The following is a 115,343-nucleotide window of genomic DNA, read 5'->3' as shown; positions in this document are numbered from 1 at the left end:
ACCTGCCAATAATCCAATCAATGGACCAGGCAACCAGGTCACGGGAGAAATTTTTGGCCAATACACCACGATGAGTAAGGTCAACACCCCGACTCCCATCGCCACAGGCGATGCATGGGCCAAACTAGATGGTAATTCCGTAATGGCGGACGTGATACTTTTGACGCCGGGAAGTCCCAAAAATGGGTTGAGTTGAAGCAGCATGTACAACACACCCAAACCCGTCATAAATCCCGAAATGACTGAATAGGGGGTAAACTTGATAAACTGCCCGAGCTTCAACAAGCCCATCACAATTAAAAGAAAGCCCGCTAAGGCAACGGTCGTGAACACGAAAACCAAATCTGGACTCCCATCAGCCAACTTATTGGTTTGAGTCATGGAAAGGATTTGGATCGTCAGCGGCCCGGTCGGCCCACCCACCGACCATGCTGACCCACTTAATGGACCCGCAATAAGACCAGCCGCCACTGCCGACCACATGCCAGCAATCGCCCCGAGCCCGGAAGCTACACCAAAGGCCAGGGCCATGGGCAACACCACCATCGCCACCGTGATCCCCGCCAACACATCCCCTCTCACATTGCTGGTAATCCCTTTGAAGTTTTCTTTGAAATTAAAATCTTTGAAATATTCACGAATACCCGCAGTCACGTGGTCCATTCCTCTTGCCTCCGCCTAGTCCCTCATTGACTATCCAAAATCCCAATGACATGCTTTTCCATTACCCCACAAGCATCATCGGCAACTTACATGCCATTAAATAAAAAGGTCCGTCCCAAAGAAAACTTTCTGACTTTCCTTTACATTTCAAATTATTCTGCCAAGGTTTTTCCTGGCCGACGTAGCTTCCCTTTTCCCGGCAAGCTCCTCTGTGCGATTTCGTACGGTGTGCCCTGTGCGAAATTCAATCTTGTTCCGGCAGGACCAGGAGAAAGAGGCCTCTTTCCCTTTGGAAGGATAATGGAACTCATTCAAATATAACTCACCATTAGCCCACGGGACATGGCGGCTTGAGATCGCCGCACCGGAAAAGTAGCTAATGGGGCTAGTCCAATCCGGTCTAACCGTATGACGTTGAACCGGTTGCGTGACAAAGGCCCGAAGTCCCCAACCAGAGCTTTCATCCCCACCAAGGGTCAATTGCACACCATCAAATGATGGAGTGAAGCTCCCAAAACGGTGCCCAGCCACGAGACGCCCTTCTCCAGAATCCATGACTAAACGGCCGACTTCAAGGCTGCTTGAGCTTCCTGTTCACAAAAAATCCTGGTACACCAGATCAAGATGGAGTTGAAAAATATCCAGATGATCGACAAAATTGGGTTTGTGATCCTGCCCACGATCAGCCACAGGAGCCCGAAAAGCTGCGAGTTCAGTGTGAATCGGATAGGGTTCCAAATATTCTCAATTCCCAACAAAATTCTCGTCCGCTGCGCAACCATCTGATCACTTTCTGCTGTGCCTTTCGTAAAACTTTGATTAAACGTTTCATAACGCGTTCGACGTTCAACACTCAAATCCAGCCATTCCGACCTCAAAGCAGAAAGCCTATTGAGCTGTTGCAAAACAGTTTTCAAGCGATCCATTTTCAGTCCCATGTGCAAGATTTTCCTCTAACAGGCCTCCAAGCAAGAAATGGAGGCCTAAACATACCACTCTACTATTTTTCATCGAATATCCATACAAGACAGAAGCCGGTCATAATAATTTTCATTTTCACAATTTGCCTTACGTTCCTATCAAATTTCCCCTGGCTTCTGCCTTCATGCATAGTGACCAAAATTTGAAAACTGGTGCCATTTCACACATAATCCCCTGTGCATCATCGCACGCTGGCTGATTGTGTTCAGCAATAAGGCGCAAACATTATTGATACCGACATGACTGATAATTGTGTGGAACCAACGAATACCATTAGTGGGACTCAACTGTTGAACACCAAAATTCCAGAGGTACCCTATGGGTATAGACTTTGCGTAAATAGCCTTTCGGAGGACACGCCAATGAACGCCTTAACGAAAGCATGGCTGTTTGTTGCTATTCTCGGGTTGGCGATCGGCATCTACCTGGCGGAAACGTACAACTACATTGAAATGGTTGAACCTCTGCGCTATGGCTGGGAGCCGTGGTGAGTGCGGCTACGAAAGAGGATATACGACATCCAAACACATTGCCTCAACCCCATTCATGGTTCATTGAGGTCGAGATCTTCTGAAAGTCAGTCCTGATAGTTATCCAATGCCCCTTGAATTCAGGACGATGGCTGTGGCTCTCTTTCCAATTATTACAAAAGACCCCATACCTAAAAAAATCACTTCTTCCAGAACTCCTCTGCGGTTGATATCAATGACCAAAGATGGGAAAGTACAATAAAATGGCGGTACAACTTCTAAATTGATCTCCTAAACAAGGACTGCTATGCGTGCAACAATTTTTGTGACCGACGATGATCAAAATGTATGTTCTGCATTAAGTCGTCGGTTAGTGAAAAAAGGGCACCTCGTGAGAAGCTTCCATTCAGGAGCCTCGCTCATTGAGGCATTGGAACATGAAATTCCTGATTTGCTGTTCCTGGATCTTAAAATGCCAGAAATGGATGGACTCGAAACCTTACGACAGATTCGACAAACAATTCCTAAAACCCTGATTTTCATGTTGACAGCTTATGGGAGCGTCGAGGATGCGGTAGAGGCAATGCGGCTCGGAGCGTATGATTTCTTAATTAAATCGATTGATTTCTCAACGGTTGAGCCAGCCTTACATCGAGCCATTACCTTCCTGGAGTTAAGGCGTCGAATTGAGTTCTCTGCTTCCGAGAAACAACGGCAATATTCCTGGGAACATGTAATCGCCAGGAGTCCAGCCATGACCAAGGTCATTGAACAACTCAAAATTCTCGACGCTCAGGACGCCCCCTTAGTGTTCCTTCAAGGGGAGGTAGGGACGGGAAAGGAATTCTTGGCACGCATTCTTCATTATAATAGCCGCAAACACCTCGGCCCGTTTGTCACGGTCAGTTGCAATGAACGGAGTGGATCCCTCCTTGAGCCACAAATATTTGGATATGAACGGGGAGCATTCAGTGGTGCAAGCCAAAGCATGCCCGGAGCACTTGAACATTCCGATGGAGGAACACTATTTGTTGATGAGATAGAACATTTATCCATTCCAGTTCAAGGATCATTGGCCGAGGCCATTCGTACCCGTTCATTTTGTCGAATGGGAGGGTTTGACCGTCTCCCCATCAACAATCGACTTGTGGTGACCAGTGCAACCCCACAGGATCAGACAGGCTACAAGGACATATTTCATCCAGAATTACTGTCTCTTCTCCAAAAACGGCAACTCTTTATTCCTCCCCTTCGTGAACGCAAAGAAGACATCGTCCCCTTGGTGATCAAAACCATTCAGGTCTATGGTGAAGAAATCGGCCGTCCCAAACTCGACATTGATTCTTCCATCCCCCCGCTATTGGATACTTACCCATTCCCTGGGAACATCCGAGAATTGGAGGCCATGATTCGCAGGGCGGTATTGTGCTCCCAAGGACCAGTTCTTACTTCTCTGGACTTTTACTCTCAACATCCTGGCGGGGGAGACGGACTCTCCCCAAATATTGGTCGGGTGCTTTTTGAGATTGGCCAACACGACCTACAAGACATACAAGTCATGGTGATTGATGAAGTCCTGCGATTCACCAAGCAGGACAGAGAACGGGCGGCTCGCTATCTTCAGATTTCTAAACAGACACTGGACGATTACATCCAATTACGAAAAAATTTTTCTCATACGCCAAAAAGGTCCTAAGGCATGAGCCGGGGATCTCCTCATTCATTCGCCTTTCCCTTTCGACACCTTCTTCTCTAGATACGGGGAAAAAATTCCTCCATTAACTCCCTAGGCTTAAACTCAGGGCTCAAGCCTTTGACAAGCATGACCCTGCCTCCACCGATTGTGTAACAAATTCTTTTAGTAACTTTCTGAATCGCTACTTAACCCTCCCACTTTTGTGCTCTTTCATTCACGAATGATGCGTTTCCTCTAATCCGCCAAACCCTGCTCGACCAACTCCCATGAGATAACCAACGTGTGTTTAGTACCTCTCACTCATTTGACTCTACTAACTTCAAAAATCGAGCGATAACGCACAGTGTTTACTTAATAAATTCGCACACTTCCAATGATAATAATAGACGAACTACGTCTTAAAACATATAAGTCAATGATATTTTTGAATTTTTCAATAACAATCAAGATAACATCTATTGGCATTTACCTTGCAGATTTATTCAAACAATATCCAGAAATATCAGGAGAATGAACAGAATGGAAGGCTTTACTCTAATTTTACTCATCACTTGGGCGGTACTCTCGAGGTTCTAACATGGAACATGTCCCTCTCATAGTAATTTTCACCATCATTGTTATCCAATTAATAAATCGGCTGGGTTTGGATTAAGTCCGAACCCCTTCCGATTTTTTTAATTCTCCACGGTTGATTGCCTTCCTACGCCGTTGTCCCTCATCCGATTGCCATAGCTACAATTTCATGTATGTAAAAGTATGAGGTCTTATAGATCTCCTGTTATAGTTTTGCATAATTCCCCCTCAAGCGAAGAATGTGCAGGACAGAGAGGATGTAGACCAACAAGGTAATGATAGACTTATGACTCGTCAGTTCTTTTTCATACTCCTTTTCTCCATTCTCATTTCCTTGGGAATTGGTGTGGGCATCGGGGGAAAAATTACACCACGGGATGGCATTCCTATTCGTGTGGTCGCAGACTATTTACATGCCGTCCTTCAAGCAGACCGGACCTTTTATACCCAACATATCGTGGAACGGATGGAAGACATGCTGATTGTCACAGCAACAGAAAATTGGCGGGAGGAACGGACATTGCCGTTGCCCGCACAATTTTTCAAGGAGGCCTCTCGTGGATTACAGGCCCCCGGGAAACCGTTTCGTTACCGGTTGATGGGTCTTTGGCCTTTGAATCCGGAGAATTCACCTCACAATGACCGGGAGCGTAAAGCCCTGGAACAAGTTGTTAAATATGGAGAAGTGACCGAGCAAGAAATCCAGGTGGACAACCAGTCTTATTATCAAGTTATTTTTCCTGATCGAGCCGTAAGCCGAGCCTGCGTCAACTGCCATAATGCCCACCAGGAAAGTCCCAAACGGGATTTTAAATTAAATGATGTCATGGGGGGATTGGAAATTCTAATTTCCCTTGACTAACCTTTCCTGTACCAAAGTTTAGAGCCCATTCCGGCATCAGCCTTTCCCCCAATCCTCCTTATTTCCCCCTTGTCTTTTCTAGGAAAACCCCTTGCTTACGCCCCTTGACGAAGAACCTTGAGATAGAGTGAAATCTCCTCCCAGCCAGCCTTCATCATTTATTACTCCTCAAGGATATGCCCTATGGGGCTTGTTCACGGGTTACATTTCAATAACCTCCGTGGTGATATTTACGGAGGAATGGTAGCCGCTGTCGTAGCTCTACCGTTGGCACTCGCTTTTGGCGTCGCCTCGGGATTAGGAGCCATTGCCGGTATATACGGGGCCATATTCGTCGGATTTTTTGCTGCGATCTTCGGAGGCACCCCCGCTCAAGTTTCCGGTCCCACGGGCCCTATGACCGTGGTGATGGCAGGAATTGTCACACTCTTCATGGGCAATCCTGGTTTGGCCTTGATGGCGGTGATTCTTGGCGGAGGCTTTCAAATCCTGTTGGGACTTTCCAAGGTGGGGCAGTATATCGCGCTGGTCCCGTATCCGGTCGTTTCCGGGTTCATGAGCGGCATCGGCTGCATTATTCTCATTTTGCAATTGGGGCCCATGGTAGGCCATGCGGCAAACCCTGATGGTGTCGTCGCGACGCTCAAGGCTATCCCGGGATTTTTTGGAAACCCGGTGTGGGATGCTGCCATGACAAGCGCCCTCGTCTTGGCCATTGTATATTTCACTCCCACTCGGATGGCAAAACTAGTGCCTCCTTCGTTATTGGCCCTCCTCGTGGTTTCCCCGCTCGCTTATGTTTTCCTTCCTGATGCCCCTATCATCGGAGAAGTCCCCCAGGGATTTCCCACTCCCCTCCTGCCAACACTCACATGGGACACCTTGCAAATCATATTGGAATCAGCCATCACCCTGGCATTATTGGGAGCGATCGACAGTCTGCTAACCAGCCTGGTTTGCGATAACATGACCCGGACTCAACATGACCCGGATCGCGAGCTTATTGGCCAGGGCATTGGAAATATGGTCGCAGGGGTATTTGGAGGAATCCCAGGAGCAGGCGCCACCATGCGGTCGGTGGCCAATATCCGATCCGGAGGCCGGACACCGATTTCCGGCGCGCTTCACGCGGTTATTTTGTTGGCGATTCTATTGGGACTTGGCCCGTTGGCAGAGAAAATTCCCTTAGCGGTTCTCGGCGGCATCCTTTTCAAAGTTGGCATCGATATTATTGACTGGCGCTTCCTGCGACATATCCTGAAAGCCCCCCGCATCGATGTGGTCATCATGACCGTGGTGTTGCTGACCACCGTGCTCGTGGATCTCATCACGGCCGTGGCTGTGGGAATGGTCTTTGCCAGCCTGTTCTTTGTCAAACGCATGGCGGATTTGGAACTGGCGAATCTCCACATCGTGACCAATCCCACTCCCAGCACCCCTCTTTTACCGGAAGAAGCCAGGATCCTGGAACAAGCCAATGGGAAAATTCTCTTGATTCATGTCGATGGCCCCATGAGCTTTGGATCGGCCAAAACCATGGTCCGCCGCTTGGAAACCTTCAAGGGGTTTAATACCTTCACCAGTGTGGTGTTGGATTTGTCCAAGGTCCCTGCCATTGACGGCACAGCAGCCTTGGCCGTGGAAGATATGTTGAATATCGTCAAAGCGCACCACCAACATCTCTTTTTCGTGGGCATGCAGCCTCACGTGACCAAGGCGTTGGATGGCTTGGGGGTCTTGGTGCAAATACGGCCTGGCCACCGCTTTGCCAGCCGGTTGGAGGCCTTGCAAAAAGCGTCCTTGGCGGAAGGAACCCTCTCAAAGGACACATCAGGACCCTCGACACCAAACCAGCATCTTCCTGCGACTCCCTGAACAGGCCTGATTTTCTGATAACAAAAAGGTGAGACATCAGGAGCGTGGACGAAATCTCCAATCATACAATCTTTGGATTATCCCCACTTTGGCTGGCTACAGCCATACTAATCCTGACCTATGCCGTCATAATCTCTGAGCGGTTTAACCGGGCCATCGTGGCGCTTCTTGGAGCCGCTGTCGTCATTGGGACAGGAGTCCTTACGCAGGATCAAGCGATTCAAGGCATCGATTTCAATACCATCGGCCTCTTAACCGGCATGATGATCCTGGTTGGAATTACCAAAGAATGCGGCATCTTTCAATTTCTTGCGATCAAAGCCGCGAAGGCCGCCAAAGGTAGTCCGTGGGGCATCCTGGTTATGCTCTCAATGGTCACCGCAGTGCTCTCAGCATTTTTAGATAATGTCACGACGGTGCTGTTGGTCGCTCCAGTGACTTTGCTCATTGCTGACGAGCTGAAAATCAATCCGTATCCTCTGCTCTTCGCAGAAATTAATGCCTCAAATACAGGTGGCACCGCTACGCTGATTGGTGATCCCCCCAATATTATGATCGGCTCCGCTACCAATTTGACATTTAATGATTTTGTGATTCACCTGGCTCCCGTCGCCATTGTGGCCTTTAGTGCCACACTCATCCCTCTTTGGTTTATGTTTGGAAAAACCATGTTCGCATCACCAGAAGCCCGGGCCCGCATTATGGCCTTTAACGAATATGAAGCCATTCGTGATGTTAGCCTCATGAAACGATGTCTCCTGGTCTTTAGCCTGGTCATTCTCGGATTTACCTCAGCCCATTCGATAGGCATGGAACCCGCCACCATTGCACTGGGTGGCGCCGCCCTGCTCCTGTTACTCGTCACATTTTCCTTAGACAACGAACAGGCAGGGCATAAAGTCCATGCATTATTCGGGCAAGTGGAATGGATTACCATTTTCTTTTTCTGTGGCCTATTCATTATCGTCACCGGCGTGGAACATACCGGCCTATTACAATCCGTGGCAGATTGGACGTTGAGTATGACCGCTGGAAATTTCACCGTGACGGCATTGGCCATTCTTTGGGTTTCGGCAATACTTTCCGCTATTGTGGATAATATTCCCTTTGTCGCCACGATGATCCCCATGGTCAAAAGCATGCTCCCGGTCTTTCAGCAAGCTGGGATTCCGCTTGAACAGGCCGAGACCCTCTGGTGGGCATTAGCGTTGGGCGCTTGTTTAGGAGGCAATGGGACGCTGATAGGGGCCTCGGCGAATTTGATTGTAGCGGGGATTGCGGAACGAAATGGCGTACCATTTCGATTTTTACCCTTCTTGAAAATCGCTTTTCCACTCATGATCCTACAAGTGCTGATCAGTACCCTCTACATTTGGATGAGGTATTTATGAACGCCAGGGACATCATGATCCGCCAGCCACATACCATCCCTCCACAATTGACGATCGGGGAAGCCCTTCGCCAAATGGCGGATCTGCGCCTCCAGGACTTTCCGGTCGTGGATGAGAAAAAGATGTTACTGGGAACATTGAATTTCTGGCAGATTCTTGAATTGGCCATGCCTCCCTACATTTCCCAAGGGGATCTTCCCGATGTTCGTTTTGCTCCGAACCTTGTACGATTCCATGAACGCCTCGGAGAACTTAAACCAAACCCCGTCACTCAGGTGATGAACCCCCATCCTCCATGTGCCCGGCCGGATGATTCCGTACTGGCCTGCGCGGCTTTGATCATGAAAACTCCGAAAACGGTCTATTTACTGCCCGTGGTGGAAGGAGATCGTCAACTGGTAGGAATTATTTCTGCCTGGGATCTCATAAAAGAAATCGCAGGGTAGAAAACAAGGCGGGACATACCTGCATCATTTGATTTGGTTCTAACTCCTTCCGTTTCACGGACTCGAATTAAACGTTTCCGTATACACCTCCACTTGATCGATCACCCACCTGCCCTCAGGATTCTTCAGCAGGACGTACAACTCATCCTGCGGCTGATCCCCCATCACCGTGACAATGTGAGCATGAACGATTACATGGGCTTCATCTCCGACCATCTTTTCGTGGGCTATGTTGGTGCGCACATATTTTAACTGTAAGTTCCGAAGGTAGGGGCCTCGGGTGGCAATCCATTCTTCTTTTGACGCACCTTCCCGGAATGCGGTTGTAGTCAGCTCCGCAGCCAGTTCAATGTTCCCCGGGAATACTTCAACCCACTGCTCCACCACCTGGCGGGGTGTGGAGGAAGCAGGCTCCTGGGAAACCGCGTTCCCCCCACCCGCCACACAGATGGCAATCGCTAAGCAGATCACTGTATACCATACCCCCCCCCATCGCCCTTTTCCTTTTGCCTTCATGTTAAAAGCCCATTCATTTGACTTAGATCTGATACCTCAATAGATCCTTGCTCTTTCAATATACTATACGAGTAAGGTCCAGGGGAAAACATAAAGGTTCCATGGTCATTACCACGCCTTCCACAGATCTCATTGTTGGAATCGAGAGTGCCACGAAATTTGGTAAATAAAAGCATGGGGTCTTCTCGACATGGTACCGTTCACAGATGCGCCTGGAGTCACCCAGAGAAAAAGGCTCATCCCCAAGAACACACACGCCCCATACACAGACTGTGTGAGAAGACAGGACCATGCAAGATCAGCATAAAAATTACAAGAGGAGAATTAACACATGCGAGTACTCCTAGCCACTGATGGATCGGAACAATCCTTTCACGCCGCAAAGGCAGTCATGAGTTTGGCCTCAGTTAGCACACTGACTATTTTGCACGTCATTGATCTCCCCCGATTAACCTTTTCAATGCTCGGGCCTGAAATTGCCTATGACCTCTCAAAAGTCGCAGAAGAGGCACTCCGCAAAGACGGCGAACAGGCTTTAACACATACCAACGCTCTCCTCTCAGACAAGGTGAAACATGTGGAAATCCGATTGGAAGAAGGTTCGCCGGCCGAGCATATTTTGTCGGTGTCCCAAGAGGAACATCCTGATCTTATTCTCATGGGCGCCCGGGGAAGAGGACAGGTCGAGGAACTTTTTCTGGGAAGTGTCTCGCAACGGGTTCTGACCCATGCAGCATGTCCAGTCCTGATCATCAACGGGCCATTAACGGAAATCAAGAAAATTCTGATTGCCATCCAAAGCCCCGATGATGTTCAGAAGGTTGGACAGTTTTTAACGAAACACCCCTTTCAACCACAGACAGAGATTACCCTCTTGTCGGTAGTACCTATTCCTCGTTCCCTCTTTCGAGGCGGCGTCTCTGCACCGGAGGAGAAAATTGAACAGGCCCTGAAGAGCACGGAAGATTTCCTCGACCAAGCTGTCAGTCAACTCAAGAACTCTTACGATTCAGTTAAGGGATATGTAGGGTTAGGAGCCCCGGCGAATACGATATTGGAACAGGCATCAATCACGGAACCGGATCTCCTGGCGATGGGAATGCACCATCCTTCGACCATTACACGGTTTGTGTTGGGCACCGTGTCACATACCGTACTCCACCAGGCCACGCGATCCGTTCTCGTCATTCGATAACAAGATATGCTGCCATCGGACTAAGAGTTCTTTGGTTTCGACTCCTGGATGGTAGGTGGAATAGACATACACGAAATCGAGAAATCCCGGTTGCTTTTCAATAAACAACTTGACATCCTTTCAATACAATCCCGCACTCCTGTCATAAGTTTTGGCTAAACCACACTGCTGAACTTCTCAGATTCAATGGTCTTGCTTCCATAAGTCAGGTCCCATGGTCCCTTCGTCCTACAAAAGAAAAATTACCATTGTGCGAGACGCCAAACGATCCATGCTGACAATTCTCGCATGACCATTTAAGACCACTCTCCCCCCTACCGAAAAACATAAAAGAGCGATCAAGACATCAGTTCATCTTCAACAGGTACCTCAGAAGTGAAAACTACTGCACAAGCCAACGGTTGGATTAATAGCCAACGCTCGAACGGCATATCCCTGGCCGACCGCCTACGATCGGGCTATCACCGATTCTGGTATGAAGCCTCACAAGCCATGCGATGGTCATGGGGACCATTCCGCGAAAGCTCCAAGGGGCCACTGACCAATCTTACCCAGACCCAACAACAAAGAACTGATGAACTGGCGAGGTCATATCGTTCGCGCTTCGAGAATTCCTTTCCTCCTGAAACTGCTCTTCTGAATTATTCATATCTGGACATATTGGATCGTGCCAAACATGCTCTTGGGTGGCGGGTTCCCACCAACCAACGGGTCTGTGATCTCGGAAGTGCCAATTTCGCATATGCTGCGGCTCTACACACCTTCTTTCACCCGAACCGCCTCGCAGGCGTGGAGGTAGATGGCCATCGTCTGTATTGTAACGGGCGAAGCCGCATCGATTACGCCCGCGGGCATATTCAAGATTTGCCGCAGACCGAGTATGTGATCGCCGACTATCGCCGGTTCACCAGCCAAGCCGAAATCATTACAGCCTGGTATCCGTTCGTCACTCCGAAGCCCTTACTGGCCTGGCGATTACCGCTCAGCCTATTCCATCCAGCCGCTGTATTCGCCCAAGTGGCCAATAATCTCGTGATTGGCGGTACCTTCATTATGGTCAATCACAGTGCCGCCGAAGCAGAGGTCGCGCGAGGCATTGCGGAAGACGTCGGTCTCGTTTGTGACGGCCACTACCTTCACAAAGCTCATCTTCGCCCGCGCATAGCAGACCCGGTGCTAACCATCTGGCATCATGGGTAATTGGAATTAGCTGGCTAGTAATTGCTTGACACAGGGAACTCCCTTGGGACTCGATCTCACGATTCTCAATCTCTTGTTGCCCTTACGAGACAAAATCTCCAAAGTCTCTGCTAAGACTCCCCCCCTGATGGAAACTATCAAAACGTCCTTCACTCATTTATAATGCCGCGAAATTTGCTGGCTGCCCAATGCCGGATCTCAGAAAGGCATTTCGATTCTCACGTTCCCCACTTGGAGAAAATCCTTGCAGAACGGGAAGGAAGGAAACCGCAGCCTCCGCAATCAACAACCGTTAGCTTGGGGTATTTCCCCTCTCTTAATTGTCGGGACATTCTATGTAGACCTTCACACACCATTAGGAGTTGCTTGTGCCATCCCCTATATCTTAGCCGTTTTGATCGCGTCGTTCCTGCATCCTGCATGGCCCATGCCCATGATAGCCCTTGTCAGTTCTATCCTAACCATTGTCGGGATTTTCTACTCACCCGAACCTCTGGTTGTCCCATTTTGGAAGGTTTTAACGAATCGGGGATTAGCTCTTTTTGCGATATGGATCATTGCAATACTGTTGTATCATCGCAATGCGCTCATCGCCCGAAAAGAGGAAGCTCTCGCGCGAATTCAATTGCTGGAAAACCTTTTACCGATGTGCGCGGAATGCAAAAAAATTCGTGATCAGAGGTACACCTGGCATCAACTGGAAACGTACCTTACCGCTCACTCCAATTTGACCTTTACACATGGCATATGCCCGGAATGTGAGAGCCAAGCCTTGGCGAATTTTAAACGCGAGCAATTTGTGCAATAAATATTCTTATCTTTTTAAGAATAGAATATGGGGACGGGACAAAAGGAACTTCCCGCGCGGCGTTCCGGGGAAAACCCTTCGGTCTCCCCTGCAAGATCCATTACGGATTCGCTCAAGTGGGAGGAACAAGCACGTGCTGAACCGGTATAGGTTAGCGGTTAAATAGGCTCACAGGCCAGTCGAAACCGATTGGATCCAGTCAACCCTATTGCAGATGAGCGAAGATGCGGATAGACACAAACTTTTTATTGGAAGCGAGAAATGAGAACAGTCCTTAAATACCTCAAGACTGAAAAAACCCGGAATGGGTTGAAATGTAAAAGAGTTATTTCCATCGATTACGGAATACAGTTAATCTTTGGAGCGAACCAGAACCCCCTTTCGTGCCGTTCCACCACCCGTCTCGATATTTAGAAATGTAACTCCCGATCGTAACCCTTCCGGCACGACCACTTGTATGTGTTCATCATCCACTAACGTAAATGCCTTCGCCGGTTCTGCCCCGAAAGTCACACCGAAAAGGCATTCTTTTTTCTTCCCGAAACTCTTGCCTTCCACCACAACGGTATCACCGGGTTTCATTTCGTCCGGTTTCACATGATCCATTTGAGGACGGACGCTGGAATCACAGATGGGATCTTTTTTGACCTTTTCCTCATCAAACCCCTTAATCGATTCCGGAATCACAAAATCAACTGGCGCTTCCACTGCTTGAGCCGATGCTCCCTGCCCCCAGAAACTCACCGACCCGATCAGGCCAATGGCAAAAATAAAAAGTGGTCCAAATATGCAGGAAATCCTAACCAACATGAGCAACCTCCCAAGTTAAATTGTTAGGAAGATCGTTTTTCTATACTCTTCAGTCAAGGCAACATGGATCGATTGATGGGTCTTATTTCTCTTATTAGATTCCTGGGGCGAACCCATCGTCAATCACATGAAAATCCGTGTCTTTTCGGGAGACCCCTGGAATCTGATGACTCAGCTACACCCGGGCGCTCGGAGTCTCTCCGGGGTGGCCGAGAGACCCTCCATCACCGGGACAAGACCATTGAGTAGACTTAGATCTATGTCAGGGAAAAACATGGCCATGAACATCAGCATCCGATTTCACCCTCGGCGAAGAAATTAACCCAACCCATTGCACAACACATTATGCGAAAAATGATGACAGCCAATCCCGAGAGTACTGATAAGGGACGACACTTATCCCAATGTCTGAATCAGGGCACGCATCTCTGGGACGAGATCCCCTCCCCCGCTTGAACGGCCTGACAAAGCCGCATCGATACCCGCCGTCAGCACAGTCTTGGCTTCGTCATTCCGCTTCAGGCCAGCTAATGCACGACCTAAGGCCAAATGGGAGGCGACGTGGATAGGATCCAATTTGACAGCAACACTCAGGTGCTCCACAGCCTCTGCAAGATGCTCGCCTTCCTTGAGGAGCTTGTCTCCAAGTCCATATCGTCCTAGAAAACCATCTGGTTTTTTGGCCACCATCTGCCGAAATGTATCAATGTCCATGCGTTGACACCCTCCACAAAATTTTGATTAAGCCGAGAATCTTACCATCCCCCTTTAGGTATCAACCAGACTCGGGACCACATTCGATGCACATCAACACCTGCTTTCAAAAAGACCAGAATAAAAGAAGCAGGCACAGGAATCTCATCCCAGGATCCCTAATACAATAACTTGATATGAAAAAAATATTAAACGCCCATTCCACTCGCACTGAATTGTCAAAAACTTTCTCAGGTTCCACACCCCTTGACCTGTCCCTTAACTCATAGGCTGAACCATTAGAGAGATGCAGCTTTCTTCCAGGATAAAGGAATCTGCGTTAAGAATATTAGGACAATATGCACCGGGTAGGGGTCATGAAAGGGCATTGTCAGGATACCTGCCAGAACTGTTTTTGTATCTGCATTTCTATTCGGCAAAGACGATACCACTATGGACGGATGAGTGTAATGGACTGCACATAGAAAAACGAGTAATCACGGCACCACGAAATCCGATATGACAGGGGAACATGGAGAACAAATCCCTCTAAAAAAATTTCCGTCCAGACAGCTTATTTAGCTGGTTAATTTCAGCAAACACCACTTCCGCATTTTCCTACATCCCGCTTCACAGATTCTGTCCATTTCCTTGATACCCGTTAGATTTCTTTAAGACTTTTCCTATGAGAGAACCCAATTCACTAAGGTCATGTGGTTTTTTAAGCACCGCCTCGAATCCGGAGTCCAACGCTTGTCTTCGAATCTCCTGATTGAGACTCCCTGTTACCAAGACAAATGGCGGACAGCACCCATTCCCCACATATTCAAGATTTCTCCGTAACTGGATCCCGTTCATCACCGGCATTTGGAAATCCGTCAGGACGAGGTCATAGTGACTCATTTGAATATGGGTAAATGCCCAAGCCACTTCCGAAACCCGACTGCATAAATACCCTTCAAGCTCCAAATATGATTGATAAAGTTCCAAAAGTTGGTGGTCATCATCAATAAGCAAGATTCGCTTTGTGTGACCTCCAGCTACAGTGGTGAGGGACTTCTCTTTCTGATCTTCCGGAGTCACCCTCTCCCGAGAGTAGCTTTCAAGCATAATAGCTCTCATCAGGTGAAGGAAATTTTCCCAAGCGTCATATGTTCTTCCATCTATGCCATCCCCCCCGAATTCCGTCAGCACATGCATCAGGGCATAAACAACAGGAGGGTAATGTTTGTTTTTAATTCCATACCTTTGATGGCGTTCCCCTAACTGAACGAGCGTAGAACGTAATTCCTGAGGGTTTTCTATGCCCAAAACGAGAGTGTGCAATCCCCTTAGAAATGCCGCATGTTGTTGCGATAACTGACTCTGAGGGAAAAAGGTCTGAAATTCGGGAAATTTATCAAACAACACGTTATAAAATCGAGAAACCATCTGCTCGGCATGCGCGGCTAACATCCCAAAACTTTCTTGGATCCGTGATATATCAGCAGTGGGAAGTCCCGGAGCAATGTTTAACTTACCTTTCTTCATCGTTTCCTTTCCGAGGATAAGATTCCTTCTTGGCTTTACAGGACTAGTAAAAGAGTCGCATGCATTTATCCGTTAATTCCTCAGGAGCTATCGGTTTGATGAGAAAGTCCATCGCTCCCTTAATAATAGCGAACTGCAGTTCCGATCGGTGTGTGGTGCTCGACATCACGATCACCGGCGGAAAAACTGAAAACTGTGCTAACTGTTCCAGCATAAGAATACCTCCCATGACGGGCATATATAAATCGAGCAAGACGCCATCTACGGAGTGATGGCGAAGAGTCTCAACCCCTTCCTTCCCATTAGCCGCAGTGAGAACCTCAAAACCCATGGCATTCAAGCGATCCCTAAGAAATAAACGGACGTCCGCATCATCGTCGACAATAAGAACGCATTTTTGGCTTTTCATCGGTAATGAGCAGCTTGAGAAATCATTCATTGGCGTCCCGCGGCCCGAATAAACGGGTGAGTATGGAATGATTGACCACCACCAATCCCTTACTGAGTTTTCTTGGCGTGAGTGGCCGTCCGATAATCGTCAGTCGCACCTTGATTAATAACCGTGTGATCAGGAATGACGATAATTTCCCCCTTCATAATGGGATGGAGTACGCAATAATAGGAATACCGACCGGGCGGGAGTGAATGAATGGTGAATTCCTGCCCGGGTTGAATGGCACCTGTATCGAATGCGCAGGACCCAGTTCTTCGACACCCATCGTGCGTCAAACTGTGAGGAGAGGAAGTAGGATTCACGACGTGAATCGAAGCTCCATCAGGGACAATGGCCAAAGCTGGGCTATAATACGGCGCCCAATAATCCATTGAGACCTTCACCTCTGGAGGCTGCGTGGAAGCCCAAACGGGATTCAAGGTCGAAAACAATAGAAGAGGGCATCCAACCATAATTAGTGTCGTAGCGAAGGTGGTTCCGTTCAAAATTTTCATCTGTTCACCTCGCGATTTCTCAAGCTCCTCGAAAGCCTTCATTTAAATGGTAATTTCCAAAACCATAAAGAATCTATTTGATTTGCATTCCGTTCCAATAAAGATTTCATAAAGATTTCATGGCCTCTCTTTCTGACACCTGGAGAGACCATCCGGTCGTTGGGAGGATTAGGATTCCTTCTAATGACGCTTGACGAAAATTGCAAAAACCATGACCGGAGAGAGTCAAACTGCCATGATCCCCATCAGCACGAGCAATTCAAGGTCTGCAAACCCGCTCCCTTGAAGGGAACTGGTACAAAGGAAAGTCAAAAAAGACGACGTGGAAAAAGGTGGAGAATTACAAGAGGAACGAAAAGAAGGGATGGCTGTTAAAGGAGATGGAATAGCAAGGGACCATGTCGGATAAGGAACACCGCACATGAAAACGGAAAGTCAGACGGGTTTCTGATCTTCCACAAATTCGGTGGCAAATCGATAGCCGACTCCGGGATCCGTGAGAATATACTGAGGACGGGCCGTGTTTTTTTCCAATTTTTTTCTTAAGTTTCCAATGAAGACACGTAAATATTGAGCCTGTTCACTATATCCAGCCCCCCAAATCGCCCGGAGAATGGTTCCATGCGTCAAAACTTTTCCGGAATTCTGAATGAGGAACTTCAACAGATCATATTCCGTCGGGGTTAACTTGACGGGCGCGTTTCGAATGCAGACATTACGACTTTCAAAGTTGATCTGTAAATTCCCAAATGTGAACACAGGATCGTTACCAGAAATTGAGGAAGAACGTCGCAGGACTGACCGGATTCTCGCCGTCAGCTCTTCCATACTAAACGGTTTGGTCACATAGTCATCGGCACCTACTTCAAGAGCTTCAATTTTTTTCGCTTCTTCCCCAATCGCGGAAAGAATAATGATCGGGATTTGATAGGTTTCACACAAATGCCGGGTTAATTCGATTCCATCCATTCCGGGAAGCAGCAAATCAACCAGAGCCAGGTCCGGAAGGCGGTGGCTCATAATTTGGAGGGCCTCTTCTCCGGTTTCAGCCGTCAAGACCTCATATCCCTTTGCCTCAAGATTGATCTGCAAGGAACGACGTATTTGCCGCTCATCGTCAACAGCCAAAATTCGGGATCCAGGAGCCATAGGTAGGGCGCTTACTCCTCTTCTCGGTCAAAAATGGTCATCGTGGGTGCCTCAGGAGTCGGCACCGTAAAGCAAATCGTCACGACTCGATTCTGAGATTCGGCCCAAATGCGACCACCATGTGCTTCGATCATACCTTTACAGATCGCCAATCCCAAACCTGTACCACGAATGAGTCGTGTCCGCGGACCCTTTAGTCGGTAAAATCGATCGAAAATACTGACTAATTCTTCCTGAGGGATTCCTTCTCCTTCGCTGGAGACCCGTACCTCCACCTGGTTCGGCATCATTCGCCCAACAATGCTGACCAAGGATCCTGCAGGAGAATATTTAGTGGCATTATCTAACAGGTTGATCAGGACTTGCTGAATTTCTATCCCATCCACAAAAATAGGAGAGATTTTTTCCCCAAGGTTCACTTCAAGAGATCGGCTTTCCAATGACATTTCCACTCGCCTGATTGCACCTTCGACCAAATCTTCCAATAAATGCCATTCACGATGGGGAACCAGCGTTCCCGCTTCAACCTTTGACATGTCCAGAAGATTTTCAACCAATCCATTTAAAAAATCGATTTCCTGATTGATGCCCTGGAGAAATTCCTGCTGCATCTTGGACGCGTCCTGCCTGGAAAGCTCAATCAATCCAGCAATGGAAGCCTTGATGGCAGTAAGGGGAGTTCGTAGCTCGTGCGAAACCAAGGACAGCAGAGCTGTTTTCAGGGCATCGCTTTGACGAAAGGCTTCAACTTTGGCGGCTTCACTTTTCCTTAAATTTTCTTCTACCTCTTGTCGTTCAAACCCATTCACAAATATTTCTCCTGCCATTTGGAGGAGCCTGATGTCCTCTTCCGACCAGGTTTTTTCATGCCTCACTGAATCAAGCCCAAGAAACCCGAACAATTTCCCCCGTAAAACCATGGGCACAATCACCAGGGATTGAATTTGCTGCCTTTCAAACACCTCTTTTTCGGCACTCGCCTCAAGCGGAAGATTTGCCACACTTGATATTTGAAAAAACGGGCCGGAGGTCAGACGGTCAGCAAACCAGGGTAAATCATGCATTTGAAGCCCCTGAAGTCTTGTGATTTGAGGCTCGATACCCGTCTGGCACCATTCATGGGTATTGTTCATCGTCTTTCCGTCGTCCACAATGACAAACACATAACTTCGATCCACACCTCCGAAAGTGCCAATGGCTTCCAGGGCTCGATTAATCCCCGCATCCAAATCTTGTGTTTCAAGACTGATAAATTGAGTTGAAAGATTCGTCACGAGGTTTTCAATTTCGATTCGATAACGCAGAGCCGTTTCTATCCTGGAGCGTTCCTGAATTTCATGTTCAAGCTCCTGATTAGCCAGTTTGACCTGTCTCGTCATGAGAATTCCAAATGGGATCACCAAGATACCGATAAGAGATTCCCAAACGATCATGGTTGAGATCTTTTCTTGGGAATTTCTGCTGTATAACTTTACGGCCTTGTTGGCTGCCTCAATCAACCGGACATTGACAGCCAGAAGCCCGTCTAATTCAAAAGAATATCGGGGATGATCGGATTGCGTTTTCAAAAAGGTATCGGCCCGATGCATGAATTCCGCCAAGAGTGTTTGTTGCTCCCCTAATGCCTGTAATATTTCCTGGGATGGGGGGGAAGTGAGGGCCACCTTTTCGCCATTTTTCGGGTTTATTACGGCTTGTCCACCGACAAGTAACGCATCCAGCGTTTGGGTCAACATCTGTTGGGTGAACCGGTAATCAGCAGGAATTCCTTGGGACGTCAATAAAATTTCATTCATGAGTCGTTGAGACAACATCCGCTGTCGTCCAGCCAGATCCACCGTCACACTGTCGAGTCTTTGATTCTGAATTGTGGTGATCGTATAGAGCAGGATGCCGAACAAGGCTAAAATAAAGACCGTGGTGAGAACCATTAATGCTCGTCCGATTGATCCTGTTCCTAACCATGAACGTTCTTGTGGTTTCACGACACTTCATCCTTTGATGGCGACTCCGGCAGTTCAATCCATACCATAAATGAATTTCAACTGAATTTCCTGATTTTCTCATCATATCTTAAACGATTCAATCTTTCCCCAAACACATGGCGGGTGGGAATGGCAATTGCCGGTGACCCGGGAGGCTTTCGAAAAAGATTCGCTCCGACTCGATATTTTTGATCACACGATTTATACTCTGCCCCAGTAAGGAATTATTCGAGTCCCTATCCCCTTTTTCCTCAGCTCGCTTAATGCCTGACCCAAACCTCATACACTTCCAGTTATTTCTCTATATCGCTAAAGACCCCCAGGCGTTTCCTATCACGGTTGTCTTCATTTTTGGAGAATTTCATGATTGAACAATCGCAAACACCCATAGACAGACAGAAGGAAAACGGCGCTCCCATTATCCTGGAATGTTCTGCGTCCCGGTCTGGGCAATCGCCTCTCACATCCGATTTAAGGAAAACCGGTCTTCACCCGGACAATTGGTATCCCCTCGCCCGCTCCAGAGACCTGAAAAAGGGAAAAATGCTTGGAGTGTCCTTTGCCGGTTATCCGATTGTGCTGGTGAGAACCGTAACCGGAATGGTCTATGCACTCGAAGACCGATGCGCCCATCGACAAGTACCGCTCCATTGCGGAGTGGTGCATGGAGAACATGTCCAGTGTGGATATCATTCCTGGACTTTTGATCAGACGGGGCGATGCGTGGGTGTACCATATTTAGAAAAAAACCAAGCACGACCGTCAGGAGTCAGAAGTTATCCCTGTCGGGAAGCCTATGGCCTGGTGTTTGTATTTCCGGGCTCGGTGGGCAGAGTGGAGGAAGTTGAATTCCCAAAGGTGTCTTTAGCAGCCGATCCGCAATATAAAACGCGATACCTTGACCGTCAGGTGGGCTGCCATTACTCATTCATGCATGAGAACCTTATGGATATGAACCATCAGTTTTTGCACCGTCGACTGATGGGCGGGATTCGAACGGTCTTCCTGGAACTACGAGAGGGGCCGCATGCGGTGGAAGTCGACTACACCTTCTCTCGAATAAAAGGCAAACAACCACTTGGAGAAAAACTCATTCTGGGGAGTACCAAGCCATCAGCAGATGGCCCAAAACATGATCTGATGACCATCTGTACAAACTACCCCTACCAAACGCTCAAGTTTTGGACAGCCGGGAGTACTTACCCGGCATTAAATCTCTGGAATGTGTATGTTCCCATTGATCCTGCGCAACGAATCAATCACACCTATGGGTTGATGATGATCAGGAAACCTTCAATTCCAGGCCTCATCCACCTCTTGTGGCCGTTTATTGTGTGGTTTACCGATGGAATTTTTGCACAAGATCGTTGGATTGTTGAGGAAGAACAGAAAGCCTTTGATCGCCAGGGCGCTGACTGGAACCAGGAGGTTTTCCCTGTGATTCAGAGCTTAAGAAGCTTGTTGGGTCGCGAAGGCATTGCCTTATGAGGAGCTCTCTCATTCCTGCTGAAAATGGTTTCTACCACGGCAGCCGGATTGCATCTTTAATTGGTGCCTTAGGTATCCAGACCTGGATCAGGCCACATGGGAAGGAGAGGATGCCTGGGACTCATTCTTTTGAAGGATCTTCCGACAGGCTTCCTTGAGAGATTTCAGATGAAACGGTTTCACAAAAAACCCTTGAGCGCCTTCATGTAACAATTGCCGGAGAGCTCGTTCGTCCGTTGCCCCAGACATCATTAACACTGGCACCTGATGGCCCAACCATCGTAATTCATCCAGCATGGTTCTCCCATCCATAATGGGCATATCCATATCTAATAAAATTCCATCCACCGTTTGGCGGCTCACAACGGCCAGCCCCTCCCATCCATTTCTCGCAACAAGCACCTCATATCCCCATTCCTGAAGCGCATGGGTTAATAGTCCGGTCACTGTTGGATCATCATCAACCACCAACAAGCATGGCCGGATTTCCCGAATCTCCCTCTTATCGGAGGACAGATTCCCGGATGTGGTGTTGACTGCCCGAAGAGTTTTGACACAAGTAGGGCAATAGGTATGCGCGAGATCGATCTCAGAAAATTTGAGTTGGTCTATAGATAAAAACCAAGCCAAATTCCGTCCCTCTTTGGTGCTAACCATCGCGGCAGAGGAATCCTGCTCCCGTTCACACCACGCACACCTAGGAACTGATCGGGAAGAAGCCGAGGGTGACGAAAGACAATGCTGCAACACCCTTGCCCGGGAGATGACTCCGACAAGATTATGGTTGCGCACGACAGGCATTCTCTGAACGTGTTGGTGCGTCATCACATCCAGGACCTTATCAAGAGATTCATCCTCATGCACATATATAGGTGGGGTCATCGTGTCTTCGACTTTAAGATCATCAAGTGAATACAACCGTGAAACCGCCTCGAACAGACGGGCATCTGACACGATCCCAAGAATTTTTTGTTCGGAATCAACGACCGGCCATCCGCAATATTGACCGGAGAGGAATTGCAGCGCCAAATCGTTTTCGAATTTCCCACGGCATAGTGGTAAGGCTTCGGAATCCATTAAGTCTTTTGCCAATAGGGGGGACGAAGGCTGGTGGTTCATAAGATGGCCTCTCTTTCAAACCGGTTTCAACCAGGAAACCATGGGTGAAGGGGGTGGGAAGAACCGATACAAATGATCGGACTAACTAAAAAGAACTATATGAAAAAACGACAAACCTAATTTAATTAAAAGCAAAATGCAGACCAATTAACTGGGATGAGACTTAGCGGAAAAACCCCTTAGATTTCATAAGATAAATGAGAGACGTTATCCCTACCCACTGTCCTCCATGAAGGTTGGAACTATGAAATACTCACGAACGTTAGGGAAAATCATACAATCTGAAGATTGGAACTATCCGATGGACTAAAAAAACTCCTGCAAACATCAACCCAGAACAAGAATTTGCTGAATAATTGATTTATAGCCGGTGGGAACCAAGTAGAAAGTTATAAAACCAATTCATAACTCCATCCTGTTTATAGCTAGCAACTCCGATAGTGAGAATCTCCAGAACAAACGATCACCCACTACTTGCGTTGTTGGTATCTGAGGGAACGCCACCAAACCCTTCAGGTTGGCAGTTAGAGAATCCTTTATGCTGAGTCCACCTCCATTCCAAAAACGAAAACCGCGGCTCCCAATAAAGGACGGAGCCCCTTTGTTGCTCTGGACTGGCAGAGAAAGTCTCCACACCTTTTTGTTCGATCACAACACTCAACAAGTTTGGCCTCAGGACATGACCGAGCCAAGGCACGGTTTTGGCCATTAGATTTTATCCCCAGTGCCCACAGAGACCTCATTTGCGCCAACTCTCAGGCGTGTGCTACGAGTGACATCTCACCACGGAAGGCAGCAATGGAACATGGAACCCGTTACCGAACCTACAAAAGAACGATTGTTGCTCAGGCCCCCGGGCGCGATCATGTTTGTCTCATGTTATGAATTGGGTCACCAACCTCTTGGCATCGCCCAGCCGATGGGATTTCTGGAGCAAGTCGGATATTCGCCGGTTGGCCTGGACATCGCCGTTGAAACCATTGATGAACCGGCTCTCAGGCTCGCCAAATTTGTCGGTATTTCCGTACCCATGCACACCGCCCTCAGGCTTGGGGTGCGCGTAGCCGAGCTGATTCGCGAAAAAAATCCAGACTGCCACATCTGTTTCTATGGCCTGTACGCCTCGATTAATGCGGAATATTTACTCCAGGAATTGGCCGATACTGTGGTGGGCGGAGAGTATGAGATCCCGTTACGATCACTCATTGAGGCACTCGATCGAGGTCAGACGATCAACCATCTCGAGGGAGTGAGCTCTCCGAATCGGGTCGTTGCTCCCTATTTGAAGCGACCCTACTCAACCACTTCAACGACGTCCCAACCAATCCCAAGTCGGACAGGACTCCCGATGTTGGACCAATATGCCCAGCTCGAAGAGAACGGGACAGAACGATTAGTCGGATACGTCGAGACCAGTCGTGGTTGCCTCCACCTCTGTCTTCATTGCCCCATCGTGCCGGTCTATGAAGGGCGATTCTTCCTTGTCCCGGAGGCCGTCGTCCTCGAGGACATTCGGCATCAAGTACATGCAGGCGCCACGCATATCACTTTCGGCGATCCTGATTTTTTAAACGGACCGGGGCATTCCCTCAGCATTGTTCGTAGGATGCATGAGGAGTTTCCGCAACTGACCTTTGATTTCACCGCGAAGATCGAACACCTCTTGAAGCACCGTGCTCTGATGCCGGATTTTGAAGCACAGGGGTGCCTGTTCATCATCTCCGCTGTGGAGTCGTTCAGTGACCATGTTTTGGAACAATTGCATAAGGGGCATACAGGAGCTGATATCATCACAGCGCTCGCCATTCTGCGCGAAGCCGGCATCACGCTTCGCCCGTCGCTCGTGGCTTTCACGCCCTGGACCAGCCTGGACGATTACCTCCATATGTTGGACATGGTGGAAGACCACGATCTTATCGACGCGACCGACCCGGTGCAGTTGAGCATTCGTCTCTTGGTGCCTCCCGGCTCGGCTCTTCTCGCCAAGTCTGACATTCAGAGGTTTCTCGGTCCACTGGATCAGGCCAGCTTTCAGTATCCATGGACGCATTCGGATGACCGGATGGATCAACTACATCAGGCGGTAAGTGCAATCGTGGAAGCGAGTGCCAAGGAAGAGGAAGATGCGATGGTCACCTTTGATCGTATTCGAGCGAATGCTGATAAGATAGCCGGGTGGCCCGTTGAGACCTCAACTCGGACACGGGTGAGCAGGCCTGATCGTCCGAAGCCGCCCCGGTTAACGGAATCATGGTTCTGCTGCGCTGAGCCGACGACCCAGCAATTCAGACCGTTACTGACAAAGGGGCATGAGGAAATCTAGCAGCCTGTGAGAAAACGATGTGGGCTCCCTGAAACCTCGGTAGTCCGCGAATGTGGCACAATAGAAAAATGCTCCCGCAGGATACTCAAAATTGCCGTCAAGTCCTGTCCTGAGGCCCTCGAAAGGAAAGCCGCAGCAAATGAAGGCCCGAGGCAGACCCTCTACGTTGAGGGTCTGAACGAAGCGACCTGCCTGCGCGAAGCTGTTCCAGCGGAGGCAGGGATCGACGCTGGCGGATTTTTCAGCATCCTGCAACAATGGCTGGGTAGAGTCACATATAGAGTTGAGAAGGGGATGAGACGTGGAAGCTGAACTCAAAACACAAGGCACGAAGATTCAGGAACTTTTAGGATTGAAGGTCCCGGCAGTGGCCATCGCATTTCGGGACACGGCACCTGCGGGCATTCCACGGGTCACCACTCCTGCACCCGCAGGATGCGGCTATTGGAAGCTCGCGACTGAGGGCCGGACCTTCTATACGGAAGGATCCGATCACTTTGGTTGTCCGGTCGGAGCCCATACCCACGGTGTGGAGCTTCCACCCCAGGTCGCGACGGAGCTGAACGGTCTGATCCAGACGATGGTAGACATGCAGTACCTGACGATGAAAGAAATTCCGATGATCCCGCATCGAGAGGAGACCTTTCACGTGGCCGTTTATGCGCCACTCACCCAGGCCACGTTCACTCCGGACGTGGTGCTGGTTCGAGGGACCGTCAAGCAGCTGATGCTTCTGGCAGAAGCGACACAGGCAGCGGGTGTACCCGGCGGAAGTGCGACCATGGGAAGGCCGACCTGCGCCGTGCTGCCGGAATCACTGCAATCGGGACATGCGGCAACCAGTTTTGGCTGTATTGGAAACCGCGTCTATACCGGACTCGGGGATGACGAGGGCTATTACGCCATTCCCGGTGCCAGGGTGCCCGACGTCGTGAGTAAGTTGGCAGTCATCACCGAGGCCAATCGTCAGTTGGAAGCATTTCATCGATCACGCTTGTAAAGAGTTCCTCCAACCACCTACCAACAGGAAGTGGCAAAACCTTAGAACCGCCTAATCGTAACGTCTCTCCTGGTATGTTGAGGATCTGAACGATACAAGCAGGAAGCTCCTGGAACTTTTCAGCGTCCTGTGAAGGAAACACGATGCCAAGACTCCTCCTGCTCTTGCCGACCACCACCTATCGGGCAGAGGCGTTTCTCGAAGCAGCCCGGCGGGTGCAGGTATCTGTAACCATTGGGACAGAGCAGGCTCCGGAAAGCCTTCTGGTCGCGTCGGAGAACGTGTTGCTACTCGATGTTCGCCATCCACAGGCAGCCGCCAGGACCGTGATTGAATTCGTCCAACATCACCCGATCGATGCAGTGATTGGAGTCGACGACGTCACCGCTGTCACCGCTGCTGCCATCGCGGAAGCAGTCGGATTACCCCATAACTCTGTCGCGTCCGTCACCGCCGCCAGAAACAAACGGCAGATGCGGGAATTATTGTCCCGACAGGGCATTCCTGTTCCTTCCCATAAGGTATTCCCCCTCGACGGTGATTCAGGAGCTTTCGCAAAGGAAGTGGTCTATCCCTGCGTCGTAAAACCTCTCATTCTTTCGGCCAGTTGTGGGGTAATTCGTGCCAATGACGAACAGGAGTTTGAGAATGCATTCCGTCGGGTGGGCACCCTCCTGACCAATTTGAATCTGGCAGCAGTGGACGAGCAGGCCCGTTGGATCCTCGTGGAAGATTTTGTGCCGGGAATCGAAGTGGCGTTGGAAGGTTTGCTCACAAAGGGAGTCTTCCAGCCCCTGGCGATGTTCGATAAGCCTGATCCGCTCGATGGACCCTATTTTGAAGAGACACTCTATATCACACCTTCCCGTCTCTCCTCCGATCGACAACAACAAGTTGTGGACTGCGCAGATCGAACGGCAAAGGCACTCGGACTATGGGAAGGGCCGGTGCATGGGGAGTTCCGCTTGAATGAAAACGGGTTATGGGTCATTGAGATGGCGGCACGAGCCATTGGCGGGCGATGTTCCAGAACGCTGGACTTTTCGGCAGGGATATCGCTCGAAGGTCTGATCCTTCGTCATGCACTCCGGATGCCGATTCCACCTCTTCTCCGGCAACAGCAGGCGGCAGGCGTGATGATGCTTCCAATTCCGTATAGCGGGATGCTGCATGAAGTGAGAGGGCAGGCTGAAGCCAGGGCGGTACCAGGAATTATCGAACTGACGATAACGGCAGAGCCAGGAGAATTACTCATTCCCCTTCCGGAAGGCACACGCTACTTGGGCTTCCTTTTAGCACGTGGCAAGACACCGGAGGATGTGGAGCGTTCGCTTCGTGAGGCCCACCAACGGTTGACAGTCGTCATAGGCGCCTCACCACCGACAACCGACAGATCACCATCATCACCTCACTCAAAAGCCATGAGATTTTGAATACATTAACCAGGGTTCGACTACCTGGCGCTCTCTAGGTTGGCTTTTTCTTCACCTCTGCGATCATGCTCCGCGACCATTCATCCAGGCTCTTCCCTTGTGCCGGCACGTCAGGGAGCCCGGTCATATCGTGCACCCATGCGCCCTTCACGGTCTCACTCTCGTCGGCCATGGACTTCTTGATGGCCTCAACCTCCTTGTCGAACCGTTCGGGGGCTTGCTCAAGAATACGCCTGATTTTCCACTTCGTGGTCGGCTTACCTTCTGCATCCAAGTCACAGGCATAGTGGACGATATCCACCTTTCCGGTCTCAAGGATCCTGGACAACATCCGATAGGTCACGCCCGTACTCGACTGAATAAGCGCGGCCTTATAGAGACGCTGACATTTGTCCGGATCCACATCTAACGCCGTGAGATCCTCCATGACCTTTGCGGCAACCGCTGGCGACGTATCAACCTCTCCCATAGTCGTATTCCTTCCTGCAAGGGTTTAAGCCTGATGGCAAAACACCAGTTCTGAACCTAACAGACAATTCTGAAATAGAGCAAGACGAAGGCCAATTGGTGACTGCAGATAGGCTGCCTGCGATGCGAAAATCGAATTAAAGGAATAAACCGGATCTACTTGGCAAGGTACGAACGGGGAAGGATAAACTCAAATATGGTGGGCACCGGGCAAGGAAGATTTAAAAGAAAAAGCCTCCCAACCAACCTATGTCATTTCTTGTTAGAACCAGCGGGGAAATAAGAAGCGGCATATTCCTCAACTGCATACTTTGAAAATACCTGTCTACACGTTTGCTGGAGAGATGGGAGATGAGGTGGCTTTAAAATGAAGCCCTGGGCGCCTTCCATCAACAATTGAGATTGGATTCGTTCGTCCGACTCACCTAACATCATTAGCACTGGCATCCGATACCCCAACCAGCGTAATTCACTAAGCATGGTCCTCCCATCCATAATGGGCATGTTCATATCTACAAGCATTCCATCCACCGGACGCCGACCCGCCAGAACCAAAGCTTCCCATCCATTCCTTGCCGTAACGATATCGTATCCCCATTCACCCAGCGCCTCTTTCAACATTTCCGTTGCCGCAGAATCATTCCCCACAATCATTAAACATTGACAATTTTCTTTTGTATTCCATTGAGATTTAGACTTCCTCGAAGATGCGATTTCCGATTTAATCCGAGGGGCTGCCAGTGTGGGACAAAAGGAAAATTGCTCCATGAGTAGCCTCGCTTTCCAAAGAGTTTCGAAATTAAACCCGGCACTTGTTAACGTACTGATAAGGGTAAATTTCAGAAAGTGGTACTCTATAAAACCCTGGGTTTTTCAAAATCATGTTCAATGCCATCTCTTTCTTCTAAAAGACCTCAAGGGCAGCCTTGTAGATCTAGTCAATTTGAGGGGCCAAAATATCCTGGTGTGCCTAAGAAAAATATATGTCTTACATTTTAGTGTCTCTTAACCGTGCACTCTCATCATAGTCTGTTTCAGCTCCAAATGAAGGATCTCTGGACTACAAAAACTGTCTGCCGAGTTTAGACTAGACTGAATAGGATTGGAATTTAGCGTGCTATTCTTAAAATTTGGTGGCGTCAGTCTGCTCTTGTTCCCCGGATTCGCTGAATCAAGTTGAAGCGCGACGATTGTCGAAAGGGATGTGATTGCTGACTGGTCCGGCAAAGGCAACATGTTTGGAATGGAAAACTACCGGAAATTTTTCCATGAAGAGGTAAACGACATTCTTGAAGAGCGGGCTCCTTTGCGAACATCGCAAGGGCTCTTCAATCAGGCACAGATCTGTTGCCAGGTGTCGAGGAAAATTGATCCGAAGACCAAAGCATGGGATTTCTTTGGAACAAACACGATGAGGATCTACGACACACACGAAGTCATACATTCCCGATTGGCCTGCATGAGCCTTGTGGAGGGATGGGGAGGAGAATTCACATGGATCTGGGAAACCGGCAGATCCACCGGGATGTCCAGCACCCCCAAATTTCAGCCCAGTATGGAAAATTAGGACACCAAATCAAGAGTCATCCCAAGGTGAAACCACCAGGAGGTGAATGACATTCCCACCCATGATAGAGTGGGCAAATATTTTTAGACACCCAAATGTTATTGCTTCGGATGGAGCTTTCAAGAAAAGAACACCACGGTCGATTAAATCTTTCAATAATCAGGTTTAAACCAGTGAGGATGCAATGCGCAGACAACCGCAATTTCCTGACGAACAATCAAGTGAAGGAGCTTTTACACGACAAGGTGATGCATTCCGGGAATGGGTGACTGATGATGGTAGTTCAGAATTTCCTGCGGCGCGTGGGCGGTATCATCTGTATGTCTCTTGGGCATGTCCGTGGGCGCATCGCACGATTATTGTGCGAAAGCTGAAACGGTTGGAAGACGCGATTGGCATGACGGTTGTCGATCCGATTCGGGATGACCGGGGCTGGGCATTCCGTGACGGGCCGGGACATTCGACTGACCCCGTCAACGGGTTTCAGTTTCTGAGTGAGGCTTATCGTGCGAATGATCCGGACTATCGGGGACGCGTGACGGTGCCCGCATTGTGGGATCGTGAAACCAAACGTCTCGTGAGTAATTCCGATGACGACATCATGCGGATGTTGAATACGGCGTTCAATCAGTTTACCGCCAGCAAATTAGACCTGTATCCGGTTGATCTCCGGCAAGAGATCGACCAACTGAATGGCGATATTTATGAACAGGTCAATGACGGGGTCTATCGCGCTGGATTTGCGACGTCTCAACCGGCCTACGAACATGCAGTCCGGCGTCTATTTGAGATGCTGGATGCATTGGAATTGCGTTTAGCCATGCAACGATATCTTTTTGGGAAGGTCCCGGTGGAAACAGACTGGCGGTTATTCGTGACACTCATCCGGTTCGACGCGGTGTACCACGGACATTTCAAATGTAATATCCGTCGCATCATTGATTACCCGAATTTATTTGGCTACCTCAAAGATCTCTATCAATACGACGACGTGGCGGAGACCGTCAATATGGATCACATCAAACGCCATTACTACGTCACCCACGATGACATTAATCCCACGGGTATTGTTCCCCTCGGCCCCGACCAGGATCTTCGCTCCCCCCATGGCCGGGAACATCTGTAGAATGCCGGCCGGCAACCGTGGTAAGTGATTGTGCGTCTCCCGGAATATGTGGTGCCCAGGCAGGCCAATACCCCCATACCAACGGAGGCAAATTCCACGGCCCCTTTCATTTCTCCCCAAATGCTGCCTGAAAACCTGAAAAAAACAAGCGAAGTAGCTAGAATAGTGCCCAAAATTTTAAGTGGCACTTATGGCCACTGAACAAGGTGAATCCAAAGCGAATACGTGATTAAATCGGATCATAAAAAATATATGGTGGCTCGCTCGTTCAAGCGTATCTCTGAAAGGTTCGTTTCCCACGATCCGACGCCTGCCGTCTGGCTCAAGGGCGGGACGCTCTCATCCGCTGGCGGGCCTTGTATGAGCGGAGCGAGTTGGTCCGCCCTCCTCAGGTTGGCGTCCGGGCCTTCCCATGAGGGCAGACGGGGCGTCACTGGTTTTGGGGCCTTTTGCCGAAACAAAAGGGCCTCGCCTGCCGGGGCGAAACCCGGCAACACTGAAAAGCAGATTGACACGAGAGTTGGGGACACATGTGCGAGGTTTTCCCCACCAGCGATTGTTTATGAGGAAACCCCAAGATGGATTTCCGATACAGGTCGTCAAGCTGTAAGGCAAGAACCATAAATTCTGAATTCAATCTGGAGGAATCTTTATGACTTTAACAGCCTATAATAATGTCCCACTTCCCTCATTGATGTATGGCACGGCGTGGAAAGAAGGCGCCACAACCCATCTGGTGCAATTGGCGGTGGGGTCGGGGTTTACAGCCATCGACACGGCCAACCAGCTCATTCATTACCGGGAAGACCTGGTGGGTGAAGCTCTGCTGGCACTCGATAAGCTGGGAGTTAAGCGGGAAACCCTGTTTTTGCAAACGAAATTTACCCCGGTGAACGGACAGGACCATCGCACTCCCTATGATGCCTCGGCCGATCTCACCACTCAGGTGCAGCAATCATTTGCCAGTTCGCTCACCCACCTCCATACCGACTATGTGAACTCATATGTCTTGCATGGTCCGTACTCACGATTTGGGTTGGGAGATTCTGACCGTGAGGTATGGGCGGCCATGGAGGACCTCTATCAAACAGGGAAGACCAAAATGATTGGTATCAGCAATGTCACGGCCGGGCAACTCACCCAACTGTGTGAAGAGGCAAGGATCAAACCCATGGTCGTGCAGAACCGGTGTTATGCCTCCCATGGTTGGGATAGAGAAGTGAGGGGGATTTGCCAAACCCATGGCATCATTTACCAGGGCTTTTCGCTCCTGACGGCCAACAGAGGGGTGATGGCCGACCCCGATATTCGGACCATCGCTAAACGATTGGGGACGAATCCCGCGCAAGTGATTTTTTGCTTTGCCCTGCAAATCGGGATGCTCCCATTGACGGGAACGACCAGCCAACAACATATGGAAGAGGATCTTCAGGCCGAATCGTTCTCATTATTGCCTGAAGAGATCGAACTGATTGACACGATCGGCGAATAAACAAATCACCCTTCCCCGAGAGGAGGAATGAGGCAACCCTGTTTCTGGATCATCCCCACCGAACATGCGCATGATCGCTTGGGCATATCGGAGGCAGTCCGCAAGCTACAGAACTGCCTGTTGCCGGCCATCCTCCTGATCATTTTCCTTCCCCTCTCTGTCACACAAGCCGGCACGATACCCGAACTGATGTTGGCTGACATCTATCGGCAGGGTCTTACTCTCAGCCAATACCGGGTCAGCGAAAAACTCGACGGCGTCCGCGCTCGTTGGGATGGAACACATTTGATTTCGCGAGGCGGCAATGTGTTTGCGGCACCGGCATGGTTTACCAAAGGGTTTCCAGCCGTACCCTTGGATGGAGAGTTATGGATAGGGCGAAGCCGATATGAAGAAGTATCGTCCATTGTCCGGACACAACAACCCCATGATGGATGGCGAAATGTGCGCTTGATGGTCTTTGATCTTCCGGCACATGGCGGAACATTTGCCCAACGTGTGCTCGAGATGAATCGCCTCAAGATCGAAGGCAGCGCTCCCTATTTGGGAATCATTGAACAACAGCGGATCGGGAGCGAAGAAGACTTGTTGAAATGGTTGCACACGGTAACCGATGAAGGTGGTGAGGGGTTGATGCTTCACCGGGAAACTGCGTTGTACGCCAGTGGCCGTAGTCAGGATTTGCTGAAGTTGAAATTATTCACTGATGCGGAAGCGACAGTCATTGGATATCGGCCAGGCAAGGGTCAGTTTGCCGGTCAGATTGGTTCACTCAAGGTACGCACCGATGATGGGGTCATCTTCTTTGTCGGAAGCGGGCTCAGTCATGAGCAGCGGCGTCGCCCGCCACCGTTACAGAGCCGGGTCACCTTTCGTCACCAGGGATTGACCGAAAACGGCATCCCTCGCTTTCCGGTTTTCCTACGGATCCGCGATGAGGAACCCCGGTAGCCAAAGTGTTCTTCATACAAGGGTTTTCGATATCCATGGCTTGGCTCTTCATAGATTCATGGGCTGTTCAAAATGGCCGTCCAGCAAGGCCGCAAGCAGGGAGGAGAGGGAGGCGTACCGGGAAGTACGTTGAGCCCTTCGAGCAATGAGAACGCCGCTGGTGGACTTTTTCAACAGTCCCCCTCAGTACCCTTCCCGCTTTACACAGAATTTGCTTAACTCCACGCTATCCCGCTGACATGCTCTTGTCAGGAGCTGATGATGCCCAGGTGAATCGGTGACGGCGACCGAGCCCAATTGTTGGCATCGCCGAATACTGTAGATCACTGCGGCAGCCGTTTTAATCAACCCAAACCCATACTCAAACGCCAGGCTCTCCTGTTCAGGCAACCGTCTTCGGCTCATGGCTTGAAGGGTTTCAACTGTGTAAGGCACGAACTCCCTTTCTGGCTGTTGAAATGCGACCAAGAGTGCAGAGTCAGTCGGGACGGAACTTCGACCTTGGCTATCCTGGGAAAATGCCACCAACCCTCGCTGAAACCGTCGATCATCCTTCAAAGCCTCATGAAAAATCGATCGCCAAAGAGGATCGGCGAGATCCTGATTGACCGCCGCAACCATCGCCCCACTCAGCGGCCCACTGACATTATGCCCTTGGATGATTCTACCGCTCTCTAAAAGATCCGGATAATAATCCCCCATCAGGTCCGGAAACCCTGTTGCTCCCATGAACGGGGTTAATTGCAAGGCCATAAAATCCAGAAAATGGACATGGGAATAGTTCTCCAAAAGCTGATGGAGAGTCTTTTCATGACAAAGGTGAAAGGGATAATACAGCGCATCCATGGGAAGAGAGCCTCGCAAATTTCCCTCAGGGATTTTGAGGTGACTTGAAACCTGTCCCAGGAGGTGACGTGGAAGTAGGACAACCATTCACGGCGCAATTCCGGTTTTAAGAAAAGCTAGGAACAGTTAAGACATGGTATTCTTCCCACCGGTGGAAAACATTCTACCGGGCCTCAGCACAACGTCTGGCTTCAATACGGGAGCAACAGGGATGTCCGTAAACTATGACAACTCCCATGTCTTGCTGGACCTCTCTAGCCGTGAGGATTTCACCCGCCCACATGAGCCTGAAGAATTTGAGATCCGGCAATCAACGGATCAGCCGGAGCCAGTTTCAATGCCTTTTTAAAATGGTTCGTGGCATCACCGTGGTTCCCCAACTTATCCAATGCGAGCGCAAGATTGTAATGAGCTTCCGGAAGGTCAGCATTCGCGGCTATGGCCTTCGAAAAATGTTCTTGGGCCACGTCCCAATGTCCCTGCTGAAAATGGTTGACCCCTTCCTCATTTTCTGCTGCACCGGCGACACCGGCCATTGCCATCAGAGCGCCTTCAACCTGTGGAGTTTCCGCCATGCTCGGAGCTTCGGCCGGCGACATGGTTGTACTTTCCGCTTTGGGTTCCGGTTTCGTTTCTTTTCCGTATTCGCCGGAATCGCATCCACTCCAAACCAACATCATGAGGAACAGTAATCCGAGACCGAAAGATCGCTGATTCATAGTATCCTCCTTATGAAACGGTGAGCGGCCCTCCCGCAGACCGCGAAACACTCCTGAGAAAGGAATACATTCACGATTTGGATTGAACAATGTCAATAGTGGCCATATTGTTCACCCGCATGGTCGTCATGGCCCGAACGCCCATGCACCAACACAAATTCGGTTTACGCAAAGACGTTTTCCAAAAACATTCTCCCTATGTCGGCGAATAATTCCCCCTACGATCAGGACAAGTCTTTTCTTTTTCAGACAAACAGTCACGCCATTACATAGTTTTGTTATTTCTCTTCGGATTCACTAAAAGGCAGGACGGTTGAAGCGAGAGGGTTGCGGTCATGGCTTTCTTCAGGTCAATTACGCCGATTGGGCGCCCTGTGTGTTTCTCATTTTTTCCGCTTTCATTCTTGTTCCTAGCTCAATCTTGTGTACCGAACAATCTCCCACTCCTTTTACGCATTTCCCCAGAAAATTATCGTCCTACTTGACTCCCGGAATTTTGAAATTATTTTATAAGTAACATCGATGCATGTTTGACCTTCGAAGGTATCCCGACGAATTAACAACATTTGGAAGAATGGAGTACGAGAAGTTCAAAGAGGAGGGGTAAGCTATGGTCATTCGAAGATTGGAAAATTGGCCGATCAATGGATTTTCGGGCGGAGTCTCAGAGCTGGACCGGCTACGGAGAGATCTCGGGCACTTGTTCAATGGACTATCCAGGGTGAATGGTTGGGATTCTCCAGCAGGTGTCTATCCGCTTATGAATGTGTCACAGGATAGCGAAAATGTTTATGTTCGCTCGGAAGTTCCAGGCATGACGCTGGATCAACTGGAGGTGTCGGTGACAGGTCGAAATCTTACCGTCACAGGTGAGCGGGCAATTCCGGATGAGCAATCTAATGTGCGATATCATCGTCGAGAACGGGAAGCCGGGAAAATCCGACGACAGTTAACTTTACCCACAGATGTGGACAGTGAGCGAGTGCAAGCAAAATATCAACACGGTATTTTAATGGTGGTCTTGCCTAAATCTGAAAAGGCTAAACCGAAAAAAATCGCCATTACTGGATAAAGATTGAAATGGAAGTGAGGGATGGGGAAGACCCCATCCAATTCAAAGGAGGATGAACACATGACAACACAGACGCAAGATATACAAGTGCGGGATAAACGGGAAGTCAAATCGGATGCGGAACAAACAATCCCTGGTCGGGTATTTTCACCCAATGTTGACATATTTGAAGACGATCAGGCCCTGACAATTGTGGCGGATATGCCCGGAGTACCATCCGAAAATGTCTCAATTGATCTGCGTAACGATGTGCTTTCATTAAGCGGGGTGCCGTCAGTTTCTGTTCCTGAGAAAGAGGAACATGTTTTACGCGAGTACGAGACCGGGAAATATTTCCGCCAATTTACTCTTTCTGAAGTGATTGATCAGGAACATATTGAAGCCAAACTGAATAATGGAGTATTGCGAGTAACTCTGCCAAAAGTGGGGCCTGCCAAACCTCGCAAGATTCAAATCACTGAAGAGTAATCAGATTCCAACATTTGAGGGGAGCCGTTCGAATAAGGCGGCTCCCTTTTTTTGCGTACGTGATCGCTCACCGGGGATGGACGATTTTGAGCCCTTTGACACGCTGACAGGAGGTCCGCCTAAGGTCAGAAGTCCCTGCCAGAAGACTGAAGCCCATGGGGGAACCACTGGAGACTTCGGTTTGCCCAAGCCCATCAACATGGTCATCTAGAATTAGTAATGCGAGAGCGTGAGTCCGCTTTGTCCCATTCCATCGTGAGCGACAATATAGACGGCATCTCCATCGTAGACTTTAGTTTCTTCACTGGCAATTCGTTTATTCACGGTCACCATGACTTTTTTTTCTTTTAACAACTGAAAGATTTCCCGAAGGGGTTTCCCTTGTTTCCTAATCAGTTGCTTTACGGAGATGGAGTCAGCAATCTCGCATCCAAGGGCTCGCTCTCCATCAACGGTTTGCAAATCACCCATTAATGTAATTGTAACCATAGTTTCCTTTTGTTCATCATCAATAATGCCTGTGTATTTGAGAGATCGAGAACATCTTTCGTTCAGGACCTGAAATACACAGCCCCTACGGCACGGTTGCGATAATTCGAACCGGTCCTCCTGAACCGCCTTGAATCTTCATCGGGAGGGCCGTCACGCGAGCGCCTCGAGGTGGTAACCGTCCGAGTTGCGCCACATTCTCCAACGCATAAAGATTCGCTCGACCAAGAATTTGATGAACCGGAAAGTCTCGTGACTGCCCGGCATCTATGCTGGCTGTATCTATGCCAATTCCTAATATTTCCCGTTTCGTCAGCAGAAAGGTTACCGCGCCTGCAGAGAACCCTGGGAAATGGAGTGTGGTGGGATCTTCCGGGGTGGAGCTGCCAAGATATCGGACTTTGTCCGGCCAATATTGTCCAAATCCCGTAAAGAGTAACACAATGGCTTTTGGAGGGATTGGTCCGTAGGAAATTTCCCATTGGGCGATATCGTCAACCTGTAGAGTATAATCCGGGTTTGAATCCACTTGCGCTCGAATATCCAGCAGCACAGCTTCACCTGTTAACTGGCCGACGGGAATTTCATCCAGGCTCCAGCCTGATTCCGAAAAATGGATCGGCGCATCCATATGCGTCCCTCCATGTTCAGAGGCTGAGTACACCGCAGATGCATACCAATAGCCTTGTTGGGTAGGCCCCCAACTTGTTTTCTTCCAATGAAATGGCTCATTCGTAGGCCAGTACACGGTCTGCTCATTAAAGGGATAGGTCAGATCAAGGATTGTGCCCGTAAAGGGAGGGTTCATGGTGCAACCACCCGTTGCGAGAATTATGAGTATGGCTCGAATCAGCATGGACTGCGAAACCTATTGGCCCCAAATAAAGTGGACAGCAACACCAAGAAAATCCTAACAAGTTGAGAAAGGGCACAGCAATGGAAGAATGCCATGCGAATCAACACACTTAGTCCAAAAATCCGCTAACGGACTATGTGGAATCAAACCTGGAAACATGGTACAAAATGCTATCCATCTCAAAAGGCTGATCACACTATGTATAAAATTATAATCATTCTGATTTTATTAGCTGTTCTCTTCTTTATGATTCGCCGGGCGGCACGTGAATGGAGCCAGCCCAAACTAGACCCCGCCACCCCAGGCAAAGACGTGATGATTCAAGATCCCGTCTGTAAAGTGTACGTGGCTACCGGTACGGCCATTGTGCAGGAGCGAAAAGGGAAAAATTATTATTTCTGTAGCCAGGATTGCGCCAGGCATTTCAAGCCGGAAGATGTCACGTAAAAAAGGTATTCGAAAAATCCATGTGGGGGTGCCAGGCCGGAATCTAGGTCAAGGCTCCCCCACAGGATGATCCGGATCCGGCGGTGCACCCAAGACAATGGGGCCCGACCACAATTGAACGATGTTCCCATTCCGACAGATTAAACCGGCCTATCCAGGCCTGGGAATCCGGCTGGATCGGCAAATCCAACATTTGATTGAAATCACAGTCATAGAGGCGCCCGTCCCACCCGACACTCAGCAGAGACCGACACATCAGCCCCTCGACCGCCAATGGATTAAAATTATTCAACAAGAGCGTGTAGTAATGTTCCAGTTGTCCGGCATCGTGTAATTCATCCCAGAAACGACTGATCGGCATATTGGTAATGGTATAGAGCCGGTTAAACTGAATCCCAAATTGCTGCCCCAATTCATCTTTGAAATCTTGCTCAAGTTCGACTTGAGGCGGGGGAAGGACAGGTCCCAAGGGATTATAAACCAAATCAAGCATGAGACCCGAACCGTCTGCTCCATACCCTAAGCCATTGAGAGTTTGCAGTGCGGTTATACTCCGATCAAACACGCCTTTTCCACGTTGCTGATCAACATTGTCTGCTTCATAACAAGGGAGGGAGGCGACGATGTCAACACGATGGTCTGCAAGAAATCGGGGAAGATGTGTTTTCCCCTTGACATAAAACACGGTCAAATTACAGCGGTCGATCACCCTGCGGTCTCGAGCTCGGCATTGCTCAACCAGATACTCAAAGTGTGGATTCATCTCAGGCGCCCCACCGGTGATATCGACCGTCCTGATCTGAGGAGTTCGATCGAGCACGTCCAAGATTTGATCTATGGTGGTTCGGCTCATGCTTTCCGTCCGTTGAGGGCCGGCATCAACATGGCAGTGGTGGCAGGTTTGGTTACAGACCTTCCCGACATTGACCTGAAGCGTGGAAATTACTTGGGCCTTGAGGGGAAGCGAATGATGGAGGGCCAACGCTTGCTCGAACGACGGAGCTATCCATGAAGGTTGAACCGGGGCGACCATGGGGAGAGCTGAAGTTTTCATCGTCATGATGGTCTTAATTCCTTACACACAAATGGCGACTTCACACCGTTCTTAACAACACCCCTCCGAAGTTCCGCAAATGACAGGTTCGGAATGCACCCCATCCCTGGATCGATTGATAGTTGCAAAATAGGGTTGATAAGAATCGGTCTGGAGGACCTTGTATGTTTTCGAACAAATTTCTATCGGCTCACCACATTGATACGTATGGTGGTCGTCGTCACAGACCGCTAGGAACGGTCCGGTCAATACGGCAAACTGTCCCTCCCAGACACAAGGCGCTTCGTCGGGATAGACGGCCCGCATGCGGGGATCTTGAACCGCCAGAGCCACCGGTTTCTCGTCAATAATGAACAGGTCTTGATAGGGAGCTAACGCCAATAATGCAGCCGTCCGTTCGTTGATTTGCTGAGGATGGCCTCGGGTAAATGTTGAACCCAGGTCATCGACCACTTGAGAGAACGGTCCGGTGAGGGTCGCAAAGGTTGAAAAGGGCGTTGTCGATGCCGAAGCCAGTTTATATCCGGTAAGCGTCACAGAGAGGAACTGGATCCCGTCAATCACTCTCCATGGAATGTGATTAACCAGATGAACTCCTTTGAAGCCGGCGTCCCAAAGCCCGCCCCAATAGTCTTTGATGGTGAGGGCGCCGGACAAACAATCGCCCCATTTGGCCTTGTCATAGATTAAGTAATTCGGAATGGGTTGGTCGGCAACAATATCGGAAATGGTGAACCGCCCACCAGGTCGAAGCACGCGATACATTTCCTGAAAGACCTTCCCCTTATCCGGAGCGAGATTAATGACACAATTCGAGACAATGAGATCCACCTGATCGTCATCCACCGGCATGGCGTCGGCAAAGCCCTTTCGAAAATCCACATTCGGCTCCGGATAACCCAGATTTTTGGCAACCATTGGGGCATGCGTACGGGCCAACGCCAACATTTCATCGGTCATATCAATTCCAATGACACGGCCTTGGGCCCCGACTTTCCTGGACGCTTCAAAGCAGTCGATCCCCCCCCCCGAACCAATGTCCAAAACAACTTCTCCCTGTTGAACAGTGGAAAGGCCAACCGGCGTTCCGCAGCCATAGGACACCTTCAAGACCGGTTCCGGAATAAATTGGCCCAAATCCTCATGATTATACCCGGTCGGGCAACACAGCTGCTCACCGTTGGTCACCGCTTTGGCATAGCGTTGACTGACAGTCTGCGTGATAGAATGATTTTGCTCTTCTGTTTCATTGGCCATAGTACCCTCATGAAAATTTGAGTAATCCTGTTCGTTCCTTGCATCCTCTCATCCTGGGACAAGAGCTCACACTCTGATTATCCTGTCCTGACATGCCGATAAATGTTACACATTTTAGCCAGGAAAGAGAACACAGAATGAGATGAGGAGACCGGATTTAAAAAAAATCCCCCTCCCTTGAGAAGACCAAATCAGATAAGAGAGAATAGCTGAAAGTTGGACCCACCACTTTATCTCTGAATTGGTTCAAGGAGGAGAAGGACTCCCCTGCATTTACTCATAAAATTAGGCAAAGTTTCTAGGGATTGACTGTGTCTTTACGAAGTATGTTCGAAAAACGTGTGATATAGCGAGAACGGAAATTCACTCCATGGCCCTTGTTCCCTGCCCTGAATGTCACAAAGAGGTCTCGACCGAAGCTCGGGCATGTCCTCAATGCGCTTTCCCTTCTCCTGGGAAACACGCATTGGAGGAGGAGCGTGCAGCCGGCCTACATACCTGTCCACAATGTCACGGTTTGGTCTCGCCGGACGCCCCCGCTTGCCCATATTGCCGGGTGGCACTAACGGGAGGACAGGTGCACCAGGAGGACAATGGGGAATCAATCCAGGAAACACTGGTCTGTCCGCACTGCCGAGCATCCTATATCCATACCAGAAAAGTTCCCACATCGGTAAAGACAGATGACAAGTCACAAGCTAAGACACCCTCATTCACACCAAGGAAACCGGTAGCCCCAAAAGACCCACGAGAACGTCAAGTGGAACCTCTCCGAAAAACCACAGCACTTCTAGGACCCCGAAGACCCTCTGCATTGTGGCAAGACCCATCGGGTTCACAGAAAGTCGCTCCCCCCCGTTTTCCGCGTAGCAAAAGAAATTCGATCCTCATAGGTCTAATCCTCCTGGTGATTGTGACCTTATCCGTTGTGTTCGGGGCCATTTGGCAACTCAATGGACTCAATCCCCTGGAAACCATCCTTTCCTGGCGAATGTAACTCCACCGGATTTCCATTTTCGCAATACTTCATCAATATCCTCACCCCCGACTCACATTATTTCCTCTCAAGGAGGTCATGGGGAAATATTGGAAAAGTGATTGCGCTCGTCAATCAGGGAAGGAGGAGGAAGGCGAAAACAACACGCTAGCGATTATCCGCCGGGAAGAAGAGAGGCGGCCGCGGTGGGGCCTGCAATATTGGAGAACATGAGGGAGGCACCGACGACCCAGTCAATAAACGGGCCGGGGTACACACCCAACAGCACAGTTCCGGCAATACCGACGTACACCGCAACTTTGATCGGCATGGACGCATGAATTGGCGAAGGATCAGTGGGTTCGTTGATGTACATTTTTTTAACGACAATCAGATAGTAGTACATGGAGATGACGATATTGATCAGTCCCACAACCAGGAGCGTATACAGCTCTTCCTTCATTGCCGCAATAAATAAATAGATTTTACCGATAAACCCGGCAAGCGGAGGAACTCCAGCCAGCGATAACAGGAAGAGCAACATGGCCGCAGCCAAGAATGGGGAGCGTCGATTCAGACCATTGTAATCTTCTATTTCGTCGCTTTTCATGACCTGACTGACGGCAATGATGACCGCAAATGCTCCCAAATTCGCAAAAAGATATGTCAGGAGAAAAAACATGATCGCATCGCTGCCTTGTTTCGTCCCTGCGGCTAATCCGATCATGATATTTCCGATTTGGGCAATGCCGGAATAGGCCAACAGTCGCTTAATATTCTTTTGGGCAATGGCCACGATATTGCCGTAGGTCATCGAGAAAATGGATGCGACAACAAATAACAACGCCCACATCGGCTTGAATGAAGCCAAAGACACATAAAACATCCGGATAAGGATAGCCAATGCTGCAGCCTTCGGCGCAATGGAGAGAAAGGCCGTGACAGGAGTCGGCGCACCTTGATAGGTGTCAGGAATCCAGGCATGAAAAGGGACTGCGCCGATTTTGAATCCCAGAGCGGCAAAAATCAAAATGTAGCCAATCGCTAACCCATAACTTCCAGGAGTGCTGGTCATTTCAGAGAAAATCAAGGTCCCGGTTTCGCCATAGACCAAACTGATGCCATAGGCCAATAATCCCGCCGCAAATATCCCTAAAATGAAAAACTTGAGTCCGGCTTCCGATGAGCGTTGGTCATCTCTGAGATAGGCGACCAGCACATAAAATCCAAAAGTTGAAAATTCCAGGGTGACAAAGACGGAGAGAAGATCATTGGACGAAACCATGAACATCATGCCCAGGGCCGACATGACGACCATGACATAATACTCGCCTCGGAAAAACTTGAAGTCCTGCACAGAATCCATCGACATAAATAGAACAAGGACCGTGGCGCCCACAATAATGAGCTTAAAGACAATGGCCATCTGATCCAGCACGAACATGTTTTTAAACAAGGCGCCTGTGGTTCCGGCTTGATCAAATCCCAAAAGGATCAAACCGGTGACCGCCATCCCCGCAATACTCAGATAGGCCAATTGTTGGTGGGTCAAGCGTTTCAGCGAAAAATCCATGGCAAGAAGGAGGCTCAACCACAACGTGAGAAAGATCTCAGGCAGAAGCAGGAGCAGATCAGCGACGGAAAGGTCAAGTTGAAAGGTCATTGCAAGTATTTAGAAAGTCATCAGAAGGTTCAATGGTATAGTGCTTAGGGCAAAAAGCCTTTGGTGCTTTGGGTTATGAGTGGGGCCACATGATTAATGCGGTCTACCATGGGTTCAACCGTTGACCGTACCACTTCATAAAAATGCCCGGGGAAAATCCCAAGGGTAATGCTACAGACTATTAAAAGAAGCAAGGGCATGCGATCCACCCAATGTCTGGCATCACTGGCATGGGCATATTCAGGATCTAATTTTCCGTAAAACAGCCCTCGCATCATTTTGAACATATACGCAAGGGTCAGAACGATGCCGAGCACAGCCACGAGAACCTGGAAAGGATATTTATCCCAACTCCCCACAATAATCATAATTTCAGCAATGAAATTTATCGTGCCCGGCATGCCGATGGAGGCCATACAGCCGACAATAAAGGCTCCGGCAATAAACGGCATCTTCTCAACGAGACCGCCCAAAGAGGGAATGTCTCGTGAATGGGTTTGGTCGTACACCCAGCCAGCCATGGCAAACAACATGCTGGTGGCCAGGGCATGGGCAAACATATAAATAACGGCTCCGGATAGACTGATGTAACTCAATGCGGCCATGCCCAGAAATATATAACCCATATGGCTGGAGCTGGAATAACCAATGACGTATTTGGTGTCTTTGGCGAAATAAGACACCAGTCCCCCATAGACGATGGAAAAAACACAAAGGACAGCCGCCACCCACATCCACTCGCGCGTCGCATCGGGCAAGATTTCAAAGGCCACACGAATAATCGAAAAATGCCCGAGTTTCATTAACACACCAGCATGCAGCATGCTGGTTGCTGCCGGTGCAGCGGCATGCCCGACGGGGGACCAGGAATGCAAGGGCCATATCGGGGCGATAGAGGCAAATCCAAAAAAGATCAGAAACCAAATTAGCGTGGCGACGTTGTCAGAAAAATGAGCCTGTTCACGCAACACCACAATGTCAAAGGTGTGGAGACCGGAAAGATGGTAAATGAGCAGGATCCCCATCAAGGCCATCACCGCCCCCGCAGACAGGAACAGGACCAGTTTCATGGCTGCGTATTCTTTGCTGTTGGATCCAAAGTTGAAAATAAATCCTATGGAATCCCGAAGCTTTCGCTCTTCGGGATTGGTCATGGCGAGATACCCCTTGGTATGACTTCCCCACAGGCCCAGTAATAAATACATGGGCAACACCGACATTTCATAGAAGAAATAGAGGAAAAAGAGGTCCAACGACATGAAAACCCCAATGGTCGCGGCCGCAAGGATCAGGAGGAACATGTAGAACTCTTTGGTCCGGTCCTTGATGTGCCACGAAACAAAGATGCCCGCAAACAACAAGATTGCGGAGGCAAAGACCAGTGGGCCGCCGATTCCATCCACCCCGAGGTAAAAGGCAATTCCTAATTCTTCAGACCAGACATACCGTTGAACAAATTGAAATCCACCCTTCGTCGTGTCGTAGGCTAAAAAGATATAGAATGAGGCCAGAAGGGAAATACCCGCAGAAATCGCCGCCGTCATTCGCACCAGGATGGCTTCCTGCCGAGGAACGAACATCAATGCAATGGCGCCGAAAAAAGGCGCAAAGAGTATGATGAGTAAGGAATATTCACCCATAATATTTAGTTCCCGGTAAACTCAGCGGATAAAAGAGCATCACGATGATGAGCCGTCGCCATTCCAGGATGCAACCGATCAACCACTTCCTGCACCGATCCATTGACCATCCGCAGGAACGGGGAAGGATAAATTCCGATCCAAAAAATCATAACCGACAATGCCACCCCAATCGCCCATTCACGGCTATTTAAATCTTTAATGGCTGCCGGCACGCTGTCTTTCAGTGGTCCAAAGATAGACCGCTCATAAAACCACAAAAAGTATGCTGCAGCAAAAATGATCCCGGTGACCGCAATGGCTCCATAGAGCCACCAGGCTTGAAAGACTCCCAATAAAATCAAGAATTCCCCTATAAACCCGTTGGTTCCCGGCAACCCAATTGAGGCCATCCCAATGATGAGCATAAAGGTGGCGAGAAGCGGCATCTTTTTCGCCAACCCACTGTATCGTCGTACGTCATTATGACCCAGACGTTCATAGATAAAGCCGGCCAGGAAGAATAATCCCGCCGTACTAAATCCCAAATTAATCATGGTTATCAGGCTGCCTTGTATTCCTTGGAAATTCAGGGCAAACATGCCAACGACCACAAAGCCCAAATGGCTGATGCTGCTAAACACCAGCAGGCGTCGGAAGTCAGGCTGGATGATGGCGACAATGGCTCCGTAGACAATGGCCGCCAACCCCATAGTCATGAGGATAGCCACCACTGTGCTGTGCTGAGAGGCATCGGGGAGTAGAGGGAAGGAAAAACGGAGAAAGCCGTATGTGCCAAGTTTGATCCCGGCCAGCATGACCGACATGGGGATCGGCCCTTGCACCAGGGCATCGGGTAACCAGGAATGAAAAGGAAAGATCGGAGCCTTAAAGGCCAGCCCCATAAATACCAACCAAAAAATCAGCAGTTGCTGACTAAGAGGAATCTGAACCGCCAGCAAGTCAAGTAAATCAAAACTATACAACTGTTTTGCTTCGAAATAGTTCAAACTCATCAGACAAAACCCGACGAGCATGAACACGCTCCCTAAAAGGGTATAGAGCACGTACTTCAGCGCCGCATAGTGGCGCTGTTCTCCAGGGCCCCAGAGTTTAATCAAGAAATAACTGGGAATAAGCATGAGTTCCCAAAACACAAAAAAGAGGATCAAATCAATGGAGACGAAAATCCCCATCACCGTGGCTTCCATTCCCAGCAGGCACATGTAAAACGCTTTTGGACGCGTCTTAACCGTATCCCAGGCGTAAAGGACCAGTAGCAGGATAAGGAAAGCGGTCAGGCCTACGAAGAGGACGCTGATCCCGTCGACAGCCATGTGGTAGCTAATACCTAAGAAGGGAATCCATTCATGTCGTTCGGCAAACTGCATGGCTGCCGTCTCAGGAATGAATCGCCATAACATCAACGACGCAACAACCATTTCCAGGCTGGCAATACCGAGCGTAGCTTTGCGGATCAAATCCTGGTCTTTCAGCGCCCAGATCACCAATGCTCCCACGAGTGGGAAAAAGGTTAGAAAGGTCAGAATGGGGAAACCAAATTGTAATTCTTCTTGCATGATGTTCAGTTACCGTATGGACATGTCGGCGGCAGAAGATCCCACAAACCATACCAGGACAAGATGAATCAGCAGCGCCAGCCCAATGACTATAATGGCCGCATAATGATGGACCATACCGCTTTGCATTTTTCGCCACGACCACGAGAGAAGGTGATTGGAATATCCCACCACATTCAAACCGGCGTAGATCACGTGCTTTTCAGTCCAGGTAATGGCTGCTGCGCTAAGGTCGGTTCCTTTGCCAATACCGACAACAAACCGGTCGAGAACCTGGCGATCAAGCCAGTCCCATAGCAACCCCAACTTTTTACAGGGTTCCACAATCAAGAAGTCATAGATCTCATCGACGTAATATTTATTCAAAATAGTGGTGTAGGCTCGCGGAAATTTTCCGGCCCATTCGTTGGCCATCTGCGGACGAATGCTATACATGTAATGAGCTAAACCCCAACCGCCCAATGCGATAGCAATGGCGACACTCATCAAGCCCAACAGCATACCCCATCCCACCTCATGAGCCTCAGCACCAAGCGGAGTCGCCACATCATGCAAAAAACCATGGAACCAGCCATGTTCGGGCGGTACCCCAAGAAAGCCTCCCAAAAGAGCCAAGCCAGCCAAAACCATGAGCGGAACGGTCATAATGGATGGGGATTCATGAATATGATGGGCCACATGTGGGTCCACCCGAGAGGACCCATAGAATGTGAGGTAGGTGAGCCTAAACATATAAAAACTGGTCAAGAACGCTCCAACGGCCGCCAGAAGATACAAGTGATAATAGCCATGGACAAAGGCATGGGCCATAATTTCATCTTTACTCCAAAACCCCGCAAGAGGAGGGATTCCCGCAATGGCGAGAGTTCCGATCAGAAACACCCGATAGGTCGTCGGGATCTTGTCATGCAGTCCACCCATTTTCCGGATGTCTTGCTCCCCACCCAACGCATGAATCACCGAACCGGCCGACAAGAATAAAAGTGCCTTAAAAAACGCATGGGTCATCAGGTGAAAAATCGCGGCAGTATAGGCACCCACCCCACAGGCCAGGAACATATAGCCCAACTGGCTGACGGTTGAATAGGCCAACACCCGTTTAATATCGTTTTGAACCAATCCAATAGTGGCCGCAAACAATGCCGTGACGCCTCCAACAATGCCCACGGCGGCCAAAGCCATCGGCGCCATGTCAAATATCGCATGGTTTCTCACCACCATATAGACGCCCGCTGTGACCATGGTGGCTGCATGGATAAGCGCACTCACCGGAGTTGGGCCTTCCATCGCATCCGGCAACCATGTGTACAACGGTAATTGCGCCGATTTGCCAATCGCGCCGACCAACAAACAGAATGAGATTGCGGTGGCCATTTCAGTTGAAAGAGTCGCTGCCTGGGCCATAACCGCCGTGTAATCGAGTGTGCCGAAATGGGAAAAGATCAAAAATATTGCCAGTAAAAACCCGGCGTCCCCAATCCGGTTCACGACAAAGGCTTTGGTCGCTGCCTTCCCCGCTGAGACTTTTTCATAGTAATACCCGATCAACAGGTAGGAGCAGAGGCCCACGCCCTCCCACCCGATGAACAACACCACATAATTATTTCCCATGACGAGCAAGAGCATGGAAACCATGAAGAGGTTCATATAGGTGAAAAAGCGGGTAAAGCCTTCTTCCCCATGCATATAGCCCACAGAATAGACATGGATGAGGAATCCGACTCCGGTCACCACTAACAGCATAATGACGGTCAGCGGGTCGATGAGAAAGGCAAGATTTACGGAGAGATCTCCCCCGAAAATCCAGGAGTAGGCAATGACTTCGCGCGGTGTTGAATCTCCGAGAAACGAAACAAAGACGCCGAGTACACACAGAAACGACAGGCCTACAGACCCAAAAGCCAGCCGCCCCGCCAGATCGGAAGAATAGCGAGAGCCCAAAAGCCCATTGGCCAATACGGCCAGCAAAGGAAAAAGAGGAATCAGGAGAACGAGCAGATCGAACACGTTACCACTTCAAAATATTAATTTGATCGACGTTCGTGGCCATTTTTCCACGAAACACCACAATGATAATCGCTAATCCTACCGCGGCTTCCGCTGCGGCCACGGCAATGATAAAGAGTGCGGCCATTTGCCCTGACATGGAATGAAGGTAATGAGAAAAAGCCACCAAATTGATATTGGCAGCGTTCAACATAATCTCCACGGACATCAGGACGACAATGAAATTCCTCCGGATCAGGACGCCGACGAGTCCGGTCATAAACAAAATTGCGCTGAGTGCCACATAGGCAGAAAGGGGAATCATCGTTACCGGGCTTTAGGGCATGGAAGAAACGACGGGTTCTTCTTGGGGGTCAGTCTTCGCCGGTGTTTTAGCAAGGACGATTGCGCCAATCACGGCCCCTAACAGGAAAATCCCAATCACTTCAAAAAGCAACAAATAATCACTAAACATCGTGATTCCAATGGCGTGGCTGGGCCCCGTTTGCAGGATGAGGTCAGGCGTCGCCGTTCCAATCACACCTCCATAGGGAGATTGCACCAAAAGAATCAGAAGTTCTCCAAAAATTGCCATTCCGGCAAACAACAGGAGGGCATATTTTTTATGAAGATGCTGGTCCTCCGTTTTTAAATTCATCAACATCAACACGAAAAGATACAAAATAAGAATCGCTCCGGCATACACGATGATTTGCACCGCAAAAAGGAATTCCGCATTCAACAGGACAAACAGACCCGCCACATGGAGCAGGAGCGTCAGCAAGGCCATAGCGCAATGCACGGCATTTCGCAATGCCACAGTCAAAACCCCTGCCACGACACTTACCGTGGCAAAATATCCAAAAAGAAGCCATATCATGATGAAACTACGGTTCCTGGGTGCTTTTTATTGAAACAGGGAAATGGTAGCGGTAGGCGCGGCCTTCCTCCCCTTCCTTCTCTTGGTTATGAGCATAGAGGTACTTTTTGGCATCATCTATATGACGCTCTCCAATTTGGTAGAGCCGCGCCTTGTCAAAGAGGAGGGTCCTCTTATCATGAGTCGAAAATTCATAGACCTTCGTCATCGCCAGGGCATTTACCGGACAGGCTTCGACACAGTATCCACAAAACACGCACTTCGTAATGTCGATGTAAAATTCGGAGGCATACCGTTGGAGGGGGAGAGTTTTGTCTTCTTCGCTGATAACCTTAATACAGCGTGAAGGACAAGCCGCTTCACACAAATCGCAACCCACACAGCGTTCTGTCGCATCTTCATAGCGTAGCAGGCAAAGTGCGCCACGATGGGCGTCAGGAATCGTTCGTTTCTCCCGTGGATATTGAAAGGTGATAGGGCGATGCAGCATATGCTTAAACGTCACCTTCATGGCAGTCCAGATTTCTTTGAACAGCACGGCGTCGAAAAACTTTTTTGTCTCGCTAGACCTACTCATTGTCTGGTGACTGGTCTTTCTGATCAGGCCTTTTCAATAGAAACATAGGTCAACTTGAAATAGGGAACCCCTGTGACAGGATCGACCTGATGCGACATCAGGTCTTTCACCGGTGGATCATTGAAATGTTCGGGAACCGCACAAGTCCCTGACATCATAGACATATCCACTTCCACTCCCATCTCCACTTCGCCCTGCTCTGAAGTGATCCGCACCCGATCATGAGCACTCAGACCAAGATCATTGAAGTCCTGGGCGCTCATTCGAAGACGTGACGAATTTGGTGAAATTTCCATGAGGCCGGATGCCCGGGTGGAAAGTTTTCCCGAATGATAAATTAATTGAATCATGCGTAAGGCAAAAGTCCGTTGAGTGGGACTCTTCCTCACTACGGAATACCGCGAGGCAACCTCCTCTGGAAAAGCCTTCGAGAAATATCCCGAAAGGTCTGGAGCTTCGTGGGCAACCTTCCCCAGATTGTAATAACCCGGTAGGACTTTTCGGATTTCATTTTGAATATCCTGGGTCGTTTCGTATTCCATGGGCGAGCCCAACCCGTTGGCCATTCCGACCATAATGTGCCAATCCAAAGTACTTTCGCCAAGAGAATCTAGAGCCGGACGGAGAAATTGGACCTTTCCCTCCTGATTGGTCACTGTGCCGTCTTTTTCCGCAAATGTTGAAGCAGGAAAAACGACATGGGCCATTTTGGCGATTTCCGTCATGAAGGGGTCCTGGCAAATGAGAACTTCCAACTTCGCTAATGCACTTGTAACATCATAGGAGGCGGGAAGGGTCTCCAATGGATTTTCGCCAACCAGATAGAGCGCCTTAATTTCACCAATTTGACAGCGGTCAAGGATTTCCGTGAGATTGGCTCCACGGTCAACATCCGGAAGATTGTTGCCCCAGATACGAGCAAATGTCTCCCGGGCTTGAGAATCAGTGAAGGAAACCGGACCGGGAAGAAACTCCGGTGCGACGCCCATATCAACCGCTCCTTGTTCATTGGCTTCCTCGGTATAAGTGTTTATGCCGCATCCCTTTCGACCGAGCTTTCCTGTTACCCAGGCCAGATCGATAAGATTCAACATATGTTGATAGCCTCCGGCATGTCGGAGAATGCCCTCCCCGCAAATGATGATCGACCGGGACGCCTCTGCAAAAATTCGAGCAGCCTCATGGATTTGGTCAGGATTCACACCGGTCTGGTTGGCAACATTCTCAAGGGAGAGCACACCAACAGCCTGTCTTAGTGAATTCAAGGCTTCTGGAAATGCCGACGTGGCTTCTTCGTCGATCAAATCCTGATCCATGACCGACTTCACTAGACCTTGAATAAACAGGCCCTCGGTCCCTGGCTTCACCATCATAGGGTGAGAGGCCAATTTCGCGATATTGGTTTGCATTGAATCCACAACAATAGTTTGAGCCTTATACAGCCCCATAGCCGACTTCACCCGCAAACTCGCGACCGGATTGGTCTCTGTAATGTTGGCTCCAATGATGAGGACTGCCTTCGCTTTATTAATCTCTTCCGAGGTATTCATCATACGATGAAGGCCCAAAGCATGTTTTATGGCCCTGACAAAATTCAGATGCCCATATCTGGCACTGCTGTCCAAATGATTCGTGCCAATAACCGATCGCATAAATTTTTGAAATACATACAGATCTTCGTTGGTACACCGGGCTGTAATGAGCCCGGCAATTGCCTGCGCCCCATATTGCGCTTTGACATGGGCTAAGCGCCCTGAGGCCATATCCAAGGCATCAAGCCAGGGGGATGGCTGCAATCCGGATTCGGTACGAACCAACGGGGTTTTGAGGCGAGTGGCACTATCGATGAATTGAAACCCAAAGCGGCCACGCACACAGATTCCGTCGTGCCCATTTATCGTATCTGTCCGATCTCCCCATTTGTTCTTCCAGGAAAGAGGGGAAGTCACCCGAACAACTTCCGTATCTTTGGTTTCCACATAAATTTGGCAACCGTCGCCGCAATAATTGCACGTCGTGGTCGTTTTTTTGAGCTGCCAGGGTTTATAGGCATATTTTGAGAATTTATTGGTGATGGCCCCAACTGGACACACCGCCAGGCAATCACCGCAGAATTCACAGTCCAAGGCTTGATCACCCTTCGCCACCACCTGAGTAAAACCGCCCTTTTTCATAAATTGCAAAGCATCAATTCGTAGTACGTCCTTGCAAATATTGATGCATTCTCCACAGGCGATGCAGCGGTTCATGTTAAAATCAAGAACCAGGCTGCGTGTATCTTCTGGAATATTTTTTTGCTTCGCGTTGGCTAAGTTGGTTACGCCATGTTGAAAGGCCATGTCCTGCAGTTCGCAATGACCATCGGCATCGCACACCGGACAATCCAGCGGATGGACGGAAAGATGTTTCTCCACCGCTTTTTTCCTGGCGAGAAACAGATCTTCTCCTTCGGTCTGGATGACCATCCCGGCCGCGGCCTTCGCAGTGCATGACCGGACAGGTGCTTTCTTTCCCTCCTGAAGAACAAGGCACATTCCACAGGATCCGAAGGGGTCGAAAGTATAGTGGTAACACATCGCGGGCACAATTTTACCCGTGCTGGAAATGACGTCATAGAGGGAGACTCCTTCCTTGGCCTGGACGACTTCGCCATCCAAGGTGAGTTCAATCGTCGCCGCCTCGACGTCAGGCGTGGTGACAGGCTTTAATCCCATTGATGTCCTTTTCTAGAAAAAACCAACAACATAGCTTCAAAGCATGGTACAGCAGACAACACTACCGATCACACTCCCCCATAACAATATCGTACGTGCCAAAAATCGTGACCGCATCGGCAATCATATAGCCTTTGGCCATATAATCGAAGGCGCCCATATGAATAAAGGAGGGAGCACGAATTTTCAGACGGTAAGGCCGACCTCCACCCGTACTCACGATATAAAATCCCAGTTCGCCTTTATGGGCTTCCGTTCCGCAATAGATTTCCCCGGCCGGCGCATCAAATCCCTGCGAAAAAAGCTTGAATTGCTGGATCATGGACTCAAGATTTGTGAACACCCTATCCTTAGGAGGCAAGGTCACACTCGGCACATCCGCCATGATCGGGCCCGGTTTCATTTGATTCAAACATTGTTGAACAATTTTGACGCTTTCACGCATTTCCTCAATCCGAATCCAGTACCGATCATAGGTGTCTCCATTTTTTCCCACAGGCACGCTAAATTCACATTTAGGATAGGCACTATAGGGTTCATATTTCCGCAGATCATAATCAACCCCGGATCCTCGCAAGGTCGGACCGCTCAATCCAAAACTCAGGGCATCTTCTGCGGAGATTACCGCCACACCGCGTGTCCGGGCTAACCAGATGCGGTTTTTTTCCAAAAACACTACATATTCTTCAATCTTGGGAGGAAAGTAGTCCAGGAACTTTTGGACTTTGTCTATCAACGAAGGGGTGAAGTCCCGTTCGACGCCACCAATGCGATACCAACTGGTGGTCAGTCTGGCACCACATAATTCGTCAAACCAATCCAACAGAATCTCCCGGTCACGAAAGGTATAAAAGAACACGGTCATCGCCCCGATATCCAGCGCCTGAGTGCCCAACCAGAACAGATGGCCGATAATACGCTGCACTTCAGCCACGAGAGTCCGGAGATACTCTGCTCGATCGGGAACAGTAATATCCATGAGTTTTTCCACTGCCCGACAGTAGGCGAAGTTGTTATACATCGCGCAGACATAATCCAGCCGATCCGTATGAGGGATAAACTGGTGATATGTCCCATCTTCAGCCAGTTTTTCGACTCCTCGATGAAGAAAGCCTAATACCGGGGTGGATTTTACTATCCGCTCACCCTCCAGCTCTAAAATGACCTTTAATACCCCGTGTGTACTCGGGTGTTGTGGCCCCATGTTTAATAGCAGTTCTTCCGTCCGAAGCGTCGGCAAAGACTCCGTTTCCGGGTTATTCGGATCGACTTTGTAGACGGTCGTACGTTGATCTTCCAGCTTCATGATATCTACCTAAACCTTTTGGCCTTTTCCCGGCAAGGGACCAGATAACTAAGTCGGGTCGTTTAAAAAATCAAAGGTATCACGCCAACCTTTCCCCTGAACGGGGAAATCTTTTCGAAGCGGATATCCTTCTGTGTAATCATCAGGCATCAAAATGCGGCGAAGGTCAGGATGATGATTAAACCGGATGCCCATCATGTCAAACACTTCCCGTTCCATGAAATCCGCTCCCATCCAAAGATCCGTCATGGAATCAACCAGACAGTCGTGTTCGGGAACCCGGGTTTTGATTCGGATACGGTGGCGTTTCCGGATTGAGTACACTTCATAGACCACTTCAAATCGTTCTTCGTCATCAGGCCAATCCACTGAACTAACATGTACCATGTAATCGTAGTCCAGGTCAGGATCTTTTCGAATATATGAACAGACCTCATGCAAAGCTTCCCGCCTCACGGTAACCGTCAGGTCTCCCCGCCATTCATTGGCCCCCACAAACCCTTCAGGAAATCGGCTTTGGATTTTTTCTGCGATCGGATGCATGAATGTTTCGTGGGTTTCCTTAGACTTTGACCTGTTCGGGTTGTTTGGTGAACACCCGTTTCTGCATGATTCGATCCTGCAATTTCAAAATCCCATCAAACAATGCTTCCGGGGTTGGAGGACAACCAGGCACATAAATATCAACGGGAACGAACCGGTCGACTCCTTGAACCACGCTATAACTATCATAGATATTGCCGGATGTGGCACATGATCCCATAGATATCACGTATTTTGGCTCAGGCATCTGGTCGTAAATTTTGCGAATAACCGGCGCCATCCTGCGACAGACGGTTCCGGCCACAATCATCAAATCAGATTGACGGGGAGAGGCGCGGAACACTCCTGCACCATACCGGTCAATATCATAACGGGATGACACCGCCGCGATCATCTCAATGGCGCAGCAGGCGAGGCCGAACGTCATAGGCCAGAGAGAACCTTTCCGCGCCCAGTTCACCACTTTTTCCAGGGAAAGGGTCATGACTCCCAATTCCCCGTCCTTTGGCGGCTTTCCAATTTGAATTAATCCCATTCCAAGGCCCCTTTGCGCCAAGCGTACACATACGCAACGACAAATAATCCAATGAATATCATCATTTCGATAAAACCGATCACGCCCAACTGATTGAACGTAATGGCCCAAGGATAAAGGAAGATCACCTCGATATCAAAAATCACAAACAGCATTGCAATAACATAATACCGAATCGGAAATGGCATTCGTGAATCTGAAAATGGTTCAGATCCACATTCGTAAGTCGAAAGTTTTTCCGGTTCGGGATATTTAGGTTGAACCAGATGGGAAAGAACAAGAGTGACCAGGCCAAACCCCATAGCAAGGCCGACGAAGATAAGGATAGGAAGGTATTTAGTCAGATACTCAAGGAGAAGGTCTGAGCCAGACATCTGGGGACTCCCCTAAAAATAGTTTACAATTCAAAGCCTTCTACCGAGGCCGGCATCGTAACACCCTATTTTTTTGTGAATCAATGGAACGAAAGACCCACGGACTGATGGACCATTTAGACCAACTGGACTCAAAATCGAGATTGAATGGAAACTTTTCATAAGATTTCATCCCAATTTAGGCCATAAAAAAATTCGGGGAATGGCTCTGAAAATGTTTTATTAGCATTACTATGCTGATGAACCGAAGTGAAAAGAGACAAATTCCTTCCCACTATAGCGAGAATGGCGTTGGGCCTCTATTGCTTCAGTCAGGGTTCAATACATTTATTCACAATTTATCCTCTGTTAAATTCAGAAAAAGGTAAGACTATCGTGGCCTTCTTTCTTAAGTTTAATTTTGGGTTATATTAGCCATGGCTACAAACATAAGTTACTTTGCTTAAGAAAAATGCCTATTGGTTATTATATGCCTATTTCATCTTTTTTGCTATAAATTCCCGTTCCCAACGAAACTCCTTCTCCAATCATCACAAGAAATCTAGGAGGAGAAATTTCATCCTGTTTAGTATGCTGGGCGCAGAAACTGGAATGTGGGAGGAGCAATGTTTTTATGACCGACCAATGCCCAATTAGTGGAAAAAGCCACGGATAGAATCAGGGGACAATGGACAATTTGAAGCGGTGGAGGTACAGACCCAAAGATATAAATTTAGGGGCGGGTTTTCATCCCACGCCTGACTTGAATTCGAACTACGCACATACATCATGGTCAAGGAAGCCAGCCCCCCTGGCGATCATCCAACAAACACCGGAATAACTACTATTTTTTCATCTCGGACGAAGGAGTTCGAAGATTAGGAGGGTTATCAGATTGGTCATTCCACTCGTCTTCCAATGGAGAAACTGCCTTCGCTTTCTGACGTCGGTGAATTTGGGTTTGGATCCTTTTTTTGGGTGAAGGCCTGGATTCCCCTTCTGGATCACTTTGGGCTTTTTGTGAGAGTTCGGAATGCATAGAAATAGGGTAACATCTGGAGACTCTCAAAAGCTGCATTTACAAGACCATGGGTCTTGGGGGATTCAAAAGAGGGTTATTGTGGAGTAAAATACCGGGCATGGAGTCATTGCTAAAGAAGCCGCTTCGAATTAAAAAACGCTTTTCCAAAAATTTCGCCCATTATCATCGAAAGAGGTTTGTCTTACCTTGAGCGCTTCCGAGGCTTTTTGGGGTCTGGAAATTGAATTTCGTTGCAAGGTTGACCCGTCCTGCCTCCTTGATAGGCATTTGATTGGAAAGAATAAAGTACGGTGACGGTATGGGGAAAACTGGTATAATCAAAAATATCACAAACTTCATTTAGAAGGGAACAATACATGATTGTCCAAATTATGCAGAAGAAATTGAAAACAATCCCTGAAGGTTCTTCAATCACTCACGCGGCGGAAAAAATGCAGACAGAAGGAATCGGGAGCTTGCTGGTTGAACGGAAAGGAATTCCAGTTGGAATCATTACTGATACAGCTATTGTCCATAAGGCCGTTGGCCTCAAGAAAAACCTGGATGCGACCAAAGTAGAGAGTCTCATGACCTCCCCTCTCCCTATTATTCAGTTGGCCCAAACTTCGCACGATGCGTTGGATTTGATGGGTGACTTAGGCGTTCGCCATCTCGTTGTATGTGATGGACCGGAAATTGTTGGATTAATTTCTGCACGGGATCTTCTGGTCTATTTTGGAAGTGTCTCTGAACCCAGAATCGGGGTGGATTAATTCAGCGGATAAATTTTCAGAAAATTCCTTTTCATACTCCGATAAAGTGAGAGCCTCGCGGGCAATCGAGGTTATTTTAGTGAGGTTGCCCACGAGCTTTTCATGCTCTTTGAGTCGTTACCCAACCGTATCTTGAAAAAGTATCCCTTTGGGTGCAGGACTCGCAAATCGGCAATGGCTGGATCGTTCGATACAATTCCAACGCCTCAAACCCTCCCTTAGGCCTTCTAAAGCCTTGTTAATACGGCCATTGTAGAAAAATGCCCCATCCTCATAGGGTTGAAGTGAGGTCTCCATATCTGTTAGTGAAATTAAAGGCCTTAAAACTTTATGCACTCTCAAAATGAAGCGCATTTTACCCCTATTTGTTGCCTGTCTGGTTTTTTGTTTAATGGTCCTGAGTGCCGTCCTCACCGCTCAGGCAGTTGAACACAGTCAACACCATTCCCAACACCATCAAGGGACTCATTCCACATTTCTGTGTACCTGGTTTTGTGCTGCAGGGCAAACACTAGAGACCAACCGGGTGCTGGTGGATGGGCCGGTTAAGTCTCTTCTTCGAATCGAAGATTGGCGTCCTATCGCCCCTCAAGTCATTCTCGTTATTATTCCAGCTTCCCGAGCTCCTCCTCCCTGCCTGTAGTTTTTATCATTACGCATATCTTGGGTTTCAAACACATTCGGTGTTACGCGTTTTTTATTTTTGTATGCGTTCGCGAGAATTGTTTGCGAGCGGAAATTTGCTCTTTGGAAAAACCCGTTACCCGATACCGATTAATTTAAAAATATTTCAACATCATTTATTTATTGTGACTGGATTAATTGAAAATTTTAATCCAAAAAGGATCGGCAAAAAATATGACTGGGAATATTCGATATCTATTTAATGGACTCATCGTTGGAATTTTTGGAATGCTCTGTGCCCTTGCACCTACTGAAGCCGCCTTATTGGATGGTTTCATGGGGGGCGTAGAAGAATCCTTAGGGAAGAAGGCCGAAGAAAAAGGGGAACGGCTCGTCATCGGGAATTTTTATCAGGCCGAAAGACCCGATTCCCACGCTCCGGTCGGAGTGATGCAGGACCATACGCATAACAAGGGTGAATTCATGTTCACCTACCGGTATATGTACATGTATATGGACAAGATGCGGAATGGTACCGACAACCTGTCCAACAATGACGTGTTAAAAGATTTTGCGGTGACTCCCAAAAACATGACGACGCAGATGCACATGTTCAGTGCGATGTATGGCTTGAATGATACGGTTACCCTGATGGCCATGCTTCCGTATCTCATGAAAGATATGGAGCATCAAAACAGAGCCGGGGCAAATTTTTCGACCAACTCCAGTGGATTCGGGGATACCAAGTTGGCGGCCCTTTGGCGATTATATGCCTTTGAAACGCCCAGTATCGGATCCCATCGGTTTCATTTGAATACCGGTATATCACTGCCGACCGGAGATATCACTCCTACGGATAACACACCGTTAGGAAATAACTCATTGCTGCCCTATCCGATGCGCTTGGGTTCCGGAACCGTCGATCTGTTACCCGGGCTGACCTATACGGGGGTCCGGAACGATGTTTCGTGGGGATTTCAGGCACTTGGAACCGTTCGTATTGGACACAATAATCAGGGTTATAAGGAGGGCAATCGATATAAGGTGAACACCTGGGGGGCCTACCGTTGGGCTGATTGGATCAGCACGTCTGCGCGATTGAACTGGCAACAATGGTACAACATCAAGAGAGAAGACGGCCAACTCCAAACCACAGTCGGACCGGCACAAATCCCTCTTGTCCCAACTGCGGATCCTGATCGACAAGGGGGACAGCGGTTGGACCTTATGGGAGGTGTGAATATTCTGTTTCCGGAGTTTATGGGCCTCGAGAATCATTTGAATGTTGAAGCCGGCGCGCCTATTTATCAATATCTCGACGGTCCGCAATTGAGGCAAGCCTGGTCTTTTTGGGTTGGATGGCAAATGGTCATGTAGAAAAAAGATTAGATAGGGATGGCTCAGATTCCGGAGAGCCTAGGAAAAAGGAGATGGATCATGAAGAACAACAATGTGTTGTGGATATTACTGGCTAGTCTATCCCTGGTCATGGGGCTCGGTGCGTCCCATGCTTATGAAGTGGGGAATGTCCAGGCTGGTGGATCCATCCATGGGAGGGTTTCTTTCCTAGGCTCCCCGCCAGAGCCTTCACACTTTAAGGTAGAAAAAAATCCGGAGATTTGTGGCCAGGAACGAAGCCTCATGAAAGTTGAAACTCAAGATGGATTCTTGACCGGTGCTGTGGTCGTGCTGGAGGGCGTCAATATGGGAAAATCTTACTCCCCAAAAACCTTCCCGGGGAATTTACCGGGCGAGGGTGCATTTCGATACCTGGGAGGGGAGTCCCTCGGGCTTCAAGTCAAAACCAAAGGATGTAATTTTGGTCCCTTCACAGGTGTGATCACAGCCAACGAAGCCGTCAGATTTCAAAACCAGGATTCGGTCAAGCATGTCCTGCACTCCTTTGTATCCAAGGATACCAAGGGAAAAATTCTGCGTACGGTCCATAATCAGGACCTTCAGCCCCATGATGCAATCGAACGGGTATTTCCCCCAGACAAAATGGAAGACGGTGTCGTGGTGCGGATCATTTGTAATCGCCATGACTTCATGCAGAATTGGCTGTATGTAGTGGACAATCCGTATTTCGCCATTTCCGATCAGGAGGGTCGGTTCACAATTAACGAAATTCCTCCGGGAACGTACACCTTATTGGTCCGGCATCCGGTGTTGGGTGAACAGCGCCAGGTGGTCACCATAGACGCCCAAGCAAATTTGCAGGTGGTATTTCAGTTCGCGGATAAATGAAAGGGACCTGAAGCCTGGATGGTCACGGGATCTGATAGCCTTCAACACCCGAACCGGGGGTCACAGGGCGGTTGCTTAAAGCCTCCCTGTGGTGGAGGATTCCATTGGGGGCCAGGACCGGCAGGCTCTTGAAGATCGCTATTATCATAGGGCTCTTCGTTCCCGGTAACCCCATCCTCATAGGAATCTTTGAACATTTCACCCAACTCCTGCTCAAACTTCCCGTTTCCGTTTAAATCAATCCAAAAAAATACCGGGTCGCCAACCGTCAGGACAACCGGAGTGCCAAACTCGTCAAGCCAGACCTTATAGGTCCGACGTGCCGTCATGAAATTCACGGACCCGGAACCGGTCAGGTCGAATTCCCTGAAAAACATATCGTTGCGCCAATCATAGTAGGCATTGATTTCCCGAGGGTCGAATTCATCCGGCTCAATCGGAAGCTTTGTCCGTGGTTGAATGGAAGAAAACGGCGTGGCATTCATCGCCACAGGCTGAACCCGGTAAGAAGGTTGGTGATCAGCTTGATGAGCGAAGACAGCCTCCTCCTGGAAAGTGAGATGGAATGCCCCAAGCAAGGCAATAAAGAGAAAGGGAGACGGCGTCATGGATGTTGCTCTTTTCCTCGTCTTTCAGGGAGACTAGCAAAATTGTATTCGTTGCAAGCGCAAAGGCGCAAATTTTGACGAGAGACCTTCACTCTTTCATTTTATCTGGAGTGCTTGTCGCGCGCTAAAAGGTTTCAGGAAATTATTCGAAATCGGCTTCATCCCCTTCCGACTCCTATCTCTATGACTCACTGGGGATTCCCACCGGCTGGAAAAATTTAAAAGGATTCACCATAACAATGAAGCAGAAATCCCACTGGCTAAGGCGTTGGGGACTTGCCCCGACTGACAGAAAAGAATGGGCATTGCTCTTCGGGCTTTGCGGAGCGCTGGGAGGGTGTGCCTCCGTAGAATTTCCGGATAGTGCAGAGCAAGAGAGCATCGAATTCAATTGCGCCGTGGGAGATGTGACACCAGATGAAGCCATCGTCTGGATCAAAACCTCCGACGCTCAAACCCTGACAATTCAATATTCCACCGACCCACAGTGGTCTTCCTTTCAAGAAACCGCAATGGTCTCAACGACTCCGGAAACCGATTTCACCGAACAGATTCCCCTAGGAGCTCTGAAACCAAAAACCCGGTATTGGTATCGGAGCCTGATGCAAGGGAAAAATCCCAGTCAGCCATGCCAATTCCTTACGGCACCCCTCGCAGAGGATTCCACAACGGTTACTTTTGTCATTAGCGGCGATACGCGACATAGTTTTCAGCCGTTTTCGATACTGGAAAGCGTGCGTCAGGTGAATCCCGATTTTTTTGTGTTTTTGGGCGACACCATTTACGCAGATAAAGATCCGCCCGCGAGGGAATTATCAGCCTATTGGAATAAGTATCGAGAAAACCGGGATGGATTTGCCAAACGGCTTTTCGCCGAAACGGGTGTCTATGTGATGTGGGACGATCACGAGGTGGACAATGACTTCACCTCAACGCATCTCCTCCTACCTATTGGTCGCCAGGCCTTTTTTGATTATTGGCCAATTCGTCGACAGAGGCAAGACTCAACGCGCCTCTATCGAAATGTTCGCTGGGGAAAGGCCGTGGAACTCTTTCTCTTGGACACCCGCCAATATCGAAATCCGGCAACCAATTCCATGTTGGGAGAAGATCAAAAACAATGGCTGTTTGCACAGCTCGCGGCTTCTTCCGCCAAATTTAAGTTTATTATCTCTTCAGTACCGTTTTCAGATCCCCGCGTCGATAAATGGGGAGAATATCCCGAAGAACGTGATGAGATTCTGGAATTTTTAAGAAAAAATGGCATCACGGGCCTGCTATTTCTTGCCGGAGATGTGCATTATGCTGCGGTAAGTCCGATGCCTGGGATAATTAATCTCAAGGAATATATTTTCGGCCCACTGGCTGCCCCGATGCACCTGGATGTTTCTAGTGAGGACCCAAGATTTGAGTACTTGAATAACACTTCACCCAATTTCGGAAAAATTACGGTTCAATCCGATCAATTCAATCCGTCGGTCCACATAGAGTGGTTCGATGCGAACAGAACATTGCTTCACGAAGTCATCATTGAGGATGATCGGGACCACTCGTTGACCTCCCGATAAAAAGAAAGGCATGAAAGCCGTTGGACTGACTTTAAATCTCTGCTCTTCCAAATGGGAAAATGGAAAGATTCCATTGCGGCCCTTAAAAAATCTGTTCTGCACAATAGGCCATCAAGGATTTGTGGATATGCAGGCACACTCGTCCAGACCGTCCCCAACATGTTAGGGTTTCCGAGGTGTTTAACTCCGATAACTCATGATGCCTAATCCTTCTCATTCGTCCTCGCTGAAGACCCCGCCGGCATGGCTCTGTGAACTGCCGAAAAAAGACCCCTGGTCGAGACCGTTTGCCGAAAGCCTCTTGACCCATCTGAACCTCTTTGAAGGCGCCACAATACTGGATGTGGCCTGTGGGGATGGGATTCCTGCTTTTTATCTCGCTCATCATGTTGGACCAGGTGGCCGAGTCGTCGGAATTGATGCCAATCACGCCCAACTCATTCGCGCCCGCGCCGTTCAGGGACCGTATTTCCCCTGGCTGAAATTTGGGCATGGGGATGTCCGAACGTTGCCACCCGAACTCGGCCAATTTGATCGCATCACGGGCAACCTTTCATTCATGTTTTTTCGGCCTCACCGCCTGGAAGCCCTTCAGCAATTGGCTCGTTTTCTCAAGCCTGGAGGGCAATTGGTTCTCACCTTCCCCTCCCTTGGAACCTTTGATTCTTTATGGAAACGCGTGGACCGGGAAATGACCCAACAAGGGCTCACAAAAGAGCGAGAGAAATTTGCGGACTATCTCGCCGAACGGCCTTCTGCGTTGGATGCCAGAACATGGCTGGAAACCTGCGGGTTGATCAACATTGACGTGACCGAATATCCCCTGGAAGTGCAGACCGGTCCAGGCCAAGAGTTTCTGTATCACCCGTTGCTCCGTGGGGGATTTTTGGATGATGTCTATGAATGCTTCGCCGATCAAACATTGGCAGACCAATTCATGTATACGATTTCCCTCGACACACAAAGCTTCGTGCCGCTCTTCGCACAACGCTGTGTCATGGCTGGTTGGTTGCCCGAAAAGTAATGGAATCTTAAATAACGATGGATGATTTCCAATATGTCATCCCCAGCCGAAAGCGAAGCATCTGTGCCTAATGGCGATCCCATTGCTATTTCATCACATAAGCCTATCCTACTGAAGAATGCCAAATAACACCGCACCTCTGTGGGCGAATTCACATGCAGGAATGGATCGACCCTGATTCTGAGAGGTCGGAGAAGAAAGATGAACACCTCACGGTGGGTCGTCATGGCGGGAACGTTGTTCGTTGTGTGTGCAGGAGGATGGTACGGAATGATTTGGATGCCGGGGAGTAGTTATCAAGGAGCCTTGCCATTAGCGACCGACGAAACACGTGACCTGGAGCAAAAACTCCACACCCATGTCCACATGCTGAGCATTCAAATAGGAGAACGCAATCTCTTTCACTACGACAAACTCCTGCTTGCAGCCGAATATATTCGCGATGAATTCAAAGCAGCCGGATATGATGTCCTCGACCAAAAATTCGACGTTTCCGGAAACATCTGTGAAAACATCGAAGCGGAAGTACCCGGCACGGATCGACGTGAAGACATCCTGGTCATTGGCGCGCATTATGATTCGGTCAAGGGGAGTCCCGGCGCGAATGATAACGGGACCGGAATCGCAGCAATGTTGGTCCTAGCCCGGCAGTTCGCCCAATCCCCTGTTTCTCGCACCCTCAGGTTTGTAGCCTTCTCCAACGAGGAACCCCCCTTCTTTCAAACCACAAGTATGGGGAGCCGCGTATATGCCCAACGCAGTCGCCAGCAGAATGAACGCATTATCCTCATGCTCAGCCTTGAAACAATTGGCTACTATTCTGAGGCACCGAACAGCCAAAGATACCCACCACCGCTCAGTCTCATTTACCCATCAAAGGGAAATTTCATCGGTTTTGTGAGTAACATTGGGAACAGGGATTGGGTGCAGAAGGCGGTAGGATTCTTTCGGCAGCACACCCAATTTCCCTCAGAAGGGGCCGCGTTACCTGAATTGTTGCCCGGAGTGGGCTGGTCGGATCATTGGGCATTCTGGCAGGAAGGATTCCCTGCCCTTATGGTCACGGATACCGCTCTATTTCGAGATCCGAATTACCACACCTCGAACGATACCCCTGATCACATTCACTTCGGCCACCTCGCACGTGTGGTCACGGGACTGCAACATGTCATCAGGGATATGGCCAACCAACCATGACAAAAGGTATGGGGAGAAACTGACCTCTCATTTATCCTCTCGTTTCACCCTTACGTCAGTCACCTTTTCAAATTGTACCACTACACAAAATTCCTCATCACTGTTCGACTTGCTCTGCGGAAATATTTAGACGCTCTTGAGCCAGGTGGTTCTATCATTGTCAGCGAACTGATGATGGACGACGATAAGACAGGGCCACTCGCGGCTGCCATGATGTCACTGTGCATGTTAATCAATACGAAAAGCAGGAACTATACCTGGAGTGAGTACACGGCCTGGTTGAAGGAAGTGGGATTCACAGACGTCCGCCGTATTCCAATTCGTTCTCCCGGAGCCAATGGCCTCTTGCTCGGTAGAAAGCCCGAGAACGGATGAGAGTCTAGGAATTAATGCGTGGCGAGGGTTTTTGCAAAATCGAGATTGAGATCCTGGTAGATAATTTGTGCGGCATTTCGTCCCGGCGCCATGGTCACGCCCGCCCCCGGATGGCTGCCGGACCCGCACAAATAAACGTTGCGAACCGGAGACCGATAATGTCCCAACTCAGGTATCGGACGCATGGAGCCCATCTGATAGGGCACGAAGGCGCCATGCGTAATCGTCCCTTGAGGGGCACTCGGCATCAACTCCTCGAGATCCTTGGGACTATGGACAACTCTTTTCAAAATTTTGTTTCGAAGATCGGGGATATAATCCCTCGTTAACCTATCGATGACATAATCCGCAAAGGGTTCTTTAGCTTCGTTCCAAGTTCTCCCCCTAATCTTGCCGGTGGCATCGTCCTTCAGGGCATATGGAACAGGTTGCACGACGAGTTTCATTAAACCCCTGCCGGAAGGCACGCGCGTGGAGTCTCCGGCAGAGTCGTTACACACAAGACAAAATGGCTCTGCTGGTAAACGACCACCACGAACTTCATGGAAAAGACGAGAAAAGTAATCCAGGGACGCCGGGGTGGGATGGACATAGACAGATTGCCCGGCCAGCGGTCCCGCTTTGTACTCGACAGGGCTATCAAGCGCAAGGTAGACGACCATAACCGATTCCCCCAACTCATACTGCCGCATCTTCTTGGCAAGGTTCGTCCCTACCCGGTCTTCGCCGAGCAGGTGGAGAACGAGTTGTTGAGGATCAACATTTGAAGCGACCAGTGTGCCAACCTCCACCTCTTCCCCTCCAGCAAGCCGTACGGCAATCGCCTTCCCATTCTCCACGATGATGTCATTGACTCGGGCTTCCGTTTTTATTTCTCCCCCGTGTGCTTCCAGGAAACCAGCAAGTGTCAGGGGTAAATTACGCATACCCCCTTTCACCACGTTGTTTCCAAAGTGCTGAATCACCATCGTGAAGAGCCATGCCATACTCGCGCCGCCCACATCATCCGGAGAAGTCCCCACATGCAAATCCCAGGACCCGAATAGAGCCTTTGTTTCATCCACCTCGAACATCTCGTTACACCATGACCGGAAGGTTTGCAGTTGAAAGCGGTATTCGTCCAGGCCACCCGGTAAATTCTGCAATGTGGATGCTTGATCCGCAAAAGAAGGTGGTGGAGTATTGAATGAGGCGGCAATCTGGTCCTTCACCGTGAGAAATCGTTCGAATAGCGCACGCCACGTGGCAGAGTCCATTTTTGAAAATTGAGCGATACTCTGACACGTCTCATCGACATTCCGGCGGACAGAGATCGAGCGACCGTTCGGGAAGACGTGGGAAAAGCAAGGATCGGAATAGATCAGCTCGAAACCGTATCGGGCTAACTGCAGCTCATGGAGCGCCGGGGAAAAGCTTCCAACCTGAACGCAGAACGCATGTGTGTCTGACTGAAAACCGGGTAGGATGAGCTCTTCCGTGTTGGTCATGCCACCGATTGAATGATACTGTTCCAGCACAAGAACCTTGAGTCCGGCTTTCGCCAGATAGCAGGCGCATGTCAGTCCGTTATGACCACTTCCAATCACAATCGCGTCATATTTGGCTGGCATAATTTTTCTCCACAAACTCTCAGATATTTGCCAATATCTCTTTATTGAAAATCCACAAGGCGATAGTATACAAAGCGATGCCCCGCGGATCCACCAGACTCGCCTCGAAGTCGTCAATGGACCATAGAAGAAGTACCGCTGTTCCGTTTTTTTCTAGATATCATGTATGTGAAATCCTGATTACCTATTGAAAAGGAGGAACGCAATGACCGAGGACCATAGGGCATTATCACACGAAAAAAACTCCTCAGAGGAATCTCCCTTAACTCGACGTCAGTTGTTACGGGCAGCAGTCGGTGTGGGTGGTGGACTTCTGGCATCCGGTCTTGCTGCATGTGCTGAAGGGCCTCAGAGACTGTCCGATGCAGGATCGAACGGCATGGGGCTAGCCACTTCAACCCCTGTGATAGATGAAGCAGGGCTCACCGCAAATTCGTCAGGCATTGCACACTTTACACAGCCGGAAGTGCGTCGATCGAAGCACGGGCTCCTTAATACCCAATTGCGTGTGGCCTTTGCCAACAACACACTCAACGGAGAACCTCTCCCACCGAATCGATCCTATGAGGGTGGGCTCACTGGTCCGACTTTTCGAATCAAAGCCGGAGATCGCATGAAAGTCTACTTGTTCAACCAACTCCCTCAGGAACAAGGAGAATGCGGCCCACCCAACACCGAGAATTGCCCGAACACCACCAATTTACACACGCATGGGCTTCATATCTCACCGACGGGCAATAGTGACAATGTCCTGCTTGAAATTCCTCCCGGAAACGATCTTCAATTCCAGTTTGATATTCCTGACCATCATCATGCCGGAACCTTCTGGTATCACGCGCACCGGCATGGATCGACGGCATCTCAATTGCGAGAAGGCATGGCCGGCGCGTTGATTATTGAAGGCGATATTGATCAAGTGCCGGAAATCCAGGTGGCTCGCGATCAAGTGTTTCTTTTTCAGCAGCTCAGGATTCCGTTCGACAAGCCCGAAAACCAGTTGCCAACCACAATCAATGGATTATTGGAACCGGTGCTAACCCTTCAGCCGGGCGAGGTTCAACGTTGGCGATTGATCCATGCCGGCATCGATGAATTGCTCACAATCGAACTTGTGAATGAAGAAGGCATTCCTCAGGATCTCCATGTCATTGCCATTGATGGGATTACCCTAGGAAAGATCGATACGAGTAAGGAGGTTTTTCTGGCCCCCGGCAATCGCGCCGACGTGTTGATCAAAGCGGGGCCCAAAGGCATATACAGATTGAAAAAAAAGATGGAAGAAGTCGGGCTGGACGGAAATCCAGAATCCGAGCAACTCTTGGCGAACATTCAGGTAATGGGCCCACGAATCAACATGAGTCTCCCCAGCAACCGCGAGCTTCGGCCTTTGGCTCCATTTCGCCCGATTACAGACCAAGAACTCACTGACCCGCCTAAGCAGCCGGAATTGGTATTTGACATCGCCAACGGTCAGTTCATGATTGACGGGCAAGAGTTCGACCATACTCGTGTGGATCGGACCATGACACTCAATGGGGTCCAGGAGTGGACGTTATCCTCGAAGAACGGAAGCCATCCGTTTCACATTCACGTCAATCCTTTCCAAGTGATCAAAATCAACGGGAAACCAGTGGACCCGGTCTGGCGCGACACCATCCTTGTCAGAAGCAATCCCCCTGTGACGGTGACCATGCGAACCCGGTACGAGGTGTTTACCGGCAAGTATGTCTTGCATTGCCACAATCTGGTCCATGAGGATCGAGGCATGATGCAATTAATCGAAATTTTGTCCTCATGAATGGCAGAGGCATTTCTCTTTGTCTAAAAAGAAAACAATATCACCAATTTTTTTCAGGACGGCGCAGACATTCCTCCACCACATTCATTGCGCAAACCAAAACGATGGGAATGAACCACCCTATTTCATAAGGGAAAAAAGCCTATGAACTGAACAACAGGTAAAGCACAGGTGACGGAACAAATCTTGGAACTTAATCCAGACCCGGTCGGTGAAAAACCCGTGTGACCCGGATGACTGCCAGCAGGTTGACCCTCTTCCCGCTCTCATCGATTGTGGACGCGCTCAACCAGTACCCGAAAAAGGGTTATGCACGTTCCTTATGAACCCCACCTTATCCAGCGTGCACCCATACAGCTCAAGGATATACCTTTTTACCTGAAATGGGTGACGGATTATTATTCCTTTCAGACGCAACAGCTTGGAGTGTTGCCATGACACATCGAAGAAGAGACGAGAGAATTGGCATGGCGGAAACCAATGCGGTAAAAGGGGGAAAGTCGGATCACTGGCGCGACGAAGAGGGTTCGTGCAGACATCAACGACGGAGGCGCATATGACGACGGACTACAATCAGATTGCCAATCAATACAAGAAAGCGAAAGAGCAACCGTGGTGGACCAGGAGCGTGCTGTATTCAATGATGAACTTGATCGGGGATCTTGCCGATAAATCGGTGGTCGATGTGGCTTGCGGGGAAGGATGGCTGACACGAGAGCTCCGCAAGGCCGGTGCGTCTGAGGTGGTCGGCGTCGACATTTCTGAAGAAATGATCGAGCTGGCTCGCCGGCAGGAGGCCTATGAACCGCTCGGCATTGAATATCGTGTAGAGGACGCACGAGCGCCAACCTCGGCACAAAAGTTTGATATCTCAACTTCCACTTGCTTACTCGTCTATGCGTACAATCATGAGGAACTGAGTATGATGTGTGGCGGGCTGGCGCGGTGCATCAAATCCGGCGGACGATACGTGACCTTAATCGTCAATCCGGATTTGTACTCAATGCAGGCCAACCCGCCGGACTACCGAAAATATGGTTTCCAGGCCCGGTTGCCTGAATCAGCGTATGAAGGTGCCCCGCTCGTCTGGACAATTTACTTAGACGACTCAACGATTGAGATCGAGAACTATTATATGCCGATGGGGGCTCATGAGTCGGCGCTTTACGAAGCGGGGTTTCGCGACGTCACGTTCCATAACCTGACCATTGCCCCTGATCCACAAGCGGGTGAAGAGGGAAACTATTGGGAGGATATCCTCAGGTATCCGCCAGCTATTATGATCGACGGAATTAAGACATAAAGGAACTTCACCCTGTTCCTTGCCTTTCGATTCCCTCCAATGTCGAGTTTGAGTAACAGTTCACAGCTTTCCAACGCAAGGAACGCCTAAAACGCACGATGTAGGGCGTCTACTCCGACCTGTGGTTAGGAGGCATATCCATATGATTCGGTCTCGTATGTCTACTGTTGATTGCGGTTTCAACCGGTCGCTGCAACATCTAATCTCTAATAATAGAGAGGAGGATGTTGAAAATGAAGCGGCGCCCAAGGATTTATTACACAGAAGAACAAAAGGCCTTAATGTGGGATCGCTGGAAGAAAGGTGAATCTCTGGAGTCGATTGCGCGGTTATTTGATCGGCATCATCCGTCGATTGAACGTATCCTTCGAGAGCATGGGGGGATACGCCCGCCAGAGCGTCGACGATCATCATGCGCACTAACCCTGGCGGAGCGGGAGGAAATATCACGCGGCATAGCTACAGGTTGCTCCATTCGTTCCATCGCAGCCTCCCTGAATCGTGCGCCTTCGACCATCAGTCGGGAAATCAAACGCAACCATGGGCAAGGCGGTTACCGGGCAAGTCAGGCTGATCAGGCGGCCTGGGCTCGGGCCCATCGCCCCAAAACCTGTAAACTAGTAGAGAACCGTGCACTGGCTCGAATCGTAGCCAGGAAGCTACAATTGGAGTGGTCACCCGAGCAGATTGCCGGTTGGCTTAAGCACACCTATCCGGACGATGAACGTTACCAGGTGTCCCACGAGACGATCTATAGGAGCCTATTCATCCAGGCACGTGGTGCCTTGAAGAAAGAGTTGATGCAGCATTTGAGGCGCACACGAATGATGCGTCGTTCACGCCACCACACACAAAAAACGGAGGAGCACGGCCGGATTACCGACACCGTATCGATCCGTGAGCGGCCTGCCTCTGCGGCAGACCGAGCCTTACCGGGACACTGGGAGGGTGATCTGCTATTCGGTAGTCATAACAGCCAGATGGCGACGCTGGTCGAACGTCATACACGCTACCTGATGCTGGTCAAAGTCGACAGCAAAGACACCGAGACGGTGATCAATGCCTTGATCAAGCAAGCGCATAAGTTACCTCGGGAGCTTTACAAGTCACTCACCTGGGACCGAGGCAAAGAGATGGCCGACCATAAACGCTTCACGCTGGCGACCGACATAAAGGTATACTTTTGTGATCCACACAATCCCTGGCAGCGAGGGTCCAACGAAAATACCAATGGTCTGTTAAGGCAATACTTCCCGAAAGGAATGGATCTGTCGAGAGTTCCACAAGCCAAGCTAAACGCCGTTGCACGGCGTCTCAACGAACGACCAAGAAAAACGTTAAACTTTGAAACACCTGCTGAACGATTTAACCCATGTGTTGCAGCGACCGGTTGAAACCGCAATCCAAAGTAACATCGAATAAACCGGGATCAAGTATCCGTTTTGGGGTTTTTCAATGGATCCCCCGATGCCGTTCAAGTACCTTAGAACTTGAACCGTTGGTCCAGCACAAAAAATTGTATCGTGCCGGCCATTGATCGTTTGTCGGCGGAACAACCCTTCATGCGTTCTAAAACTCTCCTCCCATTTCGGCAAATCTTCGACCTGGACTGTGGCGACGATCCTGGGCACGGCGTTCCTATTGTAGTTATCTACGTTATGAGGCCCTACCCATGGCGCGCTTGAACGCTTCGACACCTTCCCTTATGGCGAGCGTGGAAATATCGGACTGCGCCAGAAAGTCAAAGCCGTGGACCGTGCCCGGGTAGTGGTGGAGTTCCACCGGGACGCCGGCTGCCATCAACCTCATCGCGTAGAGGATGCCTTCGTCACGCAGAGGGTCATGCTCACAGGTCATTACGTAAGCGGGCGGCAGGCCGGAGAGGTTATCCGCCCGCGCCGGTGCCGCATACGGAGACACCTCATCGCGGTCACGCCCGATATAGTGGTCCCACATGCGGAGATTGTTCCAATAATCCCAGATGTACAGGTCGGTTCCGGCCTTCATGGAGTCTGTCTCAGAACGGTCGTCAACCACCGGGTAGAATAGCATCTGATAAGCAATTTTCGGCCCGCCGCGATCTCGGGCCATTAGCGCAACAGCCGCAGACAGATTACCTCCTGCACTACCGCCTCCGATTGCGATACGGTTGGGATCAACCTGGAGTTCCTCTGCGTTGGCGGCGACCCATCTCAAAGCGGCATAGCAGTCTTCCACCCCTGCAGGGAAGGGATGCTCTGGAGCGAGTCGGTAATCAACGCCTACTGAGACGGCTCCTCCATCGGCCGTCATCGCGAGGCAACGCGGATGTTCACTCTCCAAATCGCCCATAATGAACGCCCCTCCATGGAAGTTGACGAAGGCCGGTCCCGCCTCGGTGCGATCCTTAGGAACGTAGAGGCGGATCGGCAGGGGTGGTGCACCCTTGGGACCTGGAATCGTCTTTTCGACTTCTTCAATTTGGTCGTGCCTGGGGCGTCCCGTTGACTTCTGCAATGCCTCACAGAATTCGGCTACGACCTTTCGCGCGCCCAGGACGTCTGTGACATCGACGCGGGGGAACGCCTGTGCCACCTTTTCAATCGTTGGGTCATATACACGCTTCATGTCAATTCCTTCCGAAAAGTCGAGACCGCATATGGATCAAGCTCAGCCGCAGCGACCCTCATGGCGGCCGACCGTCGGCTGCAGCGGCTGGTTCAGCGTTTCCTTCGGCTTTGATTCCATTCCGCCAGTTCCACAGTGATGCCCTCCGGTCCGGAAAGAAAGACCAGCTTGCGGTCATGGAAGTCCATGACCTCGTTCCGGAGTTGAACGCCGTGGGCTTGAAGTTTTGCCACCTCGGCCTCCAGATCGTCCACGGCAAAACAGACGTGGTTGAATCCCAGTTTGGTGAGATTGCGAATAGCCGGGTCCGGGAGAGGATCCGGGGAACGATAGTTGAGTAGTTGCACCTCCGTTCGTGGTGAGACATTGGGGAGCACGAGCGTGATGTGTTCAGCCTCGATACCGTCCACTCCCATATAGTTCGAGAACTGCGGGCCTGCGATCACGACGGACTTGTCTTCCTTGAACCCCAACAGGCCGAAAAACTGCTTGGCCTTCTCGACATTTCTGACCACAATGGTGACGTGGTCGAAGTGTTTGATCATGGCTCCTCCTCCTGTCACTGGTCGTCACTCAGCCCATCTTCCCCAAACGGTCATCAAGCACTAGAGAGAACCTCCCTCTGCCCTCAGCATCTGCCAAGTGCTCCTGTACCATGGCAGCCGAACGTTGGGGTTGAGCTGCAGTGAGATTGCGGACTGTCAGCTACCCATCCAGCTATGTTTCATGTCCCTGTTGCCACCTGCGGCTGGCTGGACATTCCAAATGAGCCGCGCACGTCCTAGAGCCACCGCCCGTCCACTCCATTTCCGTGTTAGCCCGCGCACTACTAGCCGATGACTTCGTCAACATGCTTTCCGTAAAGATGACAGAACTTCAAGAGATCGGCCGCGGTGATCGATGCCCGCCAATAAACCGGGCTTGTCTTGGACAAGGCATCCTCGACCGTAATCCGAACGTCAGCGGGAAGGGAGCTGTCAGATGAGAAGGCTAGTCTGGCATGAGCTGCGCCGTTCCGGAGGTGATAAATAAGTTCGCCGAGTGTGTGATTTGGGGCGCCACCCAATGTGAAAGTCCATGACGGCCAACCCTTTTCGGCCAAATCGACGAGCCGTTCGCTCAACGTGCACCGGACGTATTTCTTTTCACAAGTGAACACCACGAGCCCGAGAAGAGAATTCACGGTCTGAGTAACAAGATGAATCCCGGACCCGTCGCTGCGACTATGGTCGGCGCGCCAGGCTTGCTCGAGGAATTCTAGGTTCGCCAGAGTGAGCGACGCGAAACGAATCGCATCGTTACGCCCAATCGTTGTAGTATCGAGTATTTCTTCCGGTTCTCCCATGACTGTTTAGTGGGGGCTAACATTGATTTATATATTTCTTCAATCAACGGTAGGAGTTTAGTAATTTGGGATTATAAGAGCAAGAAATCTCGATCGACCAAATCAAACAACAGGCAATTAAGTAGGATGTCCTGACATTTTCGAAATGCATAGTCAAACCGTTTTTAAAAACCGACGATTAAGGGAGGGAGAGTGACGAGAAGAAAAAATGGTTGGTCATAGCAGGAAATGGGGTCGGTGTTGATGCCGCCGTTGACCATGTAGCTGGCGCGGAGACAGTCTGCTCCTGCTATTTACCGACCAAAAACAACGCTGTGGGCAGTTTGAGATATCCCGTGTCGGTGTTTAAGCTGTATGGGCTTGCATTACGATGTCTTTTTGCAATGCATCGACGGCGCACCGAAACCCCAGGTAATTAACGCTTCCCCTTGATGTTCCCAAAAGGTCTCGTTGCGACCGTGGTACTTAGTCCCACTGCCGCTCGGCTGTAAGAACATCAGCGAGACGCTATCCCCGCGTTCGGCAATCAACGTTGGAGGCTGGGTCTGGAAAAACATGGCGACGACCTCATTGGCGGAGGTGTCCCCGCACAGGAAACTGATCGGCCCACTGTGGGGTACCAGCCGATACCTGGCCTGCAGTTCGGCGATGCGGCGTGTGTACTCATCCCGGACACATCCGCGTGTGTCTCCGCTTTTCCAACAGTCGTCGCGCCCTTTGATCCACCCGCGTTGCTCTGTCTTGAGGACAGAAGGATGCTCGTTGCTCGCTTTTTTCGATGCAGAAGCGTAGACATCGGACAGCTTGCGATCGAGCGCAGATAATTCCTCATCCTTGCAAATCATCGCCTCGATGCTACCGCCAATAACATTGATACAAGCGAACGAGGGGCCTTGCGCCTTGGCAGCTCCGCCGGGATTCCCAACACTTTTCGATGACGTGCGGTTCTCCAGAACCATTTGATCGATGTGTCGGCACCAGGCTTCGGTGTCACGACTCGGAACATCCGGCTTGTCCCGAATACCAAGCTTGAACTCGATCACCGACTTCCATTCGTCTGAACCGATGTCCGGGCCATGCCCTTGGCCGTCGCTCGTCGGAACGTTCTCCTCGATGAATTGATACCATGAGTCGGAACAAAGCGTCTTTGCCGCCTTACCCGACGCCAGACCGCCAATGGACTGGGCGATCGCTGCCACAATGAAGAGGACGATTGCTACCCACTTGCTCATGAAAATTGTCCTGTCGCCATCTCATACTAGCGGTCAACCATCGTCTGTTACGTACTCTGGCGTTCGAAGTTTGGCAGGACATCGTGTAGGCATAAGGTGTGCCTCAACGACTTTGAAAAGTTGCTTCATTGTGCCCTCATGTCGTCAATTTGACAATACACGTTGAACCGTTATTATTCTTCAACGATCATTTGAGGAACAATTGTGCCGCTTATGATCGTGGACCGAAGTGTTGCAGGTCTATCGTGAAAGAAGTTTCATGCCCAACCATCGTTTACGACAACCGCTTCTCCGACCTGTGGTTCATTGTTCCGATTTTAGCCCAGGCAGTCATACGGCTTTCGCCCATGCTCTTAAAGCAGCCTTAACTGCCAAAGCAAAGCTTTCGATTTTACACGTCGCCGACGATATGGAGGCGAATTGGACAGAGTTTCCTGGAGTCAGAAATATACTTGAACGATGGGAACTGTTACCGAGGAATAGCCCACGGTCAGCAGTACCGGAATTGGGGATAAATGTTAGAAAGTTAACGATCCAACATAAGGATCCCGTTAAATCCGTCGTGGAGTGGTTAGAACATCACCCAACCGATCTCCTTGTTCTAGCGACTCAACAGGACAACAACCGGGTTTTCTGGATGAGCAGGTCGGTGGCCAAGCCGATTACGAGGAAATCACGCTTGATGACCCTCTTGATACCGAAGGGAATCATAGGTTTTGTGTCTAAGCAAGATGGTGCCGTCTCATTGAAGCATATTGTAATCCCGGTGGCAGCTGATCCTAAACCCCAACCTGCGATCCAGGCAGCCGCCCGTCTTGTGCAACAACTCAATTGCCCGTCCGGTCGGTTCACCGTCCTCCACGTCGGCGAGAACGGCCAAATGCCGACCGTACGATTTCCGTCAGTACCAGGGTGGAGTTGGACCAAGGTCACAGAAGACGGCGACATTTCAAAGATTATTCTGAAGACCGTCAAGGACCATAAAGCAGATCTCTTAATCATGACAACGGCAGGGCGTCGCGGATTCTTGGATGCGTTGCGGGGCAGTCAGACGGAACAAGTTCTTAGAAAAGCATCCTGCCCGGTCTTGACGATTCCGGCTGGAGGATGGATGGCCTCTTTACTGGAGACCGAAACGGATGGAGACACTTAGCCCAAACTTATTTTCAGTTGATTCTTTAAATACCGCGTAACGAGCTGCGCCTAACAGCCCTGTTGGTATTGTCAGCATACCCCACTTTTTGGTGGTGTCGGTTTATTCGCATCATGGTCACTCAATTCCTCATCTCCTGTCAGCTACCGCACAATTTCGTCAACCGTTTGCTTGCGAGTCGTCTTCTTCAGATCCACGTGATGATAGGGCTTTTCCGGATGGTGGACCTCCATGGCGATCTTCAACGAACCACCCGCCGACAGCCCATAGGTAAAGATGATGGTGGCATCTGGATCAATCACATTGGCTTGAGTCCGGGGTCAATACCCAGGGGAAGTCATCTCGGTTACAGGTTTTCGACCCGCCCCGAGCCAATCCCCCTAGGTCTCGCCCTTTTTCTTCTTTACCGTCCGGTGCCGCCAGTCTGATTGGTGATGGATGGTAGGAGCAGTCCTGTCGAGCAAACCCATGTATTTCCCACCGGCCCCATTCGATTTAGCCGAGGCGGTGGAATGTTCCGATCTGGTGGATATGGCCTATGGTATGTACTACCAATGGGTACAGCAGGGTAAACCCCACACGCCAAATGATTTACGTTGGCAACTTCCTCATAACTCGCCGTATCGCTTCGGCGAACCGATCTGGGGCAATTCCGAGGTACTTGTGTTTTGGGATTTGGAACCCTTTGCCTTGGTCGCCCAGCGGGACGACAAGGCTTATGCCATTTTCCGCGGGACGGAAACCCTGGAGGATTGGTACAAGGATGCGGAAGTCAAACAAGTTCCTTATGAGCTGCCACATATTTCCAATGTTGGTCTCGTGCATGAAGGATTCTTTGACCTGTATAAATCCCTTCGTCTCCCCCTCTTATCGCAACTCAATGCGCTGCAAGGCATTCGCACGTTGTACATCACCGGCCACAGTCTGGGTGCAGCCTTGGCCATGGTATCTACACCGGACTTAATGGCCAACGCGTTGACGCAACATACTCCAAACGTCTTCCAATACAATTTAGCGGGTCCCCGTGCTTGCGATCCAAAGTTGGCCACCTTTCTTAATACCGGTCATGCTCAAATTTATCGGATTGTGAATAGTTGCGATCTGGTGCCGGAAGTGCCCCCGTCAGTATACCTTGGTTTTACGGAAAAGGTCCTGTATGAACATGTGGGCTACCCTGTGACCTTCACCGCGCAATACGGGGATGTCCCCGGTAACCATGCTCATCACACCAGTTACAATTACGCGTTAAAAAATCCCCAACAACCTCAAGGCACTGTATAAACCAGTCATGGAAGGGTAGGGCCCTTGCATCAACACCAAAACCAGAAAGTCGACATGGCTGCTCATACAAAACGATTTAGAGCGAATGAATAGCTCATGCGAGGTTCGCGTGGGAGTGAAGGGATTTCAAGTCATTGGAGAGTGAAGCGCCATCTTCGTCCCGGCAACGCATTATCCTAGCCGGGCTCATCGGCAACGTGATGGAGTGGTATGACTTTGCCGTGTACGGCTATTTTGCCACCATCATTGGACGCCAATTTTTTCCGTCCGATAATCCAGCCGTTTCATTGATCACGGCCTTCGGTGCGTTCGCCGCAGGCTTTTTGGTTCGGCCCTTGGGAGGTTTGTTGTTTGGCCGGATCGGTGACTTAATTGGACGCACCCGCGCGCTGACGCTTTCAGTCATCACCATGGCTGTTCCCACAGTGTTGATTGGTCTTTTACCTACTCACGCGGAAATCGGATTGGCGGCCCCTGTTTTGCTGGTCGCTTTTCGAATGATTCAGGGATTATCGGTGGGCGGGGAGTACACGAGTTCCTTGGTCTTTTTGGTAGAAAATTCTCCGCACAATCGAAGAGCCTTCAGTGCCATTTGGGGTGTCTGGGGGGCAGGAGCCGGGATCCTTTTAGGCTCCGGTGTCGGGGCACTCCTGACGAATGGGCTTGATGAGGCACAAGTAGTCAGTTGGGGTTGGCGTCTTCCATTTATCCTGGGTGCGCTGGTAGCCGGCACTGGATATTTTGTCCGGCGTAATATCCACACTGAAAGGCCTGTCGGTGAAACGACAAGCCCGGTCCTCGATTCCTTTGGGAAACACCGCTCATCAGTCATGAAGGTCGCACTCCTTAATGTTGGGTATGGCATTTCTTTTTACGCGGCTTTTGTCTATGCCGTCACCTACATCAAGGAAATCGATCATTTGCCTGAGGGCGTGGCCTTTAATCTGAACACGTTAAGCATGGCCCTGTTGTTATTGTTCCTTCCGATGGGCGCCTGGCTATCGGATAAAATCGGGCGTAAGCCTGTATTGATCGCTGCCGGTACGCTGATGACCTTCGGAGCCATTCCGCTTTTCCTTTTGATCCACACGACTCATCCGATAACTATTCTCCTTGGGGAATTGGGGTTCGCGTTGATCATCGGAATGTTAGCCGGAGGGATTGTCGCCGCCAATGTGGAATTGATTCCGGGTCCCGTCCGATGCACCGGCCTCGCGTTTGCGTATAACCTTTCGATCGGCGTGTTTGGCGGCACTACGCCGCTGATGGCCGCCTGGCTGATTGCAGCTTCAGGCAATCCGATCATGCCGGCGTATTGGATCGCCATGGGTGGAGCGGTCACCTTGCTGACATCAATCTTCCTTATTCGCGAAACGGCGTTCATCGAACTTGACTGATTTGAGCGTGGCCCACGACTTTCTCCGTTATCGGCCTGTCGACATGGCATATGTAAGGATGGCGTTGCCCAGGCCTGTAAAGTAGACGGTGTCGAAATTAGGAGAAAAGAACAGCCCCGTGAGAAAATTCGGTAATGGGTTGAAAGCCTCCGGCGTCAACACTTCATTACGAGGCTGACCAAGATGACTACGCTTGGTCCATTCCTTCAAAAAGTCAGAGTGGCTTGTCGACGTCGCCTGAAAGACCGTGTGCACCGCGCGACAAGTATTATCGACTACCATGACTTTATTCCCTACAAATGAAGCGATCCATAGATTGTTGTCACTGTCGACGGCTAGATTGTCCGATACATACACGTTCTGGTAGACCTCGCTCTCCGAGACCGAGCCGCTCTCAACATTTACACGGAAACGAAGCACGCGATCCATCATCGATTCCGACACATACATATACTTCTCTGTCTTGTCGAACGTGATTCCGTTGGCGAAGTAAAGATTGTTGGCAACTTCTTCGGCTTTCTCAGCAAACCCCTCCCCCGACCCCGGCAATTTAAAAACAGCTCCCGTCGGGACAGGTAAGTTTACGCTGGCCCAGAGATCTTCTTTCCCACGGGCTTCTATATTGTTGGTCGACTGAGTAAACCAGATCGTCCCGTTGCGGTCTCGATACACACTGTTGACCCCATACGGGTGATCATAAATAAGCCGCGTCTCTTCGGTTTGAGTATTTACTCTGTAAATTTTTCCTGAATAAATATCCCCTACAAGCAGATGACGGGTGTCATGCTCCAGAAACACAGCTTGAACGCCTCCGGCAGGGTCCGGGGGAGTATGAACGTATCCCACCTCGCTGAACCGACCAAAAGGGCGATGGGAATTGTTTGGCTCAATAAGGTAGAGACCGAATCTTTCATCCGCCACGACCAGGCGACCATCAGGTAAGGCTTTCCCATCTTCAGGTCGGGCTAACGGTCTATCTTGAGGAAAAATATGCGATTGATCGAATGTCCATCGTGGAAAACCAGGGGATTGGCATAGAGAGGATGCTTGAACTTCCTCAACCATACAAACACTCATGACTAACACAACCAATATGAAACGAGAGATCGTGTGAGGATACATCATTCGTCCTTTCTTAAAGCTGTCCCAGGCTATTTGGAGTGAGTCTGTGATCACCTGAATAAACCCAAGCCGCTTGGTTGACCAAAATCAAGAGAAGAGTAAGAGGGAAAAAGGGAGAAGAGTCAAAATTTCACCTTGCCGTTGTAACTATTCTACCGGAATAATTTCGGGAGATTCGACATTATGGAGAGGGTTTCGAGTAGGTATGGATCCCACGGATGGCTTGGCTTTTTTGTTCTATATAGTTATCGTCGGACCGGCTGCCTAACAATTTGAAAATGAGGGGTCACAAACAAACGCCATGAGAGAGGTAACCCGGATGAAAATTGGTCAAGTGCCGTACCGTCTCTTAGTCAATACCGTAGGCTTGATTTGCATCCTTTTCATTCCGTCGAATCCATGGGCCTTCGAACTGGAAGAGGCGACCATCACCGACCTGCAAGAAGGGATGCGGATGGGAACGTACACTTCGCGATCAATTGTCGAAATGTATTTGAAACGGGTAGAAGAAATCGACAAAAGGGGTCCGGCGATTCGATCATATCTGGAGGTCAATCCTGATGCGTTGGCCATCGCGGATCAACTGGATCAAGAACGTCGTGACGAACAGATTCGTGGTCCATTACACGGAATTCCCGTTCTGTTGAAGGATAGTATTGATACGGCGGACAAACTGAGTACCACGGGCGGTTCCTATGCGTTGGAAGGCATTCCTGTGCCCAGGGATTCTTTTGTGGCCAAACAACTCCGGAAAGCCGGAGCCGTGGTTATCGGCAAAGCCAATATGTCGGAGTGGGGTTACATGCGGTCCACTCGCGCCAGCAGCGGATGGAGCGCCCGGGGAGGTCAAACCAAGAATCCCTATATCTTGACACGGAATCCTTGCGGGTCCAGTTCGGGATCCGGGGCAGCCGTGGCCGCAAACTTAGTAGCTGTGGCCATCGGGGCCGAAGTGGATGGGTCGATTGTCTGTCCGGCATCAGCCAATTCCATCGTGGGTATCAAGCCTACGGTGGGCCTTGTGAGCCGCGCCGGCATGATTCCTGCTGCACCGACCCAGGATACGGCAGGTCCCCTGACTCGAACGGTGGCTGATGCAGCCATTGTGCTCGGCGCGTTGACAGGGATAGATCCCCGTGACCCCCGTACTGAAGAGTCTCGTGGAAAATCCTATTCGGACTATACCCAATTTCTGGACCCCAAGGGATTACATGGAGCACGTATCGGGATTGCCAGAAATTATTTTGGGTATCACGAAAAGGTTGACGCGCTCATCAATAGGTCCATCGAGGTCATGAAACAACAGGGTGCTCTTATTATTGATCCCGCGAATGTGGAAACGGCAGGACAATTCGGTAACTCCGAATTGACCGTGTTGCTCTATGAATTTAAGACCTCTCTTGAAAAATATCTCCGCACACGTTCCTCTACCGGGCCTCAAACGATCAAGGATCTTATGGCCTTCAATGAGAACCACCGAAGCCTCGAGATGCCGTACTTTGAACAGGAAATTTTTGAGATGGCTGACAAGACAGGTCCGTTAACAGAAAAAACCTATTTGGATGCCTTGGATCGAAACCGTCGGCTTGCCGCCACGGAAGGGATTGATGCCACCATAAAGAAATATGAGCTGGACGCCATCGTGGCTCCCACCTACGGGCCGGTTATGCCGATTGACCTCATTCTAGGCGATCATCTCGTTCCACCTTGGAAGAGCCAAGAGTGGACTCCCTCCGCTCCGGCTGTGGCCGGTTATCCGCATATCTCGGTTCCCGCCGGATATATCTTGGGGTTCCGGTCGGCATTTCCTTTATTGGGGGGGCCTACAGCGAACCAACCCTGATTAAAATAGCCTATGCGTTTGAAGAGGCCACCAAATATCGCAAACCACCCCAGTTTCTTGCACAAGATTTGGCCCGGTGACTGTCTAAAATGATGGGAGGTTCTAAAAAGGATCAGTCGGGACACAAAAAAATCTGATTTTGTGCTCCCCTCTGGTCGCGTGACACGCAGAGCAAAAATATTGTGAGAAGCTGATGTTGCGTCAAATGTAACCGAACAACCAACGGTGCTATGGACCAGCACCACAATTCATCGAAGCCTTCCCCTTTGAGACAGCACCAGATTACGTGTTGGAAAATCGTGATGGTATCTACAACAAATCCTTCAGTTGCCACAATCCACTCGCACGGTGCCCTCGATCACTCTGCTAATTTTTTACTCAGTGAACAAGACCTCGCGTCCGTTGGACAAAAGACGTAGACCTGCTCGTAGATCCAGTCGCCCTTACCCGTGTAGATGATCGGGGCGGAGTAGATCAGTTCGTCGCGTCGGGCTTCGGGAAAGATGTGCCCTGACTTTCTCGCTTCACTAAGGAAAAACCGGGCCGTGGCTTCGGAAACCAGTATGGCGTTCGGCGAATGGGGGATGTTTGAATAGTCAGCGTTCTGGCTCCATTCGAAATTGTTCTTCTCCGGATGCCACTGCGTGCCGTAGAATGGATAATCTCGTGCCTCCATGGTGCTCACAAACACCTGACCCGCAGGCGCTTCATTAAACGACAGCATGTCAAAAAACGAATACAGCGATGGGTTCGACCGGTATTCGCTGACCAGCAGCCCGTGGTCGTGGGAGTTGAAGGTCAGCCTCTGGGTTCGAATCGCCCTTAGGAGCTTTGGGGGAAACGACGTAAAGAGCCTGCTCTGTCTCGCATCACGAGTGAACCGCAGGGACAGGGCCAGATTCGTCGCCACCACATTGAGGTTGATCACATTGCCGTTGCCCGTCTCCAACACCGAAAGCTCTTCGAACCCCAGACATGTCCCCCATATCGGATAGTAGTCGCCACGATCATTCGCCTCCTTGGCTAAGTTCCAAAGGATTTCCCCCTCCTCCGTATAAATGTCTGACGGATCGATCCCCTGATTCCCACCAGGGAAAAGAATCCCGTTCGTCTTTTCGAAGATTTCATCGTAGTACCTCTCTGGCTGATTCAGGAGAATAGGCAGCACCCGTCCACCTGCCTGTCCAACCCATTTCACGTAACTGGCGGGAATCATATACCGATACCGGGAGAGCTCCGCTTTCACTGCGGGGTCGATTGTGCTCGATCCGGTGATCGTCTCAGTCTCTTGACTGAAAACACCAATTACGGGACGGAGATTCCGTTCATCGTGGGAATAGAAGTCGACCTCTGCACGGGCAACAGCGCCGGACAAGGCCATGACAGACAGAAGCGCGGCCAGAAGAACCATGATGTTGCGATATGCTGACATATGATGATCTCCTCGTTAAAAATTTTTAGGCTACCTTAATATATACAATGGACTGTGCAGTTTTCCCGTCTCTCAAACGGTATGGTTCAACGAACCCGGGACAGGGTCGTATTTCGATCTGCCATCACAACCATAAAGTTCCGGTAATGACTATGACCGGAATGCATGACGGATCCTCCTGCTGTGCCAATTTGCTTTAGAGATTGCCCTGGTTTCCCACGGTTTAAAAAGAGGAACAGCCCCGCAGTTATTCTAACCAAAAATGAGAAATTTTCGAATCACAAGCAAAGCCCTCGCCAGCAGTTCCCCAAGTTCTTGCTGAGGGAGAATCCTCCCTGATATGGCATTATCCAAAAACGAGTCCTAATGAGAGTCCTGAAAACCCTTTCCAAGTCACACTTCTTATATTGATCCGTTAAGAAGTTTATGGTGGGATATGACCGGATGTAAGAAAAGTGAGAGATTGTGATGATGGCGCGAGACCGCATACTCAAGGAAATCCAAACGCTCGATCCACAAAAGGATCATGAACGTATTGTCTTTTTGTCCACCTGTTACGATTTTTCCTTCGACACGACCCGCGCTCTGGAATTGGCCTTGTTTCGCACCTTTTGTGTTCCGAGTATTTCCAGGCTGCTGGATCGGACCGGAGAATTCCGGCAACGAACTCAAAAACGCTATGACGACACCGACATTCTGATCAGCGAATTATTGGAATGGGGATACAGCAGCGAGCGAGGCCTGCGGGCCATCCAACGCATAAACAAGCTACACGGACGATTCTCGATAAACAACGAAGACTTTCTCTATGTTCTGTCCACGTTTCTCTTCGAACCCATTCGGTGGAACCGTCGGTTCGGCTGGCGAATCATGTGCGAGCAGGAACGTCTCGGCCTGTTTTACTTCTGGCAAGCCGTCGGACAACGCATGCACATCCAGGAAATTCCAGAGGATTACCAGACCTTTGAGCGTTTTAATGTAGAGTATGAACGCCACCACTTTCAGTACGCGTTATCAAATTACCGTACAGGCATGGCGACCGTGAATATGTTTTCAGGATGGTTCCCAAAAGTGTTGGCACCTTCTGTCCAGTCCGCTATCTATTCCCTTTTGGAGCCGCCCCTACTTAAGGCGTTTGGCTTTCCTCAACCGTCTACATTTATGCGATGGGCGGTACCCTCACTTCTGAAGCTTCGAGCTAATGCGTTGCGGTGGCTTCCCCCTCGACGGCATCCCCGGCTCCGGACCGAGATGAGCCATCCCTCACATCCTCACGGCTATGTGATCGAGAAACTAGGTCCCCCAGAGGAAACAAAAGGAAAATGAGGGTAGGGAAGGTAGGCTGGCTATCTCTTATCCACGTAAAACAGGACCACGCAAAGGCGAAAAAATAGCAGTTCTTCTCATAGACCTATTTATCCACAAATTGGAGATTCAATCATGAACATAGAGTCCTGCGAGAGGGTTAACTATAAGGTGGAGGCGGCGGCTTAGTACTTACTTATTCGATTTATCGGCGCGGTTTTCCATGGGCATACCTCGCTGTTTCCAGCCTGACATGTGCCCGTCCAGATACCCAATATTCTTATACCCCATCGTCCAGAGGGCAAATTTGCCTATCCACGCTCTCGGGCCATGCTCGCAATATACGACAATCGGGTCCTTCGGTGTGCCATTCGCCTCCTTATGACGGCTCCACATGGCGTAAAAAGGCAGATGCACAGCGCCGGGCACATGCCCGGCATCGTATTCACTTTGCGAGCGGACATCCACGATCACTGGCGCCCTGCCTATTTCGATTGAGGCTAACAGTTGCTCGGGGGTCATATCAGACAGGCCTTTCTCCGAACATGAGACAAGAAAAGTAAACACGACGAAACCGAAGAACCAATGTAATGTAGTTGTGGCACCCCGGGATTTTAAATAAAACATATGATCCGAGCTGTCATCTGGGAAAGCCTTTCAGGTGTGGTCAGTGGTTGCCCTCTCGAGAACTCTGCAAGGATACCTGGTTCCTACCCTCATATTCTTGCAGAAGTCGGCAGTATAGGAAAGTTGATGAAAAATAGGAACGTGGAACACACCGGTCATCGACTCTTTATAGAAGGCTCAAAGGGTTTCAGCCAAGCCGCCCTTCCGATACAATCCCTCTGAAATCAATGCTGCCTTCCACCCACTGGGCTTGCCCCTCCTCTCCTGACATTTTTAGGAGCCTGTCGCCAGGCGTGGTCCATGTGTGGCGAGTTCATCTGGATATGTCACCCCGGCAGGCTGCTCTTTACCGTGCCGACCTATCTGAGGAAGAACGGGCACGGGCAGAACGGTATCGGCTTCCTCACCACCAATACCAATTTATTTCAACCAGAGGCATACTTCGAAATTTGATCGGTCACTATGTGGGAATTCCCCCCAGTACTCTCGGACTTGGGAACAACTTACAAGGGAAACCCTCTCTGACTGAACCATCCCATCCGTCATTACAATTCAATGTCTCTCATACGAGTGGAATGGCATTGCTGGCCTTCACGGTTGAACATGCTGTGGGGATTGATGTGGAAGAGGTCGACCGGAATGTCAGCGATCAGGATATCGCCACAAGGTATTTTTCTCCACGGGAGGCGGCGTACCTTGCCACCTTTTCACCTGACAAGCGGACGCAAGAGTTTTTGGCCTACTGGACCTGCAAGGAAGCGTATCTCAAAATGCAGGGAATTGGATTATCGGGTGGAATGGCTCAATGTGAGATTGCACTCGACCAGGACGGATGGAAAGCTACTGTGCTGTCAACACATAAACCCGATCGGAGGAACGACTGTTCACTCTTTCGCATCAATGCAGGCCAGGCCCACATCGGAGCACTAGCCGTGGCATGCCCTTCGGTTGAAGTATTGTTTTGGGATTGGAAGGATTAACGCGTCGTTTCTCCCTTGAAGCGAACAGGTTCGTTCCCTTGTAAATGGTCCGGGGTGAGCCAATAATCCCCTTTAAGACTGGCGTCCCAAACTGATTGAGCCGCCCGTTCATTCCCTGCGGTCACCAGATAAACAAACCCTCCAAATATCCCACCCACGCCGGCATAGACCACTTTGACCGGCGTATACAAAATCGACAAGGCTCCACTCGCGACTTGAAGTCCCAAGGACGAATCGTCTGAGTTCCCTGAATTTTCGGCATCCGCCGGCTGATCCACGGCTGGCTCAGCAGACGGCTCCAAATCTGCCGGTTCTGGCTGAGTTGTCATAGGTGTATCAGAAGATGGCTCAACCGATACCGGTGTCTCAACAGACACGGGAGACATTTCCTCAGAAACCGGGTCTGCAATGACCGGAGTCTGCTCTGGAGAAGTCGCGCTTGATTCCACCGGCTCTGACTGGGCCACAGTGGCTGATCCAGGCGACTCTGAATATACCTTCGCCGACTGAGTTGTGGTGGGTGAACTGGAAGAATCAGCCGATACCGGCGCTACCTGAAGTGCCGGAGGCTCGGTGGTATCCTCTGATTTCACCTCTTGTGGCGAGGAAGGCTGGACCGCTGATTTCTGCCAAGCCTGTTCAAGGGCAACGATGGTCAAATCTTGTATCACTTGATCGGATACCACCAGTGGGTCAGAATTCCAGGCCTTGGCTCCGAACATGACCTCTCCGGTTTTCGCATCGATCCCTTGAATGTCTACGGTAGCCGCGTTGAGGTTTTGAGACTCGCCATTCATGGAATCTACCGTGGAATTTAACAACGAAGTTTCATCGACCTGGGCAAAGACCCATAAAGTCGCCCCAACCATACGATCGACTGCTAAAAATTGGGTTTGCCGTTCGGTGTCATTTTGACGGGAAAATTTCTGAGCGGTCATGTTCGGATCCACCCGCCGATCGACCACCAGTAGTTGATGGTCGTTTAACCAATGAAAGGCCTGATTGACGGCAGCCGCATGATTTCCCCTCAACACCACCCTGGCTCCCGGATTAGGACGAGTCACTTGAAACCCTTCTTTTTTATAGGCTTCATTCCCGACGGGACCACCAACACATCCCAACATCATTCCAAAAGCTCCAAGCAGACCGATCAGGTTTCTATAGTGACGACAACCTAAACCCGACATAGCAATGTTCCCTTCGTTATCATTTCTTTTGTAAAAATACGCATGTGTAGGCCAGATAAGAATTTTTTCCTGAACCCCGTTCAAAAAAGGTCCGGACCAGATTTACTTTCCAAATAGTCACATTAGAATAAGGAAAGAAATTGGAGATACCTTCCATATGGTGGGGGAAAATTTACAAATGAAAATCTTATGTAAAATTAGAAGATCCCTCAAGCAGCTGGGTATTCAGGGGATCAATCGATTACAGTTCTCATACGGTAACGCCGAAGCAAGCTACAGAGAACGGAAGCTCCTAAAATACCACAAATGGTGCCTTCACGGAGTAAATTCCCTGACTTTTTCTCCTTAATCTTACAAAACAGGTCAAATAAAACAAGGCCAACCCATTTCTCACATTGTCTTTCCATCGTATCAAAAGTGGCTGGAATTGCTTGAGCCCCCGCTTCCCTAGTATGCTAGTGAATTGCCTGATTCGGCCGTAAGGCCTGCAGGAACGATATACTCTCACTTCCTAAAATTGTGATGGCTTTACGAATTCTGTCATTTTTCATCGAAGGCGTCACCTGGCGAGTGGCGAAAACCCCCACGGGCTATTGCCACCGTGGCCTTTCAACCATTCCCGAGTGGATCCCTGGTATTCCCTCTGGCGTATCCCCGGATATTGTCGAAAACACCTTTCAGCAATTTCCCTCTGATGATGACTCCCTCCAGCCCCACAACATCACATTTAAATTGACCTATCGTGTCGGGTCTTCAAACATCGAATGCTTTATCTTTTCCTCACCTGACGGGGATCTCTTTTCTGTCAAGATTCCTCCTGTGACTTTCATCGCTCTTCAAGAAGCGCTCCCCTCTCAGACAATCCCACGCATGAGAGTCGCCCGTTTAGCTGTCCAGCAGGCGATTGCGTCCGGGATACCTGGGATAGAACTTCTGCCAGGAAGTAAAATTTATGAATCAGTCAAATCGCAATTGTCCGGATCCTGCCTTCAAAAAACCCAAGTGTAACTCTCCCGCTTTTTAGCCAATTATTTCAACTTATCCCATCCACCAAAATTGTGGACAATCCTGTGCGTAAGTTATTGATTATTTGTGATGCAGCATCATTCACTACACCTTCATCATTTTGCCGAATATTTAATCATTGTGTAGTTGATAAAAATCTACACAAGATATATGGTGAGGGTATTCCCCAAGTCACATTACGTATGCAAAAATAGAATAAACTTTCCCAAAACAACCGGCCGACTTGTCCCGAGAAAAAGTTGAATGTTCTTATGGTGTTTCAGAGGAACACATCGTGGTGAACAAACGGTCTCCCTCTCTCAAAAAACATGTGCTGATTGTGGATGATGAACCTGCTGTCCGCCGAACTGTGCGGGGGGCATTAGAATCCTCGGGAATTGAATGCGCTGAGTCGGAAAACGGCGCGGCTGCACTCGCATGGTTGGAAGAAAACCATGTAGATCTCGTCCTTGCTGACTATCACATGCCTATTATGAGTGGACTGACTCTGTTGGAACGAGTCAACCGGACCTTGAACGGCAGAACCCCTCGGGTAATCCTGCTCAGCGGAGTCATTGACGAAATACACAAGCACAAAGCCATGGGACTTGGCGCCTATGCGATTATTGACAAGCCCTGTAATTTCCGTGAGCTTGTCGAAAAAGTAAACGAGGCTCTCGATTTCTGATTTCCTCCCTCCTCACTGATTCATCCCATATTGGGTATATCTCGTAAAGTCCGGACATCTCATGCGTAAGCCTGCCAATAGGGTAATCCCCCACTATAGGGCAGATGCTCCAAGACATTGCCGTTGTTCTGGAAATCATCAAACTACCCCTCGCTGATATTGAACGCCTCATCTCCTTGACTATGGCTTGCCGGTTTCATTCATCTTTGACTTTGTTCATCATCCTGATCACCTGTTTGAGTTGGTGGATATCTCCACAACCGGCCAGAGCCGAAATTTCCGCACCAGGTATTCATTGGGGAGCGCTGAACTGCCCCGATAAGGAACCGGTCTTTGCTACCGGATTCTCCATATTTCGCTTTACTGAATTTAATGGGGAAGGGGAGCGGTTCAATGGCATTCGTGAAACCATCGGATTAGATTTGATTACCACCAGTTGGACTCGCCACTGGTCCAATTCTCTCGAAGGATGGAGCACCAACCTCACACTTCGGCCCAACCTAGGGAGCCAAAGTCATGAAGGACCTCGCATTTCTGCTTCCGGAATCCTTCAAAGGGCGAAAGGACACCCTCAAATACGCATCAGAGCACGGTAGGGGAAAAAGCATCTAACCCTGGCGACTACTCACTTGGGGCAGGAACCAGAGGTAATCGGATCCAGGATTCTCCGGCATCCATACTTCGATACAGCCCCCCTCCATTGGTGCCAACATACAGAATGCGTGGATCCAAGGGGCTCATCTGAAGACTACGAATACTGGCTGCCTCCAATCCCTTAATTTTCGGTTGCCAGGTCTCTCCTCCGTCCTCACTTTTTTGAACCCGATCACTCGTCGCCATATACAGAATGGAAGGGTTAGTGGGATCCAATTGGATGGCACTAATATAGGCGTGTTGAATACTTCCTCCGATTTTTGTCCAATGCTCGGCCTGGTCCGTTGATTTATATAACCCGTCCGTGGTCCCTGCATACACCACGTCACTATTCGTTGGGTCAACCACGATTCCATTGACTCCCAACGCCATTGAGGCCATTTTGGCATCTGAAGCCACCATTCCCGTTGATGATTTCTCCCAACTTTCCGTGGCATTGATGGTGCGATAGACGCCTCCGGTAGTCCCCGCATACAAGACGTTTGGACGCTGAGGATCGATGGCCAGGGTCACCACAAAACTCACCTCCGTCATTCCCTGCATCCGTTCGGTCCAATGTCGACCGCCATCCAAACTTCGAAACACCCCAACGGTCGTTCCCGCATATACCATCTCCGTTCCCAGAGGATTAAATACAATCTGATTGACAATAGCCGAGATCGTGCCTTTCTGAATCCCGGAGTTATAGGGATGCCACGTTCTTCCCCCATCGGGGCTTTTATAGGTTCCATCGCCCATCGTTCCGGCAAACACGGTGGCGGACAACTGGGGATCAAGGGCAAGACAAATCACTCGCGTCCGGGCTAGTTCGCCGGCAAATCTGGTCCATGTGGCTCCCGTATCCGAAGATTTATAGACCGCTTCATCCGTCGCAACATACACAATGTTGGGTTTCGTGGGATGTAAGGCAATGGACACAATGGTATCGCTTCGTTGCCCGCAGGCCGCCAGTCCGAACATCAAAAAAACAACGAAAATCCAATGAGCGCGGAACATCTTAGAACCATCCTTCATTATTAAATGGCAAGAGCTCACACCTTATGGGAGTGTTCAATAATAATAATAATTTCCAAGAGCATATTGACCCACAAGCACGGTGCACGAGGCATCGGGGCGGTTCAAAAAAGCATGCCCTGAGCCTTTCGAAGGGTTCGTCCAGCAAGGCCGCAGTCATTTTTGCGCGCAGAGCGTACTTCCAGTACGTGAGCACGGAAAAATGACGAGAACGCCGCTGGCGGCTTTTTTCAACAGCCCCCTTATTGTCCAGGGCGGTATGGTTCGGCATATCCGGTCAGTTCAACATAGCCCTGGCCATGAATTTCCTCTCCCTTCCAAAGCCCAGTGACATCCACAGCTCCTTCCCAATACGTCACATCGGTACTACGCCTGGTTACGAGTTCTTGATTGGCCATTCTGGGGGAAATGTTCAACTCAACCTTTTCAGAAGGAATGGACAACGTCCATTGATTGGGATACCGCGCCCCACTGAGCGGACTCGTCCAATAGCCATGTACGCTTACCTTAATCTCTTCAAGGGAAAGGGATGTCGACGATCCATTTGGTCTCACCAGCGTTCCACTGGAGGCAGGATCAAACGTTCCATCCGCACGGCGAAGCCCATAGGCCATAATGTCATAGTCATTCTCAAGTTGCAGGCTGAACCAATCCCATCCAACGAGACCTTCCGAAAGGTCAGCAGATCCAAACTCGTGGTCCATCCAACTCACGCCGTTGACTGCCAGCGGTGTCCCCTGTACCACCACCGATCCTGCCGTCTGAAGACGGGTCAATGAATAATAATGGGAGGTATCTTCTGGATGCTGGCCTTTCCGGCTTACGCCATCTGTGCCATGAGTAACGGGAGGTTTACTTGATTCGAGCGTCAAATCAATGGAAAAATCCTCGGCCTTCGCCTGAAGATGAAATTGTCGATGATCGGGGGCCACCGTCTTCACCGACCACCGATCGATCCACACATTCAACCGATCCGCTTCGGCTCCGGCCTTCTTGATTCCGGCACGACTGAGCTTTTCGGAAAACCCGAATTGCTCGTTCGCTTCGTCGGTCAAGGCGAAATGGGCAAAGTACAAATGTCGCATGGCCCATGCAGAAGGATTGCTCCAGGCATCAGGTGAGTCGATTCCGCGACGAAAAAATGTCAGTTCGTAACCAAACCGTCGACCATTCGTGCTCGACAGATGTCCGGTAAAATACCACCACTCTGTCTGAAACTGCTCATGACTGCCATGATCCCGCGGGAATACATAGGCGTATCCAGGGCGGGCAGGAGCAAATTCGTGAAGTCCAACGTTGGAGGTCTCTGCAAAAACCGACGAAATCCCCAGTAGCGGGAATATGATCAGGAACGAAATCTCGAACCACCAGGATCTCGCTCTCACCTCCTGACCTGTATAACCATCGCGTGGGTGAAGGCCTTCGTCCACTTCATGCTTCCGGTTATACCACGACCTTTCATTGCGTACAAATCCCTTTCCCCGCAAGGATTTTCTCATTTTATTGAAACACGTGGAGCCACTATTTTACGTTGACTTTCTCGAAAATTCTCCGCTATCGTACCGCATGTCTTCAGATTTCCCATCGGCCGAATCCGACACCTTTCCGATACCGGACATCGTGCCGATTTTCCCACTACCCACCACGGTTTTTTTCCCTGAAACCTATTTGCCATTACACATCTTTGAACCCCGATACCGTGAAATGGTTCGACAGGCATCCGCTCAGGGGGATTGCATCGGGATGGCCCTGCTCAAAGAGGGCTGGGAAGACGAGTATGAGGAAAGTCCCCCGATTTACCCTATCGGATGTGTGGGGCGAATTATCAGCTCACACAAACTCCCTGACGGCCGGTTTAACATTGTCTTGCAAGGTCTTCAGCGATGCACCTTTGAGGAACAAGAAGTCTCGACGCCCTACCGACAAGCACAAATTATTCCCTATGCCCAAAGGGGCGCGGCCTCCCTGGACATTGAGACCCGCATCAATCTGGAGCAGGTCACCCAAGAATATCTCACCTGGAAAAAAGCTCATGAGTTGTGTCAGGTGATCGCTTCTGGCAAACTCACGGATTCCATTCTTGTTCATAACCTTTCAGCCGGTCTTGATTTGTCACCCGTGGAAAAACAATTTTTACTTGAATCCGGCCATCTCGTCCAGCAAGCTCGCCGCCTGATTGACCTGATCCGCTTTAAACTTGCCGATCTTCGAACGGCACAAGGATAACACACCATGTCTGATGCCGTTGCCATTGAGGTTAAAGGGCTGGGGAAAACCTACGACACCGTGACCGCGGTGAAGGATCTCTCCTTGTCCGTCACGCAAGGGGAAATTTTTGGCCTCCTGGGACCCAACGGGGCAGGGAAAAGCACCACGCTTCGAATTTTAATTACGACCCTGAGCCCCACATCCGGAACCGCAACGATCTTCGGACATGATGTCGTCAAAGAAGCCGATACCATTCGACGGCTGATCGGCTACGTGCCTCAGGAACGGGCCATCGACCGCTTTCTTACCGGACGGGAACATCTGCTGTTGCTCGCGGATCTCTATCATCTCCCAAAGAATGAAGCCCTCACCAGGATTGCATCGCTTTTGAAGCTGGTCGATCTGGAGGAACATGCCGATCGCGTGGCTAAAGGCTATTCCGGCGGGATGAAACGAAAATTAGATATCGCCTGCGGCTTGTTGCCGAATCCCAAAGTACTTTTTCTGGACGAACCCACGCTTGGGCTTGACGTTCAGAGCCGCCTCAATATTTGGCAATACCTCCGGCAATTGCGCGAGCAGGGCATGACCATTGTCATGACCACCAATTACCTGGATGAAGCCGATCAGCTTTGTGATCGAATCGCCATCATTGATCGGGGAGAAATTCGCGCCATTGGCTCTCCAAAGGATCTCAAGGCCAGCCTGGGTGGAGATGGTGTCTGGCTCACTCTTGGAGATCCTGCGCCTCAGGTCGTTGAAACCCTCTCAACCGCACTGAAAGCTTTACCCTTCGTGCGTGCCATTCGTCCTACTCCACAGGGTCTTGATATCCGTGTCGATGCTCCCGAGAAGGCATTGCCTGCTATCCTCGAGACGACCAATCGAGTAGGATGTCGCCTCGACGGAATCGAATATCATCGGCCGCGACTAGACGACGTGTTTGTGGCTCACACAGGCCGGTCCCTCACAGACCAACCCCCTGAACCCACGACCTAAAATCATATCCTATAGATTTTCACTGTTCTGGAAAGGTTTCTCCATGAATGAGCAAATTCAAGAGGTGCTTGCCCTGACCAATCGATGGGTCAAGCGTTTGAGCCGGGAAAAATTCAGTATGCTGTTTACCCTAATTCAGCCCATGCTGTTTTGGCTCATCTTTTTCGGCAACCTTTTTCAACGTGCTGCCGATGTACAGGTCGTCCAAGCCCCGAATTACATGAGTTTCCTTGCAGCCGGCGTCGTCGTGATGACCGTCCTCAATAACGGGCTGGCAGGGGGTGTAGACCTCCTGTTTGATAAAGAAAACGGGTTTCTGGAGCGATTGATGGCAACTCCCATCCGACGATCGTCCGTCATCCTCAGTCGGTTTCTCTTTGTGATGGCCATCACCGCCATGCAAATACTGGTTATTCTGGGAGTGGCCTTTTTATTTGGCGTGAGTGCGGAAACCGGGATTTTAGGAATCGCCCTCATTTTAGTCATCGGGATGCTATTTGGTGTCGGGCTCACCGCCATTTCCATGGCCATGGCGTTTTCCGTGAAAAGTCACGGAGATTTTTTCTCAGTCCTTGGCTTCCTCTCGCTCCCGATGATCTTTCTCAGCTCCGCACTCGTCCCATTAGGGGCGATGCCGGGTTGGATGAAATCACTGGCTTTCTTTAATCCGATGACCTGGGTCATTGATGCCATACGGCCATTGATTCTTACCGGCTGGAGCGAAGCGCTCCCTCATGTGGCCATCGCACTAGTCGTTCTCGCCGTCTTCGACGGGCTGTGTCTCTATGGGGGAGCCCGCGCGTTCAAGCGCTCCGTCGGCTAACGGCCTTTCCCCAAATTATCAACTCCTCAATAAGACGTTTCTTCCTCTTTGGGGAGGCATTGTCGTATCTACCCGGGACAAAACTTCTTGCACTCACCTTCAGAGACAAAAATTCAAGCCCTGCTTCGTTTGCTGTCCGATCCCAACGAACAGGTCGCCAAAACGATTCAACAGGAATTCGTCCGAATCGGTCCCTCGGCCTTACCGTTTCTGGAAAAAGCCCGCGCTGATGATACGGCATTGGAATCCCGTGTTGCTTTTGTGAAAGATGAAATTCGTTTTGAGCAACTCAAAGAGGAATTCAGCACGTTCGTTGCCCATTGCTCCCGGCAGATTGATTGGGAGCAGGGAGCATTCCTTATCGCCAAGATCGCCTATCCGGATGTCGATATCCCCCACTATCAGGAGTGCCTAGATCTCCTCACGGAAGAATTTCGAAAAAAATGGCATTCCGAAGAGGCTCCTCCAGGGAAAGTGGCAAGACTCCTCAGCGCGTTCCTCTTTAAAGACAAGGGATTTTCCGGCAACCGCATCCATTACCATGATCCCGATAATAGCTATCTGCATCGGGTCATCGAATCCCGGCAAGGGATCCCCATTTCTCTCTCGGCCATCTATGTGTTTGTGGGAAACCGTTTAAATTTGCCCCTCTCCGGAGTCGGTATGCCGGGACATTTCCTGGTGAAGATTGAAGGAGAGCCTATCCCGCAATTTGTGGATTGTTTTAACGGTGGGGCATTCTTACGGGAACAGGACTGTGAGCAATTTATTACGGCATCCGGTTTGGACTATACTCCTGAGTTTTTAGAAAAGAGTTCGACGCGTCTGATTCTTGCCCGCATGCTCCGGAATCTGTTGAGTATTTATGAACGGGAAGAACGGAATCCCATGACGGGTCGGATACAAACTCTGCTTCAAGTCCTGGACGAATCTTCCATAGATGAGGATCCTTCCCTCTAGCCACGACAGGTCATATCCGTTAGTCCTTTACCTCACTAACGGGTTCGAATCCTTTGTTGAGATTTTTCCTCCGCCTGCCGTTTAGCTTCTTCTCCGTATTCTGGGAGTTGCCCTTGGCACTTGGAAGGGCCGGATTTCGGCGCCTCATCCATGAAGACCCAGACCCGAATCGGAGGCCGCACGGCAGAGAAAAGCAGACGGCTTTAGCAAAAGAACAAACGAGAGAGGAGTGGTGTGCTCACTTGTCAGAACTTGCTACTGGGTACCCCCCATTTTCAATACATTGGTATAAATAAAAAAGGGTCGCTGAAATTTATTATTCCAGCGACCCGATTGGTTTCAACATCCTGATTGAAGATCAAAAAGCGCCAGCTCCTCCTCTGGTATCGGCAACGACTATTTCACCCATCATTTTGTCTTTCCCGTGAATGGTGCAATAGAAAACATCCCAGCTGCCTGAAAAATCCTTCCCCACCGGAGGGATAAATTTGAGCTGGATGCTCTTGCCTGGCTCCACTATCCACCCGGTGGCATCTCCATCTTTTACCCCCTCCGCTTCTCCAGTGACCACTACATCCATTGCCTTAAATGCTTTCGAGACAAAGGAATGATTAGTATGGTTTTCGTTTTTTAAAATGATCACGTTTTCCTCACCAGCCGCCATCGAAAAACCTGGAGCCCGGGTCCCGGAGGAGCTACCTATAATATGGTAGCCGTTGTCCTTAATCGTGACATTAATCGTGGAGCCTGCAACCGCCAGCGTGGATCCAAACATTACTAAAAACATTATGCCCAAAATGGAAGTTAGGCTTTTAGAAATGTGAATCATAAAGACTCCTTTGTAAAAGATTAATTCGGTTATTGAAACATTGCACAACTTGAAATACTCAAGACCTGTGCCAAATATCTAGAAGGAATCAATTTGATTTTCCAGAAAAATTTTTCCTTGCATGAGGAAGTGCAGCAAAAATCCTCAATCTGGTACAGGAGAAATGTCGCTCTTAGCATCAGTTTAAAATTGCGGTCTGTTTTTGGTAGTTTTCTCCGCCTGACATTTTTCTTCTCCTTCATGTGTTGGGGTTTGCCCATGGCACTTTGAAGGGGGGGGCGGAGCGGCAGCCGAGTTTTCACTAACGCCTCCCGAAAGGCGCAACCTTTGTTGTGGAGCAAAAGGACCCAAAACCATTTTCGCCCAGGTCGGCACATGGAATCGTGCTGACGCAAGCCACGGAGGGGCGGACCAACTCGCGGATCGGACAAGGTCCGCTTTTTGCTTTGAGCCTCAGCCCGTTTGGCCGACCTGCAGGCGAGGGTTATAGGATCGCCCTCAAGTCTAGGCCACCTTGGAGGCCTTTGCTATCTGGAAGGTCAGGAGGTCTTTTCCTTTAATGATGGGGCCTGAGAAAAATCGGCGGGCTTGGGCCACGACATTCGACCGGTCGGCTGCCTCATAAAAATGCGAAAGCACAAGTTTTTTAGCATTGGCCTGTTCTGCTATTTTTCCACATTCTTCCGCATGCATATGCGATCCACCTGGCTGATGAGACGAAAAAGAGCAGTCCAAGACTGCCAGATCAGTATCCTGACAGAGCCTCACTAGATTCGGTGAAACCATCGCATCTCCCGAAAAGGCCGCTGACCGGCCCTGATATTCAAGACGATAGCCGAGACAGGTCTGTTGCTCAGAATGGGTCATGGGCAAGGGCGTGATCTGCGTATGGCCAATCAAAAACGACCGATCCTTGACCTCTTTGAGGATCACCTGAAAAGGTGGATCTGAAAAATTAGGGAATGTCCGGAAAATCGTCCGAAAGAGTCGTTTCGTTCCAGGTGGACCATAAATGGTGAGGTCCGGTCGAACGGCCGCAAACTTTGAATGGCACACCGCATCAAAGAAAAATGGAATAAAATCAGAAAAATGGTCCGAATGGTAATGGGTAAAGAGTAAGTATTGGATCGTATGGCGATCTATGCCGGTTTGTAATAAATTTGAGAGCGTTCTCGGACCAAAATCCAGTAGAATAGGCCGGTCCGTCTCGACTACATACCCGGCGGCAGCGCGGGTAGGATGAATATTCGTTCCTGAACCTAGTATGGTGACCTTCATTGTTCGACCTTGCCGGTAAATAAAAACTCCCTGATGACTACCCCCCGTATGGCAACCCAACCCGAAGCAACCCGTTCCATCAACCTGTTTTTCGGCCTGTTAGTTCTGGGGCTCATCGTAGCAGGCATTTGGACATGGCATCATCTGACTTTCGACACTCAGGATTACATCACCGAGGAGATCCTCCCGATACTCGGAGGCATTCTCGTATTGGGAGTAAGCATATGGGTTGGCACAAAAAAATGGCAGGCTCGCAAAGAGCGCCTTCAGCTTCGCGATCGGCTCCTCCAACGCTTTCAAAAAGAACCCTCAGCCCAAAAACGACGAGATCTCGCCTTTACCCTTATTGAAGTGAACCAATTCGAAGTAGAAGGATTGGAGACCGTTTCCGAACCGATGGCGGAACTCTTTATTTGGACGTTGAAGACGGCTATAGGTGACAAACAACATCGCATACGGGGAATGTCAGCCAGTTACCTGGGAATCTTGAAACATCAACCCTCGATCCCTTTATTGATCCGGGCGTTGGAAGATGACCATGCCCATGTGCGAGCCTGCGCCGCATTAGCCCTGGGTCGCATGCGGGCTCAAGACGCGAAGGCGAAATTGGAAGAAAAGATGAAAGAAGACTGGGACCAGACTGTCCGCAGCCGCTCACAAGAAGCGTTAGAACGAATACGATAGAACGATTCCCCCTCCATGACCTATCAATTCAGCTTCCGATTCAATGCCGCCTGATCAGCCTTGGTAAAGCGATACCCCTTGTTCATCAACTCCTGCATCCCCTCCATCAGGATTTTGAATTGAAGATCCTGGCGAATGGTATCGAACAGACCGGTCAGGGCTATGACATACCCTCCATGAGGAAGTCCATCAAGATACGGTAGCCCGAAGGCTGCCAGCACATCCTGAATTTCCTGCGCACTATATTCCTGATTATCATCCCCGTCTCCCACTAAAGCCATTTGATAAAAGGTGAGGCTGAGGGAAAGCCGCTGTTGCATGTTCCCAAAGGCCTGCCGGGCCTGCTCCAGTCCCTCGGGAAAGAGCTTCCCACAATCATAATCAAGCCCTGTTTTTGAGGAGATGGGGGAGAAATGAATGCGCTCAACTTCTGGGCGTGGTTTCTTTTTCAAATGTTGATAAAAATAGACCGTACAGGAATCAGCGATGGCAAATTCCTGTTTATCTTTTCCGATTTGTGCGCCGATGTGTTGAGTGAAAGATTGAAAGACATCCGTGCCGGAAGAAGCCCAGGCCGTAGTCTGAAGGATCTGCTCTCCATAGCACCCCGCGAGTCCAGCAATGAGAAGAACAGTACAAAGATGATGATTCAAACTTGGTTCCCCCTGGCAAATGATAGATGGTCATAGTATAGCACTGTAAGGAAACGCATGAGAATGATACTTCTGCGATTTCCTTTATGTTGGGCAGATAGACATTGCCATGTCGTCTTGAGCGAACACTATCCAAACACCTTTTCAACATCATGCGAGGCTAATAAACCCCAATCGATTTTCACTTCACGCCTTTGCAGAATTTCATGGTAAAATAAAAAAATGATCGTTCAACCCATCACCATCCAAGGGCATATCATTGATTCATTGATCTTAGCAAAGGTCCTGGATGCGATTGTCATGTTGGGGGGAACCTTTACCCTCTCGGAAGTGACGGTGGGAACCCGGCGGGAGGACACATCCCATGCCACCATCCTGATTGAAGCTCCCACCATGGAGTTATTACAGGAAATCCTGAAAACCATTCAGCCGCATGGGGCAGTGGTTGAAACCGAAGAGGACTGCACGGTCGAGCCAGCACCGGCTGATGGGATTTTACCGGAGGATTTTTACGCGACATCTCATCTAGCCACTCAAATACGGTGGCAAGGAAGCTGGATCGATGTCCCGCAACCCGAAATGGATGTGGCGATTAGACTCAAGCCCTCTCCACTTTCCGCACAGATGCTTCCCATGGGCTCGGTGAAAAAAGGCGACCTGGTCGTCACGGGGAGAAAAGGAGTTCGGGTATTCCCGCTGGAACGACCAAAAGAACGGGATGTGTTCGGATTCATGGACGCCCAGGTTTCTTCCGAACGTCCTCACCACCATATCATCGCCGACGTGGCCAAACGGATGAAGGCCATTCAACAACAACGAAAAGAGGGAAAAGGGTCCGGTAAGGTGTTGTTTGCGGGTGGTCCGGCCATCATCCATGCGGGAGGCCGGGAAGCCCTGGCATGGATCATCGAAGCGGGATACATCCATGTTCTGTTTTGCGGAAACGCCCTGGCCGCTCACGACATGGAAGCCAGCCTATATGGAACGTCCTTAGGATACAATCTGGGTATTGGCCGTTCCATGCCTCACGGACATGAGCACCACCTTCGCACCATCAATCGTGTGCGGGCCCTGGGAAGCATCCGAAAAGCCATCGAAAGCGGATTAATCAAAGATGGAATCATGGCCGCCTGCATACGACAGGGGGTCCAGATGGTGCTGGCCGGGACGATTCGGGACGATGGCCCTTTGCCTGACGTCATCACCGATTCCATCAAAGCCCAAGAGGCCATGCGCGCTGCCATTCCCGGCGTGGGGTTGGCCCTGTTGGTGGCCTCCACCCTGCATGCCGTGGCGACTGGAAATTTGCTACCGGCGTCATCACCAACCGTCTGTGTCGATATCAATCCTGCCGTTCCCACAAAACTGAGTGACCGTGGAAGCTTCCAAGCCGTCGGACTGGTGATGGATTCTTCTTCTTTTTTATGGGAATTGGCCCGTGAACTCGGCTGGAAAGGATAGCAGGGTACCCATACCATGAGCCGTTTATTGATGTGCCCCCCGGATTATTTTGGTATCGAATATGAGATTAATCCATGGATGAGAGTGTCGAATCAATCCAATGGAGATCGCGCCAGAACCCAATGGAAAACGCTGACCCAGGTACTGGAGAACGAGGTTGGAGTCAAACTCGAATTTATGGAACCGATACCAAAACTACCTGATTTGGTGTTTACCGCCAATGCGGGTGTCCTCCATGGGGGCAAGGCTGTTCCCAGCCAATTCCGCCACCCGGAACGGCAGGGTGAGGAGCGGCATTTCATTGATTGGTTCACCAAAAAGGGCTATGAAGTCATCAACCTTGACCCCGACATAAACTTTGAAGGGGCCGGGGACTTATTGGGATTTCCGGATTTCTGGATCGGCGGCTACCGGCAACGGAGTGATATCAGCGCCTATGTCCAGTTGTCGGAAATTTTCCAGAAAGAAATCATGCCTGTGGAATTGGTGGACCAACGGTTTTATCATCTGGATACCTGCTTTTGTCCCCTCAGCGGAGGAGAGCTTCTCTACTATCCCCCCTGTTTCGATACGTACGCCCAAACTGTGCTGGCTTCTCGTATAGAACCGGACAAACGATTTGCAGTCCCATCCCAGGAAGGCGAGCGATTTGCCTGCAATGCGGTCTGTATCGACCGCCATGTCGTTCTGCCGACCGGATGTCCGGAAACGATGGCATGGTTACACAAACGGGGCTATATCACCCATCCTGTGGAACTGGATGAATTCCTCAAGGCCGGTGGCTCCGCCAAATGCCTGACCCTCGCGCTGGATTAATCACACAACCTTCAATTCCCACATCAATCCTGCAAACTGCAGTAGACCTCTCCTACATTGTGATCCTGAGGCCCCGCGAAGGATCTGTGCCCAGGCCTAAAAACCTCCTTGTCTTTAAAAAGCGCCGACCCAAGCGCTACAATCTTCCAAACCAGGTTGACCCGGCACCTGATTTCCATGATCACCAGTCCGAATCAATTAATATGAACAGAGGCTCCCTTCCCTTATGACCCAACCAGAACAATTCTACTCACTAGGTGACGATGACGCGATCCGAAGGCATATACGGATTGAGCGCGAAAGCGGGAAAAAATTACGGAAGACCCCATGGTGGAAATCCCAAATCCAAAAAGGGGAGTGCCACTTTTGTCATCAACAGGTGGGAGCGGAAAACCTGACTATGGATCATGTGGTGCCTTTGGCCAGGAAAGGAAAAAGTAATAGAGGCAATGTCGTGCCGGCCTGTCAGGCCTGCAACCGCAGCAAAAACCTCACCACCCCCGTTGAAACTCTCCTGGATCAGATAAAAGCAGAAGGAGATTAAACAACCCGGTTTATAAAATGACGTTCTTCTGAGTTCACCTCGACCTGCTATTACCTCCTTCCGCTTTGCCTTCCCAACCTTTTTCTCAGGCCTTTTAATAATCTTTTTTGTCCCTGACCTAAAGAAAACCAAAACCCCAGGCATTTTAAGCCTGAAATCAAGGGTTTTTATCAATTCTGCTTCGCTCCCCTTTGAATCATACTGACTCAGTCTATTGTTGAATGGCATCAAGGCTGTGTCCAAACACTTTCATTTCAAAAAGGGAGAAACGCTATGTCCAACACCTTCACAAACAAACTGAGAGCCAAATCCATGTTAGTGGCGTTAAGTGTGGCATGTGCATTTGTATTTTCAGCATGTGCCAGTGATCCGCATGGCCGGACCGTGGGAACCACGGTCGATGACGCGGTGCTTACCTCATCGGTGAAGTCGTCCTTGATTGCCGATGATCTCGTAGATGCGTTTGAAATTGAAGTTGATACGTACAGAAGCACTGTCATGTTGAGTGGATTCGTTGAAACACAAAATCAGATCGATAGAGCGGTGGAAATCGCCAAAAAGACGGAGGGAGTGCAGAAGGTCGTCAATAAATTAGCGATTAAACCCAAAGCGATGTCGCAAAAGAGTTAACAGGGTCATCGAAATTCCAAAACCATCCAACAACTTTGTGCCCCGGACTTCTCGTCAGGGGCACAGTTGATGGATGTCATTGCGTTTTCCTACCTTTGGTGAATTTTTCTTGAGCATCCTGCCGTTCTTCTGTGCCTGTTTCAGGAGGCCTGGGATAGCGAGGCTTATCAACTCCGTACGCTAATATCGCGAAACATCGGCAGATGTTCAGAGCCGAGATGGGCCAATTGCTTCATGTTCCACACCCGAAACGACCGAGTATGAAATATGTGATCAACCGGAAGGCGAAAGATGGGTACTTGGCGTGAAAGGTATTGTCAAATCCTCGACCGATTCTGGGATCGACTAATCCGCTCAATTTTTGAAACACACTTTGTATAAGACCAAGCCACATCACTTAAGTCGCCCGACAACAGTCGGCTTTTCTTCATTGGCGACCTCCCGGTAATCTAGGAATTCCGCATCCCGCTCTTCTGTATCCTGTCCAAAACTTGGAGGACGAGGATGCAACCCATAGAGCTCAACAATGAGACCCGAGGGTAAATCGATTTTTGCAAAGATAGAGGGGATTAAATCTTCAATCAGAAAACGGATTGAGCGAACCTATCGTCCCGAATACACAAAGGATCAATAGGGTTAAACAATCCAATTGTTTAATCATCTCTCTTCTGCGGTTACCTCTGACGGGTAAGACACCCCTTCCCATTTGCCTTCTGAAACATTCTCCCAAGCCCCTAACGATCCGTTCTCCGCCTTGAAGGAAGGCCCACAAAAAAAAAAGGTTTTTTTAGGTAAAAAAGCAAGGGTTTTTAACAATTATGGCAGATTCCGAATTGGATCATAATCATCGAATTCGATGTTCCATAACTTCAATGTGCTCAATAATTTTCATTTCAGAAATGAAGAAGGCTGGTGTCCAACACTTTACAGATAGAGGGGAAAAGAGTGTAGGGGGGAAAAGCTTTGAGCTGTAAAACAGCCGGTGAGATTTGAATCCTTACCACCATCGGATCAAATCTCGTTTTAATAAAGATGGTGAAGTCATAGGGAAAGGAGTCCTAATGAAAGTGCTCGAAAAAGGTCGACAAAAAAACAGGTGGTTTGGAACAGTATCCGCCTTGGTTTTGGGGTTCAGCATGGCTCACAGTCCACTATGGGCTGCAGATAGTATTTTTATGGAGAATGTCGACAAAGGTGACTTTTCTCTTGGAGGTCGGGCCATGTATTACGATCCCATTGGAGGAAAGGACAGTTGGTACGGGGGAGCCCAGGCCAGATGGTACCTCAATGACATCTTTGCTCTTGAAGCATCGATGGATTATCGAAAAAATGGTTATGGTTCTACCACGGCCAAGACTTTTCCACTACAGTTATCCGGCCTCGCCTATCTCCTGCCGGGAAAGAGGTTGAGCCCTTATCTGATCGGGGGTGGGGGCTGGTATTACACTGATGTGAATGGACCCAATAATTACAGTGACGCACAACAACGATTTGGTCTTCATGGTGGTGCCGGTCTGCAACTTATGGTGAACAAGAACTGGTCGGTCGATGGGTCTTATCGATGGGTGTGGTTGGAGCGAATTCACTCAAAAGATCAAAGTGGAAATTCGGTATCTTTCCATGACGAGGGTCATATGGTCACCATTGGTCTCAACTATCATTTTTAAAATCCTATCCGGAGTCTCCTCCCTCTAAACCTGTGCCCCTGAACAATTATCAGGGACACAGGTGCCTGAGGGTCATTTCGTGCTTAGGCCTTAAAAAAACGGTTTTCTGCAGGGCTGGATCTACCTTCAATCTGTAAAGTCCCTCGCCTAGCCCTATTGGAAGCTCATCCGTTCTAAGGGATTCACCTCAGCAGGACATGATGCCTATTCACTTTGAAGATGCAGGGTATGAAGGGGACAAATAAGCGATATACCTGATGCTGGCAGAAGGTACGTGAGAAACTTCAGCCTTCCCTCAGAATAGTCGGAGAGTCGAATCCGAGAATTCTTCGGAGGGATAAGTGAGGCGACCTGCGTCAGGTTTGGCAAACGGGGTGAGCGTGTGCGTCTTGAGAGAACTTGCCGAGATGATGTGGTCGACAGTCCAACTACGGATGACCAACGCATCTGCAATCAGCGACCGGTGGCAGCGCCAAGGCACCGCTTCCGCGCACATCACGGCTGATGGTGACTGCTGTCCGATATTTACCAGTTCCTCCAGCCCATCCCAAAACTCTTGTGTTTGCATGTAATCCGCGTAACCTCGAAAACCCTCATTCCGCCATCCCACATTGAGGGAATCTGGGCGGGCTTTCCTCCGACCTCCCAACTCCGGCATGTGCCGGTACTGGATCATGGCCTCACGAAGACTCTGTGCTAGAGATTCCTGATGGAACTGAGGATTCCGCCGTGAAAACGGAATGGTTCTGACGTCGACCAGCAATTGAATGCCATGCGATTGAAGAAGCCCGACGAATTCCTCGATAGGCCGTGTCGAATGGCCTATGGTCCACAACTCCCGAGACATGGGTGTCTCAGGCGAGTGAGTGTCGCCAGGCTTGCTGAGTATTGGGGGCTGGTTCATCTCCATATTTCAGAATTTCCACCAGCATTCGCAGGAATGCTTTGAGCGCCTAATTTTCAGAATCAGGGAAGATCGATGAGGCAACAAATCATTTTATCCGCCATGCAAGGAGGAGGGCCAGCGCTTAACATTCCCCTGGCTCTCTTGTTTTTTCAGAGGACAACGGACCATTCTGTTGTACCTGCTTTTCAAACGGATTGCATTGACACCTTAAATATCCGGCAGTAATCTTTGCCTCATTCTCCATCCTTCCAAGGCGGCTCGTATGAAAATACAAGTTTCCTTCTGCTTACAACTCCTTCCTCCCGTGCTTTTGCGCCAATTTTTGCTGTCGTGGTTAGTGCTGGGCGGATTAGTATCCGGGAGTCCTCTCTTTGCCGCAGGCTCGTTTCAAGAGGACTGTCTTGGGAAATCCCCCGCCGGCATCGCCCTGCAGAACCATCTTGTCGCAGCGAAATTGGGCAAGGTGGATTCCATGTTCTGCGACGGAGCGATTCATCTCTACGTGCAACATGATATCAATAAGGCGCTTCCCTGGTTGGAAAAAGCCGCCAACGGGGGCGACCCGCGAGCCCCGTTGGTCCTAGGAATCCTCTATGAAAAAGGAAACGGGGTCCCAGAAAACCCGGCTACCGCCGCCAGGTGGTATCAAAAAGGAATGGACAATGGAAATCCCGCCGCCGTTCGGCGCCTGGCGGAATTATACCGCCTGGGCTTGGGCGTACCGCACGACGAGGCCAAAGCCAGGGAGCTTCTCGACAAGGCCGCGACCCTGGGCGATAAGGCTGCACCGAAATTTATTGAGAAGCATGAACAGGAACGGCTGCATCCCAAGGCGGGGCAGGACATCAAGGAAGAGGCCTATCGCTCATACAAACAGAAACAATTCGAGAAATCGGCCAAGCTATATCGCCAATGTGCGGACATGGGCAACGATCAATGTCAACTCGCACTCGGTGTCCAATTCGAGTTTGGCGAAGGTGTCCCTAAAAACGAAAGTCAGGCTGTGACCTGGTATCGCAAAGCGGCAGATCAGGGGAATGCCATCGCTCAGAAAACGCTCCGACTGATGTACGAATTAGGAAAGGGCGTAGGGGAAAATTGGGCTGAGGCATTTCGCCTCTATTCCCTGAGCGCCCAGAAGTACAAGGATGGAGCGTTTGCCTTGGGGCGCATGTATGAATTCGGCATGGGCGTGCCGCAAAACCGGGCACTGGCCATGGAAGCATTCAAGAAAGCGGCAGACCTTGGTCATCCGGACGGAAACTATTGGGCACGCTGGCTCAACAATTACTCCAACTGCATCGGCTTCCGAAATGAGGAAGAGCAGAAGACGATTGGATTTCTACGCTGCCCGGCCGATCCCATCGGCATCACGTTTCGCAACAACAACGAACGGTTGGCATACATGAGAGAAAAAGGAAAAGAATTTGACAAAATAGAGGCTGAGGCTCGTGCACAGCAGGCTGAAAGGGGAAAGGCCACCTCCAAGTCTTCGTGCAATATTGCCGGTGGAGTCTGGATGGACCGCAATTCTTCGAGCGGCGGCTACTGCCAATAGGTACGCATGAACGTGCCCACGTCTATGCGGTCGGCTATCTCGGCGATCAGAAGATCAAACAGCCCTGCTGCTTGCGTTAGTTTATATACCGCGTATCTCCCCTTTATTTTTTACATCCCACATTCCTGGAATGCGGCAGCCATTTCCTCTGGTCTTCCCCCGAATTTACGGACACATCTAAAAAGCCTCATACTAGGCAAGGAGGTGTGTCATGGAGCAACGGAGAAAGTACAGCCAAGAGTTTAAGCAGGAAGCCGTTCAACTGACCAAACAGGCCGGTGGGGCGATTACCCAAGTGGCGAAGGCTTTAGGCCTTAATGCGGCCATGTTGGGGCGGTGGTGTCGGGAGGCCGGACGGCGAGGGGCGAAAGCTTTTCCAGGCACTGGGATGCCTCACGATCAAGAGTTGGCTCGCCTCAAACGTGAATTGGCCCTGGTCACTCGCGAGCGGGATTTTTTAAAAGAGGCGGCAGCGTTCTTCGCCAAGACCTCCCGATAAGGGATGCCATGATTCAACGTTGTCGCACCATGTTTCCTCTGCGTCTGATGTGTCGTCTCCTCCACGTCTCCCCGAGTGGGTTTTATGCCCGGCAGCGCCGCTCTCCGAGTCCCTGGGCTCAAGACTGTCAGCGCCTGACGGCCGCCATTCGCATCATCCATGCAGACAGTGATGGGGTCTATGGGAGCCCGAAGATCTGGCAGGTGTTACGCAGGCAAGGCGAGGGCTGTGGGAAACATCGTGTTGCCCGTTTAATGCAACGGGAGCGGTTGCGAGGGATTCCTGCTCCCACGCGTTGGAAACGGCGGAGATCTGGAGACCGACCGGCTGGAATCACGAATCAGTTGGCCCGGGATTTTTCAGCCCCAGGTCCGAATGCCAAATGGGTGACGGATATCACCTATATTCCCACGCAAGAAGGCTGGCTGTACTTGGCGGTGGTGCTCGATTTGTTCTCTCGGCAAGTGATTGGGTGGTCGATGCAGCCACAACTGGGACGGGACCTGGTCCTCCAAGCCGTGCTGATGGCCGTGTGGCAGCGGACGAGTGCGGCCCCTGTCATCCTGCATTCCGACCGAGGCACCCAGTATACCTCACAGGAGTTTCAAGCCTTTCTCCAGGCTCATGGGATTGTCAGCAGTATGAGTGGCGTGGGAAGTTGTTATGACAATGCCGTGGCAGAGAGTTTCTTTGGCCTCCTCAAACGAGAGCGAGTCCATCGGCGGCAGTACCAAACCCGGGCAGAGGCCCGCGCCGATATTTTTGACTACATTGAGCGGTTTTACAATCATCAGCGGAGCCACTCCTTTACTCAGGGACTGGCCCCGAAGAATTTTAGGGAGCAACACGATCCACAGTCTTCTTTAACCCGTCCGTGAAACTGGGGGAAGACCACTCCAAGCACCCAACGCCGGAATATGCCGATACTGAATCCCGGCTTCTCGAAGACTCTGAGCAAGAGCCTCCTGGTGAAACTGAGGGTTGCGCCGGGAAAACGGAATCGTCCTGACGTCGACCAGCAATTGAATACCGTCGGTTTTTAGAAGCCCGATAAATTCCTCAATAGGCCGCGTCGAATGGCCTATAGTCCACAACTCCGGAGACATGGGTGTCTCAGGCGAGTGAGTGTCGCCAGGCTTGTTGGGTCCAGGGGGCTGGACAATCTCCATTTTTCAGAATTTACACCAGCACTTGATAGACATGAACCCAAGTCGGCTAATGCAAATTATGATACCTCAGGGAATGATTTGGCACAGAATGGGATGAAGCCTAGATTGTTTCCGTCTTCCTGTTTTCTTTTTGATTGATTATGTTAATAAAATTTCAATTTTCTGTTAAAACGTTAATTCAAAGAGTGTTGCAGACCAAAGAGTGGCGTAAATAACAATATGCTGGACATAGTCGGATTTCTTAAAACCCTTTTCTCTATGGGCCGCAAAGTCTGGAAGGACCTCTCTCGTTTGTATAGGGAGCGTAAAGCTGGGAGTGGGATATCTCAGATTGATGAAAGCTCGTTAATTGACATAGAGCTCGATAAAACGCTTGCTCGCTTGCGAGGAGAAGAAGTCGACGACACATTTCTGAGCCAAATTAAATCTCATATCGAACATCCACTTGTTACCCCTCAATTCCTTCGGGAAGAAGAAATAAAATATTGGCTCTCCGATCCGCAAGTTCGCTCCGATTTGAAAGCTTTAGCATCTGCCCGAATCGTGGGTTCGATTGCGGATGACAACGAAGTCGTGGAGCGGCTTAGGAAAACCCATAGGAACATTTCTAATAAAGAAAATCCCTTCGCCGATGAGGCCATAGAAGTAGTGGTTAATATCCTCATAGCCGGCTACAAGGCCAGTATCCATGGGGATTTAATCCCATTGTCTGGCATGATTCAGGCTGGCGCCAAGGCTAACAAAGAAGGATTTGAAAAGACCGGCGAGGAACTTGGTGGCATTAGGGATAAACTTAATACACTTGGACCAGACAAATTTGTAGAGACGGCCCATACAGACCTAGCCACAAAAGAATTGGACCGGGTTCTCAAGAGTCGTGCATATCGAGCTGATCGCGTGCATGAAGAAGTTCGCGCTCTAGTTCAGCAAATCATGGAGGGCGAATTCCGTTACGCGGATCAAAAGACCAGAACAAAAATTCTATACTGGGCGGCGCGCCTTCACACTTCTAATGTTCAGCACATCTTATCGGCAAGAAACTATCTCGAGCAATTGCGCAAACTTGATCCTAGGTATGACACTCGGATTGTCGACGCATACATTATGGAGAGGGAGGGAAATGTTGATGGGGCGCTTCTTCGATTAAGAGATATAAATGACCCTGATGGGCATTCTGCTTTATTGACAGTTCTAATTCGTAATCGCGGCAAAGAAGCAGCTCTTTCGTGGTTTGAGGAACAGCCAGAACACTCGGATGCTAGATTTCTAACGGGTATTGGATGGACAAACTTGGCAATTTCTTATGCCGAAATTGGCATGTGGGAAAAGGCATCCGATTACCTCGCCGCTGCCCAGGGCCATTTAGAAGATTGGCCAGACCTTGCATTTGTCGAGGGCGTCATCAATGCGGCCATGTTAATTCCATCTGAGTTACGGCACTTGGCTCTTCGAATGAATATCTTCCATCCACATATACAGCCAGTTATTGGACCTAATATAGACCCGCGACGTCTTCATTCCTATGAATGCTTCAATCGTGCAGTAAAACTGATGAAAGAAATTGGTGAGGATACACGGGCAGAAGTAGCGAAAGGCTGGCTGTTGTGGCTCAGACTCACGGAAGAAAAACAAGAAATCTCGAAGGTGGCTCGTGGAGAAGTTGGAGAGGCCATGAAAGATCCTGCACAGGCGGTGAATTTTCTACCTATCGCCCTCGCATTTGACGTTGATTTTGATAAAGGCCCGCTCCAACGTTACCTTATACAGCGGACGCAGATGGGTGGGCTGAAGGGCCAGGAGATTATTGCCGAGGTTCTTTTGAGCGAGATTACTATGACTGCGCGCGAGTATGCGGATTTTTTAGAGCAAGAAGAGAGTCGCCTAGTCACAGGTGTCCCAATAGCTACTCTAGCGGGGAAAAGAATTGAGGCGCTGCTAGCGGATGGGCAAATTGCCCGAGCAAAGCATGTATTGGAGGAGCACAAGAGTGATTTCGATGATGACTATGATCGCCTTCGTGTAGTGATTCTCAGAAGGGAGGGTGGAGATGCCCGAACCACCCTTGAAGAGATCTATTCACGGACAGGAGTGTTACTAGACCTCCAGAATCTTGTACGAGAAATTGAACGAGCAGGAGATTGGAAGGCATTACGTCCACTAGCGGAGAAGCTATTCCAATTCGAACGAACCAAACACAATGCCCGCCGATTAGTAGAGTGCATACGACATGATCCAAAGCTTGGACATGCTTCCATTCTGTGGTCTTCCCCCAGTTTCACGGACGGGTTAAAGAAGACTGTGGATCGTGTTGCTCCCTAAAATTCTTCGGGGCCAGTCCCTGAGTAAAGGAGTGGCTCCGCTGATGATTGTAAAACCGCTCAATGTAGTCAAAAATATCGGCGCGGGCCTCTGCCCGGGTTTGGTACTGCCGCCGATGGACTCGCTCTCGTTTGAGGAGGCCAAAGAAACTCTCTGCCACGGCATTGTCATAACAACTTCCCACGCCACTCATACTGCTGACAATCCCATGAGCCTGGAGAAAGGCTTGAAACTCCTGTGAGGTATACTGGGTGCCTCGGTCGGAATGCAGGATGACAGGGGCCGCACTCGTCCGCTGCCACACGGCCATCAGCACGGCTTGGAGGACCAGGTCCCGTCCCAGTTGTGGCTGCATCGACCACCCAATCACTTGCCGAGAGAACAAATCGAGCACCACCGCCAAGTACAGCCAGCCTTCTTGCGTGGGAATATAGGTGATATCCGTCACCCATTTGGCATTCGGACCTGGGGCTGAAAAATCCCGGGCCAACTGATTCGTGATTCCAGCCGGTCGGTCTCCAGATCTCCGCCGTTTCCAACGCGTGGGAGCAGGAATCCCTCGCAACCGCTCCCGTTGCATTAAACGGGCAACACGATGTTTCCCACAGCCCTCGCCTTGCCTGCGTAACACCTGCCAGATCTTCGGGCTCCCATAGACCCCATCACTGTCTGCATGGATGATGCGAATGGCGGCCGTCAGGCGCTGACAGTCTTGAGCCCAGGGACTCGGAGAGCGGCGCTGCCGGGCATAAAACCCACTCGGGGAGACGTGGAGGAGACGACACATCAGACGCAGAGGAAACATGGTGCGACAACGTTGAATCATGGCATCCCTTATCGGGAGGTCTTGGCGAAGAACGCTGCCGCCTCTTTTAAAAAATCCCGCTCGCGAGTGACCAGGGCCAATTCACGTTTGAGGCGAGCCAACTCTTGATCGTGAGGCATCCCAGTGCCTGGAAAAGCTTTCGCCCCTCGCCGTCCGGCCTCCCGACACCACCGCCCCAACATGGCCGCATTAAGGCCTAAAGCCTTCGCCACTTGGGTAATCGCCCCACCGGCCTGTTTGGTCAGTTGAACGGCTTCCTGCTTAAACTCTTGGCTGTACTTTCTCCGTTGCTCCATGACACACCTCCTTGCCTAGTATGAGGCTTTTTAGATGTGTCCGTAAATTCGGGGGAAGACCACTGGCATTCTTCGAAGAAAATCCAGATGTGGAGGATTGGGGCAATGATTTCAGATCGGCCAAGGCATGAGCACATTTTTACTTGGGGCAGACAATAGAGTCTCGTGCAATCAATGACCAGCTTCTCAATGCTCGCAACAACTCGGCAGATCTTCTGCTGGACATGAATTTAGCAATTCAGTCGGGAAACTGGGAGAGATTTCCAACGATCGTCGATCGGGAATGGAGCAAGCGGGATCAATACAATGCGGATCTACTACTTCGCCTTGCATCGATAGCTGCTGAAGCTGATACAACTGCTAACCGAGCAATTGAGCTAGCCAAACTTGCGGCAAGCAAGGCCCCGAATGACCCAAATGTTCTTATGAATGCCTATTCATTGGTTATTCAACTTGGGCGAGATCAGGATGCAGATCCAACATGGATGTCTCGAGCAGCAGATTTGTCTTCGGACAGTGGTCCGGTCCATCGAGTGGACATGCGAACTCTTGTTCAGGAGATGATGCCCGCACACCGCGAGCGTGAACGGTTAATCGAACGCAATTTGCTAAAAGGAGAAGTGCCCTTGCATACGGCAGCAGCCATGCTCCATATACCGCTTTCACGGATACTTATCGACCTCCCTCGACGGAATGCTGAGCAGGGTGATGGCCGCCGCCGTGTGATCATCCCGATAGCTTCAGGGGCGCGACAGACCATTCCACTTCAACCCTCCTGGGTTGTGGGGTTAGATATCACTTCCCTATTGGTGCTTGGATACCTAGACCTCCTCCGAATTGTCCTCACGGCTTTTGATCATATTGTTCTGGCACCTGAGACCATGGTTGCTCTTCTCAACGAACGTCGCCGTGTGCGTTTTCACCAACCTTCACGCATTGAGAATGCCGAAGAGATTCGTGAACTCATAGAAAAAGAACAGCTAAAACCATTGACTTTATCTATAGAACCCCCGCCATGGCTTGTTGAGGAGGTCGGCCGCGATCTTGCTGAAATGCTGGAAGCTGCTCGCATCAACAATGGCCACGTGGTTCATCCACGCCCTATATATCAATTGCGCACATTCCTTGAGAAAGAAGCTGCTTTAAAGGAGTACGACAAATTAATTTTGTCGACCACCGACTTAGGACGCCTTCTGGTTGAGACAGGGAAACTTAGTAGTGAAATGTATATGCAGGCTAGAAAGTACCTAGTTGCCCACGACAAAGGCCAGGAAGTGGACACGCTGACTGCTGCCTCCATTTTTAGCGCTCCCGTATATCTCGATGACCTCGCTATTACATATCTACAGCAAGCTGGACTCCTGCAGTCGGTGTGTCGTTGCGGTGTAGATCTCCTGGTCCTCCCATCCATGAGAGAAGAACAGTCTATCCTTATGTCTGCAAACAGAGAGTGTGAACGACTTAATAACAATATAGACGACATTCGGTCCGCACTAGTCGAGGCCATAAATAATGGTAAGGCCATTTTTCTTCCGCGACATGATGTCGATAATGAGATGATCGGATCTCTTTCAGGATTTCTTGCCGACACTGGAATGTGCGACATTGTATGCATCGATGACCGCTATCTAAATCGCCATGGTCTTCTTACAGACAAAAAGGGACGCAATGTGCCAATTTCTTGCACTCTAGATCTAATTAGCTATCTTGAAGCACACGGATTAATAGACAACAAGAAGAAACAGAGGTCCTTACATCAGCTCCGAGAAGCGGGTTTCGCTTTGATACCAGTAGATCCTGATGAGCTTGAGCGATTGTTGCGCGCAGCATTATTTGATCAGGACAACCAATTGATCGAAAATCCCGAGCTAAGGGTAATCCGACAGCTCCTCATGCGCATTCGCAGCTTGGATATGATCCAACATCCAACAGAAACACCCTATCTCGCCAGGTTGCGTCTTGTTTGTATCCTCACCATTCGCCGTTTATGGCAAGACGATAATATGCCAGTCGAGCAGACGGTGACTCTTACGAACTGGGTTTGGGAAAACGTGTCACCTTCGCCAATTGACTGGGAACGAACTGCTCACTTCAACGAAGACAGTGTCCAAAATCGTGAGGTTTATGTCAGGCACCTCATTCCTCTGTTCAGTCCTATGGGACCTCTCAAACCCAAGCGATATGAGGCATTCTTGGAATGGATGGAGCAGGCCGTGTTAGAGCCGTTGTTGCCAGCCAACAATACCTTGATTGACGATCTGGCTAACCAAATAAAAGTCGAAATGGAACAGTTGATTTTGGAATTTTGTAATGAGAATGGACAAAACCCTAATCGCTAGCTACCTTTGCAACCTCTTGCCCTCTCGAGTAAAAAGGCAAGTTCTAGGAGACGTAGCTTTCGTATCTCAATATGGCCCATTGACACAGTCAATCATGGCATTTTCCACTGGAATTTCCCTAAGTCAAGGTGAACTCCTTGCTGCCATTAGGCGTACACTTGCTCACCATGAGAATCAAAAGGTGAAAAATCTCAATGGCAATGAAGTCCTGGTTGTTTTCGAAAAGGACAATCTTCTTCTAAAGATGATGGTTGAGAAAGAGCAAAAAACACTAGCTGACCTCAGAGACTTTGTGATTCTTTCACCTGATAGAGATACCCGGATGCGGGCACTCAATAACCTCTTGGATTGTCTTGGTCCAACGGCACCGGACTTTTCTGCACTACAAAGGGCAGCCGAGGAGCGCGAAGTAACTGATGCGGAAACTGGAGAGTTATTGGAAGCGATGAGTAATGGATTTGCAGGTCACCGAACGAGAATTACAACGGCTCTCGATAGAGGAAAAATACAGCTCGACGATATCGTGCCAGATTCCCTTGCCTATTTTGAGCATTTTTGCGGCCCCAATCCACGTGGCATTTTGCCCGAGGAGTACTTGACCAAGATATTGCCTTCATACAGGAAACAATTGCTCAACAGAAATCTTGGGAGAGGGTTGGAGATTTGCCTGCTTGGTGCATTGCGCGATGATCTTATGCCTGCTGCTTGGACCGACATCGTTACTGATGACGAAATGTGGAGCGCTCTAGGGACAATCGATTTAAGCGGTAATCCATTCGCGCTCCTTGGCACACTCGATATCGCGATAAATCGTCAATATGACGAACGATTTAAGGTCTTAGCGGACGAGATTATGACCAACCTACTACAGGAACAATTGCTTCGTCAGGATGGCATTGATTGTTATGAACTGCTCCCCATCTTTTCGCAGCTTGTGCTGGACCGCATAAACCTACTAGAAGGCGGCGCCCTATGTGAACCATTTTGGAAGCGTATGTGTGCATGGATGCATGCTGGAATACTTATGCAATCAACCCTGAATAGACAAATTAACCTGGAAGTTCTGCGTGGTTGGGTTCTTTCCAATAGAAATATATCTGGAACATATGCGCAGATGGTCGATCTTCGCCATGAACCGATGTACCGAGCTGGTGAAATGTCGCGATCTTCTCTCCGAGAAGAAATCATAGGAAGGCTTGGGATGCTTAGGGATAGACACCAATCTACTAGTTGCCCGATACCACGATCTGCGGAGATTTCCGAGGCTATGACTAGTCTTTCCATCAAAGGCTCCCCACTAGGCTGGGCAATGCCAGGGCCACTTGATGGACATCTGCGACCAGCCGAACTGAAAGGACGCAGTCTGTCAGAAACTGACGTCACCTATGTCCTCGAAGAGCTTGCCAAGGACCCTTTTGTTTCAATTTGGTCAAGATTAGCCTACTTCTCTCAATACTTCGACCTAGGCGCAAAAATCCTCCTGCGTGCGTGCGAGGTGAGTTCAGGGCCAGACTTCAAAATTGAGCAGTTGGAGGGGCAGACACAACCAGATCGACTGTTCGATATCTGTCTCGTGGCTGCAGCACACCGGAATACGGATTTGGCTCGGGCAATCTCGTCCATCGCTCTAGCGAAAGCGCCGCATGCACAGTCTGCCGAGAAGGCCCTGAAAATCTTACATATCCTCTTATTCGCCAGCGCAGCGTTCGAGTGTGAGGATGAATGGTCGGATTGGATTGCGGAGCAACTCGCAGACCTTGCTTACAGACTCCCTCAGGGTGAAGCTACGAGAACTCTTTTGGAACATCTGGAACAAATCAAGAGGGTTTTGCCGGTAGAACGTTCGATCTGTTCACGCGCAGAGGCGGTCGCCTCTTCTGCAAATTGAGAGGTAGCATCGCAGTTGGCCTTATACAAAAGAAGTCAGTGATAGGTAAGCGGGCCAAGTCTGAGGTAAACGGCTAGGATTCAATAAAAAGTTTCTGGCGTGTAGCGCCATAGGACCACGGCATCCCGTTTCCGAATGCGAAAGCTACAAAGTGAGACCTCCAGCAGGGTTCGCTCGGGGCAATTAAATCGTATTGTCAGAATGTTTTCAGGAAGGTTTACCGCCTGACTAGGCGAATCCATCGCCACATATTCAAAAAGCTGAAGAGAGTG

106 protein-coding genes and 1 pseudogene (1 of these 107 only partly in view) are annotated in these 115,343 nt (G+C 49.9%); 55 read left to right on the top strand and 52 right to left on the bottom strand.

Going from position 1 to position 115,343, the window contains the following annotated elements; translation table 11 throughout:
* From PJI16_00790 to PJI16_00780, 3 genes are all read right to left on the bottom strand, one after another.
* Positions 1-663: the beginning of a SulP family inorganic anion transporter gene (locus tag PJI16_00790; protein MDT3776097.1), read on the bottom strand. It extends 1,137 nt beyond the left edge of the window; only the first 663 of its 1,800 coding nucleotides appear in the window; its start codon is at positions 661-663; its stop codon lies beyond the left edge, outside the window.
* 147 nt (positions 664-810) lie between these two features.
* A complete protein-coding gene (locus PJI16_00785) occupies positions 811-1,194 on the bottom strand; it encodes a hypothetical protein (protein MDT3776096.1) in 384 nt (127 codons plus the stop codon).
* Positions 1,195-1,220: 26 nt separating this feature from the next.
* Positions 1,221-1,601 (bottom strand): hypothetical protein, encoded by a 381-nt coding sequence (locus PJI16_00780; protein ID MDT3776095.1) that lies wholly within the window; start codon positions 1,599-1,601, stop codon positions 1,221-1,223.
* Positions 1,602-1,883: 282 nt separating this feature from the next.
* On the opposite strand from PJI16_00780, the gene PJI16_00775 reads away from it, so the two are divergent.
* From PJI16_00775 to PJI16_00750, 6 genes are all read left to right on the top strand, one after another.
* On the top strand, positions 1,884-2,135 hold the full coding sequence (locus tag PJI16_00775) for a hypothetical protein (protein MDT3776094.1): 252 nt from the start codon (positions 1,884-1,886) through the stop codon (positions 2,133-2,135).
* A gap of 286 nt (positions 2,136-2,421) precedes the next feature.
* Positions 2,422-3,810: a sigma-54 dependent transcriptional regulator gene (locus PJI16_00770; GenBank protein MDT3776093.1), complete on the top strand. Its 1,389-nt coding sequence runs from the start codon at positions 2,422-2,424 to the stop codon at positions 3,808-3,810.
* 859 nt (positions 3,811-4,669) lie between these two features.
* Positions 4,670-5,245: a DUF3365 domain-containing protein gene (locus PJI16_00765; protein ID MDT3776092.1), complete on the top strand. Its 576-nt coding sequence runs from the start codon at positions 4,670-4,672 to the stop codon at positions 5,243-5,245.
* Between the two features lie 183 nt (positions 5,246-5,428).
* Complete coding sequence (locus PJI16_00760; protein MDT3776091.1) at positions 5,429-7,120, top strand: SulP family inorganic anion transporter; 1,692 nt, start codon at positions 5,429-5,431, stop codon at positions 7,118-7,120.
* 44 nt (positions 7,121-7,164) lie between these two features.
* Positions 7,165-8,511 carry an ArsB/NhaD family transporter gene (locus PJI16_00755; GenBank protein MDT3776090.1) on the top strand — a complete coding sequence of 449 codons (1,347 nt, stop codon included), beginning with the start codon at positions 7,165-7,167 and terminating at the stop codon, positions 8,509-8,511.
* On the top strand, positions 8,508-8,957 hold the full coding sequence (locus PJI16_00750) for a CBS domain-containing protein (GenBank protein MDT3776089.1): 450 nt from the start codon (positions 8,508-8,510) through the stop codon (positions 8,955-8,957). Before PJI16_00755 ends, PJI16_00750 begins: the two co-directional genes overlap by 4 nt.
* 54 nt (positions 8,958-9,011) lie before the next feature.
* Here the strand turns inward: PJI16_00750 and PJI16_00745 are convergent, their stop codons facing one another.
* Positions 9,012-9,473 (bottom strand): hypothetical protein, encoded by a 462-nt coding sequence (locus PJI16_00745; protein ID MDT3776088.1) that lies wholly within the window; start codon positions 9,471-9,473, stop codon positions 9,012-9,014.
* A 331-nt stretch (positions 9,474-9,804) separates the two neighbouring features.
* Between PJI16_00745 and PJI16_00740 the strand changes: the two genes are divergently transcribed.
* The 3 genes from PJI16_00740 to PJI16_00730 all read left to right on the top strand — a co-directional run bounded on the left by PJI16_00740 (position 9,805) and on the right by PJI16_00730 (position 12,676).
* A complete protein-coding gene (locus tag PJI16_00740; protein MDT3776087.1) occupies positions 9,805-10,668 on the top strand; it encodes a universal stress protein in 864 nt (287 codons plus the stop codon).
* A 375-nt stretch (positions 10,669-11,043) separates the two neighbouring features.
* Complete coding sequence (locus PJI16_00735; protein MDT3776086.1) at positions 11,044-11,868, top strand: hypothetical protein; 825 nt, start codon at positions 11,044-11,046, stop codon at positions 11,866-11,868.
* 244 nt (positions 11,869-12,112) lie between these two features.
* Positions 12,113-12,676: a hypothetical protein gene (locus PJI16_00730; protein ID MDT3776085.1), complete on the top strand. Its 564-nt coding sequence runs from the start codon at positions 12,113-12,115 to the stop codon at positions 12,674-12,676.
* 351 nt (positions 12,677-13,027) lie between these two features.
* On the opposite strand, the gene PJI16_00725 is transcribed toward PJI16_00730, so the two are convergent.
* From PJI16_00725 to PJI16_00695, 7 genes are all read right to left on the bottom strand, one after another.
* The gene (locus PJI16_00725) at positions 13,028-13,486 is read right to left on the bottom strand and encodes a DUF5008 domain-containing protein (GenBank protein ID MDT3776084.1); all 459 of its coding nucleotides are present in this window, start codon (positions 13,484-13,486) and stop codon (positions 13,028-13,030) included.
* A gap of 396 nt (positions 13,487-13,882) precedes the next feature.
* On the bottom strand, positions 13,883-14,200 hold the full coding sequence (locus tag PJI16_00720) for a tetratricopeptide repeat protein (GenBank protein ID MDT3776083.1): 318 nt from the start codon (positions 14,198-14,200) through the stop codon (positions 13,883-13,885).
* A gap of 609 nt (positions 14,201-14,809) precedes the next feature.
* Positions 14,810-15,709 carry a response regulator gene (locus PJI16_00715; GenBank protein ID MDT3776082.1) on the bottom strand — a complete coding sequence of 300 codons (900 nt, stop codon included), beginning with the start codon at positions 15,707-15,709 and terminating at the stop codon, positions 14,810-14,812.
* Between the two features lie 43 nt (positions 15,710-15,752).
* The gene (locus tag PJI16_00710) at positions 15,753-16,118 is read right to left on the bottom strand and encodes a response regulator (protein MDT3776081.1); all 366 of its coding nucleotides are present in this window, start codon (positions 16,116-16,118) and stop codon (positions 15,753-15,755) included.
* Positions 16,119-16,207: 89 nt separating this feature from the next.
* Positions 16,208-16,657, bottom strand: coding sequence for a cupredoxin domain-containing protein (locus PJI16_00705; protein MDT3776080.1), 450 nt, complete (start codon positions 16,655-16,657; stop codon positions 16,208-16,210).
* A 435-nt stretch (positions 16,658-17,092) separates the two neighbouring features.
* Positions 17,093-17,806: a response regulator transcription factor gene (locus PJI16_00700; GenBank protein ID MDT3776079.1), complete on the bottom strand. Its 714-nt coding sequence runs from the start codon at positions 17,804-17,806 to the stop codon at positions 17,093-17,095.
* Positions 17,807-17,817: 11 nt separating this feature from the next.
* Positions 17,818-19,791 (bottom strand): ATP-binding protein, encoded by a 1,974-nt coding sequence (locus PJI16_00695; protein MDT3776078.1) that lies wholly within the window; start codon positions 19,789-19,791, stop codon positions 17,818-17,820.
* A gap of 363 nt (positions 19,792-20,154) precedes the next feature.
* Between PJI16_00695 and PJI16_00690 the strand changes: the two genes are divergently transcribed.
* Positions 20,155-21,279 (top strand): aromatic ring-hydroxylating dioxygenase subunit alpha, encoded by a 1,125-nt coding sequence (locus PJI16_00690; protein ID MDT3776077.1) that lies wholly within the window; start codon positions 20,155-20,157, stop codon positions 21,277-21,279.
* A gap of 87 nt (positions 21,280-21,366) precedes the next feature.
* Here the strand turns inward: PJI16_00690 and PJI16_00685 are convergent, their stop codons facing one another.
* Complete coding sequence (locus PJI16_00685) at positions 21,367-22,398, bottom strand: response regulator (protein MDT3776076.1); 1,032 nt, start codon at positions 22,396-22,398, stop codon at positions 21,367-21,369.
* An 805-nt stretch (positions 22,399-23,203) separates the two neighbouring features.
* Between PJI16_00685 and PJI16_00680 the strand changes: the two genes are divergently transcribed.
* From PJI16_00680 to PJI16_00670, 3 genes are all read left to right on the top strand, one after another.
* Positions 23,204-24,721: a CUAEP/CCAEP-tail radical SAM protein gene (locus tag PJI16_00680; GenBank protein ID MDT3776075.1), complete on the top strand. Its 1,518-nt coding sequence runs from the start codon at positions 23,204-23,206 to the stop codon at positions 24,719-24,721.
* Positions 24,722-25,022: 301 nt separating this feature from the next.
* The gene (locus tag PJI16_00675) at positions 25,023-25,721 is read left to right on the top strand and encodes a DUF169 domain-containing protein (protein ID MDT3776074.1); all 699 of its coding nucleotides are present in this window, start codon (positions 25,023-25,025) and stop codon (positions 25,719-25,721) included.
* A 143-nt stretch (positions 25,722-25,864) separates the two neighbouring features.
* Entirely contained in the window at positions 25,865-27,154 is a 1,290-nt protein-coding gene (locus tag PJI16_00670; protein MDT3776073.1) for an ATP-grasp domain-containing protein, read from the top strand.
* A gap of 34 nt (positions 27,155-27,188) precedes the next feature.
* Here PJI16_00670 and PJI16_00665 read toward each other — a convergent pair whose 3' ends face one another.
* Both PJI16_00665 and PJI16_00660 read right to left on the bottom strand, forming a co-directional pair.
* On the bottom strand, positions 27,189-27,623 hold the full coding sequence (locus tag PJI16_00665; GenBank protein ID MDT3776072.1) for a hypothetical protein: 435 nt from the start codon (positions 27,621-27,623) through the stop codon (positions 27,189-27,191).
* 251 nt (positions 27,624-27,874) lie between these two features.
* The gene (locus PJI16_00660) at positions 27,875-28,270 is read right to left on the bottom strand and encodes a response regulator (GenBank protein ID MDT3776071.1); all 396 of its coding nucleotides are present in this window, start codon (positions 28,268-28,270) and stop codon (positions 27,875-27,877) included.
* Between the two features lie 556 nt (positions 28,271-28,826).
* On the opposite strand from PJI16_00660, the gene PJI16_00655 reads away from it, so the two are divergent.
* The 4 genes from PJI16_00655 to PJI16_00640 all read left to right on the top strand — a co-directional run bounded on the left by PJI16_00655 (position 28,827) and on the right by PJI16_00640 (position 32,758).
* Positions 28,827-29,189 (top strand): hypothetical protein, encoded by a 363-nt coding sequence (locus PJI16_00655; protein ID MDT3776070.1) that lies wholly within the window; start codon positions 28,827-28,829, stop codon positions 29,187-29,189.
* Positions 29,190-29,373: 184 nt separating this feature from the next.
* Entirely contained in the window at positions 29,374-30,315 is a 942-nt protein-coding gene (locus PJI16_00650; protein ID MDT3776069.1) for a glutathione S-transferase family protein, read from the top strand.
* 652 nt (positions 30,316-30,967) lie between these two features.
* On the top strand, positions 30,968-31,807 hold the full coding sequence (locus PJI16_00645) for an aldo/keto reductase (GenBank protein MDT3776068.1): 840 nt from the start codon (positions 30,968-30,970) through the stop codon (positions 31,805-31,807).
* Positions 31,808-31,834: 27 nt separating this feature from the next.
* Complete coding sequence (locus PJI16_00640) at positions 31,835-32,758, top strand: DNA ligase (protein MDT3776067.1); 924 nt, start codon at positions 31,835-31,837, stop codon at positions 32,756-32,758.
* Positions 32,759-32,941: 183 nt separating this feature from the next.
* Here PJI16_00640 and PJI16_00635 read toward each other — a convergent pair whose 3' ends face one another.
* Positions 32,942-33,604 (bottom strand): hypothetical protein, encoded by a 663-nt coding sequence (locus PJI16_00635; protein MDT3776066.1) that lies wholly within the window; start codon positions 33,602-33,604, stop codon positions 32,942-32,944.
* Between the two features lie 269 nt (positions 33,605-33,873).
* Entirely contained in the window at positions 33,874-34,323 is a 450-nt protein-coding gene (locus PJI16_00630; GenBank protein ID MDT3776065.1) for a tetratricopeptide repeat protein, read from the bottom strand.
* Between the two features lie 610 nt (positions 34,324-34,933).
* On the opposite strand from PJI16_00630, the gene PJI16_00625 reads away from it, so the two are divergent.
* Together PJI16_00625 and PJI16_00620 are read left to right on the top strand one after the other, a co-directional pair.
* Positions 34,934-35,395 carry an Hsp20/alpha crystallin family protein gene (locus PJI16_00625; protein MDT3776064.1) on the top strand — a complete coding sequence of 154 codons (462 nt, stop codon included), beginning with the start codon at positions 34,934-34,936 and terminating at the stop codon, positions 35,393-35,395.
* A 60-nt stretch (positions 35,396-35,455) separates the two neighbouring features.
* Positions 35,456-35,863, top strand: coding sequence for an Hsp20/alpha crystallin family protein (locus tag PJI16_00620; protein ID MDT3776063.1), 408 nt, complete (start codon positions 35,456-35,458; stop codon positions 35,861-35,863).
* Between the two features lie 213 nt (positions 35,864-36,076).
* On the opposite strand, the gene PJI16_00615 is transcribed toward PJI16_00620, so the two are convergent.
* Both PJI16_00615 and PJI16_00610 read right to left on the bottom strand, forming a co-directional pair.
* Positions 36,077-36,352 (bottom strand): MoaD/ThiS family protein, encoded by a 276-nt coding sequence (locus PJI16_00615; GenBank protein MDT3776062.1) that lies wholly within the window; start codon positions 36,350-36,352, stop codon positions 36,077-36,079.
* A gap of 85 nt (positions 36,353-36,437) precedes the next feature.
* Positions 36,438-37,208 (bottom strand): cyclase family protein, encoded by a 771-nt coding sequence (locus tag PJI16_00610; GenBank protein MDT3776061.1) that lies wholly within the window; start codon positions 37,206-37,208, stop codon positions 36,438-36,440.
* Positions 37,209-37,406: 198 nt separating this feature from the next.
* On the opposite strand from PJI16_00610, the gene PJI16_00605 reads away from it, so the two are divergent.
* Positions 37,407-37,655 (top strand): YHS domain-containing protein, encoded by a 249-nt coding sequence (locus PJI16_00605; protein ID MDT3776060.1) that lies wholly within the window; start codon positions 37,407-37,409, stop codon positions 37,653-37,655.
* 43 nt (positions 37,656-37,698) lie between these two features.
* Here the strand turns inward: PJI16_00605 and arsS are convergent, their stop codons facing one another.
* From arsS to PJI16_00535, 14 genes are all read right to left on the bottom strand, one after another.
* A complete protein-coding gene (gene arsS, locus PJI16_00600; GenBank protein ID MDT3776059.1) occupies positions 37,699-38,715 on the bottom strand; it encodes an arsenosugar biosynthesis radical SAM protein ArsS in 1,017 nt (338 codons plus the stop codon).
* A gap of 45 nt (positions 38,716-38,760) precedes the next feature.
* Positions 38,761-39,966 carry a methyltransferase domain-containing protein gene (locus PJI16_00595; protein ID MDT3776058.1) on the bottom strand — a complete coding sequence of 402 codons (1,206 nt, stop codon included), beginning with the start codon at positions 39,964-39,966 and terminating at the stop codon, positions 38,761-38,763.
* 1,151 nt (positions 39,967-41,117) lie between these two features.
* Positions 41,118-42,605 carry an NADH-quinone oxidoreductase subunit N gene (locus PJI16_00590; GenBank protein ID MDT3776057.1) on the bottom strand — a complete coding sequence of 496 codons (1,488 nt, stop codon included), beginning with the start codon at positions 42,603-42,605 and terminating at the stop codon, positions 41,118-41,120.
* Between the two features lie 44 nt (positions 42,606-42,649).
* Positions 42,650-44,245: an NADH-quinone oxidoreductase subunit M gene (locus PJI16_00585; protein MDT3776056.1), complete on the bottom strand. Its 1,596-nt coding sequence runs from the start codon at positions 44,243-44,245 to the stop codon at positions 42,650-42,652.
* Positions 44,246-44,250: 5 nt separating this feature from the next.
* Complete coding sequence (locus tag PJI16_00580; protein MDT3776055.1) at positions 44,251-45,804, bottom strand: NADH-quinone oxidoreductase subunit M; 1,554 nt, start codon at positions 45,802-45,804, stop codon at positions 44,251-44,253.
* Between the two features lie 9 nt (positions 45,805-45,813).
* Positions 45,814-47,811, bottom strand: coding sequence for an NADH-quinone oxidoreductase subunit L (gene nuoL / locus PJI16_00575; GenBank protein ID MDT3776054.1), 1,998 nt, complete (start codon positions 47,809-47,811; stop codon positions 45,814-45,816).
* Between the two features lies 1 nt (position 47,812).
* Positions 47,813-48,115 carry an NADH-quinone oxidoreductase subunit NuoK gene (nuoK, locus tag PJI16_00570; protein MDT3776053.1) on the bottom strand — a complete coding sequence of 101 codons (303 nt, stop codon included), beginning with the start codon at positions 48,113-48,115 and terminating at the stop codon, positions 47,813-47,815.
* A gap of 12 nt (positions 48,116-48,127) precedes the next feature.
* Positions 48,128-48,670 (bottom strand): NADH-quinone oxidoreductase subunit J, encoded by a 543-nt coding sequence (locus tag PJI16_00565; GenBank protein MDT3776052.1) that lies wholly within the window; start codon positions 48,668-48,670, stop codon positions 48,128-48,130.
* Positions 48,671-48,677: 7 nt separating this feature from the next.
* Positions 48,678-49,247, bottom strand: a complete 570-nt coding sequence (gene nuoI, locus PJI16_00560) for an NADH-quinone oxidoreductase subunit NuoI (GenBank protein ID MDT3776051.1) — start codon at positions 49,245-49,247, stop codon at positions 48,678-48,680.
* Positions 49,248-49,270: 23 nt separating this feature from the next.
* The gene (locus PJI16_00555) at positions 49,271-51,961 is read right to left on the bottom strand and encodes a molybdopterin-dependent oxidoreductase (protein MDT3776050.1); all 2,691 of its coding nucleotides are present in this window, start codon (positions 51,959-51,961) and stop codon (positions 49,271-49,273) included.
* 61 nt (positions 51,962-52,022) lie between these two features.
* Positions 52,023-53,270, bottom strand: a complete 1,248-nt coding sequence (gene nuoD / locus PJI16_00550) for an NADH dehydrogenase (quinone) subunit D (GenBank protein ID MDT3776049.1) — start codon at positions 53,268-53,270, stop codon at positions 52,023-52,025.
* 45 nt (positions 53,271-53,315) lie between these two features.
* The gene (locus PJI16_00545) at positions 53,316-53,810 is read right to left on the bottom strand and encodes an NADH-quinone oxidoreductase subunit C (GenBank protein MDT3776048.1); all 495 of its coding nucleotides are present in this window, start codon (positions 53,808-53,810) and stop codon (positions 53,316-53,318) included.
* Between the two features lie 19 nt (positions 53,811-53,829).
* Entirely contained in the window at positions 53,830-54,345 is a 516-nt protein-coding gene (locus PJI16_00540) for an NADH-quinone oxidoreductase subunit B (protein ID MDT3776047.1), read from the bottom strand.
* On the bottom strand, positions 54,336-54,719 hold the full coding sequence (locus PJI16_00535) for an NADH-quinone oxidoreductase subunit A (protein MDT3776046.1): 384 nt from the start codon (positions 54,717-54,719) through the stop codon (positions 54,336-54,338). The genes PJI16_00540 and PJI16_00535 overlap by 10 nt, the downstream gene beginning before the upstream one ends.
* A gap of 1,377 nt (positions 54,720-56,096) precedes the next feature.
* On the opposite strand from PJI16_00535, the gene PJI16_00530 reads away from it, so the two are divergent.
* The 4 genes from PJI16_00530 to PJI16_00515 all read left to right on the top strand — a co-directional run bounded on the left by PJI16_00530 (position 56,097) and on the right by PJI16_00515 (position 59,363).
* On the top strand, positions 56,097-56,492 hold the full coding sequence (locus tag PJI16_00530; GenBank protein MDT3776045.1) for a CBS domain-containing protein: 396 nt from the start codon (positions 56,097-56,099) through the stop codon (positions 56,490-56,492).
* 343 nt (positions 56,493-56,835) lie between these two features.
* Entirely contained in the window at positions 56,836-57,135 is a 300-nt protein-coding gene (locus PJI16_00525; protein MDT3776044.1) for a hypothetical protein, read from the top strand.
* 215 nt (positions 57,136-57,350) lie between these two features.
* Entirely contained in the window at positions 57,351-58,493 is a 1,143-nt protein-coding gene (locus PJI16_00520) for a transporter (protein MDT3776043.1), read from the top strand.
* A 60-nt stretch (positions 58,494-58,553) separates the two neighbouring features.
* Positions 58,554-59,363 (top strand): carboxypeptidase regulatory-like domain-containing protein, encoded by an 810-nt coding sequence (locus tag PJI16_00515; protein MDT3776042.1) that lies wholly within the window; start codon positions 58,554-58,556, stop codon positions 59,361-59,363.
* Between the two features lie 41 nt (positions 59,364-59,404).
* Here the strand turns inward: PJI16_00515 and PJI16_00510 are convergent, their stop codons facing one another.
* On the bottom strand, positions 59,405-59,971 hold the full coding sequence (locus PJI16_00510; protein ID MDT3776041.1) for a hypothetical protein: 567 nt from the start codon (positions 59,969-59,971) through the stop codon (positions 59,405-59,407).
* A gap of 239 nt (positions 59,972-60,210) precedes the next feature.
* Here PJI16_00510 and PJI16_00505 point away from each other — a divergent pair, with 239 nt between their 5' ends.
* The 3 genes from PJI16_00505 to PJI16_00495 all read left to right on the top strand — a co-directional run bounded on the left by PJI16_00505 (position 60,211) and on the right by PJI16_00495 (position 63,760).
* On the top strand, positions 60,211-61,539 hold the full coding sequence (locus PJI16_00505; protein MDT3776040.1) for an alkaline phosphatase D family protein: 1,329 nt from the start codon (positions 60,211-60,213) through the stop codon (positions 61,537-61,539).
* Positions 61,540-61,735: 196 nt separating this feature from the next.
* Positions 61,736-62,563, top strand: a complete 828-nt coding sequence (locus tag PJI16_00500) for a class I SAM-dependent methyltransferase (GenBank protein ID MDT3776039.1) — start codon at positions 61,736-61,738, stop codon at positions 62,561-62,563.
* A 201-nt stretch (positions 62,564-62,764) separates the two neighbouring features.
* Entirely contained in the window at positions 62,765-63,760 is a 996-nt protein-coding gene (locus PJI16_00495) for a M28 family peptidase (GenBank protein MDT3776038.1), read from the top strand.
* A 386-nt stretch (positions 63,761-64,146) separates the two neighbouring features.
* On the opposite strand, the gene PJI16_00490 is transcribed toward PJI16_00495, so the two are convergent.
* Positions 64,147-65,745, bottom strand: a complete 1,599-nt coding sequence (locus PJI16_00490) for an NAD(P)/FAD-dependent oxidoreductase (protein MDT3776037.1) — start codon at positions 65,743-65,745, stop codon at positions 64,147-64,149.
* Between the two features lie 205 nt (positions 65,746-65,950).
* Between PJI16_00490 and PJI16_00485 the strand changes: the two genes are divergently transcribed.
* From PJI16_00485 to PJI16_00475, 3 genes are all read left to right on the top strand, one after another.
* Positions 65,951-67,543, top strand: a complete 1,593-nt coding sequence (locus PJI16_00485) for a multicopper oxidase family protein (GenBank protein ID MDT3776036.1) — start codon at positions 65,951-65,953, stop codon at positions 67,541-67,543.
* 529 nt (positions 67,544-68,072) lie between these two features.
* On the top strand, positions 68,073-68,846 hold the full coding sequence (locus PJI16_00480; protein MDT3776035.1) for a class I SAM-dependent methyltransferase: 774 nt from the start codon (positions 68,073-68,075) through the stop codon (positions 68,844-68,846).
* A gap of 233 nt (positions 68,847-69,079) precedes the next feature.
* Entirely contained in the window at positions 69,080-70,240 is a 1,161-nt protein-coding gene (locus PJI16_00475; protein ID MDT3776034.1) for an IS30 family transposase, read from the top strand.
* Between the two features lie 262 nt (positions 70,241-70,502).
* On the opposite strand, the gene PJI16_00470 is transcribed toward PJI16_00475, so the two are convergent.
* From PJI16_00470 to PJI16_00455, 4 genes are all read right to left on the bottom strand, one after another.
* A complete protein-coding gene (locus PJI16_00470) occupies positions 70,503-71,453 on the bottom strand; it encodes an alpha/beta hydrolase (protein MDT3776033.1) in 951 nt (316 codons plus the stop codon).
* A gap of 92 nt (positions 71,454-71,545) precedes the next feature.
* Positions 71,546-71,998, bottom strand: a complete 453-nt coding sequence (locus PJI16_00465) for a VOC family protein (GenBank protein MDT3776032.1) — start codon at positions 71,996-71,998, stop codon at positions 71,546-71,548.
* Positions 71,999-72,282: 284 nt separating this feature from the next.
* Positions 72,283-72,798 carry a HEPN family nuclease gene (locus tag PJI16_00460; protein ID MDT3776031.1) on the bottom strand — a complete coding sequence of 172 codons (516 nt, stop codon included), beginning with the start codon at positions 72,796-72,798 and terminating at the stop codon, positions 72,283-72,285.
* 365 nt (positions 72,799-73,163) lie between these two features.
* Positions 73,164-74,030 carry an MliC family protein gene (locus tag PJI16_00455; protein ID MDT3776030.1) on the bottom strand — a complete coding sequence of 289 codons (867 nt, stop codon included), beginning with the start codon at positions 74,028-74,030 and terminating at the stop codon, positions 73,164-73,166.
* A 259-nt stretch (positions 74,031-74,289) separates the two neighbouring features.
* Between PJI16_00455 and PJI16_00450 the strand changes: the two genes are divergently transcribed.
* Positions 74,290-75,183 carry a universal stress protein gene (locus PJI16_00450; GenBank protein MDT3776029.1) on the top strand — a complete coding sequence of 298 codons (894 nt, stop codon included), beginning with the start codon at positions 74,290-74,292 and terminating at the stop codon, positions 75,181-75,183.
* Between the two features lie 143 nt (positions 75,184-75,326).
* Here the strand turns inward: PJI16_00450 and PJI16_00445 are convergent.
* Positions 75,327-75,488 (bottom strand): annotated as a pseudogene (locus PJI16_00445) (hypothetical protein).
* Positions 75,489-75,621: 133 nt separating this feature from the next.
* Between PJI16_00445 and PJI16_00440 the strand changes: the two are divergent.
* Positions 75,622-76,464, top strand: coding sequence for a lipase family protein (locus tag PJI16_00440; protein MDT3776028.1), 843 nt, complete (start codon positions 75,622-75,624; stop codon positions 76,462-76,464).
* Positions 76,465-76,598: 134 nt separating this feature from the next.
* Complete coding sequence (locus PJI16_00435) at positions 76,599-77,861, top strand: MFS transporter (GenBank protein MDT3776027.1); 1,263 nt, start codon at positions 76,599-76,601, stop codon at positions 77,859-77,861.
* Positions 77,862-77,888: 27 nt separating this feature from the next.
* Here PJI16_00435 and PJI16_00430 read toward each other — a convergent pair whose 3' ends face one another.
* Positions 77,889-78,986 carry an SMP-30/gluconolactonase/LRE family protein gene (locus PJI16_00430; protein MDT3776026.1) on the bottom strand — a complete coding sequence of 366 codons (1,098 nt, stop codon included), beginning with the start codon at positions 78,984-78,986 and terminating at the stop codon, positions 77,889-77,891.
* Between the two features lie 316 nt (positions 78,987-79,302).
* Here PJI16_00430 and PJI16_00425 point away from each other — a divergent pair, with 316 nt between their 5' ends.
* Positions 79,303-80,826, top strand: a complete 1,524-nt coding sequence (locus PJI16_00425) for an amidase (GenBank protein MDT3776025.1) — start codon at positions 79,303-79,305, stop codon at positions 80,824-80,826.
* A gap of 358 nt (positions 80,827-81,184) precedes the next feature.
* Here PJI16_00425 and PJI16_00420 read toward each other — a convergent pair whose 3' ends face one another.
* Positions 81,185-82,258 (bottom strand): gamma-glutamyl-gamma-aminobutyrate hydrolase family protein, encoded by a 1,074-nt coding sequence (locus PJI16_00420; protein MDT3776024.1) that lies wholly within the window; start codon positions 82,256-82,258, stop codon positions 81,185-81,187.
* 468 nt (positions 82,259-82,726) lie between these two features.
* Here PJI16_00420 and PJI16_00415 point away from each other — a divergent pair, with 468 nt between their 5' ends.
* The gene (locus PJI16_00415) at positions 82,727-83,584 is read left to right on the top strand and encodes a DUF2236 domain-containing protein (GenBank protein ID MDT3776023.1); all 858 of its coding nucleotides are present in this window, start codon (positions 82,727-82,729) and stop codon (positions 83,582-83,584) included.
* 171 nt (positions 83,585-83,755) lie between these two features.
* Here the strand turns inward: PJI16_00415 and PJI16_00410 are convergent, their stop codons facing one another.
* On the bottom strand, positions 83,756-84,085 hold the full coding sequence (locus PJI16_00410) for a rhodanese-like domain-containing protein (GenBank protein ID MDT3776022.1): 330 nt from the start codon (positions 84,083-84,085) through the stop codon (positions 83,756-83,758).
* 398 nt (positions 84,086-84,483) lie between these two features.
* Here PJI16_00410 and PJI16_00405 point away from each other — a divergent pair, with 398 nt between their 5' ends.
* Positions 84,484-85,170 carry a 4'-phosphopantetheinyl transferase superfamily protein gene (locus PJI16_00405; protein ID MDT3776021.1) on the top strand — a complete coding sequence of 229 codons (687 nt, stop codon included), beginning with the start codon at positions 84,484-84,486 and terminating at the stop codon, positions 85,168-85,170.
* On the opposite strand, the gene PJI16_00400 is transcribed toward PJI16_00405, so the two are convergent.
* Positions 85,167-86,297 carry a hypothetical protein gene (locus tag PJI16_00400; protein MDT3776020.1) on the bottom strand — a complete coding sequence of 377 codons (1,131 nt, stop codon included), beginning with the start codon at positions 86,295-86,297 and terminating at the stop codon, positions 85,167-85,169. The genes PJI16_00405 and PJI16_00400 overlap by 4 nt on opposite strands.
* A 582-nt stretch (positions 86,298-86,879) precedes the next feature.
* Between PJI16_00400 and PJI16_00395 the strand changes: the two genes are divergently transcribed.
* The 3 genes from PJI16_00395 (at position 86,880) to PJI16_00385 (ending at position 88,646) form a co-directional block, all read left to right on the top strand.
* Entirely contained in the window at positions 86,880-87,365 is a 486-nt protein-coding gene (locus PJI16_00395) for a hypothetical protein (protein MDT3776019.1), read from the top strand.
* Positions 87,366-87,657: 292 nt separating this feature from the next.
* Positions 87,658-88,050, top strand: coding sequence for a response regulator (locus PJI16_00390; GenBank protein MDT3776018.1), 393 nt, complete (start codon positions 87,658-87,660; stop codon positions 88,048-88,050).
* Positions 88,051-88,154: 104 nt separating this feature from the next.
* Entirely contained in the window at positions 88,155-88,646 is a 492-nt protein-coding gene (locus tag PJI16_00385; protein ID MDT3776017.1) for a hypothetical protein, read from the top strand.
* 25 nt (positions 88,647-88,671) lie between these two features.
* On the opposite strand, the gene PJI16_00380 is transcribed toward PJI16_00385, so the two are convergent.
* Positions 88,672-89,700 carry a hypothetical protein gene (locus PJI16_00380; protein ID MDT3776016.1) on the bottom strand — a complete coding sequence of 343 codons (1,029 nt, stop codon included), beginning with the start codon at positions 89,698-89,700 and terminating at the stop codon, positions 88,672-88,674.
* A 260-nt stretch (positions 89,701-89,960) separates the two neighbouring features.
* On the bottom strand, positions 89,961-91,148 hold the full coding sequence (locus tag PJI16_00375) for a lipocalin-like domain-containing protein (protein ID MDT3776015.1): 1,188 nt from the start codon (positions 91,146-91,148) through the stop codon (positions 89,961-89,963).
* 82 nt (positions 91,149-91,230) lie between these two features.
* Here PJI16_00375 and PJI16_00370 point away from each other — a divergent pair, with 82 nt between their 5' ends.
* From PJI16_00370 to PJI16_00355, 4 genes are all read left to right on the top strand, one after another.
* Entirely contained in the window at positions 91,231-91,944 is a 714-nt protein-coding gene (locus tag PJI16_00370) for an LON peptidase substrate-binding domain-containing protein (GenBank protein ID MDT3776014.1), read from the top strand.
* Positions 91,945-91,950: 6 nt separating this feature from the next.
* Positions 91,951-92,925 (top strand): ATP-binding cassette domain-containing protein, encoded by a 975-nt coding sequence (locus PJI16_00365; GenBank protein MDT3776013.1) that lies wholly within the window; start codon positions 91,951-91,953, stop codon positions 92,923-92,925.
* A gap of 43 nt (positions 92,926-92,968) precedes the next feature.
* Entirely contained in the window at positions 92,969-93,748 is a 780-nt protein-coding gene (locus tag PJI16_00360) for an ABC transporter permease (protein MDT3776012.1), read from the top strand.
* Positions 93,749-93,835: 87 nt separating this feature from the next.
* On the top strand, positions 93,836-94,708 hold the full coding sequence (locus tag PJI16_00355) for a transglutaminase-like domain-containing protein (protein MDT3776011.1): 873 nt from the start codon (positions 93,836-93,838) through the stop codon (positions 94,706-94,708).
* Between the two features lie 358 nt (positions 94,709-95,066).
* Here the strand turns inward: PJI16_00355 and PJI16_00350 are convergent, their stop codons facing one another.
* Together PJI16_00350 and PJI16_00345 are read right to left on the bottom strand one after the other, a co-directional pair.
* Positions 95,067-95,537 carry a hypothetical protein gene (locus PJI16_00350; protein MDT3776010.1) on the bottom strand — a complete coding sequence of 157 codons (471 nt, stop codon included), beginning with the start codon at positions 95,535-95,537 and terminating at the stop codon, positions 95,067-95,069.
* A gap of 504 nt (positions 95,538-96,041) precedes the next feature.
* On the bottom strand, positions 96,042-96,815 hold the full coding sequence (locus PJI16_00345; protein MDT3776009.1) for an MBL fold metallo-hydrolase: 774 nt from the start codon (positions 96,813-96,815) through the stop codon (positions 96,042-96,044).
* Positions 96,816-96,863: 48 nt separating this feature from the next.
* On the opposite strand from PJI16_00345, the gene PJI16_00340 reads away from it, so the two are divergent.
* The gene (locus tag PJI16_00340; GenBank protein MDT3776008.1) at positions 96,864-97,499 is read left to right on the top strand and encodes a HEAT repeat domain-containing protein; all 636 of its coding nucleotides are present in this window, start codon (positions 96,864-96,866) and stop codon (positions 97,497-97,499) included.
* Between the two features lie 23 nt (positions 97,500-97,522).
* On the opposite strand, the gene PJI16_00335 is transcribed toward PJI16_00340, so the two are convergent.
* A complete protein-coding gene (locus tag PJI16_00335) occupies positions 97,523-98,152 on the bottom strand; it encodes a hypothetical protein (protein ID MDT3776007.1) in 630 nt (209 codons plus the stop codon).
* 222 nt (positions 98,153-98,374) lie between these two features.
* On the opposite strand from PJI16_00335, the gene PJI16_00330 reads away from it, so the two are divergent.
* The 5 genes from PJI16_00330 (at position 98,375) to PJI16_00310 (ending at position 103,270) form a co-directional block, all read left to right on the top strand.
* Complete coding sequence (locus PJI16_00330; GenBank protein ID MDT3776006.1) at positions 98,375-99,613, top strand: TIGR00300 family protein; 1,239 nt, start codon at positions 98,375-98,377, stop codon at positions 99,611-99,613.
* Between the two features lie 15 nt (positions 99,614-99,628).
* Entirely contained in the window at positions 99,629-100,429 is an 801-nt protein-coding gene (locus PJI16_00325; GenBank protein ID MDT3776005.1) for an arginine deiminase-related protein, read from the top strand.
* Positions 100,430-100,655: 226 nt separating this feature from the next.
* Positions 100,656-100,973, top strand: coding sequence for an HNH endonuclease signature motif containing protein (locus PJI16_00320; GenBank protein MDT3776004.1), 318 nt, complete (start codon positions 100,656-100,658; stop codon positions 100,971-100,973).
* Positions 100,974-101,246: 273 nt separating this feature from the next.
* Positions 101,247-101,603, top strand: a complete 357-nt coding sequence (locus PJI16_00315) for a BON domain-containing protein (protein ID MDT3776003.1) — start codon at positions 101,247-101,249, stop codon at positions 101,601-101,603.
* A 1,061-nt stretch (positions 101,604-102,664) separates the two neighbouring features.
* Complete coding sequence (locus tag PJI16_00310) at positions 102,665-103,270, top strand: porin family protein (protein MDT3776002.1); 606 nt, start codon at positions 102,665-102,667, stop codon at positions 103,268-103,270.
* A 295-nt stretch (positions 103,271-103,565) separates the two neighbouring features.
* Here the strand turns inward: PJI16_00310 and PJI16_00305 are convergent, their stop codons facing one another.
* A complete protein-coding gene (locus PJI16_00305; protein MDT3776001.1) occupies positions 103,566-104,117 on the bottom strand; it encodes a DUF488 domain-containing protein in 552 nt (183 codons plus the stop codon).
* 322 nt (positions 104,118-104,439) lie between these two features.
* Here PJI16_00305 and PJI16_00300 point away from each other — a divergent pair, with 322 nt between their 5' ends.
* The 3 genes from PJI16_00300 to PJI16_00290 all read left to right on the top strand — a co-directional run bounded on the left by PJI16_00300 (position 104,440) and on the right by PJI16_00290 (position 107,112).
* The gene (locus PJI16_00300; protein MDT3776000.1) at positions 104,440-105,735 is read left to right on the top strand and encodes a tetratricopeptide repeat protein; all 1,296 of its coding nucleotides are present in this window, start codon (positions 104,440-104,442) and stop codon (positions 105,733-105,735) included.
* A 211-nt stretch (positions 105,736-105,946) separates the two neighbouring features.
* Positions 105,947-106,234 carry a transposase gene (locus PJI16_00295; protein MDT3775999.1) on the top strand — a complete coding sequence of 96 codons (288 nt, stop codon included), beginning with the start codon at positions 105,947-105,949 and terminating at the stop codon, positions 106,232-106,234.
* Positions 106,235-106,242: 8 nt separating this feature from the next.
* Positions 106,243-107,112, top strand: a complete 870-nt coding sequence (locus PJI16_00290; GenBank protein ID MDT3775998.1) for an IS3 family transposase — start codon at positions 106,243-106,245, stop codon at positions 107,110-107,112.
* Here the strand turns inward: PJI16_00290 and PJI16_00285 are convergent.
* On the bottom strand, positions 107,098-107,340 hold the full coding sequence (locus PJI16_00285; GenBank protein MDT3775997.1) for a DUF488 domain-containing protein: 243 nt from the start codon (positions 107,338-107,340) through the stop codon (positions 107,098-107,100). The two genes, PJI16_00290 and PJI16_00285, sit on opposite strands and share 15 nt — an antisense overlap.
* 282 nt (positions 107,341-107,622) lie before the next feature.
* Between PJI16_00285 and PJI16_00280 the strand changes: the two genes are divergently transcribed.
* Positions 107,623-109,722, top strand: coding sequence for a hypothetical protein (locus PJI16_00280; GenBank protein ID MDT3775996.1), 2,100 nt, complete (start codon positions 107,623-107,625; stop codon positions 109,720-109,722).
* Here the strand turns inward: PJI16_00280 and PJI16_00275 are convergent.
* Positions 109,679-110,548, bottom strand: a complete 870-nt coding sequence (locus tag PJI16_00275; GenBank protein MDT3775995.1) for an IS3 family transposase — start codon at positions 110,546-110,548, stop codon at positions 109,679-109,681. The genes PJI16_00280 and PJI16_00275 overlap by 44 nt on opposite strands.
* Before the next feature lie 8 nt (positions 110,549-110,556).
* Complete coding sequence (locus tag PJI16_00270) at positions 110,557-110,844, bottom strand: transposase (protein ID MDT3775994.1); 288 nt, start codon at positions 110,842-110,844, stop codon at positions 110,557-110,559.
* Between the two features lie 143 nt (positions 110,845-110,987).
* Between PJI16_00270 and PJI16_00265 the strand changes: the two genes are divergently transcribed.
* Both PJI16_00265 and PJI16_00260 read left to right on the top strand, forming a co-directional pair.
* Positions 110,988-113,183: a hypothetical protein gene (locus PJI16_00265; protein ID MDT3775993.1), complete on the top strand. Its 2,196-nt coding sequence runs from the start codon at positions 110,988-110,990 to the stop codon at positions 113,181-113,183.
* A 94-nt stretch (positions 113,184-113,277) separates the two neighbouring features.
* Positions 113,278-115,071, top strand: a complete 1,794-nt coding sequence (locus tag PJI16_00260) for a hypothetical protein (GenBank protein MDT3775992.1) — start codon at positions 113,278-113,280, stop codon at positions 115,069-115,071.
* Positions 115,072-115,343 lie beyond the last annotated feature (272 nt).

This window comes from Nitrospira sp. MA-1 (assembly GCA_032139905.1).
GTDB lineage: Bacteria > Nitrospirota > Nitrospiria > Nitrospirales > UBA8639 > Nitrospira_E.
Note: the sequence above shows the minus strand (reverse complement) of the source record. Positions and strands in the feature narration are given on the sequence as shown.

What these genes read in the sequence shown, in the direction of transcription:
- PJI16_00780 (MDT3776095.1), bottom strand. Translation starts at nt 1,601, where the DNA reads ATGGGACTGAAAATGGATCGCTTGAAAACTGTTTTGCAACAGCTCAAT.
- PJI16_00775 (MDT3776094.1), top strand. Translation starts at nt 1,884, where the DNA reads ATGACTGATAATTGTGTGGAACCAACGAATACCATTAGTGGGACTCAA.
- PJI16_00770 (MDT3776093.1), top strand. Translation starts at nt 2,422, where the DNA reads ATGCGTGCAACAATTTTTGTGACCGACGATGATCAAAATGTATGTTCT.
- PJI16_00765 (MDT3776092.1), top strand. Translation starts at nt 4,670, where the DNA reads ATGACTCGTCAGTTCTTTTTCATACTCCTTTTCTCCATTCTCATTTCC.
- PJI16_00760 (MDT3776091.1), top strand. Translation starts at nt 5,429, where the DNA reads ATGGGGCTTGTTCACGGGTTACATTTCAATAACCTCCGTGGTGATATT.
- PJI16_00750 (MDT3776089.1), top strand. Translation starts at nt 8,508, where the DNA reads ATGAACGCCAGGGACATCATGATCCGCCAGCCACATACCATCCCTCCA.
- PJI16_00745 (MDT3776088.1), bottom strand. Translation starts at nt 9,473, where the DNA reads ATGAAGGCAAAAGGAAAAGGGCGATGGGGGGGGGTATGGTATACAGTG.
- PJI16_00740 (MDT3776087.1), top strand. Translation starts at nt 9,805, where the DNA reads ATGCGAGTACTCCTAGCCACTGATGGATCGGAACAATCCTTTCACGCC.
- PJI16_00725 (MDT3776084.1), bottom strand. Translation starts at nt 13,486, where the DNA reads ATGTTGGTTAGGATTTCCTGCATATTTGGACCACTTTTTATTTTTGCC.
- PJI16_00720 (MDT3776083.1), bottom strand. Translation starts at nt 14,200, where the DNA reads ATGGACATTGATACATTTCGGCAGATGGTGGCCAAAAAACCAGATGGT.
- PJI16_00715 (MDT3776082.1), bottom strand. Translation starts at nt 15,709, where the DNA reads ATGAAGAAAGGTAAGTTAAACATTGCTCCGGGACTTCCCACTGCTGAT.
- PJI16_00710 (MDT3776081.1), bottom strand. Translation starts at nt 16,118, where the DNA reads ATGAAAAGCCAAAAATGCGTTCTTATTGTCGACGATGATGCGGACGTC.
- PJI16_00705 (MDT3776080.1), bottom strand. Translation starts at nt 16,657, where the DNA reads ATGAAAATTTTGAACGGAACCACCTTCGCTACGACACTAATTATGGTT.
- PJI16_00700 (MDT3776079.1), bottom strand. Translation starts at nt 17,806, where the DNA reads ATGGCTCCTGGATCCCGAATTTTGGCTGTTGACGATGAGCGGCAAATA.
- PJI16_00690 (MDT3776077.1), top strand. Translation starts at nt 20,155, where the DNA reads ATGATTGAACAATCGCAAACACCCATAGACAGACAGAAGGAAAACGGC.
- PJI16_00685 (MDT3776076.1), bottom strand. Translation starts at nt 22,398, where the DNA reads ATGAACCACCAGCCTTCGTCCCCCCTATTGGCAAAAGACTTAATGGAT.
- PJI16_00680 (MDT3776075.1), top strand. Translation starts at nt 23,204, where the DNA reads ATGGAACCCGTTACCGAACCTACAAAAGAACGATTGTTGCTCAGGCCC.
- PJI16_00670 (MDT3776073.1), top strand. Translation starts at nt 25,865, where the DNA reads ATGCCAAGACTCCTCCTGCTCTTGCCGACCACCACCTATCGGGCAGAG.
- PJI16_00665 (MDT3776072.1), bottom strand. Translation starts at nt 27,623, where the DNA reads ATGGGAGAGGTTGATACGTCGCCAGCGGTTGCCGCAAAGGTCATGGAG.
- PJI16_00650 (MDT3776069.1), top strand. Translation starts at nt 29,374, where the DNA reads ATGCGCAGACAACCGCAATTTCCTGACGAACAATCAAGTGAAGGAGCT.
- PJI16_00645 (MDT3776068.1), top strand. Translation starts at nt 30,968, where the DNA reads ATGACTTTAACAGCCTATAATAATGTCCCACTTCCCTCATTGATGTAT.
- PJI16_00640 (MDT3776067.1), top strand. Translation starts at nt 31,835, where the DNA reads ATGAGGCAACCCTGTTTCTGGATCATCCCCACCGAACATGCGCATGAT.
- PJI16_00635 (MDT3776066.1), bottom strand. Translation starts at nt 33,604, where the DNA reads ATGGATGCGCTGTATTATCCCTTTCACCTTTGTCATGAAAAGACTCTC.
- PJI16_00630 (MDT3776065.1), bottom strand. Translation starts at nt 34,323, where the DNA reads ATGAATCAGCGATCTTTCGGTCTCGGATTACTGTTCCTCATGATGTTG.
- PJI16_00625 (MDT3776064.1), top strand. Translation starts at nt 34,934, where the DNA reads ATGGTCATTCGAAGATTGGAAAATTGGCCGATCAATGGATTTTCGGGC.
- PJI16_00620 (MDT3776063.1), top strand. Translation starts at nt 35,456, where the DNA reads ATGACAACACAGACGCAAGATATACAAGTGCGGGATAAACGGGAAGTC.
- PJI16_00615 (MDT3776062.1), bottom strand. Translation starts at nt 36,352, where the DNA reads ATGGTTACAATTACATTAATGGGTGATTTGCAAACCGTTGATGGAGAG.
- PJI16_00610 (MDT3776061.1), bottom strand. Translation starts at nt 37,208, where the DNA reads ATGCTGATTCGAGCCATACTCATAATTCTCGCAACGGGTGGTTGCACC.
- PJI16_00605 (MDT3776060.1), top strand. Translation starts at nt 37,407, where the DNA reads ATGTATAAAATTATAATCATTCTGATTTTATTAGCTGTTCTCTTCTTT.
- arsS (MDT3776059.1), bottom strand. Translation starts at nt 38,715, where the DNA reads ATGACGATGAAAACTTCAGCTCTCCCCATGGTCGCCCCGGTTCAACCT.
- PJI16_00595 (MDT3776058.1), bottom strand. Translation starts at nt 39,966, where the DNA reads ATGGCCAATGAAACAGAAGAGCAAAATCATTCTATCACGCAGACTGTC.
- PJI16_00590 (MDT3776057.1), bottom strand. Translation starts at nt 42,605, where the DNA reads ATGACCTTTCAACTTGACCTTTCCGTCGCTGATCTGCTCCTGCTTCTG.
- PJI16_00585 (MDT3776056.1), bottom strand. Translation starts at nt 44,245, where the DNA reads ATGGGTGAATATTCCTTACTCATCATACTCTTTGCGCCTTTTTTCGGC.
- PJI16_00580 (MDT3776055.1), bottom strand. Translation starts at nt 45,804, where the DNA reads ATGCAAGAAGAATTACAATTTGGTTTCCCCATTCTGACCTTTCTAACC.
- nuoK (MDT3776053.1), bottom strand. Translation starts at nt 48,115, where the DNA reads ATGATTCCCCTTTCTGCCTATGTGGCACTCAGCGCAATTTTGTTTATG.
- PJI16_00565 (MDT3776052.1), bottom strand. Translation starts at nt 48,670, where the DNA reads ATGATATGGCTTCTTTTTGGATATTTTGCCACGGTAAGTGTCGTGGCA.
- nuoI (MDT3776051.1), bottom strand. Translation starts at nt 49,247, where the DNA reads ATGAGTAGGTCTAGCGAGACAAAAAAGTTTTTCGACGCCGTGCTGTTC.
- PJI16_00555 (MDT3776050.1), bottom strand. Translation starts at nt 51,961, where the DNA reads ATGGGATTAAAGCCTGTCACCACGCCTGACGTCGAGGCGGCGACGATT.
- PJI16_00545 (MDT3776048.1), bottom strand. Translation starts at nt 53,810, where the DNA reads ATGCATCCGATCGCAGAAAAAATCCAAAGCCGATTTCCTGAAGGGTTT.
- PJI16_00540 (MDT3776047.1), bottom strand. Translation starts at nt 54,345, where the DNA reads ATGGGATTAATTCAAATTGGAAAGCCGCCAAAGGACGGGGAATTGGGA.
- PJI16_00535 (MDT3776046.1), bottom strand. Translation starts at nt 54,719, where the DNA reads ATGTCTGGCTCAGACCTTCTCCTTGAGTATCTGACTAAATACCTTCCT.
- PJI16_00530 (MDT3776045.1), top strand. Translation starts at nt 56,097, where the DNA reads ATGATTGTCCAAATTATGCAGAAGAAATTGAAAACAATCCCTGAAGGT.
- PJI16_00525 (MDT3776044.1), top strand. Translation starts at nt 56,836, where the DNA reads ATGAAGCGCATTTTACCCCTATTTGTTGCCTGTCTGGTTTTTTGTTTA.
- PJI16_00520 (MDT3776043.1), top strand. Translation starts at nt 57,351, where the DNA reads ATGACTGGGAATATTCGATATCTATTTAATGGACTCATCGTTGGAATT.
- PJI16_00515 (MDT3776042.1), top strand. Translation starts at nt 58,554, where the DNA reads ATGAAGAACAACAATGTGTTGTGGATATTACTGGCTAGTCTATCCCTG.
- PJI16_00510 (MDT3776041.1), bottom strand. Translation starts at nt 59,971, where the DNA reads ATGACGCCGTCTCCCTTTCTCTTTATTGCCTTGCTTGGGGCATTCCAT.
- PJI16_00505 (MDT3776040.1), top strand. Translation starts at nt 60,211, where the DNA reads ATGAAGCAGAAATCCCACTGGCTAAGGCGTTGGGGACTTGCCCCGACT.
- PJI16_00500 (MDT3776039.1), top strand. Translation starts at nt 61,736, where the DNA reads ATGATGCCTAATCCTTCTCATTCGTCCTCGCTGAAGACCCCGCCGGCA.
- PJI16_00495 (MDT3776038.1), top strand. Translation starts at nt 62,765, where the DNA reads ATGAACACCTCACGGTGGGTCGTCATGGCGGGAACGTTGTTCGTTGTG.
- PJI16_00490 (MDT3776037.1), bottom strand. Translation starts at nt 65,745, where the DNA reads ATGCCAGCCAAATATGACGCGATTGTGATTGGAAGTGGTCATAACGGA.
- PJI16_00485 (MDT3776036.1), top strand. Translation starts at nt 65,951, where the DNA reads ATGACCGAGGACCATAGGGCATTATCACACGAAAAAAACTCCTCAGAG.
- PJI16_00475 (MDT3776034.1), top strand. Translation starts at nt 69,080, where the DNA reads ATGAAGCGGCGCCCAAGGATTTATTACACAGAAGAACAAAAGGCCTTA.
- PJI16_00470 (MDT3776033.1), bottom strand. Translation starts at nt 71,453, where the DNA reads ATGAAGCGTGTATATGACCCAACGATTGAAAAGGTGGCACAGGCGTTC.
- PJI16_00465 (MDT3776032.1), bottom strand. Translation starts at nt 71,998, where the DNA reads ATGATCAAACACTTCGACCACGTCACCATTGTGGTCAGAAATGTCGAG.
- PJI16_00460 (MDT3776031.1), bottom strand. Translation starts at nt 72,798, where the DNA reads ATGGGAGAACCGGAAGAAATACTCGATACTACAACGATTGGGCGTAAC.
- PJI16_00455 (MDT3776030.1), bottom strand. Translation starts at nt 74,030, where the DNA reads ATGAGCAAGTGGGTAGCAATCGTCCTCTTCATTGTGGCAGCGATCGCC.
- PJI16_00450 (MDT3776029.1), top strand. Translation starts at nt 74,290, where the DNA reads ATGCCCAACCATCGTTTACGACAACCGCTTCTCCGACCTGTGGTTCAT.
- PJI16_00440 (MDT3776028.1), top strand. Translation starts at nt 75,622, where the DNA reads ATGGTAGGAGCAGTCCTGTCGAGCAAACCCATGTATTTCCCACCGGCC.
- PJI16_00430 (MDT3776026.1), bottom strand. Translation starts at nt 78,986, where the DNA reads ATGATGTATCCTCACACGATCTCTCGTTTCATATTGGTTGTGTTAGTC.
- PJI16_00425 (MDT3776025.1), top strand. Translation starts at nt 79,303, where the DNA reads ATGAAAATTGGTCAAGTGCCGTACCGTCTCTTAGTCAATACCGTAGGC.
- PJI16_00420 (MDT3776024.1), bottom strand. Translation starts at nt 82,258, where the DNA reads ATGTCAGCATATCGCAACATCATGGTTCTTCTGGCCGCGCTTCTGTCT.
- PJI16_00415 (MDT3776023.1), top strand. Translation starts at nt 82,727, where the DNA reads ATGATGGCGCGAGACCGCATACTCAAGGAAATCCAAACGCTCGATCCA.
- PJI16_00410 (MDT3776022.1), bottom strand. Translation starts at nt 84,085, where the DNA reads ATGACCCCCGAGCAACTGTTAGCCTCAATCGAAATAGGCAGGGCGCCA.
- PJI16_00400 (MDT3776020.1), bottom strand. Translation starts at nt 86,297, where the DNA reads ATGATGTTGGGATGTGTTGGTGGTCCCGTCGGGAATGAAGCCTATAAA.
- PJI16_00395 (MDT3776019.1), top strand. Translation starts at nt 86,880, where the DNA reads ATGGCTTTACGAATTCTGTCATTTTTCATCGAAGGCGTCACCTGGCGA.
- PJI16_00385 (MDT3776017.1), top strand. Translation starts at nt 88,155, where the DNA reads ATGCTCCAAGACATTGCCGTTGTTCTGGAAATCATCAAACTACCCCTC.
- PJI16_00380 (MDT3776016.1), bottom strand. Translation starts at nt 89,700, where the DNA reads ATGTTCCGCGCTCATTGGATTTTCGTTGTTTTTTTGATGTTCGGACTG.
- PJI16_00365 (MDT3776013.1), top strand. Translation starts at nt 91,951, where the DNA reads ATGTCTGATGCCGTTGCCATTGAGGTTAAAGGGCTGGGGAAAACCTAC.
- PJI16_00360 (MDT3776012.1), top strand. Translation starts at nt 92,969, where the DNA reads ATGAATGAGCAAATTCAAGAGGTGCTTGCCCTGACCAATCGATGGGTC.
- PJI16_00350 (MDT3776010.1), bottom strand. Translation starts at nt 95,537, where the DNA reads ATGATTCACATTTCTAAAAGCCTAACTTCCATTTTGGGCATAATGTTT.
- PJI16_00345 (MDT3776009.1), bottom strand. Translation starts at nt 96,815, where the DNA reads ATGAAGGTCACCATACTAGGTTCAGGAACGAATATTCATCCTACCCGC.
- PJI16_00340 (MDT3776008.1), top strand. Translation starts at nt 96,864, where the DNA reads ATGGCAACCCAACCCGAAGCAACCCGTTCCATCAACCTGTTTTTCGGC.
- PJI16_00330 (MDT3776006.1), top strand. Translation starts at nt 98,375, where the DNA reads ATGATCGTTCAACCCATCACCATCCAAGGGCATATCATTGATTCATTG.
- PJI16_00325 (MDT3776005.1), top strand. Translation starts at nt 99,629, where the DNA reads ATGAGCCGTTTATTGATGTGCCCCCCGGATTATTTTGGTATCGAATAT.
- PJI16_00320 (MDT3776004.1), top strand. Translation starts at nt 100,656, where the DNA reads ATGACCCAACCAGAACAATTCTACTCACTAGGTGACGATGACGCGATC.
- PJI16_00315 (MDT3776003.1), top strand. Translation starts at nt 101,247, where the DNA reads ATGTCCAACACCTTCACAAACAAACTGAGAGCCAAATCCATGTTAGTG.
- PJI16_00310 (MDT3776002.1), top strand. Translation starts at nt 102,665, where the DNA reads ATGAAAGTGCTCGAAAAAGGTCGACAAAAAAACAGGTGGTTTGGAACA.
- PJI16_00305 (MDT3776001.1), bottom strand. Translation starts at nt 104,117, where the DNA reads ATGTCTCGGGAGTTGTGGACCATAGGCCATTCGACACGGCCTATCGAG.
- PJI16_00300 (MDT3776000.1), top strand. Translation starts at nt 104,440, where the DNA reads ATGAAAATACAAGTTTCCTTCTGCTTACAACTCCTTCCTCCCGTGCTT.
- PJI16_00295 (MDT3775999.1), top strand. Translation starts at nt 105,947, where the DNA reads ATGGAGCAACGGAGAAAGTACAGCCAAGAGTTTAAGCAGGAAGCCGTT.
- PJI16_00290 (MDT3775998.1), top strand. Translation starts at nt 106,243, where the DNA reads ATGATTCAACGTTGTCGCACCATGTTTCCTCTGCGTCTGATGTGTCGT.
- PJI16_00285 (MDT3775997.1), bottom strand. Translation starts at nt 107,340, where the DNA reads ATGTCTCCGGAGTTGTGGACTATAGGCCATTCGACGCGGCCTATTGAG.
- PJI16_00280 (MDT3775996.1), top strand. Translation starts at nt 107,623, where the DNA reads ATGCTGGACATAGTCGGATTTCTTAAAACCCTTTTCTCTATGGGCCGC.
- PJI16_00275 (MDT3775995.1), bottom strand. Translation starts at nt 110,548, where the DNA reads ATGATTCAACGTTGTCGCACCATGTTTCCTCTGCGTCTGATGTGTCGT.
- PJI16_00270 (MDT3775994.1), bottom strand. Translation starts at nt 110,844, where the DNA reads ATGGAGCAACGGAGAAAGTACAGCCAAGAGTTTAAGCAGGAAGCCGTT.
- PJI16_00260 (MDT3775992.1), top strand. Translation starts at nt 113,278, where the DNA reads ATGGCATTTTCCACTGGAATTTCCCTAAGTCAAGGTGAACTCCTTGCT.